The sequence below is a fragment of the Burkholderia sp. WAC0059 genome, from assembly GCF_002870125.1.
Taxonomy (GTDB): domain Bacteria; phylum Pseudomonadota; class Gammaproteobacteria; order Burkholderiales; family Burkholderiaceae; genus Paraburkholderia.
Genome location: NZ_PNEO01000012.1, coordinates 1 through 115,343, shown reverse-complemented (window position 1 = coordinate 115,343; position 115,343 = coordinate 1). Strand labels below are relative to the sequence as shown.

At 62.2% G+C, this 115,343-nt stretch carries 99 protein-coding genes, 1 tRNA gene and 3 pseudogenes (1 of these 103 running past the window's edge); 82 read left to right on the top strand and 21 right to left on the bottom strand.

The window, feature by feature from the left end; translation table 11 throughout:
• On the top strand, positions 1 to 566 hold the 3' portion of the coding sequence (locus CY652_RS14050; RefSeq protein WP_102131306.1) for a LysR family transcriptional regulator. 325 nt of this gene lie to the left of the window's left edge; 566 of the gene's 891 nt are visible here — the last part of the coding sequence; the start codon falls outside the window, past its left edge; the stop codon is at positions 564 to 566.
• 202 nt (positions 567 to 768) lie between these two features.
• Here the strand turns inward: CY652_RS14050 and CY652_RS24490 are convergent.
• Together CY652_RS24490 and CY652_RS14040 are read right to left on the bottom strand one after the other, a co-directional pair.
• A tRNA-Asn gene (locus CY652_RS24490) sits at positions 769 to 872 on the bottom strand.
• Positions 873 to 1,423: 551 nt separating this feature from the next.
• The gene (locus tag CY652_RS14040) at positions 1,424 to 2,818 is read right to left on the bottom strand and encodes an aminotransferase-like domain-containing protein (RefSeq protein WP_102131305.1); all 1,395 of its coding nucleotides are present in this window, start codon (positions 2,816 to 2,818) and stop codon (positions 1,424 to 1,426) included.
• Positions 2,819 to 3,245: 427 nt separating this feature from the next.
• Here CY652_RS14040 and CY652_RS14035 point away from each other — a divergent pair, with 427 nt between their 5' ends.
• The 8 genes and pseudogenes from CY652_RS14035 (at position 3,246) to CY652_RS14005 (ending at position 7,898) form a co-directional block, all read left to right on the top strand.
• On the top strand, positions 3,246 to 3,929 hold the full coding sequence (locus CY652_RS14035) for a LysE family translocator (RefSeq protein WP_102131398.1): 684 nt from the start codon (positions 3,246 to 3,248) through the stop codon (positions 3,927 to 3,929).
• A 52-nt stretch (positions 3,930 to 3,981) separates the two neighbouring features.
• Positions 3,982 to 4,452 (top strand): annotated as a pseudogene (locus CY652_RS24855) (carbamoyltransferase N-terminal domain-containing protein); the annotation flags it as partial.
• Positions 4,453 to 4,459: 7 nt separating this feature from the next.
• Positions 4,460 to 4,837: a hypothetical protein gene (locus tag CY652_RS24485; protein ID WP_180970610.1), complete on the top strand. Its 378-nt coding sequence runs from the start codon at positions 4,460 to 4,462 to the stop codon at positions 4,835 to 4,837.
• A 247-nt stretch (positions 4,838 to 5,084) separates the two neighbouring features.
• On the top strand, positions 5,085 to 5,294 hold the full coding sequence (locus CY652_RS14025) for a hypothetical protein (RefSeq protein ID WP_102131304.1): 210 nt from the start codon (positions 5,085 to 5,087) through the stop codon (positions 5,292 to 5,294).
• A 41-nt stretch (positions 5,295 to 5,335) separates the two neighbouring features.
• Positions 5,336 to 5,950, top strand: coding sequence for a formyltransferase family protein (locus CY652_RS14020; RefSeq protein WP_102131303.1), 615 nt, complete (start codon positions 5,336 to 5,338; stop codon positions 5,948 to 5,950).
• A gap of 50 nt (positions 5,951 to 6,000) precedes the next feature.
• Positions 6,001 to 6,636 (top strand): LysE family translocator, encoded by a 636-nt coding sequence (locus CY652_RS14015; RefSeq protein ID WP_102131302.1) that lies wholly within the window; start codon positions 6,001 to 6,003, stop codon positions 6,634 to 6,636.
• A 30-nt stretch (positions 6,637 to 6,666) separates the two neighbouring features.
• A pseudogene (locus CY652_RS25120) lies at positions 6,667 to 7,230 on the top strand (hypothetical protein); the annotation flags it as partial.
• Positions 7,212 to 7,898, top strand: coding sequence for a hypothetical protein (locus CY652_RS14005; protein ID WP_102131397.1), 687 nt, complete (start codon positions 7,212 to 7,214; stop codon positions 7,896 to 7,898). The pseudogene CY652_RS25120 and the gene CY652_RS14005, both read left to right, overlap by 19 nt.
• Positions 7,899 to 8,207: 309 nt before the next feature.
• On the opposite strand, the gene CY652_RS14000 is transcribed toward CY652_RS14005, so the two are convergent.
• From CY652_RS14000 to CY652_RS13985, 4 genes are all read right to left on the bottom strand, one after another.
• Positions 8,208 to 8,879 (bottom strand): thioesterase II family protein, encoded by a 672-nt coding sequence (locus CY652_RS14000; RefSeq protein WP_102131300.1) that lies wholly within the window; start codon positions 8,877 to 8,879, stop codon positions 8,208 to 8,210.
• Between the two features lies 1 nt (position 8,880).
• Complete coding sequence (locus tag CY652_RS13995) at positions 8,881 to 9,834, bottom strand: SDR family NAD(P)-dependent oxidoreductase (RefSeq protein WP_102131299.1); 954 nt, start codon at positions 9,832 to 9,834, stop codon at positions 8,881 to 8,883.
• 187 nt (positions 9,835 to 10,021) lie between these two features.
• Positions 10,022 to 11,002: an aldo/keto reductase gene (locus CY652_RS13990; RefSeq protein ID WP_102131298.1), complete on the bottom strand. Its 981-nt coding sequence runs from the start codon at positions 11,000 to 11,002 to the stop codon at positions 10,022 to 10,024.
• A gap of 1 nt (position 11,003) precedes the next feature.
• On the bottom strand, positions 11,004 to 11,753 hold the full coding sequence (locus tag CY652_RS13985) for an AvrD family protein (protein ID WP_102131297.1): 750 nt from the start codon (positions 11,751 to 11,753) through the stop codon (positions 11,004 to 11,006).
• 205 nt (positions 11,754 to 11,958) lie between these two features.
• Between CY652_RS13985 and CY652_RS13980 the strand changes: the two genes are divergently transcribed.
• From CY652_RS13980 to CY652_RS13865, 26 genes are all read left to right on the top strand, one after another.
• A complete protein-coding gene (locus CY652_RS13980; RefSeq protein ID WP_102131296.1) occupies positions 11,959 to 12,963 on the top strand; it encodes an AraC family transcriptional regulator in 1,005 nt (334 codons plus the stop codon).
• Positions 12,964 to 13,177: 214 nt separating this feature from the next.
• The gene (locus CY652_RS24470) at positions 13,178 to 13,342 is read left to right on the top strand and encodes a hypothetical protein (protein ID WP_180970594.1); all 165 of its coding nucleotides are present in this window, start codon (positions 13,178 to 13,180) and stop codon (positions 13,340 to 13,342) included.
• A gap of 665 nt (positions 13,343 to 14,007) precedes the next feature.
• Positions 14,008 to 14,574 carry a hypothetical protein gene (locus tag CY652_RS13975; RefSeq protein WP_146010108.1) on the top strand — a complete coding sequence of 189 codons (567 nt, stop codon included), beginning with the start codon at positions 14,008 to 14,010 and terminating at the stop codon, positions 14,572 to 14,574.
• Positions 14,575 to 14,664: 90 nt separating this feature from the next.
• Positions 14,665 to 14,919, top strand: a complete 255-nt coding sequence (locus CY652_RS13970; protein ID WP_102131294.1) for a helix-turn-helix transcriptional regulator — start codon at positions 14,665 to 14,667, stop codon at positions 14,917 to 14,919.
• Positions 14,906 to 15,229 carry a hypothetical protein gene (locus CY652_RS13965; RefSeq protein WP_102131293.1) on the top strand — a complete coding sequence of 108 codons (324 nt, stop codon included), beginning with the start codon at positions 14,906 to 14,908 and terminating at the stop codon, positions 15,227 to 15,229. Before CY652_RS13970 ends, CY652_RS13965 begins: the two co-directional genes overlap by 14 nt.
• Before the next feature lie 578 nt (positions 15,230 to 15,807).
• A complete protein-coding gene (locus tag CY652_RS13960; RefSeq protein WP_102131292.1) occupies positions 15,808 to 16,662 on the top strand; it encodes a ParA family protein in 855 nt (284 codons plus the stop codon).
• On the top strand, positions 16,655 to 17,233 hold the full coding sequence (locus tag CY652_RS13955) for a hypothetical protein (protein ID WP_102131291.1): 579 nt from the start codon (positions 16,655 to 16,657) through the stop codon (positions 17,231 to 17,233). The genes CY652_RS13960 and CY652_RS13955 overlap by 8 nt, the downstream gene beginning before the upstream one ends.
• Entirely contained in the window at positions 17,230 to 17,880 is a 651-nt protein-coding gene (locus CY652_RS13950; protein WP_102131290.1) for a lytic transglycosylase domain-containing protein, read from the top strand. The genes CY652_RS13955 and CY652_RS13950 overlap by 4 nt, the downstream gene beginning before the upstream one ends.
• A gap of 36 nt (positions 17,881 to 17,916) precedes the next feature.
• Complete coding sequence (locus CY652_RS13945; RefSeq protein WP_102131289.1) at positions 17,917 to 18,237, top strand: TrbC/VirB2 family protein; 321 nt, start codon at positions 17,917 to 17,919, stop codon at positions 18,235 to 18,237.
• An 18-nt stretch (positions 18,238 to 18,255) separates the two neighbouring features.
• Entirely contained in the window at positions 18,256 to 18,576 is a 321-nt protein-coding gene (locus CY652_RS13940) for a type IV secretion system protein VirB3 (protein ID WP_102131396.1), read from the top strand.
• A 1-nt stretch (position 18,577) separates the two neighbouring features.
• Positions 18,578 to 21,079 carry a VirB4 family type IV secretion/conjugal transfer ATPase gene (locus CY652_RS13935; RefSeq protein WP_102131288.1) on the top strand — a complete coding sequence of 834 codons (2,502 nt, stop codon included), beginning with the start codon at positions 18,578 to 18,580 and terminating at the stop codon, positions 21,077 to 21,079.
• Entirely contained in the window at positions 21,076 to 22,233 is a 1,158-nt protein-coding gene (locus tag CY652_RS13930; RefSeq protein WP_102131287.1) for a type IV secretion system protein, read from the top strand. The genes CY652_RS13935 and CY652_RS13930 overlap by 4 nt, the downstream gene beginning before the upstream one ends.
• Before the next feature lie 11 nt (positions 22,234 to 22,244).
• Positions 22,245 to 22,937, top strand: a complete 693-nt coding sequence (locus CY652_RS13925; protein WP_374703663.1) for a type IV secretion system protein — start codon at positions 22,245 to 22,247, stop codon at positions 22,935 to 22,937.
• Between the two features lie 10 nt (positions 22,938 to 22,947).
• A complete protein-coding gene (locus tag CY652_RS24465; RefSeq protein WP_180970592.1) occupies positions 22,948 to 23,112 on the top strand; it encodes a hypothetical protein in 165 nt (54 codons plus the stop codon).
• Positions 23,102 to 23,818 (top strand): virB8 family protein, encoded by a 717-nt coding sequence (locus CY652_RS13920; protein WP_102131395.1) that lies wholly within the window; start codon positions 23,102 to 23,104, stop codon positions 23,816 to 23,818. Before CY652_RS24465 ends, CY652_RS13920 begins: the two co-directional genes overlap by 11 nt.
• Positions 23,815 to 24,651, top strand: coding sequence for a P-type conjugative transfer protein VirB9 (gene virB9 / locus CY652_RS13915; RefSeq protein WP_102131285.1), 837 nt, complete (start codon positions 23,815 to 23,817; stop codon positions 24,649 to 24,651). Before CY652_RS13920 ends, virB9 begins: the two co-directional genes overlap by 4 nt.
• Positions 24,644 to 25,858, top strand: coding sequence for a type IV secretion system protein VirB10 (gene virB10 / locus CY652_RS13910; protein ID WP_102131284.1), 1,215 nt, complete (start codon positions 24,644 to 24,646; stop codon positions 25,856 to 25,858). Before virB9 ends, virB10 begins: the two co-directional genes overlap by 8 nt.
• Entirely contained in the window at positions 25,855 to 27,003 is a 1,149-nt protein-coding gene (virB11, locus tag CY652_RS13905; protein WP_102131283.1) for a P-type DNA transfer ATPase VirB11, read from the top strand. Before virB10 ends, virB11 begins: the two co-directional genes overlap by 4 nt.
• On the top strand, positions 27,000 to 27,860 hold the full coding sequence (locus CY652_RS13900) for a DNA adenine methylase (protein WP_258002318.1): 861 nt from the start codon (positions 27,000 to 27,002) through the stop codon (positions 27,858 to 27,860). Before virB11 ends, CY652_RS13900 begins: the two co-directional genes overlap by 4 nt.
• Positions 27,853 to 28,239 carry a hypothetical protein gene (locus CY652_RS13895; RefSeq protein ID WP_102131393.1) on the top strand — a complete coding sequence of 129 codons (387 nt, stop codon included), beginning with the start codon at positions 27,853 to 27,855 and terminating at the stop codon, positions 28,237 to 28,239. Before CY652_RS13900 ends, CY652_RS13895 begins: the two co-directional genes overlap by 8 nt.
• Positions 28,236 to 30,032 carry a type IV secretory system conjugative DNA transfer family protein gene (locus tag CY652_RS13890; protein ID WP_102131282.1) on the top strand — a complete coding sequence of 599 codons (1,797 nt, stop codon included), beginning with the start codon at positions 28,236 to 28,238 and terminating at the stop codon, positions 30,030 to 30,032. Before CY652_RS13895 ends, CY652_RS13890 begins: the two co-directional genes overlap by 4 nt.
• Complete coding sequence (locus tag CY652_RS13885) at positions 30,029 to 31,936, top strand: PriCT-2 domain-containing protein (RefSeq protein WP_102131281.1); 1,908 nt, start codon at positions 30,029 to 30,031, stop codon at positions 31,934 to 31,936. Before CY652_RS13890 ends, CY652_RS13885 begins: the two co-directional genes overlap by 4 nt.
• 45 nt (positions 31,937 to 31,981) lie before the next feature.
• Positions 31,982 to 33,592 carry an LPD7 domain-containing protein gene (locus tag CY652_RS13880; RefSeq protein ID WP_102131392.1) on the top strand — a complete coding sequence of 537 codons (1,611 nt, stop codon included), beginning with the start codon at positions 31,982 to 31,984 and terminating at the stop codon, positions 33,590 to 33,592.
• A gap of 11 nt (positions 33,593 to 33,603) precedes the next feature.
• Positions 33,604 to 34,128 carry a plasmid stabilization protein gene (locus CY652_RS13875; RefSeq protein ID WP_102131280.1) on the top strand — a complete coding sequence of 175 codons (525 nt, stop codon included), beginning with the start codon at positions 33,604 to 33,606 and terminating at the stop codon, positions 34,126 to 34,128.
• A gap of 1 nt (position 34,129) precedes the next feature.
• Complete coding sequence (locus CY652_RS13870) at positions 34,130 to 35,182, top strand: relaxase/mobilization nuclease domain-containing protein (protein ID WP_102131279.1); 1,053 nt, start codon at positions 34,130 to 34,132, stop codon at positions 35,180 to 35,182.
• A gap of 15 nt (positions 35,183 to 35,197) precedes the next feature.
• Complete coding sequence (locus CY652_RS13865; protein WP_102131391.1) at positions 35,198 to 35,989, top strand: DNA adenine methylase; 792 nt, start codon at positions 35,198 to 35,200, stop codon at positions 35,987 to 35,989.
• A 318-nt stretch (positions 35,990 to 36,307) separates the two neighbouring features.
• Here CY652_RS13865 and CY652_RS13860 read toward each other — a convergent pair whose 3' ends face one another.
• On the bottom strand, positions 36,308 to 37,219 hold the full coding sequence (locus tag CY652_RS13860; protein ID WP_102131278.1) for a LysR family transcriptional regulator: 912 nt from the start codon (positions 37,217 to 37,219) through the stop codon (positions 36,308 to 36,310).
• 148 nt (positions 37,220 to 37,367) lie between these two features.
• On the opposite strand from CY652_RS13860, the gene CY652_RS13855 reads away from it, so the two are divergent.
• Complete coding sequence (locus CY652_RS13855; protein WP_102131277.1) at positions 37,368 to 38,822, top strand: amidase; 1,455 nt, start codon at positions 37,368 to 37,370, stop codon at positions 38,820 to 38,822.
• Between the two features lie 162 nt (positions 38,823 to 38,984).
• Here CY652_RS13855 and CY652_RS13850 read toward each other — a convergent pair whose 3' ends face one another.
• Positions 38,985 to 39,836 (bottom strand): ketopantoate reductase family protein, encoded by an 852-nt coding sequence (locus CY652_RS13850; RefSeq protein WP_180970590.1) that lies wholly within the window; start codon positions 39,834 to 39,836, stop codon positions 38,985 to 38,987.
• A 65-nt stretch (positions 39,837 to 39,901) separates the two neighbouring features.
• On the opposite strand from CY652_RS13850, the gene CY652_RS13845 reads away from it, so the two are divergent.
• Entirely contained in the window at positions 39,902 to 40,768 is an 867-nt protein-coding gene (locus tag CY652_RS13845; RefSeq protein ID WP_102131276.1) for a LysR family transcriptional regulator, read from the top strand.
• A gap of 68 nt (positions 40,769 to 40,836) precedes the next feature.
• Here the strand turns inward: CY652_RS13845 and CY652_RS25050 are convergent, their stop codons facing one another.
• The 4 genes from CY652_RS25050 to CY652_RS13830 form a co-directional block, all read right to left on the bottom strand.
• Positions 40,837 to 41,064 (bottom strand): hypothetical protein, encoded by a 228-nt coding sequence (locus CY652_RS25050; protein ID WP_308410387.1) that lies wholly within the window; start codon positions 41,062 to 41,064, stop codon positions 40,837 to 40,839.
• A gap of 42 nt (positions 41,065 to 41,106) precedes the next feature.
• Positions 41,107 to 41,265, bottom strand: coding sequence for a hypothetical protein (locus CY652_RS25045; RefSeq protein ID WP_308410386.1), 159 nt, complete (start codon positions 41,263 to 41,265; stop codon positions 41,107 to 41,109).
• Between the two features lie 163 nt (positions 41,266 to 41,428).
• Positions 41,429 to 41,929 carry a hypothetical protein gene (locus tag CY652_RS13835; RefSeq protein WP_102131275.1) on the bottom strand — a complete coding sequence of 167 codons (501 nt, stop codon included), beginning with the start codon at positions 41,927 to 41,929 and terminating at the stop codon, positions 41,429 to 41,431.
• Positions 41,930 to 42,004: 75 nt separating this feature from the next.
• Positions 42,005 to 42,403 carry a helix-turn-helix domain-containing protein gene (locus CY652_RS13830; protein WP_102131274.1) on the bottom strand — a complete coding sequence of 133 codons (399 nt, stop codon included), beginning with the start codon at positions 42,401 to 42,403 and terminating at the stop codon, positions 42,005 to 42,007.
• A 1,593-nt stretch (positions 42,404 to 43,996) separates the two neighbouring features.
• Between CY652_RS13830 and CY652_RS13825 the strand changes: the two genes are divergently transcribed.
• The gene (locus CY652_RS13825) at positions 43,997 to 44,227 is read left to right on the top strand and encodes a hypothetical protein (RefSeq protein WP_102131273.1); all 231 of its coding nucleotides are present in this window, start codon (positions 43,997 to 43,999) and stop codon (positions 44,225 to 44,227) included.
• Positions 44,228 to 44,686: 459 nt separating this feature from the next.
• Here the strand turns inward: CY652_RS13825 and CY652_RS13820 are convergent, their stop codons facing one another.
• Complete coding sequence (locus CY652_RS13820; RefSeq protein ID WP_102131272.1) at positions 44,687 to 44,965, bottom strand: hypothetical protein; 279 nt, start codon at positions 44,963 to 44,965, stop codon at positions 44,687 to 44,689.
• 216 nt (positions 44,966 to 45,181) lie between these two features.
• Here CY652_RS13820 and CY652_RS13815 point away from each other — a divergent pair, with 216 nt between their 5' ends.
• The 9 genes from CY652_RS13815 (at position 45,182) to CY652_RS13775 (ending at position 69,061) form a co-directional block, all read left to right on the top strand.
• Positions 45,182 to 45,769, top strand: coding sequence for a hypothetical protein (locus CY652_RS13815; protein ID WP_102131271.1), 588 nt, complete (start codon positions 45,182 to 45,184; stop codon positions 45,767 to 45,769).
• Between the two features lie 445 nt (positions 45,770 to 46,214).
• A complete protein-coding gene (locus CY652_RS13810; protein WP_102131270.1) occupies positions 46,215 to 47,363 on the top strand; it encodes a TIGR03032 family protein in 1,149 nt (382 codons plus the stop codon).
• A complete protein-coding gene (gene cysC / locus CY652_RS13805; protein ID WP_219723742.1) occupies positions 47,341 to 47,943 on the top strand; it encodes an adenylyl-sulfate kinase in 603 nt (200 codons plus the stop codon). The genes CY652_RS13810 and cysC overlap by 23 nt, the downstream gene beginning before the upstream one ends.
• Before the next feature lie 194 nt (positions 47,944 to 48,137).
• A complete protein-coding gene (gene gspI, locus CY652_RS13800) occupies positions 48,138 to 48,539 on the top strand; it encodes a type II secretion system minor pseudopilin GspI (RefSeq protein ID WP_102131268.1) in 402 nt (133 codons plus the stop codon).
• Positions 48,523 to 49,185, top strand: a complete 663-nt coding sequence (locus CY652_RS13795) for a PulJ/GspJ family protein (RefSeq protein WP_102131267.1) — start codon at positions 48,523 to 48,525, stop codon at positions 49,183 to 49,185. The genes gspI and CY652_RS13795 overlap by 17 nt, the downstream gene beginning before the upstream one ends.
• Before the next feature lie 170 nt (positions 49,186 to 49,355).
• Positions 49,356 to 51,569 carry a tetratricopeptide repeat protein gene (locus CY652_RS13790; RefSeq protein WP_102131266.1) on the top strand — a complete coding sequence of 738 codons (2,214 nt, stop codon included), beginning with the start codon at positions 49,356 to 49,358 and terminating at the stop codon, positions 51,567 to 51,569.
• A 67-nt stretch (positions 51,570 to 51,636) separates the two neighbouring features.
• Complete coding sequence (locus tag CY652_RS13785) at positions 51,637 to 53,901, top strand: tetratricopeptide repeat protein (RefSeq protein ID WP_102131265.1); 2,265 nt, start codon at positions 51,637 to 51,639, stop codon at positions 53,899 to 53,901.
• Positions 53,902 to 53,933: 32 nt separating this feature from the next.
• The gene (locus tag CY652_RS13780) at positions 53,934 to 56,192 is read left to right on the top strand and encodes a tetratricopeptide repeat protein (RefSeq protein ID WP_258002317.1); all 2,259 of its coding nucleotides are present in this window, start codon (positions 53,934 to 53,936) and stop codon (positions 56,190 to 56,192) included.
• A gap of 452 nt (positions 56,193 to 56,644) precedes the next feature.
• The gene (locus CY652_RS13775; protein WP_258002316.1) at positions 56,645 to 69,061 is read left to right on the top strand and encodes a filamentous haemagglutinin family protein; all 12,417 of its coding nucleotides are present in this window, start codon (positions 56,645 to 56,647) and stop codon (positions 69,059 to 69,061) included.
• Between the two features lie 396 nt (positions 69,062 to 69,457).
• Here the strand turns inward: CY652_RS13775 and CY652_RS13770 are convergent, their stop codons facing one another.
• Together CY652_RS13770 and CY652_RS13765 are read right to left on the bottom strand one after the other, a co-directional pair.
• A complete protein-coding gene (locus CY652_RS13770; protein ID WP_102131264.1) occupies positions 69,458 to 70,765 on the bottom strand; it encodes a substrate-binding domain-containing protein in 1,308 nt (435 codons plus the stop codon).
• 591 nt (positions 70,766 to 71,356) lie between these two features.
• Positions 71,357 to 72,160 carry a hypothetical protein gene (locus tag CY652_RS13765; RefSeq protein WP_102131263.1) on the bottom strand — a complete coding sequence of 268 codons (804 nt, stop codon included), beginning with the start codon at positions 72,158 to 72,160 and terminating at the stop codon, positions 71,357 to 71,359.
• Positions 72,161 to 72,821: 661 nt separating this feature from the next.
• Here CY652_RS13765 and gspD point away from each other — a divergent pair.
• The 3 genes from gspD to gspF all read left to right on the top strand — a co-directional run bounded on the left by gspD (position 72,822) and on the right by gspF (position 78,020).
• The gene (gene gspD, locus CY652_RS13760) at positions 72,822 to 75,281 is read left to right on the top strand and encodes a type II secretion system secretin GspD (RefSeq protein ID WP_258002315.1); all 2,460 of its coding nucleotides are present in this window, start codon (positions 72,822 to 72,824) and stop codon (positions 75,279 to 75,281) included.
• A 65-nt stretch (positions 75,282 to 75,346) separates the two neighbouring features.
• Positions 75,347 to 76,801 carry a type II secretion system ATPase GspE gene (gene gspE / locus CY652_RS13755; RefSeq protein WP_102131387.1) on the top strand — a complete coding sequence of 485 codons (1,455 nt, stop codon included), beginning with the start codon at positions 75,347 to 75,349 and terminating at the stop codon, positions 76,799 to 76,801.
• A gap of 1 nt (position 76,802) precedes the next feature.
• Positions 76,803 to 78,020, top strand: a complete 1,218-nt coding sequence (gene gspF / locus CY652_RS13750) for a type II secretion system inner membrane protein GspF (RefSeq protein WP_102131261.1) — start codon at positions 76,803 to 76,805, stop codon at positions 78,018 to 78,020.
• A gap of 63 nt (positions 78,021 to 78,083) precedes the next feature.
• Here the strand turns inward: gspF and CY652_RS13745 are convergent, their stop codons facing one another.
• Positions 78,084 to 78,467 (bottom strand): general secretion pathway protein GspC, encoded by a 384-nt coding sequence (locus tag CY652_RS13745; protein WP_258002314.1) that lies wholly within the window; start codon positions 78,465 to 78,467, stop codon positions 78,084 to 78,086.
• Between the two features lie 182 nt (positions 78,468 to 78,649).
• Here CY652_RS13745 and gspG point away from each other — a divergent pair, with 182 nt between their 5' ends.
• The 10 genes from gspG (at position 78,650) to maiA (ending at position 89,050) form a co-directional block, all read left to right on the top strand.
• Positions 78,650 to 79,120, top strand: coding sequence for a type II secretion system major pseudopilin GspG (gene gspG, locus CY652_RS13740; RefSeq protein ID WP_102131385.1), 471 nt, complete (start codon positions 78,650 to 78,652; stop codon positions 79,118 to 79,120).
• Positions 79,121 to 79,172: 52 nt separating this feature from the next.
• Complete coding sequence (locus CY652_RS13735; protein WP_258002313.1) at positions 79,173 to 79,604, top strand: GspH/FimT family pseudopilin; 432 nt, start codon at positions 79,173 to 79,175, stop codon at positions 79,602 to 79,604.
• An 88-nt stretch (positions 79,605 to 79,692) separates the two neighbouring features.
• Entirely contained in the window at positions 79,693 to 81,165 is a 1,473-nt protein-coding gene (gene gspL / locus CY652_RS13730; RefSeq protein WP_102131259.1) for a type II secretion system protein GspL, read from the top strand.
• A complete protein-coding gene (gene gspM, locus CY652_RS13725) occupies positions 81,129 to 81,644 on the top strand; it encodes a type II secretion system protein GspM (RefSeq protein ID WP_102131258.1) in 516 nt (171 codons plus the stop codon). Before gspL ends, gspM begins: the two co-directional genes overlap by 37 nt.
• A 582-nt stretch (positions 81,645 to 82,226) precedes the next feature.
• Entirely contained in the window at positions 82,227 to 83,612 is a 1,386-nt protein-coding gene (locus CY652_RS13720; RefSeq protein ID WP_102131257.1) for a KamA family radical SAM protein, read from the top strand.
• Positions 83,609 to 84,517: an N-acyl homoserine lactonase family protein gene (locus CY652_RS13715; protein ID WP_102131256.1), complete on the top strand. Its 909-nt coding sequence runs from the start codon at positions 83,609 to 83,611 to the stop codon at positions 84,515 to 84,517. The genes CY652_RS13720 and CY652_RS13715 overlap by 4 nt, the downstream gene beginning before the upstream one ends.
• Positions 84,514 to 86,385, top strand: coding sequence for an FAD/NAD(P)-binding protein (locus tag CY652_RS13710; RefSeq protein WP_219723741.1), 1,872 nt, complete (start codon positions 84,514 to 84,516; stop codon positions 86,383 to 86,385). The genes CY652_RS13715 and CY652_RS13710 overlap by 4 nt, the downstream gene beginning before the upstream one ends.
• Positions 86,382 to 87,023: a cupin domain-containing protein gene (locus tag CY652_RS13705; RefSeq protein WP_102131255.1), complete on the top strand. Its 642-nt coding sequence runs from the start codon at positions 86,382 to 86,384 to the stop codon at positions 87,021 to 87,023. Before CY652_RS13710 ends, CY652_RS13705 begins: the two co-directional genes overlap by 4 nt.
• Before the next feature lie 61 nt (positions 87,024 to 87,084).
• Positions 87,085 to 88,368 (top strand): MFS transporter, encoded by a 1,284-nt coding sequence (locus tag CY652_RS13700; protein WP_219723740.1) that lies wholly within the window; start codon positions 87,085 to 87,087, stop codon positions 88,366 to 88,368.
• Positions 88,369 to 88,396: 28 nt separating this feature from the next.
• A complete protein-coding gene (maiA, locus tag CY652_RS13695) occupies positions 88,397 to 89,050 on the top strand; it encodes a maleylacetoacetate isomerase (RefSeq protein WP_102131254.1) in 654 nt (217 codons plus the stop codon).
• Between the two features lie 52 nt (positions 89,051 to 89,102).
• Here the strand turns inward: maiA and CY652_RS13690 are convergent, their stop codons facing one another.
• Complete coding sequence (locus tag CY652_RS13690) at positions 89,103 to 89,999, bottom strand: LysR family transcriptional regulator (RefSeq protein WP_102131253.1); 897 nt, start codon at positions 89,997 to 89,999, stop codon at positions 89,103 to 89,105.
• A 1,260-nt stretch (positions 90,000 to 91,259) separates the two neighbouring features.
• Between CY652_RS13690 and CY652_RS13685 the strand changes: the two genes are divergently transcribed.
• The gene (locus CY652_RS13685) at positions 91,260 to 91,529 is read left to right on the top strand and encodes a type II toxin-antitoxin system Phd/YefM family antitoxin (RefSeq protein WP_146010107.1); all 270 of its coding nucleotides are present in this window, start codon (positions 91,260 to 91,262) and stop codon (positions 91,527 to 91,529) included.
• Positions 91,530 to 91,538: 9 nt separating this feature from the next.
• On the opposite strand, the gene gspK is transcribed toward CY652_RS13685, so the two are convergent.
• Complete coding sequence (gspK, locus tag CY652_RS13680) at positions 91,539 to 92,582, bottom strand: type II secretion system minor pseudopilin GspK (RefSeq protein ID WP_258002312.1); 1,044 nt, start codon at positions 92,580 to 92,582, stop codon at positions 91,539 to 91,541.
• Between the two features lie 445 nt (positions 92,583 to 93,027).
• Here gspK and CY652_RS13675 point away from each other — a divergent pair, with 445 nt between their 5' ends.
• The 18 genes from CY652_RS13675 (at position 93,028) to CY652_RS24045 (ending at position 111,098) form a co-directional block, all read left to right on the top strand.
• Positions 93,028 to 94,677, top strand: a complete 1,650-nt coding sequence (locus CY652_RS13675; RefSeq protein WP_102131250.1) for a ShlB/FhaC/HecB family hemolysin secretion/activation protein — start codon at positions 93,028 to 93,030, stop codon at positions 94,675 to 94,677.
• A gap of 61 nt (positions 94,678 to 94,738) precedes the next feature.
• On the top strand, positions 94,739 to 96,529 hold the full coding sequence (locus CY652_RS13670; RefSeq protein WP_102131249.1) for a DUF2341 domain-containing protein: 1,791 nt from the start codon (positions 94,739 to 94,741) through the stop codon (positions 96,527 to 96,529).
• Between the two features lie 10 nt (positions 96,530 to 96,539).
• Positions 96,540 to 96,959 carry an ExbD/TolR family protein gene (locus CY652_RS13665; protein ID WP_102131248.1) on the top strand — a complete coding sequence of 140 codons (420 nt, stop codon included), beginning with the start codon at positions 96,540 to 96,542 and terminating at the stop codon, positions 96,957 to 96,959.
• Positions 96,960 to 96,963: 4 nt separating this feature from the next.
• Positions 96,964 to 97,680, top strand: coding sequence for an energy transducer TonB family protein (locus CY652_RS13660; protein ID WP_102131247.1), 717 nt, complete (start codon positions 96,964 to 96,966; stop codon positions 97,678 to 97,680).
• Between the two features lie 48 nt (positions 97,681 to 97,728).
• The gene (locus CY652_RS13655) at positions 97,729 to 99,564 is read left to right on the top strand and encodes a putative porin (RefSeq protein ID WP_102131246.1); all 1,836 of its coding nucleotides are present in this window, start codon (positions 97,729 to 97,731) and stop codon (positions 99,562 to 99,564) included.
• Between the two features lie 11 nt (positions 99,565 to 99,575).
• The gene (locus CY652_RS13650; RefSeq protein WP_180970588.1) at positions 99,576 to 100,241 is read left to right on the top strand and encodes a hypothetical protein; all 666 of its coding nucleotides are present in this window, start codon (positions 99,576 to 99,578) and stop codon (positions 100,239 to 100,241) included.
• Between the two features lie 60 nt (positions 100,242 to 100,301).
• Positions 100,302 to 100,874 (top strand): YbjN domain-containing protein, encoded by a 573-nt coding sequence (locus tag CY652_RS13645; RefSeq protein ID WP_102131245.1) that lies wholly within the window; start codon positions 100,302 to 100,304, stop codon positions 100,872 to 100,874.
• Positions 100,871 to 101,341, top strand: coding sequence for a hypothetical protein (locus CY652_RS24055; protein ID WP_146010106.1), 471 nt, complete (start codon positions 100,871 to 100,873; stop codon positions 101,339 to 101,341). Before CY652_RS13645 ends, CY652_RS24055 begins: the two co-directional genes overlap by 4 nt.
• A gap of 19 nt (positions 101,342 to 101,360) precedes the next feature.
• A complete protein-coding gene (locus CY652_RS13640) occupies positions 101,361 to 102,251 on the top strand; it encodes a peptidylprolyl isomerase (RefSeq protein ID WP_102131244.1) in 891 nt (296 codons plus the stop codon).
• A 92-nt stretch (positions 102,252 to 102,343) separates the two neighbouring features.
• Positions 102,344 to 103,672, top strand: coding sequence for a glycosyltransferase (locus tag CY652_RS13635; protein WP_102131243.1), 1,329 nt, complete (start codon positions 102,344 to 102,346; stop codon positions 103,670 to 103,672).
• Between the two features lie 183 nt (positions 103,673 to 103,855).
• Complete coding sequence (locus tag CY652_RS13630; protein ID WP_146010105.1) at positions 103,856 to 104,626, top strand: hypothetical protein; 771 nt, start codon at positions 103,856 to 103,858, stop codon at positions 104,624 to 104,626.
• Positions 104,623 to 105,036 (top strand): hypothetical protein, encoded by a 414-nt coding sequence (locus CY652_RS13625; protein WP_258002310.1) that lies wholly within the window; start codon positions 104,623 to 104,625, stop codon positions 105,034 to 105,036. The genes CY652_RS13630 and CY652_RS13625 overlap by 4 nt, the downstream gene beginning before the upstream one ends.
• Positions 105,037 to 105,436: 400 nt before the next feature.
• Positions 105,437 to 105,946: a hypothetical protein gene (locus CY652_RS13620; protein ID WP_146010104.1), complete on the top strand. Its 510-nt coding sequence runs from the start codon at positions 105,437 to 105,439 to the stop codon at positions 105,944 to 105,946.
• Positions 105,947 to 106,064: 118 nt separating this feature from the next.
• Positions 106,065 to 106,307 carry a hypothetical protein gene (locus tag CY652_RS24050; protein ID WP_146010103.1) on the top strand — a complete coding sequence of 81 codons (243 nt, stop codon included), beginning with the start codon at positions 106,065 to 106,067 and terminating at the stop codon, positions 106,305 to 106,307.
• Positions 106,308 to 106,381: 74 nt separating this feature from the next.
• The gene (locus CY652_RS13615) at positions 106,382 to 107,767 is read left to right on the top strand and encodes a Do family serine endopeptidase (protein WP_102131240.1); all 1,386 of its coding nucleotides are present in this window, start codon (positions 106,382 to 106,384) and stop codon (positions 107,765 to 107,767) included.
• A 69-nt stretch (positions 107,768 to 107,836) separates the two neighbouring features.
• Positions 107,837 to 108,358, top strand: coding sequence for a YbaB/EbfC family DNA-binding protein (locus tag CY652_RS13610; protein WP_180970586.1), 522 nt, complete (start codon positions 107,837 to 107,839; stop codon positions 108,356 to 108,358).
• 600 nt (positions 108,359 to 108,958) lie between these two features.
• Positions 108,959 to 110,119 carry a class I SAM-dependent methyltransferase gene (locus tag CY652_RS13605; RefSeq protein ID WP_219723739.1) on the top strand — a complete coding sequence of 387 codons (1,161 nt, stop codon included), beginning with the start codon at positions 108,959 to 108,961 and terminating at the stop codon, positions 110,117 to 110,119.
• 73 nt (positions 110,120 to 110,192) lie between these two features.
• Entirely contained in the window at positions 110,193 to 111,098 is a 906-nt protein-coding gene (locus CY652_RS24045; protein WP_146010102.1) for a hypothetical protein, read from the top strand.
• 174 nt (positions 111,099 to 111,272) lie between these two features.
• Here the strand turns inward: CY652_RS24045 and CY652_RS13595 are convergent, their stop codons facing one another.
• Complete coding sequence (locus tag CY652_RS13595) at positions 111,273 to 111,659, bottom strand: helix-turn-helix domain-containing protein (RefSeq protein ID WP_258002309.1); 387 nt, start codon at positions 111,657 to 111,659, stop codon at positions 111,273 to 111,275.
• A 1,145-nt stretch (positions 111,660 to 112,804) separates the two neighbouring features.
• Here CY652_RS13595 and CY652_RS13590 point away from each other — a divergent pair.
• Positions 112,805 to 113,113: an H-NS histone family protein gene (locus CY652_RS13590; protein ID WP_374703661.1), complete on the top strand. Its 309-nt coding sequence runs from the start codon at positions 112,805 to 112,807 to the stop codon at positions 113,111 to 113,113.
• Positions 113,114 to 113,187: 74 nt separating this feature from the next.
• Complete coding sequence (locus tag CY652_RS24040) at positions 113,188 to 113,370, top strand: hypothetical protein (protein ID WP_146010101.1); 183 nt, start codon at positions 113,188 to 113,190, stop codon at positions 113,368 to 113,370.
• A 503-nt stretch (positions 113,371 to 113,873) separates the two neighbouring features.
• Here CY652_RS24040 and CY652_RS13585 read toward each other — a convergent pair.
• Both CY652_RS13585 and CY652_RS13580 read right to left on the bottom strand, forming a co-directional pair.
• The gene (locus tag CY652_RS13585; RefSeq protein WP_102131378.1) at positions 113,874 to 114,611 is read right to left on the bottom strand and encodes an SDR family NAD(P)-dependent oxidoreductase; all 738 of its coding nucleotides are present in this window, start codon (positions 114,609 to 114,611) and stop codon (positions 113,874 to 113,876) included.
• A gap of 75 nt (positions 114,612 to 114,686) precedes the next feature.
• Entirely contained in the window at positions 114,687 to 115,109 is a 423-nt protein-coding gene (locus CY652_RS13580) for a tautomerase family protein (protein ID WP_258002308.1), read from the bottom strand.
• On the opposite strand from CY652_RS13580, the pseudogene CY652_RS24850 reads away from it, so the two are divergent.
• Positions 115,107 to 115,223, top strand: a pseudogene (locus CY652_RS24850) (acetoacetate decarboxylase family protein); the annotation flags it as partial. The gene CY652_RS13580 and the pseudogene CY652_RS24850 sit on opposite strands and share 3 nt — an antisense overlap.
• Between the last annotated feature and the right edge of the window lie 120 nt (positions 115,224 to 115,343).

The following is a 115,343-nucleotide window of genomic DNA, read 5'->3' as shown; positions in this document are numbered from 1 at the left end:
CGCTGATCCCCGATCTGTTGTCGCAGAATCCCGGCCTTCAGGTGGATCTGGTTCTTTCGGATTCCGTACGGGACATGGTGGAAGACCGGATCGATCTGGCGATTCGGGTGGGTCCCGTCGACGAACCCGACGCGGTCGTCAGGCGCGTGGCGGGCACGCCCCTCGTCTGCGTCGGCTCCCGCCGCTACTTCGGGCAGCACGGGATACCGAAGACCCCCGTCGAACTGGTCGACCATAATTGCCTTCTATATGGTGGCCTGACGGAGTCGGAAAATTGGCCCTTCGTCGGGCCGGACGGCCGATTCAGCGTGACCGTTCGCGGAAATCTGTCGTCCAACAGCGTCGAGACGATCCGGGCCGGTGTTTTGGCCGGAGTCGGAATTGGCTTGTTCGCGAGGGTTTCTTTGGCCGACGAGCTCCAGCATCCGGACGTAATCACGATTCTCGACGAATTCATCGGCGAGGTCAGGGACGTCAGCCTCATCTGGCCGAAACGGCGTTTCGTCCCGGCGCGCGTGCGCCGCGCGACGGACTTTTTCGCCGCGGCCCTCCCGTTGCGGATTTAGCGAAAGGATGCTGAATTGATACTCGTTACCCACAACGTACGGGAATTTGTCCGGGTTCCTGGATTGCAGGTTGAGGATTGGCGCACGCCCCGGGGCATGAGGATCGGCAAGATACCGGTGCCGTCAAACTTGCGCCTGCGATACGTGAACGCGCGGTCCGCGGACGTAAAAAAAGCCCGTCGAAGACGGGCTTTTCAACTCTTGGCTCCCCGACCTGGGCTCGAACCAGGGACCTACGGATTAACAGTCCCTTTCGTTGGGTAACTACAAATAACTATGCGTTACAAAACAACGAGTTACCGGAGGTCGGATCACTACAAAACGCCGTTATCTAACAACGCCGTTGAACTTTCGTTGAACCTTTGCGAGCCGTCGTTCAATCTTTGCGAGTCTTCGCTGAGACCGTTAAGCTCAGCGAAGGCGCGACTATACGCTTCAACGGAGGTGGCGTCAAATATTTTTGGGAGTGGGATGCTTTGGGGGGCAGAGCAAATTCAGTCCCATTTGTGTCCAAAAGTTCAACGCCGTTGAACTTTTGGGCCGCCGTCTCGCGCGCTTGGCGTCCTTCTGGTGCCGTGGATGGGACGGGGAAAAGTGAGAGTACCTTGGGGGTTCTTGATCTGCGGCGTTGCGACAGGGTCGATGGTCATCGGCGTTCCCTGGAACGCCTCTGCCGCCGACGGTTCTTCTGCCTTGGGTGCGTTACCTCAGATATGCGATGCCGGGGTAGTCGATTGAGGGGGCAACCTTCTGCAGGAAGGTCAGGAACTGGCGGATTTGTGAATCCTTTCTGAATCTTTCCGGCCAGACCATGTAGTAGCCGTCGCCGGTATGCACGGCAGTTTTGAAGGGGAGGGTCACCCGAGCCGACCTGCCGCGTCGAAGAACGCGGCAGCAGCGAGTTCCCCGGCTGCCGCAACGTTTAATCGGACCCATGACGTTGCTTCACCGTTTGGCCGATAGTCGCGTCCAGGGGCGAGATCGATCCCGAACCTGTGTGCGGTTTCGACGAGTCGCGACGCATCCTCCACGCCCGGCACACGCGCCCAGACGAACATGCCGCCGCTTGGTTTTTCATATACATCCCAGCCGGCCTGTCTCAATCGCGCGATCGCGTCTGCTGACGCCTGTGCGAGCCGCCGGCGCAGCCTTTCCAGATGCTTGCGGTGCGTGCCGCGCTCGAGCATCGCGGCCACCACGCTCTCTACGATCCGCGCACCGCCCATGCTGGTCAGCGTTTTCACATTGACGAGGTGTTTGATGACCTCGTCCTGTGCGGCGAGATAACCGAGCCGCAGCGATGACGACAGCGTCTTCGAGAATCCTCCTACGTAGATGACGCGGTTGAGCTGGTCCAGCGTCGCCAGTCGCTGCGATGGCACCAGCTCGAAATCTGCATATACGTCGTCCTCGACGATCGAGAAATCGTGCTGCTGGGCAAGCTGCAGCAGCCGGAATGCGACCTGTGGCGCGACGTTGGTCGCGGTCGGATTGTGAAATACGGTGTTGATGAAGAACAGCTTCGGGTGATGCTCGCGCAATAGCGCTTCAGCGATTTCGAGGTCCGGTCCGCTTGCGATTCGCGGTACGCCTATGAGCTGTACGCCGTGCAGCTTCAGCAGGCCAAACAGGTTGAAATATCCTGGATCCTCAACGAACACCGTGTCGCCAGGCTTTAGCATCAGCCGCACGATCAGGTCGAGCGCTTGACTCGCGCTGTGTGTGACGAGGATCTGTTGTGGCGATGCTTCGATGCCAAGCGGCGCGAGATGGCGGCAAAGTTGCTGCCGCAGCAGCAGATCGCCTTGCGGCTGCGCGTAGTCGACGAGGCCTGCTGTGTCGCCGCGCGCGATGTGGCGCACCGCCTGTGCGATTCCCTCGACATCGCGCCACGCGGCCGGCACGAAACCGCTCGACAGCCTCAAGCGGTCGTCTGTCTGCAGAAACTGCCCAAGGATGTGGCTCGACTCTTCTTCCGTGATGCGCGGATCCGTGCTGCCGCAGGGAGGGCCCCCACCGCCGGTCACGTAGAAACCGGACCCGTGACGAGGCTGGATCAGCCCTCGCGCGGCCAGCATGTCGTACGCCTCGATCACCGGGAATCGGCTGATCTGCTGGTCGGCCGCCATCTTGCGGATCGACGGTAGTTTGACGCCGCTGCGCAGATGCCGCGTGCGGATCAATTGTTCGATCTGGCTGGCCAGTTGCTCCGTGAGCGGGATGCCGGCCGTTGTGTCGAGCGCGAGCTTCATGGTCTGAACCGTCCAAAGTGTTCAGTAAGAAGAGCAAACAGTTTCTGAGTGATTGTTCAGCACTGTTCATTCCATCACGCGCATTCTAGTCGAATAATTAGTTCCAGTAGGTTCCGCGCGGCGGGTGATGCAGAGCGGACAGGTACGCGCTTGCTGGAAGACGGGGTATGTGCCGCGCTGAACCGGAACTGGATTGGGCGTACATCTATCGTCTGCCAGTTTAATTATTTAAGTAATTAAATGATCGATTGATGTGACTGGTTGCGGGTGAATTGCTTGTTGTGCCTCTGGAAAACATGAAGTATCCGAACTTGAAAGAGAGAGTGCGCCATGTACGCAGTCTGAGCGGCGGGTTTCACTGCGTGTCGGTCGACATTCGCAGACGCGGCAGCTTGGAGGATTACCGATGAACGGGAGCAGCGTGGCAATGGACTATCTGTCGGTCGTCCTATTCGCGATATCGACCTGTGTCACGCCTGGACCGAATAACGTGATGCTGATGTCGTCCGGTGTGAATTTCGGTATCACGCGCACGATGCGCCACGTGATCGGCATCAACATCGGATTTCCCCTGATGTTGATTGCGGTCGGGCTCGGTGCGGGCAGTGTGTTTCGTCGCTACCCGTCGCTGCACGATGTACTGCAGGTTATCGGTGCCGTGTACATGTTGTATCTCGCATATCGGATTGCGACTTCGCCACCGCCAGATTTCGACGCGAAGACTGGCGCGCCGCTCGGTGTGATGTCTGCCGCGCTATTCCAGTGGGTCAATCCGAAGGCGTGGATGATGGCTATCGGTGCGGTGCTCACGTACGCGTCGGTAACCCGCACCTACGTGGCCGATGTGTCCACGATTGCATTGTTGTTCTGCGTCTTTGGCTCGCCGTGCTCGATGGTCTGGGTACTGTTCGGTACGCTGCTGCGCCGCTACATGACGAAGCCTCGGACACTGCGTGTGTTCAACGTTGTCATGAGCACGACTCTCGCCATTTCCTTGGTGCCGGCGCTGCAAGGATTCGTCTCGAAAGAGCGCGGCGACCCGGCCGCGCATTCGCCGGACCAATCATCCACCGCGTGCCCTGGTGGGGCGGCGCACGATGACTTGTCGTAGTGCCGCCTTGCTTCGTGCATTTCCAAGCCAACCCATCGATGGTTCTTCCAATATGGCCAACTACATTCTCAGTATCTCAGCGTTCTATCACGATAGCGCGGCCGCGCTGGTTTGCGACGGTGTACCGATCGCTGCCGCGCAGGAAGAACGCTTCACGCGAGTACGGCACGACCCGGCATTCCCGGGAAACGCGATCCGTTATTGCCTCGACGAAGCGGGGATCCGGCTCGATGACCTCACAGCAATTGTCTATTACGAGGATCCGAAGGAAAAATTCTCGCGCGTCGTTTCATCGTTCGCGAGCGCGGGTGCGAGTGGAGCGCGCGTGTTTGCACGCACGATTCCCGAGTGGGTGCGATGGAAGCGCCGCGTACTTGAGCATGTGGACCAGGAGATCACGTAGCTCGGGCTTGGCAAAGCACCGAAGGTGGTCGCATCGCAGCATCAGCGCTCGCATGCCGCCGCCGCATTCTTCCCATCGCCGTTCGAACGAGCGGCTGTGCTGTGCATCGACGGGATCGGCGCACGGCGTGACGACCGCCGCATGCTTCACGGCCGATGCACTCGGCGACATGCGACGAGCGGCGCACGTCGGCTCGCGCATCGTACTGTTTGCGACGCTTGCTGAGCGCTGGGTCGGTCCAGGTAGTGGGCCGACTCTGCGTAGCACCGGCAGGTGCCTGCTCGAATACGAGCACGTTGCGCAGGCGGCCCTTGTACTGGGTCCACATGTGTCGGTTGTACCCGCGATCGGTTCGCAATTTGCGGCGTTGCCCCGGCTCGTGGTCGCACTGCATGAACTCGTGTGCCGACGCGGAGGCCGGCTTGCCTTGTGTCTCGACAGCAACGGCGAACATGCGATGCAGTTCCACGATGCATACGGCTGCTCGGGCGTCGCGCTGCTATGAAGCATCGACGCGCTTGATCCTTACGTGCTCGCGTTTCCAGTTGCGCCGCTTTCGAGTCACGAGCGCCGTGTGCTGCGCGGGAGCGGTGCCCATATCGTCGGTGTGTCGCCCGAGCAGGGTCACAAATTCGCCGCGCTCGCGTGGACGGCGGCTGGCGCGATGCTCGACAGGTGGCTCGACACGAGTTGTCGCGACTACCACGCGATCCGTGACGCGGCGGCTGATCTTGTCAATGCATTGACCTGGGGTGGTGCGCGCGCTTGGCTTCGACGATGCAGGTTGCATCGCGACCGGCCAGCGCGCGGATTTGCTGCTGTACGACTGCCCGGATGCTGTACGCGAACGTCCCGCCGCGTTTGGCGCGACTGAGTTTCTCGTCCTGATTGCGTGCAAACGCCCCTCTGGCGTGCTGACGGAAGGCCAATGGATGACCGGCGCGATTCGCTTTGCCTGCTAGAGAGTTCTAACGTTGTCCCACCGTGTGAAGGAGGTTGTCAAATGAAGAATGTCGAGCCATGCCAGGACAAGGTCCTGTTGTCGGTGTGCAAGATGGACTGGTGTGACATAGGGGTCGAATTTGCGAAGACCGTGTTCTCGAACCTCGAGGTGTTCAAGTGGGACGACCACGATACGAGCGAGAACGATGATCCGGCACGGCTGCGTGACTGGGAGGGGGACTGGATCATTTCCTACCGCGGCGACTACATCTTCCCGAAGGAGATCTATTCGCGCGCACGCAAGGGGGCGATCAATTTCCACCCGGCACCGCCAAAATACCGCGGGCTTGGCAGCCAGTTCTATGCGATCTATTACGGCGACGAAACTTACGGTTCGACGTGTCATCACCTCGCGCCGTCGGTCGACAGCGGGCAGATCATCAACGTCGCGCGTTTCAATGTCGCCCCTGCAGAAACCGCGTCATCACTGCGGCTGCACGTCGGTGCCTATTGCCTGCAGCAGTATATCGAGCTCGTCACCGACTATATCGTCCGCGGACGCCCGTTGCCGCAATCGACCGAGCACTGGGGCGAGCGACTCTACAAGCAGGCCGAGTTGAAGCCATGGATGGAAAAGGTCCGACGCGAAGAACCGGACCATCGCTGTTTCAAGTAGTCCGGCGCGGCGCGTGGTGCCCACGCGCCATTTGATACAGGATCAACCGTATGAATTTTTCACACCTCTCGAATTTCGGCGTCGCATTCGCTGTCTATCTGATTGGCACGGCGACGCCGGGTCCCGGCAATCTGTCGATTGCGAATGCGTCGCTCCACTATGGGCGTGCTCCCGGCCTCGCGATGGCAGCTGGCGTGATCTCTGGTTCGCTGTGCTGGGGCGTGACGGCGGCAGCAGGGGTATCGGCGATGTTGCTCTCGTCCCGGTCGCTGCTTCTCTGGCTCAAGATTCTCGGCGCGTGCTATCTGCTGTGGCTCGCCTACAAGGCGGTGCGTGGTGCCTACTCGTCGCGCGATCCGCTCAAGGCCGGCGCCCAGGCCCGGCGCGGCAGCCTTGCGCTGTTCTACCTGCAGGGGCTCGGCATTCACCTGACAAATCCGAAAGCGATCCTCACATGGTTGACTGTCACGACACTCGGTCTGTCGGCAAACTCGCCGGCGTGGACGAGCTTTATGCTCGTGGCCGGCTGCGCGGTGCTCGGTTTCTTCGTGTTCGTCACATACGCGCTCGCGTTTTCGTCGCACTCGGCAGGGCCATTCTTTCAGCGCACGCGTAAGCCGTTCGGTCTGTTCTGTGGGGTGTTCTACTGCGTACTCGCGGCGGGCTTCATCAGCTCGCTCGCCTAGTGTCCCCGAAGCGTCAACGCGGAGCCACACATGAGGTCTCTCCAGGATTGCGATCCGACGATCGCATTCCAGTTATGGCTCGAGCAGGCGCGTCAGGATAACTGCCTGCATCTGACGATCGCGCTGAATTACTTGAGTCAGGCCGCGTTCGATGCGCGCTTCACTGCTGCGATCGGCAGCCTCGGGTGGCGTGCTACGCCTGTCGATGGTCACAAACTCAACCATCCACGTTCGGTCGTTGACACTGTTCGGCATGTCGCGAGCCAACGAGCATGCCGGCTGTTCAACGCTGAATACGCGTGCGTGACGCCTGTGTCGGGGTTGGAGGCACGTGCAATCGTGCAGTACGCGACATTGCGCTACGGCGATGCAATCTTCGACCTGTCCGCGTCGTGTGGCCGGTCAACGCTGCGCGTCATGCGGGTGAACGCAATCGGTCAACTCGATTGTGTCACGGGCTGCTGGATCGACGATGGCCGCGGTCAGATTGACCGGGACGCACTTGCGTGCCGTATGCGCACGTATACGCCTGCTATGTTGCGGGTGACGGCGACCCCTGACTGGACGCCCGTTGAGTGGGATGGGCTTGCGGCCGTCGCGAACAATGCCGGCGCGTATTTCGCCGTCGACCTCACGCATTTCGCGGCGCGGGTCCGGTTGCGGCGGGCTTGCGTGCGTCGCCAGTGTCAAGCGCACATTTCGTGTCGCTGGCGACCAACGGCACGCTGCGCGGCCCGCACGGCGGTATCGTACTGGCGAGGGCTGGCTTTGCTTCCGTCATCGATCGTGCGGCGGGTGGCGCGAACCGTGATCTTGTTGGACTGGCGACGAAGGCGGTTGTGCTCAATGAGGCGCTTGCAGATTCGTTCCGCGCATATCAGTGGCTGATGCTTGACAACGCGGGTGCGATGGCCGATGTATTGCGCGAGCGCGGCTTTGAGGCTGTGTCAGGCGATTCGGGGCAACTTGTTGTCAGCGATGGGCCGCCGGTTCATGTGTCGCGCTCGCTTGAGCAGCTCGCGTCTGCACATATGTTTGCCGATTTGTGTCGCACGTACTGTCCGGACGCGGACCGGAGCGTTGCCACTGGCATCGGCGTTGCCGCGGCGGCGCTGACTGCACGTGGACTGACGACCGAGGAATCCGCGTATGTCGCGCACGTGATCGCCGACGTACTCCACGCGCCACTGCAGGACGACATCGTCAGGCGCGCGCGCGACGAAGGGCAGGAGCTGTGCCGGCAGTTTCCGGTCGCGCGATGAGTCGCAGATTCGGGCGATGATTGCCAGGTATCCGGCACCTGCCTCATTGCTCACGCGATTCGGCTGATCCAACTGTCTGACGATGGCGGCGCGCCCGGCATCTGGTGTCTGGCGCTGCTGGTTTGGTTCCAGATTTGTCGCGTGGCTGTTGCCGAGCATGTTGATTTTGGCTTTCTGTACTACATGGTACATATCTTTGCGTGGGACATACCTTTTCGATTGGTTGCACAGACACGGATACTGGGCAGAGAGGCGGAGTGTGCTGCTTCACGGTGTTGGTCACGGGAGGCCGCGCAGATGCGTTGGCCCTCATGACAGGGACTGGCTGATGGCGTCGCTGATCAGTCGGTTCTGGCCCGAGAAGAAAAAGTGGCCGCCTGGAAAGTTGAAAATACGGAACGTTCGCGAAGCGACGTTTTGCCCTAAAAGCATCGACTCGTGCGAAGCAATCACGTCGTCACTTCCTGCGAGACACGTCAGAGGACAGGAAGGCGAGGCCTGATCAAATCGATAGGCAAGAATCGCGCGAAGATGCTGCGCGAGTCTCGTGTCGTGTGCATACGCTGGCGTACCGTCTGGAATGCCGCCGCGGGCAATGAGCATCCTGGCCAGATCGGAACAGTTTCTGGACCGCGTGAGCTCCTGAAATGTCGGGCTGGCGGGAAACGCACAACCGGAAATGAACAGATGCTCGATGCGTGCGTCCTGTTGCAGTCGGCGCGCCAGTTCATACGCAACGAGGCCCCCCATGCTGTGTCCGAACAACACTACGCCGGAGGTTATCGGCTGTAGCAGCGAATACACGTGGTCTGAAAGGTGCGCGATGGCACGATCGGCTGCGACGCCGTGCTCAGTGAGTGGTGGATAGTCAATGCGAAAGACGTCACCTTCAGTAGACAAGCGCTTTCCGAGCGCGCGGAAAGAATTGGCAGTGCCACCGGCGTACGGCAGGATGACAAAACTCCGGCGACAATCTGGCATGTCACGCGAATGCGTTTATTCCGGTCAATTCCGCCGAAACATGCCAGAGCCGGTATGCTTCAGCGGGATCCACCGCATAGTGACAAACCCCTACGAAAGTCCCCGCTTCGGACGCAATCGCGGCAACCTCGCAGTCTTCGCAGTAGACTCCGCCCCGATCGGCGAGCAGTGGCGATGTGGCGGCCCATAACTGCGTCGCGGCACCCTGCTCGGGCGACTTGAAGGTCGGATCTGCAGGTTTGCCGCTTTCGTCGAGCCAGCCTGCTGCGACCATCTCTTCCTGGGCCAGGTGACGCTGAAGCGGGGTAAAGATCTTGCCGGGGTGCAGCGAGAACGCACGCACGTCTTTGCTTCTGCCAAAAAAATCGAGCTGCAACGCGAATAGTGCGTTGGCCGTCTTGCTCTGGCCGTATGCCTGCCACTTGTCGTAGCCGTTATGGAAATGCAGGTCATGCCACCGGATGCGAGAGGCATGATGTCCAGCCGAGGATACGACTACCACTCTTGCCCCGGGGCTGAGAGCCGACCAGAGGCGGTTGACCAGCGCATAGTGGCCGAGGTGATTCGTTGTAAATTGCGATTCCCAGCCGGGGCCGACTCGATGCAACGGAGTGGCCATGATTCCTGCGGAAGCCACCACGATGTCGATGGATGTGCCGGTCGACAGAAAGCCATCCGCAAAGCGGTGCACGCTCGCAAGATCGGAAAGGTCGAGTTCCCCGATCTCGACGCGGTCGAGCCCGGCGAGCTGGTGTCGGGCCTCCTCAATGCGCCGCGCAGTCACGACAACCCGGGCTCCGGCCTCTACCAGTGCCCGGGTTGTGGCGAGTCCGAGACCCGAGTAGCCGCCGGTCACGAGTGCAATCTTGCCCGAAAGATCTTGGCCGCGAAGGATGTCCTCTGCCGTTGACGATGCGCCGAACGGCGATCCGACTGCCCGTTGGACATTGCTCAATTAACGCTCCTTGAAGTGGAAAACATGCGTATAGCGTACTTCCGATGTGGCCGCTGCGACATGTTCACGACGCTCGAAAACATGCGGGATAATCCTGTTCGGGACTGGCTGGCGGTATTGCGAACCGGCTGTGTCCCGCTCATCCCACCGCCCCACGCCTGTATGGGAGTCGGGATCGGGCCTTGAGTCAGCGATATTCGGGCGCTTCGTGTGGTACGTAGTGCATTTCGAGCCGCTTGATTTCCTCCGGATCCAGCCTGATCTCCGTCGCAGCGGCCGCCTCTTCAAGATGGGAGATGCTGGTTGCGCCGACAATCGGAGCCGTAATGCCCGGTCTGTTCAATAGCCAGGCAAGCGCGACTTGCGCCGCAGGGAGGCTCCGGTCCTGAGCGACAGACTTCAGCGCCGAAATGATTTTCTGGTCGCTTTGCGGCGCAGAATTGTAAAGCCAGCCTTGCACCATGTCGTCATTGGCGCGCTGCGTTTTCGGCCCGTCGATATTCGCGAGCTTGCCGCGCGCCAGGGGGCTCCAAGGCGTCACGCCGATCCCTTCGGCGAGGCAAAACGGCAACATCTCACGTTCCTGCTCGCGATTGATCAGGTTGTAGTGCGACTGCATGCTGACGAAGCGGGTGAGGCCGAAATGGTCAGCGATGTACTGCGCTTTCACGAACTGCCAGGTATGCATCGAAGAGGCTCCAATGTAACGGACCTTGCCCATACGGATCAGATCATGCAGAGCGCTCAGTGTTTCCTCAATTGGCGTCTGATAGTCCCATCGATGAATGACGTACAGGTCGATATGGTCCGTTTCCAGTCGGGCCAGGCTCTGGTCGATCTCGTGAAAGATGGCTCGCCTTGACAGACCGCCCGACAGGGGAGTGTCGTCCATTTTCTCGAAAACCTTGGTCGACAGCACGAAGTCGTGGCGCCGACCGGTGCGTTTCAGTGCCTTGCCCACAATCTGTTCGCTGGTGCCCAGCGAGTAGATGTTGGCTGTATCGAGGAACGTGATGCCGTGATCGATGGCACAGGCGATCAAGTTGTCCGATTCCGTCGCCGAGAGTGTCCACGGATGGGTGCCGAGGCGGGGGTCGCCAAAGCTCATGCATCCGAGGCCGATCCTCGACACCCGCAGTCCGGACGATCCGACGCGAGCGTGATCCATGTCAGCGACCCTCGCCGTTCTTTTTGGCCAGATTGTCCCAGGAGGTTTCCTGTTCATCAACAGGGATGTCGAGGCTTGCCACGTACATGGCAGTCATCCAGGCGTGGCCGGCGAGATGGGTGCCATACGCGCTCTCGATGCCGCCCGCGCGCGCTGAACGAAGCGGATGGACGGACAGGATCGAATCAGCAATTCCGGGGGCGGGCAGCTGGATGTCGGTGATAACCTGATTTCTGATTTTGGTGCATTCCAAATAATAGCTATTTGTTTGGTCGACTGCTTCGTGAAATTTCGTTCTATTTTTCAAATGGAAATTATTTTCAAGAGCGAATGAGATTCGCATGGAGCCGATGTCGGCACCAAATCTGTGCGTCGAATCGCAGGTATTCTCAAAATGCATCACTGCGATAACAGAATCAAGGTTTTCTATCGGTTTCTGACCCGCCTTTATCGACACTCCGGAAATCCAGAAGTGCTCAATAGATAAATTCGACAAGGACAGGATTCGTTCGGCCATGCTGACTGCTATCAGCAGAGCGTCAATTGTGCTGAGGTGTGGTGGAAGCTTTGTCTGCGTCTCTTTTCGCGACCAGTCGTCGGGGTAGCGAAGGCGGACAAGGCGGCCCGTCCCCTGCGGGCTGGCGCTTGTTTCCTCCCACTCGTAATCGACCCGCTTAAACCCGGAGCCAAAAAAACGATTTGCAGATGGTCCGAGGAAATCTTCGATCGACGCGTTAACGAGCTCGCTCATGAGTACCTCGCCTGGTTAATGACCGACGTGCGTCCGGGTACAATGCCGGATTACGAAATTGGATGCGTTTTAGATCGGAGACTGCAGTTAATTCGTGAAAGAGGAGCGAAAGAAATTTCAAAAATCAAAATCACAATACCTGTTTACCAGTACGGAAAACATGTTTTAAAATCCTGTTTACTTTCTCGATCGTCCGGGGGCAGTCGTGGATGTACTATCAGAAACGCTTTCGATGCTTCACCCTCGGAGCACGCTGTCGGCCGGTTTGCAGGGAGGTGGAGAGTGGGGGCTGCGGTTCCCTGCGCATGAGGGCGTTAAGTTCAACGCTGTCATCAGGGGCGCGTGCTGGCTGCTCGTCGATGGTGTGGCCAGTCCTGTGCGTCTTGAGGCAGGCGACTGTTTTCTGCTGACCAAGGGAAGGTCCTTTGTATTGACGACGAACCTGAATCTGGAGCCGGTGGATTCGCAGCCGGCGTACGATCGGGCGGTTGATGGAATTGCGCGATGCAACGCAGGCGATGATTTCTTCCTGATCGGAGGGCGCTTTACGTTCGAGGACAGCGGCATATTGCCGTTCACCGATACGTTGCCACCCGTGGTGCATGTTCAGTGCAATACGGAGCAGGCATCCGTTCTGCGGTGGGCCCTGCTGCAACTTGCATCGGAGCTGAAGCTCGGCTATCCGGGCGGTGCGCTCATGGCGAAGAACCTGGCGCACATGATGTTTGTGCAGATCCTTCGGCTCTTTCTGAATGGCCTTGAGCAAAGGGGGGTCGGCTGGCTGTACGCCGTGACGGACAGCAAGTTGCGCGCAGTCATTTCGGCGATCCAGCGTCTGCCTGCTCATCGCTGGACGGTGCCCGAGCTTTCATCGGTTGCGGGGATGTCTCGATCGGTCTTCGCGCAACGCTTCAAGGAAGTGGTGGGCGTTTCTCCTATCGAGTACGTGACGCGCTGGCGGATGCTGATTGCAGTGGAACGACTGCGCAATTCGCGGCAAACAATCGCGACGATTGCTTTTTCTCTCGGTTACGAATCTGAAAGTGCATTCAGCTCTGCGTTCAAGCGAGTGATGGACTGTTCTCCCAAGCATTTCCAGAAGCGGACCTCGACGTCTTTGGGCCGTAGCTCGCCCCCGCGATCGGGCGTACCAGAGACGAACTCCAGTGCAGAATCGAGGCATTGGGATGAGCGATCGGAAATTCCGTAACGTCCCGGCGAATGTCTTCGTGGACGAGCCTGCAGCGTCCTCAGTCAGGCAGGGGTCACTGACGGGCGGGAGCGATCGGGGCGATTGAGCGGACTGCAGAAACTGAACCTGACGCGGGGACAGTTGATCGACAGTCTGCCCGCGTATTACGGCCGGACCCGCAAGTGGGTGCAGGCAGTGTTCGATCGGCGGCCTCATGCACAGGGCATTGCCTATGGGTCCCGACGGCATGATGCCGCACGCATGCATCATGCTGTTCCACCAGCGCTTGCCGGCTGCTGTGCCGTTTGTGATCATCGACGATCAGCCGCTTGCGACTTCGCCCTATCGCCGGGCAGTGCTGTCGCTGGTTGAGCGTCTCGGCATCGCGATAAGTTGACGGGGTGCACGCGGATCCTACAGGCTGACTTGGCCGGCACCCTCCTCAATAGTGGTGTCGCCTGCCTGATTGTGCAGATCCGTGGCGATCCCTGCGGCTTCATTTTCGCGCACGCGAAAATCTCTCATTTTTCTTATTCCGCTTTGCTACTCGCTGTCGGGGTTGGACTGCACATACGGAAGCGCGCAGACCAGGTGCTGCTCCGACTACTGTCACGCTTTTCTTCGAGGCTGGCGAAATCATTGATGTCCACGACATGGTCGTGGTACAGACCTTCTCGATCGGCGATTGCAGACATCGGATAGTGGAGAGATACGCAGTGTCCTGATTCATGTGGTGTGCACGCGAATAAAGCATCTATCGCGCGCGACAGATTCCGGGCAGCGGGATCGGCTTCTTTCAGGATGCTTGAACGGTCGCGTATGGTGGTTGACACGGAAAGGTCGCCGGCCTATATGTGTATATTTAATTCATACCAATTGTCATGCGGGGATGGATAGTGATTTTGCATCACAGCCATTTCATATCAACATGACACGTCGAGTATTACCACGGGGTACATGCGGATCTTTCCCTGGTCGTTGTCCTGCATCGGGCTACAAGCCGGGAGCGGGCCGACCGGGAAGTCCGTGCAACGCTGCACGGCAGATCATGAGAGATGTATCGTGGAAGACGTCAACAACCAGAATGAGTCCTGGGCCATCCTGAACGCTACACCGGAGCCCACATCTGATAGCGGATTGCAGCTTCGCGCACGACAGGCGGAGAGTGAGGTACGCAGACTCTCTGAGCAACTGAAGGTACGCGAGCAGCAGATCGTTCACCTTCGTAACACCCTGATCGATACTGCATCGCTTTATCAGGCGGTCAAGGAAAAGCTCGAGCGGGAACTGGAGTCGAGAAACGTCGGCCTGGACGCGATGACATCACATGCCGTCCCGGCTTCCTCAGTATCCCAGACTGAGGTAGTCGTTACGTTGCCGTATCTGACGCGTGAACTCCGGGTGCTCATCGAGGCAATGAATACTTACTACGCCGATTTTGACGAGCGGCATCCGCCGAAGTCGACTGAAGTGGCGCGCGCGATCGACCGCAGGCTCAACTACCGCGAGCAGCCCGGGCATGAGCCCTCGCGTACCGGGCAGACCTATGCTGCCGCCATCCGGCCGGAGAAACTCCGCGAGACGGACCGGCGGCACCACCATGACCGGAATCCTGACGGTACTTCCTGACGGTACGTCTGACGGAGTGGCGGGTTTGCCTGCCGGGATTCCCTTTGCTTGAATTCCTGCTGTATCGGGTGAGGTACGGCAGGAGGGGACATGGAAGAGTGGCAGAGAAGCGGGGAGGCAATCCTGCGGCGGGGTGAGGTGGAACGGGAAACCGGCCTGTCCCGATCCAGCATCTACAAGCGCATGCGCGTGGGGCGGTTTCCGCGGCCTGTGTCGCTGGGTGGACGCATCGTTGGATGGCGACTCAAGGATATCAGGGCCTTTCTGGCCGATCCCGCCAGGTACCGCGCGGAGAAGGTGGTGGGTGACCCCGGCCAGGAAGAAGACGGCCATGCCGACAAGTGATCGCACGCAGGCACTCGAGGCACGACTGTGGAACTGGGGGAATGCTGGCCGTGGCCCCTACGACCCTGCCGATGCCCTGATCGTCACGCAGGCATGGGAGCGATTGTTTACGCGGCAGCGGGAGATGCTCAGGATGGTCTACCTGTGGCGCGTACATCGTGAGGTCGTGTGCCGCCGGCTACACATCCCCCGACGCCCGGCGAGTCTGTACGAACTGGAACTGTCCGCTGCGTGTCGTGCGTTGGCCAGGGCGCTGGATATCAAGGGGTCGACGGGCTGCGGCGAGGAAAGCCAGGACGAACGGAAGTAAGGCAATTGCAGAACCGCATGGCGTGTGGAGTCGATTCATGTTTAACCCGTTCAAGATCGAGGGACCAACCTGTTTGGTACAGACGGCGAGGATATTGGATGCCTGTGCGGAGATTGATACATCCCGGTCGACGTCGACCTGAGCCGGCCGGCGGGAGTTTGATCGTGAATTCTGCGTCGCGGTACATGGTCAATCCGGGGACACGCAGCGTGAGGTTAAAAAAAATTTAGGAACACGGTGGACCACGGTGGAACTCGGTGGACGTCAGGTTCTCCGGCAACCGGCCGGACCCTCTTGCATGAGGCTCCGTGGCCGCCTACAGTGAAGTCAACAATCTGATCCGGTCAACGTGCGAAGCACGACCGAGTACGCGTTAGCGGCCCCGCAGTATCGATGTCTGTGCGACGACGTGGTGTGCCGTGACGCAATCGCAAAAGCCTGCATTCGCAGGCTTTTGTGCTTTCTGGTGCTGGTGCAATGATCCCCCGTTGAGCCCGCGGTCAGCCTCCCCGGCGCCGCGGGTTCTTTTTTATCGCAGGTCCATCGATAGCAGCGGGTGTTGCTGAGGACGATGGACCATGAAATCACTGCTGATCGTTTCTGCGAAGGGTGGCACAGGCAGGACCATGCTGACCTGCCAGTTTGCCCATTACCTGCGGCGGGTGTCCCGCAAGCGGGTGCTGGTGCTCGACCTTGCCGAGCCGGCCTGCAGTGCGCATCTGCTTGGCCGGGGCGGTCAGGCTGAGGTCGCGGGCGATGGCCACGCAATGGGCCGGCGACGCCCGGACGCGACGGAACGCACCGGCCGCATTCATGTGCTGTGTGCCGGCGAAGTCCCGGGCCTGGCTTCGTGCGACGACCCGGTCCGGGCGCGCTATTACGCGAATCTGCGTCACCTCTTGGCGATCGCATCGCCGTGGTTCGATGTGTGTCTGATCGATTGTCCGGCACTGCCCGACCTGCGTGCCGTATGCGCAGCGGCACTGGTCGACGCGATGCTCAGTCCGGTGGTGCTGTCGCCCGAGTGCATCGACAGCGTGGCGGAACTGATCAACGGCACATATGGCATCCGCAATATCCGCGCACGGCTCAATCCGCAACTGCGCTTTATCGGACTGCTGCCCGTCATGGTTCAGCCCACGCCCTTGCAGCAGGCACAGGGCAGGCGACTGCAGGCGAGGTTGAGCGGCTGGCTGATCCCGGATCCGCGCGACCGGCACGGCTACCTGCACCTTCCGCAACGTGAGGCGATCGCGCGGGCGCAGGGGCTGGGTGTCTCGGTCAGGCAACTGGTGCGTGGCAATCCGGGCGCGAGCGAGGGCTGGCGCGTATTGCGCGCCTGCTTCGACGTACTGGCCCGGCAGCTCGACTGGACCGAAGGGGATGCTGTGCTGCGGATGGCGACGCCCGGTGCGGAGGTGTGCGATGTGTAGCACGGCCGCCATCGGAATCGCCATGCCGCGCCGGCGGGCATGGCGTGCAGCACGCCGGTGGGCGGTCGTCCTGGCCACCTGGGTCGGTATGTCCGTCATCGCGCCGGGTGTCGCCCACGCGGACGACTGGGGTTGTCAGGTCATCCTGTGCCTGTCGAATCCGGGTGGACCCGAGCAATACGCCGAGTGCGTGCCGCCGATTGAAAAACTGTGGACGGCATTGCGGCACGGCGATCCGTTTCCGACCTGCGATTTCGGTACGGGCGGGTCGCAGGGGACGTCGGCTGTGAACACGTTCGCGAGTGGCGGGTATTGCAGGGAGGATCTGCTGTACTGGGGTGGCCCCGAGCAGAGTGAACTGCTGTGCAATGCGCGCGGCGCTATCGATGTCGAGATCAACGGCACGCTCTATACCCGGGTGTGGTGGGACGCGCAGGGCGTAGACCGGACGATCACGGAGTTTTATGGCGCGGGCAGCACCCAGGTGCCGTATGACCCGACCCAGTCAGCACGCCGCTTCCTCGAGCGTCAGTCCGAAGATGAGGGTGGCGGGCAGGGAGGTGGCGAATGATGTCCCTTGCCGCTTTCCTGCTGCTCGCCCAGCAGTGCGCGCCGGCCGTGGCGCCGGCGACGATGGCCGCCGTGGTGCGGGTCGAGTCCGACTTCAATCCGTACGCAATCGGTGTCGTACACGGTCATCTTGACCGGCAGCCGGTGAGCCTCGACGAAGCCCGCGCCACGGTCCGCGCGCTGGACGCGGCCGGGTGGAACTACAGCGTGGGCCTCGCGCAGGTGAACCGGGCGAACTGGCTGCGTGCCGGCCTGACGCCAGCGACCGCCTTCGATCCGTGCCGGAACCTGGCAGCGGGGGCGGCGATTCTCCAGGGGTGTTTCGAGCAGGCGCCGCGTACGCGGACACAGGTCCAGGACGCACTGCGTGCGGGTCTGTCCTGCTATGCCAGTGGTGATTTCTCGACGGGCTATCGCACAGGCTATGTCCAGCGGGTGGTCGACGAGGCGGAGCCGGTTCAGCCGGTCGTACCCGTGATCGAGCCGGCGGTCCCTCCCATCTCTGTTGTACCGGACAGGTCAGCCAGCACGGCGACGGGCACTGCCCGTTCATCAGGCGCACCCCCACCTCATCCGGATCACGGGACGGACTGGCATCCCGACGGTCCGGACGACGCGACGGCGACCGGAAGCGCGGTCGTTTTCTGAAGCAGTGTTCAGCGAAAAGTGTACCAGGAGCGATTCATGAAATCAGGACTACTAAAAATAAGGCAGAGGATTTTGCGGAGCCTGAGCCTGCGTGCAGGTCTGGCGTTGCTGCCGGCGCTGGCGCTGACCGCAACACCGGCCTATGCGCAGCTCTCGCAGGTCAACACGCTGCTCACGACGATCCAGACCACGCTGCTTGGCGTGGGCGCCATCGTGTGTTCGATCTCGATCATCTGGGCCGGTTTCCGGATGATGTTCCAGCACGCGCGCTTCGGCGATATCGCGAACGTGTTCATCGGCGGCCTGTTTGTTGGCTGCGCCACGGTGATCGCGGCGATGCTGATCCCGACGAGCTGATTCGCAGTGGAGTCCATCATGAATCCGCTCAGGGATCCCGTCTTCAAGGGTTGCACGCGCCCGGCCATGATCTGGGGCGTGCCGCTCGTGCCATTCCTGATGGCCGGCGGCAGCATCCTGATTCCCGCCATCTGGGCACTGCTCGCGAGTCCGCCCGTGGGGGTGGGGATCGTGCTGCTGCTCATCCCTGTCTTCGTCACGATGCGCTCGGTGACGCGTCATGATGACCAGCGCCTGGCGCAGCGTGCGCTGCGGGTGCGTATGGCGCTTCGTCAGCGTAACCGCCGGTTCTGGGGCGCGCATGCGTATATGCCGGTCCGCCTGAAGAGGAGGGGCTGACATGAGCGCGCAGCCGCAACTGATTGCAGCCGCCGAGCGCGAGGTTGTGCTCGCCGACTTCGTGCCGTTCTCTTCCCACGTGACGGATCGCGTGATCCGCACCCGCGACGGGGATTATCTGAGCGTCTGGAAGATCGCGGGCATTGCGTTCGAGGCCGCAGATCCGGGCGATATCCTGGTGCGTCACGAAGGGTTCAACCAGCTCGTGCGCAGCCTGCCGGGCGGTCACGTCGGGCTGTGGTCGCATCGTATCCGCCGGCGCGTGACGGACCATTTCGACACGCCCTACGCGAACCCGTTCTGCCAGGAACTTGCGACGCGCTACTACGCGAGCTTTGCCGGCTACCGGATGATGGCCAACGAGCTCTATCTGAGCGTCGTGTACCGGCCCAGCCGGACGCGGCTCGGGCGTCTGTTCAGCCACGCGGCCCGTCGCACGCCGGACGATATCCGGCGCGACCAGCATGAGGCATTGAAGGCGATGGCGGAAATCGCCGCACAGGTCGAGTCAGGCCTGAAGGCCTGGGATCCGCTGCCGCTCGGCGTGTACACGAAGCCGGTCCGCTATACCCGCCGGCTGGTGCGTTTCTCGGCAGCGCTCGAGTTCCTCGGCTATCTGGTCAATGCGGTGTGGGAGCCTGTGCCGTTGCTGGCCGGCCGGATTGCCGAAGCGTTGCCGACTTCGCGACTCTTCTTCCGTGCGGAGAAAGTCGAGATCCGCATGCCGTCGGCGACTCGATATGCCGCGTTGCTGGATCTGAAAGATTTTCCCGAGGAAACCGAACCGGGCATGCTCAACGGCCTGCTGTACGGTGATTTCGAATATATCGAGACGCAGAGTTTCACGATCCTCGACCGCCCGTCGGCGAAAGAGGCACTCGAGCGTCAGCGCAATCAGCTGATCGCGGGCGAGGACGTGGCGGTGTCGCAGGTCGAGGCGATGAACCGGGCGCTGAACGACCTGATCAACGGCGATTTCGTGCTCGGTGAATATCACTATTCGCTCGCCGTGCTCGGGGACCGGCCCGATGAGGTTGCGCGGCATGTCGCGAAGGCGCGCACGCAGCTCGCCGATGTTGGCTTTCAGACCGCGCTGGTGGATCTCGTGGCGGACGCGGCGTGGTTTGCGCAGTGGCCGGGAAACTGGCGTTACCGGCCGCGCGAGGCGAAGCTGACGTCGCGCAACTTCTGTGGGCTCGCGAGCCTGCATAACTTCTCGACCGGCAAGCGCGACGGCAATCCGTGGGGTGAGGCGATCACGATCGTCAAGACCCCGAGTGGTCAGCCACTGTTCCTGAATTTCCACGCGACACCGGAGAAGAAGGACTCCGGCGACGAGAAGGCGCTCGCCAACACGCAGATCATCGGGCAGGCGGGTGCCGGCAAGACGGTGCTGGAGCTGTTCCTGCTCGCGATGGCGATGAAGTATGGCCTGACCGGCGTCGTCTACGACAAGGATCGTGGCACGGAGATCGCGATTCGTGCGATGGGCGGTCGCTACACGGTCTTTCGCCGCGGTGTGCCGACGGGACTGAATCCCCTGCAGCTTGATCCGGACGCCGCTACCCTGGATTTCTGGGAGCGTCTGGTGCGTCGTCTGGTCGAAGCGGGGATTCCGTTGTCGGCGAAGGACGAGCAGGACGTCTCGCGTGCGGTGCGCGAGGTCGCCCGGATGGAGCGGCCGCTGCGACGCCTGTCGATGGTCCGGCAACTGCTGCCGAACGTGGGGGAGAACAGCCTGCACGCGCGGCTGGCGAAGTGGTGCGCTGGTGGCCGGCTCGGCTGGGTGCTGGACAACCCGTCGGACCTGCTGGATTTCAGCCGGAATCACCTGTTCGGTTTCGATGACACGGAACTGCTCGACGACCCCGAAGTGTCGACGCCGGTCACGATGTACCTGCTGCACCTGACCGAAAGCCTGATTGACGGACGACGCTTCATGTACGTCATGACGGAATTCTGGAAGCGCCTGGGCGATCCGGTCTTTACGGACTTTGCCAGTAACAAGCAGAAGACGATCCGCAAGCAGAACGGCCTGGGCATCTTCGATACGCAGTCGCCGGCCGACGTGCTGCGCAGCGACATCGCGCGTTCACTGGTGGAGCAGACGGCGACATTCTTCTTCCTGCCGAACCCGCGCGCCGATTATGACGATTACGTGCATGGCTTCAAGCTGACCGAGGCCGAATTCAATATCGTCCGTACCCTGGGTGAGAACAGCCGCCTGTTCCTCGTCAAGCAGGGCCATCACTCGGCGATTGGCAGACTGGACCTCGCGGGACTGGGCGACGTGCTCGACGTGCTGTCGGGGACGACGGACAACGTCGAGCTGCTCGACGGGATCCGTGCCGAGGTTGGCGATGATCCGGGAGCGTGGCTACCGGTGTTTCATGAGCGGCTGGCAAAGCGTCGCGCAGGCGGTGGCACGAGCGGCGGCGCGTTGAATGCGCTGCCCCCGCGTACTCCGCGCATTCCTCCTACCTCGGGAAGGGGAGCACGATGAGCGGCCTTTTTTCAGCGGTCGGCGGCACGCTCGAGAACGGCATGTCGACCTATGTGACCAGCGTGTCGTCGGCGCTGTCCAGTGCGCTGGTGCCTGTAGTGACGACGGCGGTGACGATCTGGGTCATCACGTTCGGCTTTGCGGTGGTGCGAGGCGAGGCTCACGAGTCGGTTCCGGCGTTTGCATGGCGCGGCCTGAAGGTCGCCATCATCCTCGCCTTTGCGCTGGGCGCCGGTATCTATCAGTCGCAGGTGGTGACCGCGATCGAGGGCGCAACAACCGGACTCGCCCAGACCATCCAGACGGCGGCCGCGAATGCGGGTGCGGGTAACGCGGGATGCGGCTCGGTGAGTGGCAGCAGCGTGACCGGCTCGAGCGCGGCCGGCATCTATCAGACGCTCGACTGCTATGACAGCCAGATCGATCTCGTGATGGATGCCTACTTCGACAAGGCTACCCACGAGGGCTTCAGCGTAAGCGGCATTGTCGCAGGCATGGGAGACCTGGCCGGTGGACTCGTGGTGGGCTTCGGCGGGGCCATCTTCCTGATCGTCCTCGCCTTTGAGGTGGCCATGGCCAGGATGCTGCTGGAGCTGGTCCTGGGGCTCGGTCCGGCCTTCATTGCCTGCGCCGCATTCAGTCCGACCGCGCGCTTCTTCGAGGCGTGGACCGCGAAGGTTGCCAACTATGCGCTGCTGCAGGTGCTGATCGCCGCGTTTCTCGGCATGGCGCTGACGGCGTTTTCTGCTGACCTTGTCCCGTTCCAGGTCACGACATCGGCGCCTGGCGCGAACGCTTCGACGCTGGCGCAGGCCGGCCAGGCTGCCCTGAGCGCGATTGCGCCATGGGGCGCGGCATTCGGGATGTTCATCACGGCGATCCTGCTGGCCACGATCGGCTGGCAGTTGCCGGCGGTGGCATCCGGCCTGTCAGGTGGGGCGACGATTTCCGGTTTCGGGGCATTTGTGGCTGGCTATGCGGCGCGCCAGGTCATGAAGACTGCCGGTGCACTCGTGCAGCTGGGGCATGGGCCGCGTGGACCGGGCGGAAAGATTACTGGTGGGGCGGCGGGAGGTGACTCGACGCCGGCCTACCAGCGCGCTGCCCGGGAGCACCTGGGCGATCAGGGTAACGGAGGAGGGTCAGCACCATGATCAGGTCACGTATGCAGTGCGGCCTCGCAGTCATTGCGACCGCCGCAATCGCGTGTCTCGGGCCGTGTGCGCATGCGCAGGGCATCCCGGTTTTTGACGCGCAGGATGTCGTGCAGGCGATTGCGACGGTCACGCAACTGGAGAAGGAAGTGCAGCAGGAGCTTCAGTTGTACCAGTCGCTGAGCGGTACGCGCGGGTTCGGTTCGCTGCTCAGCAACCCGGTGGTCTCGAATTCGCTGCCGTCGAACTGGCAGAGCGTCTATACCGCGATCCAGAACGGCGGGTATGCGGGACTGACGGGCAGCGCGCAGACCCTGCGCTCCTCGGTCGAGATGTACAACTGCGAAGACCAGAGCGGGATCGACCAGCAGGTCTGCCAGCGCGCGCTGAACAAGCCGTTCCAGGACAAGGCGTTCGGCACCCAGGCCTATCAGACCGAGCTTCAGGAGCTGAACCAGATCCAGAGCCTGATGCAGCAGATCGATGTGACGCAGGACCAGAAGGGCATCTCGGAGCTGCAGGCCCGCATCCAGACGGAGAGCACGGTGGTCGGTAACGAGATGACGAAGCTGCAGCTCTTCCGGATGCTGTCGGACATCGAGAACCGGCTGGTGGCCGAGCAGCAGCAGGAGCTGGTGCTCAAGCGCGCAGGCAATACCTCACGGCTGCAGGACCAGATGGTTCCCGCAACCTTCGGTAACTGAGGAGCCGATCATGATCCGGTTGATGTCGATGGTGATTGTCATTCAATCAGTATTACTAATTATTGGGTGCTCGGGTAATCCACCGAAGCCGGTGTTGCCGGATGGTCTGCACCGCGTGCCGGTGAATCACGTGCCGCCTGTTCCTCCGTCCGATGGAGCCGGTTATGGGCACTGATCGGGATTACCGCCGGGCGCTCGATTTCGAGGTTTCAGTCACGCACCTGCAGGAGCGGTCCGAGCGTCGGGCATGGCATGTCGCTGCTGCGGCCATTGTCGTTGCCATCCTGTGTGCCATCGCACTGGCCGTGATGGTGCCGTTCTACCGCGTGGTGCCGCTGCCGATCGAGGTGGACCGGCTGACAGGTGCCGCGCAGGTGATCGATGTGCTGGACGCGAAGCACGTGCGCATGCGTGACATCGAGGACAAGCACTGGGTCGAGGTGTACGTGCGCTCGCGCGAGCGCTACGACTGGGGCCTGCTGCAGATGGACTACGACCGCGTGCTCGATATGAGCGACGACCGGGTGGCGCGGGATTACCGCGCGATCTTCAGTGGGCCGGATGCGCTCGACCGGAAGCTCGGGGCGAATACACAGCGGCGCATCCGGATTCTCTCGACAACGCTCGTGCCGGATGAGCCGGGTCACGCCGTCGTGCATATCGAGCAGACGACCTGGAAGAACGGCAACGACGACGCCGAGCCGCCCCAGCGCTTCGTGATCACGCTGGCCTTCACCTACCAGCCGGTCGTGTTCACACGCGAGCGTACGGCTATCGAAAACCCGTTCGGTTTCCGGGTGACGGCATACAGCCGGGATCCCGAATACACGCCCCCGGCTTCGGCCCCCGCATCTGCCCAGGCAGCAGGAGGTGCGCAATGAACGCGAATGTCCTTTTCAGATCGGGCGCGCTTGCCCTGACGCTGGCGGCAGTCTGCGGCGGTGCCCGGGCTTACGACGTGCCCGGATGGTCGGGCGACTCCCGTGTGCGGCAGGTCGTGTACCGGCCGGACGAGGTGGTGCATGTCGTCGCGCAGCGCGGTTTTGCCACGCACATCGCGCTCGATCCGGCCGAGCACATCCTCGTCGTGGCGCCGGGCGATCGCGATGGCTGGCAGGTGGTGGCGAACCGCGATGAGCACGATGTCTACCTGAAACCCCAGCTTGCCGCGCACGACACGAACCTGGAGATCCGCACGGATCGCCACAGCTACAGCTTCGATCTGGTGGTCCTGCCGCTGAAGGCCCGGTTCGGTAACAACGACGAGATGTATCGCATCACGTTCGTCTACCCCGACGAGACTGCGGCGAAGACGAAGGCGGCCGACGATGCGGCCGTCGTGCGCGAGCGTCTCGACCAGCCGCCGGTGGTACGCAATGCCGACTACTCGATGCAGGTGATGCCGCACTCGGAGGATATCGCGCCGACGGCGGCGTGGGATGACGGGCGCTTTACGTACATCCGTATTCCCAACAACCGGCGCATTCCGGCGATTTTCCGCGTGGCCGACGACAACAGCGAGAGCGTCGTCGACCGGCATATGGAAGCCGACGTCATCGTGGTCCACGAGGTCGCGCGGCGGTTCGTGCTGCGTCTGGGCGATGAGGTGGTCGGGGTATGGAACGACGCCTTCGATGTCGACGGCGTGCCGCCCAGCGATGGCACGACGGTGGGCGGAGTGAAGCGTGTCCTGCGGAGTGACGGCCATGAATGAGGAGACGCCGAGCAATACGATCGCACCCGGCACTGATGCTGCACCGGGTCCGCATCCCATAAATGGTGACCCTGGAGCGCCTCCGCCGCCAGATCGCGGCATGCCGGACCTGGGCCAGCAGGGCAGGCGTCCGCGAGCCTGGTGGCTGGCACCGTTGCTGATTGTGATGATCGTGATCGCGGGTGCGGTCTGGACGGTCCACGGGTTCCTGGCCCGGCACGATGCTGCGGAGAAGGCGCGCCGGGATGCCGTGCAGGACCAGCCGCTCCAGGGACGCGTGTTCGGCGAAGGAGCTGTGCCGGCCTCAGCCGCATCGCCTGCCGTCGCGAGTGCGCCAGGCACGGCGAGCGCTGTGGCAGCGTCGGCGCCGGCCGCAGTGGTATCGCGACCGGCTTCGCCACATCCCGTCGCGGCACGCAGCTATTACGACGCGCCACTGGTGGAGACGGGCAACAGCGGTCCGTCTGGCAGCGAGGCAGATGCCGCACTGGCCCCGGCGGGTGCTTCTTCCACGGCGCAGTCGGGCACGACCCTCGTGTCCGGCGGACGGTCGCAGGGCGACAGCCCGCTGGCCCAGGCATTGACGCCGACCGCGACGCCGCGGGTTCGGGCGGGCTTCCTCGGCAACCGGAGCCTTGTTCTCGCTGAGGGCGCGAAGATTGACTGCGCGGGTGACACGGCATTCGACTCGACGCAGGCGGGAATCTCCACCTGCACGGTGACGAAGAACGTCTATTCGGACGATGGCCGGGTGGTGCTGATCGAACGTGGTGCGCAGATCAACAGTGAATACCGCTCGAACCTGGCGCCGGGGCAGACGCGTGTCTTCGTTCTCGCAGCGCGGATCAAGACCCCGGAAGGGGTGACGATCGAGATCGATTCGCCGGCCGCGGATGCGCTGGGCCGCATGGGCATGAGCGGCTATGTCAATAACCATTGGGGCCAGCGTATCGGCGCGGCCATGCTGCTCGGGATCACCCAGGATGCGATCGGTTATCTCGCGACCCGCGGCGGCAACAGCAACGGTTCCGTTGTGTTCGAGAACACGCAGGAGCAGGGCAACGACATGGCCTCGCGCGTGCTCGACAGCACGATCAACATTCCGCCGACGCTGACGCAGAACCAGGGGGCCGAATTCACGATTGTCCTGGCCCGGGACCTGGATTTCAGTTCGGTCTATACGCTCGAGCCGGCGGGTGCGCGATGAACGCGCATGCCCGGAGGGCGGCGATGGTGACGCACGGGGACGTACTGCTTCCCCGGCTCCCCGACGATGCATCGGTGCGCGAACTGATGCGGCCGCTTGCCGGTCTGCTCGACGATGCCGGCGTGACCGAACTCGTGATCAACCGGCCGCAGCGCGTGCTGACCGAAACGCATCTGGGCTGGCACGCGCACGACTGCCTGGAACTCGATTTCGAGCGGCTGATGTCGTTTGCGGTGGCGATCGCAACGCTCACCAGCCAGGAGGTCTCGGCGCTGCATCCGATCCTGTCGGCGCTACTGCCGGGCGATGAGCGCATCCAGATCGTCATTCCGCCGGTAGTGTCGCCCCGTACCGTGTCGATAACGATCCGTCGCCCGTCCTCGCGTGAAAAGACCCTGGAGGTCTACGACAGCGAGGGCCTGTTCCGGCAGACCCTGTGGCAGCGGCCGGTGGGACTCGATGCGGCCATGCCGGCACTGCGCCCGCTGGATCAGGCGCTGGTCAGGGATCTGGAGACACGTCATTTTCCGGCATTCTTCGAGCGCGCAGTACGGGGCCGGCTGAACCTTGCCATCGTCGGCAACACGGGCTCGGGCAAGACGAGCTTCATGAAGACGCTGTGCCGGTACATCCCGGCCACCGACCGGATCGTGACGATCGAGGACGTGCGTGAGCTGTTCATCCATCACATCGAGAACTGCGTTCACCTTCTCTACAGCAAGGGGGGCCACGGTCAGGCCCGGGTGACACCGGCGGATCTCATCGCCAGCACGATGCGCATGCGTCCCGATCGCGTGCTGCTTGCCGAGCTGCGCGGCAGCGAAGCGTATGACTTCCTGAAGCTGCTGACCACGGGTCACTCGGGTTCGATCACGAGCTATCACGCGTCGAATGCGTCGATCGCCATCGAGCGTTTCGCCCTGATGGCGAAGGAGCATCCGGAGGCGGCCACCTGGGATGACGTGGTGCTGCGGCGGCTGCTTTCCATGACGATCGACGTGGTCGCGCACATGGAGGCCACCGCAACGTTCGATGACGCGGGCGAGCAGACCGGTCGCCACTGGGCGATGACGGAAGTCTGGTTTGATCCGGTCCGAAGTGTCATGCGCGGTCCGGGTGATCTTGCACCAGCAGGAGGCCGATGATGAGCAAACCTGTACGGCGCCCGATTATTCGATACCACGGTGGCAAGTGGAAACTGGCGGACTGGGTGGTCAGTCATCTGCCAGCGCACCGGGTCTATGTTGAACCTTTTGGTGGGGCCGGGAGCGTCCTGCTGCGAAAGCCTCGCAGCTATGCGGAGATTTACAACGATCTCGATGCAGAACTGGTGAACCTGTTTCGCGTGGCGCGTGACCAGGGCGAAAGACTGCAACGCGTACTGGAGCTCACCCCGTTCGCGAGAGATGAATTCCGGCTCAGCTACGAGCGCCATGACGATCCGGTGGAGCAGGCCCGGCGCACCGTGACGCGTGCATTCATGGGGTTTGGCACCAATGCCCATAACCGGCAGACCGGGTTCCGCGCGGTGTCAAACAACAGCGGCACCACGCCAGCCCATGACTGGAGCAACTATCCGGCTGCATTCTCGGCGATTGTGCAGCGACTGCAGGGCGTGGTGATCGAGAACCGCGATGCGCTGGAGGTGATGCAGGCCCAGGATGGCCCGGATACGGTGTTTTACGTCGATCCTCCCTACGTGCCGGAGACACGGGATCGTGGATCGGACTATCAGTTTGAAATGACCTCGGCCGACCACGAGACGCTGGCTGTTTTTCTCCATGGGGTAAAGGGAGCAGTGGTTCTCAGCGGTTACGCCTGTGCGCTGTATGACCGGCTCTATGCCGACTGGCGTCAGGTGAGGGCACGGGCCTATGCCGACGGCGGAGCCGTCAGGACGGAAGTGCTCTGGCTGTCTCCAGGTTGCCCGCCGACAGGACTGTTTGACGGGTGGTGGCCGCAGGCGGCTATGGCAGGCAATGGAGCGCACGATGATGAGTGATCGTGCCGCTGCCGGCCATACTCCAGCCTGGCGCTACCTGTACTACGTGGGTGTGACGCTGGCCATCCTCACGGTCCTTGCCGGTACGGGAATGGCTGCGTTATGGCTGGCCTCGTTTTTCCTCTATGCCAGTGCGCGGATCAACCCGTTTCATGCCGGTCTTCATGCATGGCTGGACGCGGCGTTGGCCTGGTACGACGGGCGTCTGCCGAAGGAAGGCCGGCGACTCGCCGGCTCGGCGCTGTTCGGGTTGCTGCTCGCATTCGGTGCGCCGGCGCTCGGTGTTTACACACTCTGGGCGAGTGCCGGGCAGCGACGCCTGTATGGCAGCGCGCGGTTCGCCGACGATGCGGAAATCCGGCGGGCGGGACTGCTATGAGCACGGCGACGACTTCTCGTGCCGATACCGGCGCCCGTAGCGGACCGGCGCTCGTCGTGGGTGTCTGGCGCGGCCGCTATCTGCAGTTTGCCGGCCAGCAGTTCGTGCTGCTCGCAGCGCCGGCGCGCTCCGGCAAGGGCGTGGGTATCGTCGTGCCCAACTTGTTGAGCTACCCCGATTCGGTGGTCGTGCTCGATATCAAGCAGGAGAATTTCAATCTCACGGCGGGCTTCCGGCAGGCGCATGGGCAGGACGTTTATCTGTTCAATCCGTTTGCGGAGGATGGCCGCACACACCGGTACAACCCGTTGTCGGCCATATCGGCGGGGGTGTTCCGCGTCGGCGATATCCTCGCGATCGGCTACGCGCTGTACCCGGTCGGCGGCCACGATGATTTCTGGAAGGACCAGGCGCGCAACCTCTTTCTCGGTATCGTGCTGCTGCTGTGCGAATGGCATGATGCCCGCCGGTCGGGAAACCGGGAGGTGCCCGACTGCCCGGTCACGATGGGCGAGGTGCTGCGCCAGTCGTCGGGCAATGGCATGCCGGTGAAGACCTATCTCCAGCAGGCCGTGCTGCAGCATCGCCGGCTGCTCAGTGGTGCATGCATCGATGCGCTGAACCGCTTTCTCGCCAACGACGACAAGGTGCTGGCGAGCATTCTCGCCACCTTCAATGCCCCGCTCACGATCTGGGCGAACCCGATCGTCGACGCGGCGACGAGCGCCAATGACTTCGACCTGCGCGATGTCCGCAAACGCCGCATGTCTGTCTACGTCGGCATCACGCCGGATCACCTGACGGAAGCCGCGCTCCTCGTGAACCTCGTGTTCTCCCAGCTGGTGAATTTGAACACGAAGGAACTGCCCCAGGACAACCCGGCGCTGAAGGTCCAGTGCCTGTTGCTGATGGACGAACTCACGTCGGTCGGGAAGATCCATATCATCGCGCGCGCAGTGGCTTACATGGCGGGCTATGACTTGCGGCTGCTGTCGATCGTGCAGTCGGCCTCGCAGCTCGAGTCGGTCTATGGCCGTGCCGATGCGAGGACGTTTGTCACGAATCACGCGATGCAGATCATCTATGCGCCGCGCGAGCAGCGCGATGCGAACGAGTATTCGGAGATGCTCGGCACGTTCACGGACCGCTCGCGCAGCGTGAGCCGGTCGAACGCAATTTTCGGCGGGCGTGGCGGATCGAGCGAGAGCTTCTCCGAACAGCGCCGGCCGCTGCTGCTGCCGCAGGAACTGAAGGAACTTGGGCGGGACAAGGAAATCATCCTGCTCGAAAACACGAAGCCGATCCTGGCGGACCGGATCTGCTATTGGCGCGATCCGGTATTCACGTCGCGCCTGACTGCCGCGCCGGCGATTCCGGCAATCGACCTCGTGCGTTTTACTGCCCAGATCGATCGGCGGCTGAGGGATGTGCAGCCCGATGAGGTGGACGAAGCCGGTGTCATGCAGCTTCCGCCGGAGTATCTCGAAGTGCTGCAGGCCTGGGATCCGCGCGACCTGCCGGCACATCTTATGGATATCAGCGATGAAGACGCCGCGGCCTATGTGGAGCGGCACCTGATGCTGGTCGGCGTGCCGGTCGAGCACATCGCCAGGGCGTCGCGCAGGCTGTCGACGTCGGATCTCGACGTGGCGGAACTCCGTCCCGCGGATGCAACACCTCGTCGCAAAAGGCCGCGTGGCGCCGGCGGCACGCGCGCAAAAAGCGGCGGACGTGCATCGTCGCGCGCAACTGGCGGGTCGAACGTCGTGCCGCTTCACGGAGATCGCCGATGAATACCCGGTACCTGAGCGAGGAGGAACGCGCACGCGCGGCGCTGGCCATGATTCCGGCCGAAGACTACGCAACGTGGGTCGATATGGCGTTTGCGCTCAAGCAGGGATTTGGCGAGGCCGGCTTCGACCTCTGGGACGAGTGGAGCCGCACGGCCCACAACTACAGCGAGCGCGCGGCACGTGTGACCTGGCGCTCGGCGGGCGAGTCGGGTGGCAAGACGCTGGCGTCCCTGTTCTGGCTTGCGCAGCAGCACGGTTTTGATGTCCGGGGCTCGCGCCGCGCGATGGACAGCGCGGACCGGCAGCGTATGCCTGTCGCGCGTCCGGCATTTGATCCGGCCCGGCAGGAAGTCCGGGTACAGGCGCGGCACGCGGCCGTGGCGCGTGAGGCGCTGGCCCTCTGGAAGTGGGCCCGGCCGGTCGGCCCCGGGCATCCCTATCTCGAGCGCAAGCAGGTGATGGCCGTGCCCACCCTGCGCGAGCTGGAAGCCGACGAACTGCACACGCTGCTCGGCTATGCGCCGCGCAGCGCCGGTGAGCCGCTCGTGGGACGGGTGCTGGTGGTGCCGGTGCATATCGGCGACACCTTGTCGACCCTGGAGCTGATTGATGCCGAGGGGCGCAAGTCGGCCCTGGCGGGTGGCGCGAAGTCGGGCGGTTGCTGGGTCGTTGCGCCGGGCGAGTCTCTTGATGGCGCGGCGACACCCATCGTGATTGCCGAGGGGGTGGCCACCGCACTGTCGGCGCGGCAGGCCACGGGCTGGTTCGCAGTGGCCGCACTGTCGAGCGGCAACCTGCGGCCGGTGGCTGCGATGTTCCGTAGTCGCCATCCGGAAGCGGAGATGCTCGTGCTCGCGGATATCGGCGCAGGTTACGAGCATGCGGCACAGGCCGCGCTCGATACGTCAGCGCTGCTGGCCGCGCCTCGTTTTGCACACGATGCGCAGCGGGCCGGCGCGACCATCCCGCAGCCGACCGATTTCAACGATATGGCCGTGCTGTCCGGTCTCGATTCTGTAGGTGAGCTTTTACGGGAGTCTGTGTATGGCGTGCCGGTTCCGGTTATCACGACCGGAGAAGCGAGTGCGTCGGCACAGCCTGAAACGTGGTCGGGTGAGGGGCTGAAGGAGGGTGAGGCAATGGGCAACGTGAAAGAGAAGCTGGTGGGTGACGGAGAAAAAGCAGGACGTCGGCGGACGTCCCGTCGCCGGGCAGACAGCCCGGATGCGCCGGCACCCCAGGATAGCCCGGCGGCGACGCCTGCCACCGGGCAGACGGCGCCACCGAAACAGGATGCGCCACCGCCGGATGGGCCAAAACCGGATGCGTCGAGTCCTGAGCCGGCATCGGAGCCAGCATCCGAACGGACATCGGGCGCGCTGGCGCGTCGTCAGGCAGGCGCGCAGCTGTATGGACTCGACGAGGTGCCGGGCGAGATCAAGGCGCTGGCGCAGCACCGGTTCGGCGCGCAGATCCGTATGGCCACGCCTCGCGAGGACGGTGGCCCGTACCGCGGCGAGGTCTTCAATACGGAGCACTACCTGATCCAGGAGGTCTCGACGCGCAGTGTGGTGTTCCATGCAAAGGCGAACATGGAATTCGTTTCGGACCGCCTGCGCTGGCTGGATGAGAACCAGAGACTCAATGGCGCCGAGGTGCAGGTGGGCTATGACGGCGACCGGGCGAAGGTGTACCCGTGGGACCGCGCGCGCGATCTACTCGAGCGTTCGGTGGCGTCGCTCAAGAAGTCCGCACGTGATGTGGGCTTCGGTACGGAACTCGACGCGACGCTCGACCAGTTGAAGTCAGCGTCGTGGACACGGGTGAAAGAGGCACGCGCTGCGGCGCTGGCGCAGACGAAAGAGCGGGCGGGCCGTGAGCAGGGTGACGAGCGGCAGCGTTGACCGGGTGGGGTGCTGTACCCGCCCATGACCAGAGTGAGGTCCAGGATGGATGAAACCGCAACTTCTTCCGGCGCGCCGGTGAACGATCCCGTCATCAATGTGATCGAGCCGGATCCACCGCCGGCTGCCGATCCGGCGGCAGGCGCATCGGGTCCCGACCGTCTGGATCAGGCGGCGGGTGACGCACTGGCCGCACGCCGGCGTCGCGAGTTTGATGCGGCGCGAGCCCGGCTGCGCGACCAGGCTATCCGTGCCGATCACGCACGTTCACAGACGGGTTCGCAATCGCCCGGGGCACAGGGTGGGCCGCCGGGGGGTGCCGGCGACGAACCCGCGATGCGCTGGGCACCGCTGGGTGAGGCGCCGGAGAAGGTGCGCAAGCGCTACCTGCGCGCCGGCAACCAGTATTTCCTGAAGGATTCGCCACATCAGCTTGCATTCGAGGATATCGGTCCGTACCTGGTCACTGAGCACAACCGTGCCGATGTCGTCGAGTCGATGGTGGACATGGTGCGGGCGAAAGCGTGGGGGCGCATCCGGGTCTCCGGTCATGAGCAGTTCCGGCGGGAGGTCTGGGTACAGGCCACACTGCTGGGTATCGAGGTGAGCGGATACGAGCCGAAGGCGGTGGATCTTGCACGCCTGGCCGAAGGGCGCCGCGAGCGGATGACGAACCGGATTGACGTGGCCGGGCCGCCTTCGGCCGCTCCGGCGCCTGTTGCACCGGCGCCCACGGTACCGCCCACTGCGCCGGATCCCGGAGCGGCACCGGCAGGCGCCCGACCTTCGCCGCCTGTGAGCAGTCAGGTGCCCCCGACACCAGCAGCGTCTGGTCGAACGGCACCCGGCAGCGCGTCGCCTGGCCGTGCTTCACCTGTCCCGGGAGGTGCCGCGCCGGCGGCCGGGACACCTGTCGTGCCGGCACGTGGGGCTGAAGGCGAGGAACCGGACCGGCAGCGCCACGCCGGGACACTGATCGAGCATGGCGATGCACCGTACCAGCACAACCCGGCGCGTAGCGATTCGTACTATGTCGTGTATCGCGATACCGCCGGGGCAGATCATGTCGTGTGGGGTGTCGACCTGGAGCGGGCTATTGCAGAGGCGGGTGCTGTTCCCGGAGAGCCGGTCACACTGGAGAATCTTGGCCGACGCTGGGTGACCGTCAACGTGCCGGTGTTTGATGCCACCGGCGCGGTAATCGGCCAGGAGGAGAAGGACGTCTATCGCAATACCTGGCAGGTCGATGTCGTGGGCCGGGATCGTGCGCAGTTGTCGCCGGCTGCGTCAGCACCGGCTTCACCGGGACCCGACAGTGCGGCTGGCCAGGGCGCGCCAGTCCGGCAGCCCGAGCGCGCGGCAGGTCAGCGAGATCAGTCTCCTGCCGCATCCGGGGAGCGTGCGTTGCAGCTTGCCGTACTCGTCGCTGCAATGCGTGAGCAGGGTCTGGGCGAACAGTCGATTACGCGCGTGCGGCAGCGTGCCGAGCTCATGCTCGATGCCTTGCAGGCGGATGGCGTCGCAGTGCCACGTCCACGCGTATTCGATCCGAAAGCGCCCTCGACGCGCAGCCGCCGCTCGCGGCCGGCCGCGGAGCGCAGCCCGGCGCGGGAAGTTGAACGCGAGCCGGCAGACCCCTCACCGCCTGCCCTGTAGGGAGTGCGGGCATGAACACGCGCGCACGCCTGTGTGTGGAACTCGGTCCGGTGAAGGCGCGCTGGGAAGCGTGGTGCGCCCTGCACGGTGTCACGATGGGCGAAGGCATCCGGCAACTGGTTCTCGATGTGCTCGATACCAACGGGGGCATGCCGGATGCACGGGGCGCACCGGGTCCGGGAGAGGTATCGGCTGACGGGCATCGCGAACGGATCGAGATCCGCCTCACGGCTGAGGAGTTCGAAGGGGTGCGGCGGCACGCGACGGCGGGTGGCCTGACGGCCAACCGGTGGATCGTTGCGCTGGTCCGCGCGCAGCTTATGCGAGAACCGCAGCTCGGCGCGCACGAGATGCGGATGCTGGCCGACTCGAACCAGCACCTGGCCATGATCGTCACGCTACTCGGCCGGCTCCAGGGGCGCACGGACGTGCGTGAAGTGGAGCGCGTGCTGGCTGGCGTGCGAGTTGTGATCGATGCGCACCTGCGTACGGTCGCGCAGGTCCTGCGTGCGAACCTCGATCGCTGGAGCCGGTAGCATGCCGTTCTCGAAAACCTGGGTCGACCAGATGCTCCTGAACTGGGGCGACCGCCTTTTCCCGGATCCATTCCGGCACGTTGGTGCGCCGCGTATGTCGCGGGGACGGCTTCAGCGGGATACGCGGCGCATGCGCGAGCAGCTTGCCCGCACGCTCAGGCGTACCCCGGAAGTGATGGTCAAGATCACGAACAAGGCGTCCAGCGCGCAGGGCATGGGTTCGGTGCGCCGGCATCTGCGCTACATCTCGCGTAACGGCCGGGTCGAGCTGGAGGATCAGGACGGCCAGCCGGTGCTCGGCACGGCGGCGTTGCGCGATCTGGCGGATGCCTGGCATCTGGGTGGCTGGGGAATCCCGCAGGAAAGCCGCCGGCGCGAGGTGTTCAATGTGCTGCTGTCGATGCCGCCAGGCACGGATCGCCAGGCGGTACGCAGCGCTGCGCGCGCGTTTGCGGCTGAAGAGTTTGGCGATGGGCGGCGGTATGTGTTCGCAGCGCACGACGACGAGGCGCACCCGCACGTCCATCTCAGCGTACAGGTGCGCGGACCGGACGGGCGGCGGCTGAATCCGCGCAAGCAGGACCTGCAGCGCTGGCGCGAGCGATTTGCCGCGCAACTGCGTGAACATGGGGTGGAGGCGAATGCGACGCCGCGCCTTGCGCGCGGCCAGACGCGCCGCTATCCGAAGCAGGCCGTGGTGCATATGGCCGGGCGGGGCGATGTGCCGCGCTACTGGCGGCCCGAGCCTGACGAATCCGGCCGGCGTGCAGCGTGGACAGCACATGCCGGTGCGTTCGAGGCATGGGGCGGCCTCGCGCACGCGATGGCGGGTTCGCAGGGGGCGGACGATCGCAGTCTTGCCGCGGTGATCACGGATTTTGTGGAGACGATGCCGGTCCAGCGCGACAGGCCGGACGCGGCACGGTCACGCGCATCGGGTGATGTGTCGCGACGTCGCCGGTCGCCACGGCAGACGGAGCCGCCACAACCGGCGCCTGGCGAGACTCAGCCGGACCTGTTCCGGGATGATCCGAACCCCGGTGTCGAGCGCTGAGTGGAGGGCAATCTCATGGCCATGCCAATCATTCCGTGGATCGGGGGCAAGCGTCGACTTGCCGATGTCCTCATTCCGAGGTTTCCGCCGCACACCTGTTACGTCGAGGTGTTTGCAGGAGCGGCGGCATTGTTCTTCATGCGGCCACCCGCCGAGGTGGAGGTCGTGAACGATGTGAGCGATGACCTAGTGAACTTGTACCGGGTAGTGCAACACCACCCGGAGGAGTTCGTGAGGCAATTCAAGTGGGCACTGAGCAGCCGGCAGGTGTTCAAGTGGCTGAGCGATACGCCACCGGAGATCCTCACGGATATCCAGCGGGCCGCCCGATTTTATTACCTGCAACAGAACTGTTTCGGTGGACGCGTTGAAGGGCGCACCTTCGGTACGGCGACGACATCGCCGCCGGGGCTCAACCTGATGCGTATCGAGGAAACGCTGTCTGCTGCCCATCTGCGCCTGTCGGGAACCTATATCGAGAAACTCGACTGGCAGGCGTGCGTGAAGCGTTACGATCGGCCGCATACCTTCTTCTATCTGGACCCGCCTTACCTTGAGACGGAAGGCTACGGGGTGCCGTTTGAATTTGAGCAGTATGAAAAGATGGCGCAGGTGCTGCGGACCCTGCAGGGCCGTGCGATCCTGACGCTCAATGATCATCCAGAGATCCAGGCCCTGTTCGCGGGATTCCAGATGGAGCGGGTGGAAATTCCGTATATGGTGGGCGGGGCAGCGAATACGGTCTTGCGTGGCGAGCTGATCATCTATAGCTGGGACCGGGCGAAGGATCCGGTGGGACTATTCTGAGATGGTCAATTCGAAGCGGGGCAGTGACATGGCACGGGCCGCGGCGCGACATGGCGGGCGGGCGGGTTCCTGCTCCTGTCAGAAAATTCGGCAAGATGGTGGCCGAGGTTGTCCAACCTTGAAGAGGGAATTACGGGTTCATCGGACGCGAGCAGGGTATAGGGACCGGCCTGTCATACCTTGAGGGAGGGGCGGGTTCGAGTCCAATCTGGGGGAGAGATTTCCGTTGTTCAATTGCGAGTCCAATGAGATCGATCAACTTGAGTCGCATGGCCGGCCGCCACTGTGCGTTGAGATAACGTCGGAAAATGGCCTGGGTCATTTGTTGTGGCCGACGAAGTCCAGACGTTCTCGCAGGTACTGAACAAACGCGTGTACCTTCGGCGAAGGCACCCGTTCACGCGGAAAAATCGCGTTCAGGTCCTGCGGAGGACCCTCCCACTCCGGCAGGACACGACACAGCCGCCCGGTTCGGACTTCCTCTTCCATGCTCATGTCCATCGCCAGGATCACACCCTGGTCGGCGCGTGCCGCGTCGAGAATCAAGGCGGGATCGCTGGCGACGATCACCGGGTTAAGCGCGTAGTGTCGCGGTTTGCGCCCGGCTTTGTGCAAGGGCCAGGTGTAACCGCCGTCGCCGCGTGCCTGATGAAGTGTCAAGGCCGGATGATGGCGCAGATCGTCGGGGCCGGCCGGTGCGCCATTTTTCTCGAGATACCCGGGGCTTGCATAGACCGAGGTGGCGAAGCTGCCGAGTCGCCTTGCAACCAGGCTTGAATCCGGGAGCACACCGAGCCGTAGTGCGATATCCACTTCCTCGGCAAACAGGTCGAGCGTCACATGCGTCGCGACGATCTCGAGTCGGACCTCCGGGTAGCGCGAACAGAAACCGGAAATCAGCGGTGCGATCCATGCGACCCCGAAGGAATAGGGCAAGGTCACACGCAGCCAGCCGCGCGGACCCGCGCGAAGCTGGTGGACGGCGTGCTCGGCAGCATCGAGCTGCCCTGCAATGGCGTGGCATTGTTCAAAGTACGCCTCGCCCGCTTCGGTAAGCCGAAGCTTGCGTGTTGTCCTGTGCAGCAACTGGGCGCCAAGATGCCGCTCCAGTTCCTGTACGCGTCGGCTGACGGTCGTTTTCGGCACCTGCAATGCCGATGCCGCGCCGGAGAAACTGCCTTCCCGGACGACTCGAAGGAAGATCAGCGTATCGTTCAGATCCCTTGTCATTGGCGAACTTGTCACGAACCGTGCTTGTGTGTCGAAGTTAAAGTTAGCAGGTTGATTGTCCCACTGATGGGGTAATACTTGCCATCGCGACGGGCTAATCAAGCGGCCAGGGATCGCCTATCTTCTCCGTACCGAACCGGAGAAGAACATGAAACTTGATGAATACGCTTCCTACGACGCAATGGGTTTAGCAAAGCTGGTTGCAAAGCGCGAAGTGACTGCAGTTGAACTCAGCGAACTGGCACGCACGGCCTCGAACGCTGTCAACCCGCGCCTCAACGCGGTGATCGAACATTGGGCGATCGACGAGAGCGGACCTAGCGCGCACGACGACGGCGGGCCGTTGGCGGGTGTCCCTTTCCTGATCAAGGATCTCGCCATCTCGATGGCGGGCAAGCGGCTGGAGCTGGGCAGCCGCCTCGCGCAAGGGCTGGTTGCACCAGGCGACTCCTGGCTGATGAGCCGTTTCCGCGACGCTGGACTCGTCACGATTGGCCGGACGACGACCCCGGAGATGGCCTTCAGCACCACCACCGAATCTGCTATGCAGGGGGCGACCCGCAACCCATGGCAGCCCGATTTGAGCGCGGGCGGCTCGAGCGGTGGCTCGGCCGCAGCGGTTGCGGCCGGCATTGTCCCGCTTGCGCATGCAACCGATGCGGCCGGATCGATTCGTGTTCCCGCGGCCTATAACGGCCTGTTCGGGCTCAAACCGACCCGGGGGCGCAGTTCGAACGGACCGGCGCTGGACGAGGTATTCGCGGGCTTCGGCGTGCAACTCGGCGTCAGTCGCACCGTCCGAGACAGTGCGGCGCTGCTCGATGCCATACAAGGCCACGCCACGGGCGAGCCCTATGTCACCGCCGCGCCCGCACAAAGCTTTCTGTCCGAGGTCGGCCGTGATCCCGGCCGGCTCAGGATCGGCTTGATGGTCGATCCGTGGAACGGTGATCGCACCGACCCGGCGATTGCGGCGGCGACCAAGGCGACCGCGCGTCATCTCGAAGGACTGGGCCATCATGTTTTCGAGGTCATGCCCAGTCTGGGTGTTGCGTGGGAAGCGCTGGTCCGGGCCAATGCGATCATCTGGACCGGCACGCTGGTCGGCTGGATCGAGGGCCTGGCGGCGGCAACGGGACGCGCCATCGACGAAACGACACTCGAACCCACCACGCTGGCCTGCGTCCGATATGGGCAGCGCGCGAGTGCTGCAGAGTTTGCGGCGGCGCTCGATTTGCGTAACGTCGTCACCCGCGCGATAGGCGGCTGGTTCGAACAGTTCGATGTGTTGCTGACGCCGACCTTGCCGCATGGCGCACCGGCCATTGGCACGTACAGTCAGGGTGCGGATTCGATGGATGGACTCGAGTGGACGGATCGCGTGTTCCGTCATGCTCCGTTCACCCCGCCGTTCAATGTCGCCGGCGTGCCGGCCATGTCGGTGCCGCTCGAGAGCGATCCCACGACAGGTTTGCCGATCGGGATGCAATTTGCGGCCGGCTTCGCCAGGGAAGATATTTTGCTGCGTCTCGCTGGACAACTTGAACAGTCTCGACCATGGAACGCACGACGGCCATTGGTGTGGGCGGGCGATCATTCGTAGGCAGCTTCCCGCCACCGTCGGGACGATCTGGGATCGTTACAATCGTTCGGGGGGGAAGTCCTTGCAAACAGAATCGACCGGTTGAATCCGCAACCCGGAAGCGACATTCGCCATCTCCGTTTATCGATGGTGCTTTGAGAATGGAAAGCGGCTCTCCGCGAGCTAAGGTCGAAGCGCCAGCAAGTGCGGAGTCTTGCCGGGCGCGGCTGCCGCCATCTCATCGATCAGCGCGCGTGTCTCCATTGGGCCGAAATCACCGAGATCCTTGACGAGCCGCGAGCGACTCAGAAGCCACAACACACCCGTGCGCGCGAATGACGGCATATGTAAAAGCGTCGCGAGCAGACGAGGTTTCGGCGCGTGGCCCAGGCTACGGACCACGTCGAAGCCTTCCGTCCAGGCAACATCAAGCCGTTTTGCCTCGGACCATGTAAGTTGAGTGGCGCGCTGCCACGTGAGCAATGCAGCGAGAAAGAGTGGCACCACGAGCGCGACGTGACTTCGGAGGAATGCGTCCATGTCGTCCTCCACTTCGCTCGGTATCCCGGCTTCCTTGAAAAGTTTCGCCACAACGGGGTTTGACAGCGTCGTCACCATGCCAGGGCCATCCACCCGAAAGCGTAACCGCTGATCAATCAGATAAGCCGACATATTCGGAAACCCGAAGACGAAGCGTTCCGCGCCCACGACGCTCCGATACGGTTCGGTGCCTTGAAACGTATTGAACATCAGCAAAATGGTACGAGCGCAACTCACCGACAACACCGGCAAAAGCGGTGCGACCAGGTGTTCGGGAACGGTGACGATCGCCAGATCGTAGGGCGTGGCTGGATCGAGCGCCGACTCGACCTTGACCGGCATGCGTTGTCCGTCGACGGTGACGATTGCGCCATCGCGGCTGAGCGCGTCGAAGCGTGCACCTCGCGCCACGACGGTGAGGTCATGGCCGGCGTTCGCAAGGCAGAAGGCCACGGCGCTGCCAATCCGCCCCGCGCCAATCAGGATGATTTTCATGGGTCCAGTTTGCGAATTCCGGGTGTTCCTGTATACAGAATATTGCGGTAATCTGATATCCATATATGGAAACACTTTCCTGGGACGATCTGCGCATTCTTCTGGCGGTGCATCGAGCCGGGAGTCTGCTCGCCGCGGGCAAGGCACTAGGTCTTTCGACATCCACGACCGCACGCCGACTGGATGCGCTGGAAGCTGCGATGGGCTGCCAGCTGGTGTACCGTAGCCAGTCGGGCACTGAGTTGAAGCCCGAGGCATTGCGGATGGTACGGCTGGCCGAAGGGCTGGCGCACGGTCTCGATGCGCTGCGCCGGGATCAAACCATGGTGGCCGGGACGCTGCGGGTCAGCGTGCCGGATGGCATGGCCCAAACGCTCACCCGCTCGCTACTCGCGTTCCGCGAAGCGTATCCCTTTGTCGATCTCGAGCTGGTGGGAGAGAGTCGGATGGCGGATGTGGCCGCACGTGAGGCGGACATAGCCGTTCGCCTCACGCGCTCCACTTCGAATGTGCTGGTGGAAAAGCATCTCGCCAGCTTCCGGTTCGCGTTGTTCGCATCCGCGGACTATGTGCGGCGCCATCTGCCTACGCGTCGGCTCGCCCGGGGAGAGGCGTCGGCGCAGATGTTTGTCGGACTCGACGAGCGTTGGAAAGGATTGCCGCACGAGCAATGGATGCGCATGCTCGGCGCGACGCGGTTCGCGTTCCGCTCGAGTTCGATGGAAGCAATCGTGGAAGCGGTTCGTCAGGGCGTCGGCCTTGCGGCATTCCTCGAGAAAGACCCGCGGAACACGGACCTCGTTCGTGTCGAAACGGAGAGCATGGGACCTACTCAGTCGTTCTATCTGGTCTATCACCGCGATCTTCGCAAGCAGCCGCACGTTCGCGCGGCCGTGACGGCAATCGAAGCCTACATGGGCGCGTACCGCTAATATTGAATCGGGGACCCCTGCCGTGAGCCGGCACGGTAACGCGCGCCGGCCCGTATGCGAGTGGGTATTCAGCGATCGACGAACAAGGCCGGGCCGGCCTTGAACGATGCGACGACCATGAAAACCATCACGATGATCAGCAGCGGAAAGCTGCACAGGGCCAGCGGGAAAAACAGGGCGAGCTGGAGCGAGGTGCCTCCGACGCCGTGGACGAGATCCGTGTCCCGGACGTTTTCGTAGATCAGCCATGCGGTTGTAGCCACGCCCAGTCCCATGAGGATCAGCCCGTCGGACATCGGCGTGTGGTGGAGCGTGGCATTGGCCCAGAAATAAATGCCCTACCAGACGAGGTTGATACCGATGGCGGCGATCCAGAAGCTGCGCATTGTGAAAAAGGTGTGGCCGAAGCGGCGCCGGCAGTGGCGGTTGAACAGCTGGATTCCCTTCGCCGCACCGATCACGATGGCGATGATGATCGCGAGTTTAAGGATACCCATGGGACGTTCTCCTTCAGGCGGACCCTGCCGTGTGTCAGACGCTTTTGCTGGCGTCGAGGTCGATGGTGGCCGGGGCTTTTCAGTAAACGATTTTTTCAATATAGACCGTTGCCGGGTGAATGCAATGATGCGTCGCGCCGATTCTTTTGACCGTGCCGATCCGTCACCATGCGAGCCATTGCTGCTGCACCAGCGCAACTTCGATCCTGAGCGCGTCAATGCTCAGCAGCTTCGCCAGGTTGCCTGCGAGGGCGCGATGATAGAGCTCCAGAAAGAGGTGGCACCAGCCGTCTGCGTCTCGCGGAGCAACCGGTATCGCGTGCCGGCGGACGGCCTCCGGGTTTTCGTCCGGTATTCCACCGGGAAGTAGCGGGACCTCGAAGCGGGCAATGACGCTGTCGTTGCCAGGGCGGGTGTCTGACGTGTCTTCGCGCGAGAGGAACAGCACGGTTGCGTTCAGCGTCACACCCTCGGCCAGTCCGCCCGCTACCTGCCGGGCCTGCGTCGCGAGGCCATAGCCCAGTGCCATGTCGCGGCTGCAGCGGTCGATCCACCGCTCGGTCTGCCGGAGTTGATCGTTGAGCACCTGAATGCGGTTGCGTTCCTGCCTGGTGACCGTGGGCCACGCTTCGGACGGGGCGTCGTTGCCAGGCATGCTCTCCATCTCGCACTCCCTGTGTGACCCCGACCGGTTGCCCGTTGATGCACCGCTGGAGATCGGAGCAGCGCCAGTAGGGGGCTATGGCGTGCTGCTGCGGCCGCGCTTCCTGGGTGACGGGCGAGGATCCGAGATCATCGCGATTGCATCGTCAATAAGGCGTTCCAGCGATTCCTGCTGGGCAGCAGTGAGGGACGCCAGTTTTTCGTGAATCCGCATGGCTCGGTCCGTCGGGCCGGTGGCCACTTCCGAGAGCAGTTCTCCGAGGCTGCAGTCCAGCAACTCGGCGAGTTGTGCGAGCCGTTCGAGGCTCGGGGCAACAATGCCGCGCTCGATATGGGACAGCGACGCCTGCGTCAGACCGGCTGCCTCGGAGAGTTGTTCCTGTGTCAGCCCGCGTGCTTTCCGGCGTACCGACAGCGCGCGTCCCACCGTGCGCACAAGCTGCTGTCGTTTGTTGCCCTGATCTGCTGCCGGCACCGTTTGCTCCCCATAAATTGGAGAGTGTGCTTGGGCTCGGCAGGCTGAAGAAGAAGGCTATACGGCATAATATGGCTAATATTATATATTCGGACTGCCCGATCGGCAACCTGATTTCAGCGGTGTTGGGGGGCGTGGCTTGAGGATCGTATTCACCCGGGTGCCTTGTCCAGCCGCAGTCTGTCCTGGTTGTGATCATACTTTCCCATTCATAAATACGTCATCCTGAATATAAGGGAGACGTCGGTCAATCCGATATGGCCTCCCACTCATCCCGTACCGATGCGTCCAGTGCGTGCCTGCCTCGCGGTATATTGTTTGAATGCCTGGGCTCCGGCCGGAGCAGTTGTACGTCGTTTGTGAAACAAAAAAATCACGGTGCCCTGGGCGCGATGTCTATACCATTTTTTGGAGAATATGGGCGCCTGGCCTGAGTCAGACCAGAGCGGACCGGAAGGCGTGCGATGTGGCACGGCCCATGATGGTGCGGGGGCTATGGTCCGCCCGGTCCGGGCGCCGGGGAAAGACAGCTTGCTTTGCCTGAACATCTGTTCCGGGCATGAGCTTTCGTTTGACCACATACGTCTATTCGTTGCGGGCGAGAATCGTCGCTGATGAACCTGCTTACGGTGGAACACACATCGTGACGCGCATGGGCCGTGGCGACGCGAGGTTCCGGGCAGAGCGGCTGGTTGCGGAGAGGGCCAGGGCGATCGCGCTCTCCTGGCCATGGCGAAACCCGACGGGCGGTATGGGTATGCGTATGGCCCGGTGGTTGCGCGCAGCATGGAACGCGAAGCGCTGCACATCGTAGATCGCCAGCCCGGATCGATGCATCGAGATCCGATGCATGTTCCGGATCAGCGTGACGGGTTCTACCGATGGTTGCTCCGGGCGTGATACCGGTGGTATCCACGCTCGAGGCTGGTTTGCGGGTGGTCTGATGCCGCGCGTCTTCATTACAGCAAGGCTGCGCGGTCGTGCGGAAAGGGCCCTGTCGCCAGGTGTTTGCCGCTTCAGTGTGAAGTGGTTAATAAATGTGGGCGCTTACGGATATTTACGGCGCCTCGATGGTCTCATCAACAGTTTCCGTAGAATAGCAGCGTGGGACTACGTGTGGAGGCCGGGGTTGAGCCCGGCGGACGGGTTCGGTACACCTGTTGTGGAGCGATGCGGATGCTGGAACCGGCTGCGCGACAGCCGGAATCCATTCCGAAATATTTCCTCATGAAACGCGGGTTAACAAAATTTAATAAAGTGTACTGATAAATATTCAAGCCGGCTTCACGAATGACGTTTATCCTGATGTCAGGTCGGTTGCTTTCCGTGATCGTGTTGCCAGCAATGGTGCATCGTGTGGTCCAGAGTGGCCCGCCACGAGAGAAATTTGCCGGCCGGGTAGAGGGATGACTGATCCCGATCTGTAAACGATATCCGCTGGAAAGATGGTTGGCTGGCGTCTCCAGGTTGCAGGACAGGCCTGGTCAGGTGGCTCGCGGGAGGTACCGGGTAGAGGTACCCGGTGCGGAAGCGCGAGAGCAGGACGGGCGCGGCATTGCAGGGGTATGCGGTTCAATTCATGGGTGAACGCAAATGGCAACTACGTCGATACCTGCATTGGCTGTCACGAAGGAAGAACTCGATCGTGATCCGGAAAAAATCCTGCGTCTGGCCGAGCGGGCCTGTGTGACCATCTACAGCGAGGGGATTGCGGTCGCCTGCCTGGTACCCATCGAGGAGTGGCATGAGCTTGTGCATTCGCTCGGTGCGCAGGACCGCCACGTCGACGCATTGCCCCCTGACGTGCCCGGTATACACTCCTGAGCGTCCCGGCGGGTGTCTGTTCCGGTCGCTCCGTGAGCGGGCGGCGGTGGTCGCAGACATCTCACGTACCCAGATCAGCAGTGCTGGTTCACGGCGGACCAGCTCGCTGCCTGAATGTACGTACCTTCCGAAATCGTATTGCCACGGGATAGGGCTACGATTGCACCCTCCAGTGATGCACTCCCTGCTGTGCTGTTGGCATCGCGTTCCCCGGCGTTTTTACCGGTTGGTACAGCGATCACCCTCTCAGGCGGATTGCATGCGTCGTGTGTGAACGACGCGTCGAGGAGTCACGCTGGCAGGTCTGCCTGACAGGGAGAGGATGTTCCCTGTCTGCGCAGCCAGGAGTTCATGTACATGATCGTCGATCGATACCAATGAGATCTGTGAGGACGCGTGCCCAGGAGGGATCGTATCTGCTGCTGTGCAGTGAGCGAAGGAAGGCCTGCCGGGTACGGCTCAGTCAAATGTCAGGGCATCGGTGTTAATGACAACCCGATGGTGGCGTAGCACCTCTGCACGGAAAACCGCCCATTCCTCCACGCCAGCCTTGCTGTGAGTGCAGTACAGGCATTCGCTGTCGGCCGGAGGCATCGCCTCGCTACGATGTACGTCGATGCCCCAGCGCTTGCTGAAGCGTGCCCAGCACAGTCCGTCATCTCCATTGACCCACACCGTGTCTCCGGTGGTAGAAACGACGATTTCGTAGCGGGTTTCCTGCTTCTCTCCCGAATCCATGACTTTGCTCCGACGCGTGATGCGCCATTGTATCCGCGGAGACAATGAGGTTGCGCGGGCACCGGCCGGGATATAGGTTGAGTGCACTTCGCCGGGCGTCTGGACTTCTGGAGTGGCACGACTACTAGCGCCAACGAAAAGGCGCGCTGGAACATGGGGTTCGTTGGTCCGCTGAGGTGGGCGGAGCGACCCGGCTGGACGATACGGGGAATCGGAATGGAAATCAGGGAAGTGATCTCGCTTGCCGTACCGACGGTGATGGCGCTGGTTGGTCTGCTCAATTACCGGCAGAGTGTCCGGGCGCGCATCGAGGATGCCCGGCCGCGGCGTGCCAAACCCGTTCTGGACCTGACTCACACGGTGACGTATTCCAGTATCACCGACGATGTTCATTCGCTCAGGCTGGACGTCTCGCACCGGGAAGACAAGCCGATCGCCATCAAGGAACTTTGCTGGCACGCCAGATCGTTCAAGACCCGGTGGCCCCTGTCCTATCGTTGTGAGGAGTTGTGCGATTCCACACGATTGCAGGACAGGAAGGTCGAGGCTGCCGACCTGCTGCGGCTCGACATCGACATTGAGCACATCTTCAGGCCGATACTTGGTTCCAGGTCGTTAAATTTTCCTGAGATGATCGTGGCCGTCGTTACGCTAGACATCGGCGTGATCCTGACGACTGGCGAGGTCGAGGTGCCCCGCACACCGTGGACATTCCGCGATTATCTCGCCACTCAGATCGTTCGCCCGCGGTGGCTCGCGTTCCTTGTGAGGATGTATATCCGCAAGCGCTTCCGACCAGGATGAAGGGCAGGTAGCGGAATCATTTTGCTCGAAGATGTCGTCATGGAGCGGGTAGAGCGGGTGTTCGTCGATGGGGTCGACTGCTGAATATCAAGCGTCTTTCCCGGACAGAAATGGAGCTAACTCCACTAGCTCCTCGTGACCGGTTCTATCTCCGGGCATAAGATGCCTGGACTCGGATCAACATCCCGATGGTACGTACCTTTCGCAATCGCACTGCCACAGGCGCTACCTATACTGGGCATCTTCGGGGCGTGGACAGAGATGGCCGGCATTCCGACCGCAGGCCTGTGCAGGACATGATGTGCGATCCCTTCAGGATGATGACCCCTGTTTTCCCTGCGCTCTGCGTCCCGTTTTCTCTTGCCGTCACAGGTTGCTGCGCAAGCGGTGGACGGGGACGCGCATTGCACGAGCGATTCACAGAGCTATATTGACAGGGCGTCGCATGGAGACTGAGGCAGGCAAGGTGGCAGAGCGGGGTGAAGCGACGCGGGACGAAACGGGGGCTTGGGCGCCGCTGATCAATCTGCAGGACACAGGCAGGTTCCTGCCCGTGCTTGAGCAGCTCGGTTGCACGCTTGCCATCAGCCGTCGTCCCTCGGGCGTCGCATTGCTGGGCGTCGATCAGGGCGTGCCAACGTTGTCGGCGTGTCTGCTCCCGCGCTCAATGGGTATGGCCGTGTCGCGGGACCGTATCGCGGTCGCGACGGCACGCGAACTGATGATCTTCTCGAACGTGCGGGGGATCGCAGGACTTTATCCCGATCGCCCCGATTACTACGATTCCATATTCGTTCCGCGGCAGTGCTTCTACACGGCGTATTGTGATTTGCACGACATGGCTTTTGACGGGCAGATCGTGCTGGCAGTCAACACGCGCTATTCATGCATCAGTGTGATTGACGGACACTTCAATTTTACGCCGCTCTGGAAGCCGCCGTTCGTGAAGGAATTCACGCCGGACGATCGTTGCCATCTGAACGGGATGGCGTTCCACGAGCGCAAGCTCCGGTTTGCCACGGCGCTGGGTACGACCGACACCCCCTATGGATGGCGCGATGACATGGCATCCGGCGGCGTGCTCATGGAGGTTCCCTCGGGCAGGGTTGTCGCGGCGGGGCTGTCGATGCCGCATTCGCCGCGTATCATCGACGGTCATCTGTATGTGCTTGAGGGTGGGCGTGGGCAGGTGCTGCGCGTGGATCCGGAGACGGGCCGATGCACGGTTGTGGCGAAGCTGCCTGGATTCACGCATGGGCTGGCTGCTTACCGTGGCGTGATGTTTGTGGGCCTGTCCAAGCTGCGCGACAAACGGGGGCCGCAGGGCCTGCCGATTGAAGAAGACGGTGACCTCGTTGCCGGGGTGGCGGCACTCGACATTGCATCGGGCAAGATCCTTGGAATTCTTCGCTTCCACAACGGTGTGGACGAGGTTTTCGATGTCCATGTCCTGCCGGATATACGGCGTGCGGAGATCCTCTCCCCGGAGCAGTGGTACCAGAGGCCTTCCGTTGTCACGATGCAGGGGGGGATGTGGGAGAGTCGCCTGCGCGAAGGTGATGACGAGAGCGATGAACCGGATCCCTCCGAATAATCCTGCGTTGGGAGAGCACGACGACGGGCACCGCAGTGCCGTGTTCTGGCTGACCGGGCTTTCTGGCGCAGGGAAGTCGACGCTGGCATATGGTGCGCAAAACATACTGCTTGAAGCCGGTCTGCGGGTCAGTGTGCTGGACGGGGATGTCCTGCGTGCTGGCCTTAATCGCGATCTCGGTTTCAGCGAGGGGGATCGCGTTGAAAACATGCGCCGCACGGCCGAGGTTGCGAAGATACTTGCCGATGCCGGCATGGTCGTGATCACGTCGCTGATCTCGCCGTTGCACAGCGGCCGCGTGCTGGCGCGGGAAATCATTGGCGCCCGCTTCCATGAAATCCGTCTCTCCGCCGGTCTCGCTATCTGCGAGGCTCGCGATCCGAAGGGTCTTTATCGTCGCGCGCGCCGCGGCGAGATCGCGGGATTCACAGGCATCTCGTCACCGTATGAAGTGCCAGTGGCTGCCGACCATGTGATCGATACGGGAAACCTGCCGGAGTCCGACGCTATCGAACAATTCGTCTCCTACATCCGGTCACAGGTCATACCTGAACGAGCGGGTCGAAACGGCTCGATCTGATACGCATCGCGCGCCTGATTTTTCTCTGGTTGTACGAACAATCAGACACGGCTTCGCCATGCCTGGCGACTACGATTATTCACAGATACCCATCCAGGATTGATGTCAGCCGCCGGTCGTGTGGCTGCCGGTCGGCGACAGACTGTGCCAATCCTGGTCAGGACGCAGGTCACGCATCGCGATAGCGAGGGGCCATGACGGGCATGAAGTGGCAGGGCAGCCGAGGACAGTCGCGCGGATTCACGCTGATCGAGGTGCTCATTGCGCTGGCTATCGTGGCCATTGCAATGGGGGCCGTGCTGATGGCGCTGGGTGCACTCAGTACGAACGTGGAGATGGCGCGCTCGCGTCTGCTCGCTGCATGGAGTGCCGATAACGTGCTGGCCTCGATCGTTGCCGCGGGTCAATGGCCATTGCTTGGCCGCAGTACCTTCCCGTGTCCCCAGGGACATTATCTGTTTGTCTGCCGTGAAACCGTCACCCAGCTCGACAGCGCGTTGCTACGCGAGGTCGAGGTGCGTGTGTACGGCGGTGGCGCGACAGCCGACATCCTGGCAGACGCCGTGACGGTGATCGAAAATGAATCATTCCAGTAGATCACCGGCCCCGCGGCGCACAGCTGGTTTTACGCTGATCGAGCTGCTGATTGCGATCGCATTGCTGTCGGTCGTCGCCGTGATGGCCTGGCGCGGACTCGATGCTGCGATCCGCAGCCGCAATAGCCTGGTGGACAATCTCAGCGAGATTCGCTCGCTGGGCCGTTACTTTTCGCAGATGCAGTACGACGTACTGAACCTCGTGGATCCCGGGGAGGTATTTGGTCCCCCGCTCCTCGTGCTACCAGATGAACTCGTCATCGTCCGGCATGTTGGGGCGGGGAGCCCCCGGTCACGGTTGCAGGTTGTGCGTTACCAGTTGAAGGGGCATGTCCTGTTGCGTAGTGCGTCGCCGCCGCTCAACTCGCTGTCGGATCTGCTGACAAGCCTGCATCACATGGATTCTTATGCCGGCGTCACGATCAGTGACGACGTCCGCTCAATGGGCATTGAAGTCTGGCTGGTTCCTGTCGGATGGACGGATCAGCAGTGGCGGGTCGATGACGTATATGCGAGTTTTCTGAAGGCGCACGGGATTTCAAATTCAACGACGCAGGGTATTCCGCTGCCGCGTGGACTGCGGATCACGATCAGGACGGAAAGTCCGGGTGAGCAGTATGTACGAACCTTTCCACTGGCGCAGTAGCCATGTGATTCAAGTGTGCGGTGTTTTACTGCCCTGGTTTTGTTTGTACGTACAACTGTTCATCGCGATGTTACGGCATAGCCGTTAATCTGATTTGGACCTCAACCCGATGGCATGCGACAACCACGGTTTGATCGGGCAGAGGCTGACGACTTCGAGGAGCGATATCTATGAAGGAAGAAATGCCTTTGAATGGACAGCCCGATGTGGTTGCACCCGGGTCTGTCCAGCCGTCCCCTGCCAGGATCGCTGCTGCACGAGAGCTGCATGCGAATGGGCGGTTCGATGCAGCTGCGCAGCAATACGAAGCCATACTCGAGGATGCGCCTGATCATGCCGGCGTGCTGCACCTCTACGGCGTGGTCCAGTTCCAACGGGGACATGCGGAGCAGTCGGAGTTGTTGCTGCGGCGGGCGGTTGCGCTCGAACCCGAACCCATGCTACTGGCGGATCTGGGGGCAGTGGTGGCGGCGGACGGAAGGGTGGAGGAGGCGCTCCGGCATTTCGACGCCGCCCTCAGTATTAATCCCGATCACGTCAACACCCTCGTGCGGCTCGGCAATACACTCGTAGGCCTGAACCGGCACGAACAGGCGCTGTCGGCCTATGACCGGGCACTGGCGGTGTCGCCCCTGGTGCTCGACGCACTGTGTAATCGGGGCAGCGCATTGCGCGCACTCGGCCGACTCGACGAGGCCCTGCACACGTATGCGCGGGCGCTTACTGTCGATCCTCGATCGTTCGAGTCGTTCTACAACCGCGGGCACGTGCTGCGAGACTTGGGCCGGCACGCAGAGGCATTGCATAGTTACGACAGGGCGATCGCAATCCAGCCGGGCAATGCGGCGATGCTTTCGGCACGGGGCCGTACGCTTGTCGACCTCGGACGCGCAGGCGAGGCGCTGGCGAGTTTCAATGAAGCCATTGCGATCCAGCCAGATTTTATCGAAGCGCTTTATAACAGTGCGGTCGCGTTGGAGCATCTGGGTCGCGCGACGGAGGCGATGCAGCGCAGTGATCGTGTGCTTGCGCTCGAGCCTGGACACTGGCGTGCCATGGTCTGTCGTGGCAATGCGCTGCTGCACATGAAAGAGTATGAGAACGCGGCGGAGACGTATGACGAGGCGCTTGCGATCGCTCCGCAAGCCGTCGATGCGCTCTGTAATCGTGGTACCGCACTCCGGTTTCTTCAGCGGTATGCGGCTGCGCTGCAGAGCTACGACGCAGCACTGAAGATGGATCCCCGGTTGGCCGAGGCGTGGGGAAACCGTAGCAACGTACTGCAAGACATGCATCGCTACGACGAAGCCATGAATGCGCTTGATCGGGCCATTGCGCTGCGCCCTGATCACGCAACGAACTGGATGAACCGGGGCAATGTGCTGTACGAAATGGGGCGACTCGACGCAGCGGTGCAGGCGTATGACAGGGCGATCCAGCTTGATCCGGATCATCGGGATGCGCACTTCGCGCGCGGATCGCTGTATCTGGCGCAGGGAGAGTTGGCTCGGGGTTGGCTAGATTATGAATGGCGGGCGCGCGATCCGGACGGTGAGTTGAACCGGCGAGCGTTCCGTCAGCCGCTATGGCGTGGTGAGGAATCGCTTGATGGGCGCAGCATCCTCGTGCATGCGGAGCAGGGCTTTGGCGACACGCTGCAGTTCTGCCGGTATGTCGCGCTGTTGAAGGAAGCGGGTGCAGATATCGTGCTGGAGGTCCAGCCGGCACTACGTTCGCTGGTGTCGACCCTGCGTACGCCCGTGCGTGTAATTGCGGCCGGGGAGGTGTTACCGGAGACGGATTTTCATGTCCCGCTGCTCAGTTTGCCGCTGGCTTTCGGGACCGAGCTGCAGACGATTCCGGCTGGGGTGCCCTACCTGTACCCGGATTTGCCACGGGTACAGAAATGGCAGGGGCTGCTCGGCGAGAAGCGCAGGCCGCGGGTGGGTCTCGCGTGGGCGGGCAATCCCGCGCACCGCAACGATCACAACCGCTCGCTGTCGCTGGATACCTTGCTGCCGCTGCTGGATACGCAGATCGAATGGGTGAGCCTGCAGAAAGTGGTCCCCGCGCGTGATCTCGACCGGCTGGCGGATACGGCTGTGCGCCGTTTCGAGAGCGAGCTGACGGACTTCGCCGACACGGCAGCGCTGATCCAGTCGCTGGATCTCGTGATCAGTGTGGATTCTGCCGTCGCGCATCTTGCTGGCGCGCTGGCCCGGCCGGTGTGGATTCTGCTGCCGTCTCCGGCCGAGTGGCGCTGGTTACGGGATCAGGACGACAGTCCGTGGTATCCAACGGCGCGCCTGTTCCGGCAGGCGATTCCAGGCGAGTGGACGGATGTGGTTGGGGCGCTGGAGGTGACCCTGCGCGTACTGCAGTAGCCCGTCGGACTGACGACGGCCAGATACGGAGCCGCGCGTGCATGCCCGTCGCCATCAGGGGTGAAGTATGGGAACAGACAATGAGCAGAAAGAGCCTTCAGCGACCCTATCCCGGCGGCCGGCAGCGGAAGCTTCCCGGCCACTCGATTCCGGGTGGGAGAAACGTCTGCTGGAACACGGGCGTGCGGCGCTCGAAAGCGGCGCACTCATTACCGCGGAGCGCAGCTACCGCGAGCTGCTTGCGGCCGATCCGCATCACCCGGATGCGCTGCACATGCTCGGCTTTATCCTTTTCAGGGAAGGACGGCTTGAGGATGCGCTCGAGCACATCGGACGGTCTGTGGCCATCAGGGCTACGCCGCTGGTGCTTGCGAACCATGCGGGGGTGTTAGCAGCGTTGGGGCGGCGCGAAGACGCTCTGGTGGAACTCGACCGCGCGCTGGAAATGAATGCGGCCCATCCGCGCGCGCTGGTGCAGCGTGCCGGACTGCTGCTCGATCTCGGACGTCATGAGGAAGCGGCTGCAGCATACGACCGGCTGCTGGGCGTGGCGCCGGATTTCATTGATGGGTATTGTCAGCGCAGCTCGGTGCTACGCACGCTGGGGCGGTTTGCCGATGCTCTGGCGTCATGTGATCGGGCGTTGATGCGTGATCCACGATCGTTTGTGGCGCTGGCCGAGCGGGGGCAGGTTTTGCAGGCGCTGGAGCGCCGGGAAGAGGCGATCGACAGTTACGGCCGTGCGCTTGCCGCCAAACCAGGCAACGCTGAAGTGCTGTATCTACGGGCGATGCTGTACATCGACCCGGGATGGCTGGATTTGGCCCTGGCTGACCTGAACGCCGCGCTTGCGGCTGCGCCAAAATTTGTACCGGCGATCTATAACAGCGCTGTGATCCTTGAACGCCTGGGACGTTTCCAGGAGGCGGTTAGCCGGTGCGATCGCGTGCTGGAAATCGACTCGAAGCATGCCAGGGCCTGGGCTAACCGGGGCAATGCACTACTGGGGCTGGGACGCGGCGTTGATGCGGCCGAGAGCTACGCGCGGGCAGTCGATCTTGAACCGGACGCGGTACCCGTACTGTGCAACCAGGCTACTGCGTTACGCCGCCTGGGTCACCGGGAGGAAGCGCTGCGGGTGTGTGACCGGGCGCTGGAGATCGATGCCCGCGATTCGGGTGTCTGGTTTATCCGTGGCCGTGTCCTGCAGGGACTTCACCGGTATGAGGAAGCATTGGCGTGTTTCGACCGGGTGATTGCCGCTCACGATACCGACAAGGTGGCGCATTTTCATCGGGCCAATGTGCTGACAACCCTGCGTCGCCATGACGAGGCCAAGGCCGCGTACGACCGGGCGATCGAGCTGGATCCGGAATTCATCCATGCGCACACGAACCGGGCCTTCCTGTGTCTGTCCATCGGAGATTTCCGCACTGGATGGGAGGGATATGAGTGGCGGTGGCGGGATGTCCAGATGTTTGGCGACCTGCCAAAGTTTGTGCAGGCGCGATGGACGGGGGCTGAACCGCTTGCAGGCAGGACGATTCTCATTGTCGCTGAACAGGGGCTGGGTGACGCACTGCAATTTTGTCGCTATATCCCGATGGTCAAGGCGCTGGGGCCGCGGGTAGTGCTGGAGGCTCCGCCCGAACTCAAACCTGTTCTTGCCGGACTTGCCGGTGTTGATGAATTCGTGGCGCGTGAACGGGGTACAGCGTTACCGCCGTTCGATGTCTACTGTCCGCTGCTCAGCCTGCCGCGAGCGTTTGGCACCGAGCTCTCGACCATTCCGGCCGAGGTGCCGTATCTGAGGGCCGACCCCCAACGTATCGATACGTGGCGGGACCGGCTGGGACCAGCCACCCAGCCGCGTGTCGGACTTGTGTGGTCCGGCAACCCGAAGCACCTGAACGATCACAACCGTTCGATCCGTTTTGCGGATCTGGAGACCCTGCTGACCGACCGTGTTGAGTGGATCAGCCTGCAGAAAATCGTTCGGGAGGAAGACGAAGCTGCGTTGGCGGCGTCGCGTGTGCGCCACTTCGGAAAGGAGTTGAAGGACTTTGGCGATACGGCGGCACTGCTGGAAAACATTGACTGCGTCGTCAGTGTCGACACATCGGTGGCGCATCTCGCGGGAGCGCTTGGCCGGCCGCTATGGGTCATGCTGCCGCACACGCCGGATTTCCGCTGGCTGCTGGATCGGGAGGATAACCCGTGGTATCCGCAGGCACGGCTTTTCCGGCAGTCGGTGGCGGGAGACTGGAGCGACGTGTTTGCTCGAATCCGTACGGCGCTCGACACAGCGGGTGAGCATGCCTCAGCGGGCTGACTTGAGTTGCTGGCGCGATGGAGGGCGAAGTCATGGTGGGAAAACCCAATGTTGTCATGAGGACTGCCGCGGGTACGCCATCGGCGGTGGTTCAGGCGGCGATGGTAGATGGGCTCCGGCGTGCCCGGGATCTGCTCGGGCGCAGACAGTATCGCGAGGCACAGGCGCTGTATGAGGGCGTGCTGCTGATGGATGCCTCGAATGCCGAGGCGATGCATTTGCTGGGATTTGCCTTATTGAAGGCTGGTGATCCCGTTCGGGCTGAGCCGCTGATTGCGCGGTCACTCGAGCTCGGATGGACGCACGCCTGGAACATAGCCAATCATGGTGCGGTACTGATTGCGCTTGAGCGCTACCAGGAAGCCCTTGATGTTCTTGCGCGCGCGCTCCTGCTAGAGCCTGCATCGTTGTCGACGCAGACGTTGCGGGCCGATGCCCTGGTGGGGATTGGACGCCGTGAAGAGGCATTAGAGATATACGACCAGATACTGGCCCGAATGCCGACGATTGCGGATGCATGGATGGGGCGGGGCAGGTTACTGGTGGCGTCGGGTCGGCCGGCCGATGCTGTGCTGTGCTTTGACCGGGTGCTGCAGCTGGATGCCGGGAGTGTCGACGCCTACGTCCGACGGGGACACGCCCTGCGTGATCTGGGATACCGCGAAGACGCGCTCAGAAATTACCGTCTGGCTTTGGTTATTCGACCGAAGTCACCGGATCTGCTTTCGATGTGCGCCGGCGTGTTACTCGATATGCAACAGCCAGCGGAAGCGCTCGCCTGCGTGGAGCAGGCATTGGCGGTCAGTCCCGATTCGGTTGCTCTTCTGTATCAGAGCTGTGTCGCGCTGGATCTGCTTCACTTCCATGAAGAGCTGCTCCAGCGCTCTTCGCGTCTGCTGAAGCTCGCTCCGCAGTATGTCGCGGTATGGCTCGCGCGCGGCAACGCGTTGCAGGGACTGAGCCGGTATGCAGAGGCGGCGGACGCGTACCGTGAGGCAATGGTGCGGGATCCGCATTCAGTGGATGCACTGCGTAACCGGGCGGGGGCGCTGCGGATGATGGGATTGCACGCCCAGGCGCTGGAGCATTATGACAGCGCGCTTACTGTCGCCGGTGCGGATGCAGAGCTGCTTTATAACCGGGCCGTGGCGCTTCAGCAACTGGGGCGTTACGACGAGGCGCTGGATAGCTATGGAACAGCCGTCGAGGCGCCGAAGGAAACGGCGCAGGCCTGCTATACCGCCGCCGTGTCATTGCAGCAGCTTGGCCGGCATGAGGAGGCCATATCCTGGTTTGAGCAGGCCTACACTCTCGAACCGGGGCATGGGGCCGCACGCCGTTCGGCAGCGCTCTGCCGCCTGTTGACTGGAGATTTCAGGCGCGGCTGGAAACAGCATGAAGACCGATGGCTTACCGGCGAGGCGCGGGTGCGTCGGCGTCATACCGACCGGCCTATCTGGAATGGGATTGAATCCGTAGCGGGCAAGACGATATTGCTGCATGCGGAGCAGGGGTATGGCGACACGATCCAGTTTTGCCGTTATGCGAGCCTGGTCGCTGACCGCGGGGCGACGGTAGTTCTGGAAATTCCCGCAGTGCTGAAGCCGGTGCTGCGTTCGCTTCGCGGGGTGCAGCAGATCGTGTCGGAGGGCGAACCTGTCCCGCCGTTTGACCTGCAGTGCCCGCTCATGAGCCTGCCACTAGCCTTCGACACTGCGCTGGATAGCATCCCGTCCCCGGTGCCGTACCTGTACGCGGATCAATCGAGGGTGCGGGGGTGGGCAGGTCGACTGCAAGCCCTGTCGGCAGGCCGGTTAAAAATTGGCCTCGCGTGGTCAGGCAATCCTCGCCATAACAATGATGAAAACCGTTCGATTCCGCTCGCCGAACTCGCGCCTGTCTACGGACTGAATGCGACGTTCGTGAGCCTGCAGCCGCTGGTCCGGGAGCGCGATGCCGCGATGCTGGCCGCCAGCGGAATTCTTGACTGGGGGCGGGAACTTGGAGATTTTGCTGATACGGCAGGACTGATTTCGGCACTGGATCTCGTCATCACGGTGGATACGTCCGTCGCACATCTGGCTGGTGCGCTGGGGCAACCGGTCTGGCTTCTGCTGCCCTGCGTGCCGGACTGGCGCTGGCTGCTCGATCGCGAAGACAGTCCGTGGTATCCGACCATGAAACTTTATCGACAGGGCAGACCGGGGGACTGGCCGTCACTGGTCCAGCGTGTCGCGCAGTCCCTCATTTCGCGAATGCTGGACGATCCTTCTCAAACCCCCGCCGGATAAGGTTGTCGAGCGATAAGGAAAAGATTTATCTTATGTGACAAAAGGTTTGTACAAAATTCGGATTGCGAAATGTACGTACCTTAGGAAATACGCATGCCATTGCCGGCCAGTAGCATCGCGCGGATTAGTGATTCCCGTGGTTCTCAAGAAGCCGTATCCGTCCGGAAGCGACCCCCGCTCGTCGTGGGTACGGTTTTTTTCTATTTTTCCCAGGATGGCCGGCGATGAAAGCGCGCGTAGATGGACACGTCAAGAAACGGAAGAACCGTTCCCAGGAGACCCTGCAGTCGAATGTCAGGCCGCTGTGCTGGATGATTCCACTGCTGGTTGCGACGGGGGCAGCGCCTCACGCCGCGCATGCAGCAGGGCTCGTCAATCTGGGAAGTGCCGGGGCAGGTAGTGCCCGCAGTGCCTCCGTTACTACCTCCCGCATCGCCAATCTGGGAGTTGGTGTGTCACCGACTCAGGCGTTGCAGGCCAGCCAGCCATCGATCCGCAACCTGGCGACGGCGGCACAGGGCATTGCTCAGCAGATCGCGGCGCAGCAGGCAGCCGCTGCCGCCGCTGCTGCAACGCCATCGAATGTCCCCAACGGCCTGACTCCGGGTGGTCTGCAGGTGGCGTCCGGCATCACCTTCGCGAGGGACGGCAACGGCAATCTCGTCAGCCAGAACACAGACACGGGCACCCAGGGCAGCACCACGGACCCGGGCAACCCGCTTTTGTGGATCAACGCGTACGGGCCGCAGCAGAGCGTGGACGGCAGCGGTCATGTCACGGTCGACGTCAAGCAGACCGCGCAGAACGCGGTGCTGACGTGGCAGACGATGAACGTGGGCCGTCAGACGACACTCAATTTCGACCAGTCGGGCGGCACGCAGACGAACGGGGCGAACAGCTGGATCGTGCTGAACCGCATCGTCGATCCGTCGGGCGCGCCGAGCCAGATCCTCGGCAATGTCCAGGCACAGGGCACGGTGCTGGTGATCAACCGCAACGGCATCCTGTTCGGCGCGGGCTCGCAGGTCAACGTGCATTCGCTGCTGGCGTCGTCATTGGATCTGCTGAACATGGATGATGACGATCCGTCCGGTCAGACGACAGGACAGGGTATTGACTCGACTCCGTTCGTGACCGGTAACCTCGCGCAGAGCGCCGAGGAAATCGCCGAGAGCAACCGGCAGTTCCTGAGCCTGCCCGCCGGTACGGCCGATGGCGGGCTGGCCGCGCTGGAGGCGGGGACCTCGACGACCACCGGATCAAGTACCGGTCTGCCCAACGAAGTGCTGGGTCTCGGTAACAAGGTCGCCGTCAGCTCGACGAGTCAGCTCCAGACGCCGGGGAACATCACGATCGAGGCCGGCGCATCGATTACGACAACGGCGGATACGTCCGCAAGCAATGGCGGCTTCGTCCTGATCGCTGCGCCGAACGTGACGAACGCGGGCAACATCACCGTCGCCCCGACCGGGCAGGTGGTGCTGGCGGCCGGCGTCGGCGTGGGTCTGCTCGCGTCATCGGGCAATCCCCAGACGCTGTATCCCGAACTGACGGGCGCGATCGGGCTGGTGACGGGCTCGACGACGACGGACATTACACCGGCCGGTACCCTGATCAATACCGGGCTGGTTCAGGCAGATCGCGGCGAAATCAGTCTGCTGGGCAGTACCGTGCAGCAGAACGGGGTCATCGGGGTCACGACGAGCGTCAACACGCCGGGCACGATCACGATCTCGACGGTCGACGAGTACATCTCCAACACGCCGACGGGTGCGGCCTATCCGGGTGCGGCGGTGGTGACGTTGGGTAACGGGAGCCCCAATCCCGGCAACGTCACGAACCGGGCCGGCGCGCTTTCGTTCGGACCGGGCTCGGTCACCGCCGTGCTGCCGGACGATGACGGAGAGACGGCGACGTCTTCCACCGGGCAGACGACCTTCACGCCCGGCAGCGTGACGGTGACGGCCGGCTCGGTCTGGTTCCAGTCGGGCGCGCTCGTCGAGGCGCCCGGCGCGACCGTGCAGGTCGCTGCCCTGACGCCGTCCGTCGCGGGTGACGCCACACCGCCGGGTGATACCGCGGTGCAGGGCCGCATCTATGTCGACAGTGGTGCAACGATCGACGTGTCAGGCCTGGCCGATGTCGAACTGCCGATCTCCGACATCCTGCTGACGATCCCGACGATCACGGAGAACGAACTAGCGGATTCGCCGCTGCTGCGCGACACGTTCCTGAACGGCCTGAAAGGTGTCACCGTCGACAGTACGCTCTCTGGAACGGATAGCGACGGTGTCGAGTGGGTGGGGAGCCCCATCCTGAATCTGGCGGGCGACATCAGCCTGATGCCGCGCACCGTCGACCAGCTTATGACCAACGGCGGCACGATCACACTGTCGGGTAACGAGGTCATGACCGCGAGCGGGTCCCTGCTGAACCTCAACGGTGGTTACATCCACTATCTCGGTGGTACGGTCGATACCACGCGGCTGGTCGATGCGGATGGCGCTATCGTACCGATCGGAGAAGCCAGTCCCTACGACACCTATGTGGGGGTGGCGGGCGAGTTCACCGAGACGTCGTCGCGCTGGGGCATCACGAATACCTGGCTCAATCCGCTTCTGACGGGCGGGGTGTATGAAAGCGATTACATTGTCGGCGGCAATGCCGGCACGCTGAACGTCTTTGCCTCGTCCGCGATGGTGCTCGACGGCACGATTACGGCGCAGGCGTTTGACGGCGAGAAACAGGTACAGGGCAACGATCTGCCGACGGGGGGTACGTTCAATCTGGGCGGCTCGGCACTTGTGGACCTGACCCAGGGGCCCAACACCATTACGACGGGTGAAACAGGGACGGTGATTCTCCAGGACGAGGCACCGCAGCTGAGCAGTCTCGGAGAGAATTTCGGCGCGACCACGTCCATCGATACGGCGGCGTTGTCGGATCTTTCCAGCACCGATCCTGGCAATGTGCTTGCGACCACGGTCGTACCTGTGGATACGCTGAACAGCGGCGGCTTCGCGAATGTCAGCGTCACGACTAACGCGGGGAACAGCGGCGGCGGTATCGTCGTGGCGCAGGGGACCCGCCTGGAGGCGCAGCCCGGCGGATCGATTGCCCTGACGAGCCCGGATGGAGATGTCACGATTCTTGGCAGCCTGATTGCGCCTTCGGGGACGATTTCGGTTTCAAGTGGGGGTAACCGGGGGACGGTCGGTGGCGGGATCGTTGTCGGTCCCGAGGGTGAGCTGAGTGTGGCGGGTCAGTGGGTCAATAACGATGCCCAGCTTTCGCCAGCTACCACGCAGGGTGACAGCGAATATATCAACGGCGGCACGATTACCCTGTCGACTGCGTTGGCCTCGTCTAAGGGATCGGACAGCTCGGGGTCGATCGATCTCGAGGCCGGCAGCGTGATTGATGTGTCGAGCGGGGGCGAGGTCCAGTCCGACGGTCAACTGCTGGAGAACGACGGGATACCCGAAGGTACCGCAGGAAACCTGTCGCTGACTACGTACAGCACGAATTCCACGGCGCCTTACGGCGACAGTTCGGAAGGTGTGGCAGGTGCGCCCACGGTTCAGCCTGTTTCCGGTCAGATCGTGATGGATGGCACCATCCGCAGCGAGGGTTTCGCCGGTGGCGGAAAGCTGACGTTACAGGCGACGGGTTTTCGGATCGGTGGCGATCCGGCCCAGACGCCGGCCGGCGATCTTTACCTGCCGGCGGATTTTTTCGCGCAGCAGGGCTTCGGCAGCTATCAGCTGAACGCGCTGTACGACGCGACCGTGGCACCGGGTGCGATCGTTACCTTGACCCAGAAGAATCTGATACCGGATGCTGCGCTTCTGCTGGCGCCCACGGGTACCGACATCAGCACCAGCGGCCTGGTCACATCGGGAACGCTGGATGCCTACCATCGGCAGGCTACTGACCTGGTGATCACCGCAGGCGCATACCTCGGGTGGGAGACCGCTTCCGGCGCGCGGCCGGCGTATGCCGGGGTGACCGGGGGGGTAACGCTTGGGGTGGGCGCCCAGATCATCGGTGATGCGGGCGCCAGTATCGGATTGGGATCACCGGCCCAGGTGACGGTGCTGGGTTCGATCATCGCGCCAGGCGGATCCATTACGTTGAGTGCAGACTCGCTGGTGGATGGGTATGCCCTGCCGGGTCAGGAAACCAGCGCGGATATTGATTTTACTGACGGGTTTACCTCTTCGAGCAAGTCGGTCTGGATAGGTTCTGGCGTAGTACTCGATGTCGCGGGTGTGGCCCTGACCGACCCGCAGGCCGCACCGGTCAGGAATGGCCTGAATACCTTTATTCCCGATACTGGCAAGGTGCTGCCGGGTGGCTCGGTCACCATCTCGGACGATTCGGGTTACATCGTGGCACAGTCGGGTTCGCAGATCGACGTGTCGGGAACATCCGCCGTTTTCGATGAGTTACAGTCGTCGGGACTCTATACGCCGCAGCAGGTCTGGAGCAATGCAGGCTCCATCACACTGGGCGCATCGAGCGGTCTGCTCTTTGACGGCACGCTTCAGGCGCAGCCGGGGGCGACGCAGGCGCAGGGAGGAACGCTGACGATCGTGCCGGAAGAGACGGCGGTGGTGAACGCTGCCCAACCCGGGGGCGGGGTTGCGCCGTCGACGAGTCCTGGCGCGCAAATCCTGGTGTTCCAGCAGAGTGGAAGCACGGTACCGGCTGGGCTAACTCCGGGGGCCGATATCACGGCGGCGCTCACCGGCACGGTGGGCGGGGACCCGACCGGCATACTCGATTTTTCGGCGGACCGCCTAACGGGGTCGGGCATCGCAATCCTTGACGTGGCGGAAGAACTTAGCGGCAAAAGCATTCCGGTCGCGTTTACGGGAAACGTGAACCTGACGTTATCTGGAGAGGTTGTCCTGAACACGGCGCAGATTCTGGCCTTGAATGGTAGTCAGACCAGCGCCTTGAGTAACCAGCTCAGCGCTGCCATCAAGGCGGCTACCTCGTCCGGTACACAGAGCGACTTCCTCTCACTGGATACTGCTGGCATCGTTGCCTCCGTGCTGGAAGACGACTCGTCGGGAGCAGAGACGACCGCATCGATCAGCGCGCCGTACGTGGCTGTGATCGGTAATGGTCCGAGGTACCCGATGTCACTTGACCAGGTCGCTTCCGCGAGTATGCTGAACATCAATGCCTCGTTTATCGATCTAGAAAATCAGTTTCAGATTGACAACTTCGGACAATCCACGTTCAGCAGCAGCGGGGATATTCGCCTGACGTCGACCGAGCAGGTCATTTCCGGGTCGGATGCGTTGGCGCCTGGTGAACTATTCAGTTCGGGCAATCTCACGTTTCAGGCCAGCGACCTGTATCCCTCGACAGGCAGCACGTTCATTCTCGATGCGATCGGGCCTGCTGGCTCTGGCGGTACGTCGGCGCCGACGACGATCAGCTTCCTCAGCAATGGTGCGTCCAGCGTACCGTTGTCGGCGGGCGGTTCGCTACTGGTCGATGCGACCGATATTGTGCAGCAGGGTACCGTCCGGGCGCCGTCAGGCAGTCTGATATTCGGTGTGGGTGACCCGACGGACAGCACGGTGGCGGCGGAATTCAGTAACATGCCGCTCGTTGCCACGCAGTCAGTGACGCTGGCTGACGGCAGCGTGACGTCGGTATCGAACGACGGCGCGGTTATCCCGTATGGCACGACGGTGGACGGTGTTGAGTGGCAGTTCAATCCAGTGGCCGGTACCAATGCGGCACCTGACCTGTCGGGGGCGCCGGCGAAATACATCGGCATCAGCGGCAACAATGTCTCGTTGAATTCGGGCGCCACGATCGACCTGTCCGGTGGTGGAGATCTTCAGGCCGAGGAATGGGTGTCCGGCACAGGTGGCACGCGTGATGTGCTGGCGCAGTACAACGTCAGCTACACGAACAGCGCAACCGGGACTGCCGTGCCGACCAACGTCGGAGTTGCCAACGTCTATGCCATTCTTCCGGGCGCGCAGTCTTCCGTCGCGGCCTATGATCCGGTGTTTGCACAGACACTCCAGCCGACGAGCAGCGGTTCGACGATCACCGAAAGTATGGGCGTGGGGCAGGCCGGTCTCGGGAATGCGGTGGGAGAATCTGTCTATCTGTCCGGGGTTGCAGGTCTGCCGGCCGGCTATTACACGCTGCTGCCCGCCAAGTATGCGACGCTGCCGGGGGCCTACCGGGTGACGGTTGCCAGTGCGAGCGGGCTGGTCACGCCAGGTTCGAGCGAAGTGCTCCCTGACGGAACCGTTCTCGCGGCCGGGTACATGGCCAACAGCCTGACCGGGGCACGCAGTGCGACGCCGGTGGAGCTGAATCTCGAGTCCGGTGCGGTCTGGCAGCAGTATTCGCAATACACACTCACCAGCGCGAACAGCTTTTTCCCGTCGCTTGCTGCAAGCGCGGGCGACGTGACGCCGCCGCTGCCGATCGATGGTGGTCAGCTGGTGCTTGCCGCAAACCAGACCCTCGGGCTCGGCGCCACGCTGAGCGCCAGCGCCGCGGACGGCGGCGCGCCTGCCGAGGTCGACATTGCGTCCCAGGCGATCCAGATTGTTGGCAATGGCGAGGCCGCCATGCCGGGATATGTGACTATCAATGCTGAGCAGCTCGACACGCTGGGGGCGGGCAGTCTGCTGATCGGTGGAACCAGGACTGCGACGACCAGTGGTGTCACGATTACGCCGATTGCGAGCAGTGTGGTGCTGTCGAATGATGCGGCGTCGCCGCTGACCGGCCCGGAAATCATGCTGGTTGCGTCGAACGATGTCGACGTGAAGTCCGGCAGCGTGATTGCAGCCGAGGGTGTCTATCCATCCGCCAAGGACGAGCCGATTACCATTGCGGCGAACGCATCGACCGGTGGTACGAGCGACGGCGCATTGCTGCGAGTGTCCGACGGCCAGTATGTGGGCGTGACGAACGCGGGGCAGGTGAATGACACGGGGGTGCTTTCCATCGGTGCTGGAGCTTCGTTGTCGGGCGGGCAGGCGCTGACACTCGATTCGTCCGGAACGATCACAGTCGCGCCTTCGGCCAGCCTGTCGGGGAACGTGATTGCGGCACAGGGCAGTGCGATTACGTTCACGAGCACGGCGGGTGCGGATGCGGCTCAACTGCCAGGTCTGGTGATTGACCCGGCCCTGATGGCCGAGCTCGGGAAGGCGCAGGATGTCATCCTGCGCAGCGCAGGAACGATGTATTTCGACGGTTCACCGGATATTGCGTTCGACCACGACGTGGAGTTGAGTGCCGGGACGTTTGACAGCGACGGTGGTGCGGTCACGATCAGCGCGCCTTATGTGACGTTCGACAATACCCTTGGCGCGTCTGACCCGGCAAGTATCGCCGGCACGGGAACGCTGGTGGTGAATGCCGGCCGGATCGATTTCGGCAACGGTGATGCGACGCTGTCGGGCTTCAGCAATGTGGCGATGAACGCCACGGCGGGCATCGTTTCGGAAGGCACCGGCACCTTTGATTTCGGGACGGCCCCGGTAACGCTGAGTGCCCCGGTCTTCCTGGCGGATACGGCATCGGGAGCGACGGTCAAGACGACCGGCGCGCTGGCTCTGAACGGTGCACAAAGCACGGCCCTGTCGCTGTCTGCGCTGGGTGGAGCATTTTCCTTCGTTGGCGGGACGGTCGATGTCAACGGGGCGTCGATCAGCGCACCGGCGGGCAATGTGAGTTTCGAAGCGACCAGCGGGAATCTGACGGTCAACAGTGGCTCGATCATCAGTACGGCGGGCGTTGCGAAGCAGTTCTACGACATCATCGAGTACGCGCCGGGCGGCGCCATTACGCTGACAGCCGACACCGGGGCGATCACGCTTGCTTCCGGCGCCACGCTTGATTTTGCGGGGGCTGCTGCGGGCGGTGATGCGGGTAGTCTGACAGCTTCGGCTCCCGATCAGACCGTGAGCCTGGCGGGTACGCTCGAGGGTGCCGCTGCCACGGGGTACGCCGGCGGGTCGTTTGCACTCAATACGGGCAGCGCAGTCGATCTGGACAGTCTTGCGCAGACGCTGTCCGCAAGCGGTGTGAACGACGAGATCGTGGTGCAGACTGACAGTGGAAACCTGACGCTGTCCGCGGGCAATACGCTGACGGCCCATGTGGTGTCGCTGACGGCGAACGGCGGTGCGGGAGACGCACTCGATACGGCGAACGGCAACGTCAACATCGACGGGACGATCGACGCATCGGGCATTGCAGGGGGCGAGATTGACCTGTATGGCAAGAGCGGCGTTAATCTCCAGGGCTCGCTGATCGCGACGGGTTCGAGCGCGACGGAGCAGGGTGGCGCGGTCAATATCGGAACGTCGGGCAATGGCAGTACGACGAGCCTGAACTCCACGTATGGCTACGAAAACGTGACGCCGTCCGGTTCAGGTGCGATCACGGTGGGTAACAGCGCCGTGATCGACGTGTCAGGCGGCACGGCCGGTGGCCTGTCGGGCGGAACGGTGTCGTTCCGTGCGCCGATTCTGACGGACGGAACGGTGGACGTTTCCATTGCGCCGGGGGCGCAGATCAAGGGCTCGCGTGCGACGACGCTCGATGCGTATGCCGTGTGGAGTACGGATGATCAGAGCACGAATGCTGCGCAGCACTTTGACGGAATCGTCGATCCGGCCGGGTGGTACGACAACAGCGGCAATTTGCTCTCCGGCACGTTCACCTCGCAGAGTGGAGCGACGATCTATTACACGGCAGCGGACGGCAGCACGCCTGCGAGTCTGTCGAACGATCCGGGCGCTACGCCGGACCAGATCACTGCAGATCTGGCTGCCGATCTCGAGAACGACTACTTCACGCCCACCACGGCGAATACGGACCACGAGACGTTCTACGGCTACGCGGGAGGGAGTTCAGCCAGTGGCGCCGGCACGTTGATGGGGTATGTGGAACACGGTGTGCAGAGTGTCGCGAACCAGTTTGCGGGTACGGCCATCCAGAATTTCGCCGTGGTGCCGGCGATTGATCTCGATAACCCGGATCCGAAGATCAACGACGGCAATATCTCGATCCTGACGAACTGGAATCTCGGCGCAGGCACATCGGAGAGTGATCTCGCCTACCGCTTCGATGGTCAGGCTCCGGTCATTACCTTCCGTGCAGAAAACAATGTACTGGTGAAGGCGAGTCTGACGGATGGATTTTTTCAGATCGCTAATCCAATAAGTTCATTGAAAACAATTACGATTACTGCTCCACCGGCAGCAACTTATCAAGAGGCGTACAAAGCGTTTTATTATAATACCGATTGGCCTCTTAAGGGATATTTTGCATCCTACGGTATTGATATCGGGCCGGAGTATAAATCAACTTTTGCAGGATTTTGGGATACAGATAAAAAATCTTTTGATGATTTTGTGCAGGCGCCGGCACAGGAAAGTCAGTTTGCCGGTGCGAGCTCAACGGATATTTCTGATTATTATTCTCTATATCAAGAGTATTTTACTTATCTTGATAAAACGGAAGTGGCTTATCTTTTGGGAAGCAATGCTGAAAAAGCATATGGCAGAGCACCGGCGGCTGGGCAGCCACTTTTTACGGTATCAGCACCGACTGCGGCTGAAGAAAATAGCGCAGATTCCGCCAATGCATATCAGGCGTATTTCCAGCAGTATGAAGCATATATAACCGCGCTGCTCGGTTGGCTGAAAACAGTGAGCTCGTCGACCGCCTATCAAATTGTTCCCTTGCAGGCCCCCCCTGAAGTCGCACTGCCGGTTACCGCAGGTGCGACAGTGTCAGTAGGGACATTACCAGTCGATAACAGCCCGTCGCCCGTTGCGACAGCGTCTAATCCATTCCCGTTGCAGTTTGCAACGCTGATGTCGGGCACCAGCTCCACGTTCAACTTGGTATCGGGTGCAAGTCTGGCGTCGGCGGATCCGCTGGCCGTTGAGTCACAGGCCGTATTGGTAGCCGATTCAATCGGGCAATCGGGAGAGCAGGGTAGCGTCATCGTGAGCGGAAACTTTGCGTACGATAATGCAAACAATCCTACTAATGATGCGAATGACATGACGATCCTCGCCCCTACTACGATACGGACGGGAGCAGGAGCGGTTAATATAGCAGCAGCCAATAATATATGGCTATATGATCCGGACGAATCGTCGCTGGTCGAACAGGCGGCTCCGCTATTGCAAAGTACAGTGGGCGTGATCTATACCGCCGGTGTGCCTGCGGCAGGGACATCAGTCGGCAGTACCGCTGCTTTGATTGATGGAAATCCCCAAGGTGGCAAGCCAGACATCCTGACCTCTCCCGTAGTGAGCCCCGACGGCGCTGGAAATATTTCCATCGCCGCGCAGAACGACATTAATGGGTTGGAGAACGTCATTGATGAAACCGGTACAGTGTCGGGCGATCCTGGTGGCGATATCGGGCAGTTATGGACGGCTTGGCTGACGGCAAATAACGTATCCAATTCGGTAGGGCAGGTTATCCAGACCACGATCGATTTTGCCGAATTTGATCAGGGTGTGATGAGTGTCGGTGGGAATGTCTCGGTTGCTGCGGGTCACAATGTGACCGATTTGGAGGTGTCGTTACCGACAACCTCGTATCAGCCCAGTAGCGGAACCGGCATAACTGTCGTTGGGGGGGGGAATCTGACGGTATCTGCGGGGAATGATATCGAGAGCGGTGAATATCTGGTTGCCGAGGGGACCGCAATCCTGAAGGCGGGCGGTCAGATCACGTCGGATGGCGTTGATTACACAAGCATCGACGGTAACCTTCTTGCTCAAGGGAAACCAGCAAATGTTTCGATAGGAGTGGTTCCTACGCTAATTGCCACGATCGACGGATCATTCGACCTTGTCGCGCGCCAAGGGATTGCCATTGGCAGCATATTTGGTCCCGGGTACTTTCCACTCAGTGCCGGAAGCGATGCATCGGCGTCGGCAGTCAATGCGCAGACGACGACCGGGGATGTCGATGTCGGTACCCTGACCGCTTTGCCAGGCGAAGAACAGTTTTCTACTTCTCTTCCGGCCAGTATCAATTTGTTGGCACTGGACGGTGGAATTACGGTCGCATCAGGCGGAGCGCTCGCAGCGTCCCCGGCAAGTGAGCTTAGCGTTGTCGCAGACCGATCGATTAATTTCTCGGGGAATTCTGTTCTCCAGATGGGGGACGAAGATCCGAATTTGATTGATGAGACGGATCCGGTCCGGATATATAGCCTCACCGGGTCGATCATCGACGGGGTTATCCAGCCGTCAGGTGGCTCAGCCGGATTTTACGGCGATCTGCTGGGCATTGATGTCGATAAACCTGCTTTTATCGAAGCCGGGCAGGATATCGTGAACCTGGTCTTTGAAGGGCAAAATCTTCGAGAAGACGATGTCACCCGTATTGTTGCGGGGCGTGATATTGACGATACGCCACTGTCACCCGGGGCAAACAGCCTCATTTTGCCTGAGCTGGTGCTTGGCGGGTCGGGTTATTTCGATGTTGAGGCGGGCCGGAATATTGGTCCGCTGACAAGTGCCGCACAGGCCTATGCATCACTTGGAAACACATATAAAGGTGGCACGTTTGGGATAGAAGCCATAGGTAACACGGATAATTCTTTGCTTCCCCATGAGAGTGCGAATGTGGAGGTCTTATTTGGGGTATCGCCGGGCATAGACGATACGGCGTTCATTTCGAATTACATCGATCCGTCGAGCATTCCCGCTGGTATTTCGAGTGTTACACCGGCACTGGTGGCGTTCATGCAGCAATATGATGCGGGACAGACCTACGATACGGGGCTTGTCGCGAGCCAACCTGCGGTTCAGCCTCTGACTGCAGGGCAGGCGTGGCAGCAATTCCAGGCACTACCAAAATACATTCAGCAATTATTTGTCGAGCGGGTGTTTTTCAGCATCCTGACCGATGTGGGCGATGACTACAACGATGCCTCAAGTCCCTACTATCAGCAGTACGCGCGGGGATACCAGGCGATCAATACGCTGTTCCCTTCATCTCTCGGCTATACGGGCAATGATCTCGGTGGCGGGACGAACGGGGCAAACTCGCTGGTTCAGACAGGTAACCTGGATGTCCGGAACACGACGATCCAGACGCAACAAGGCGGTGACGTATCGATCCTCGGGCCAGGTGGCGATGCACTCGTTGGGAGTTCATCGGCTCCGCCCGAAATTGTCGAGGGCAATGCCGTCATCGTCGGGCCGGGGCAGCAGGGCATTCTGACGATGGAGACGGGCAATATCAACATCTTCACGGATCAAAGTCTGCTGTTAGCGCAAAGCAGGGTATTTACCGAACAGGGTGGCAATATCACCATCTGGAGTTCCAACGGCGATATCAATGCAGGGCAAGGTGCGACATCTTCGGCTGACATTCCTCCTCCCCTCTATGTCTGTGACGCCAACCATTTCTGCACACTAGATGCGAAAGGACAAATCACGGGAGCAGGTATCGGTACCCTCCAGACGATACCGGGCGCGCCGACGGGTGATGCCAACCTGCTTGCGCCGCGCGGAACGGTCGATGCTGGCGCAGCCGGTATTCGTGTGTCTGGTGACCTGAACGTTGCAGCGCTTCAGGTGCTGAACACGGCCAATATACAAGTGCAAGGCAAGGCAACGGGTATTCCGGTTGTAGCGGTAGTTGATACGGGGGCGTTGACCGCGGCTAGTGCCGCGAATTCCGCTGTCACCGAGGTCGCACAGAATCTTGCGAGAAATGTTGCGGCGGGGGCCGGCCGACAATGGCAGATTACAGTCGAGGTGGAAGGATTTGGTGATTCAGATGGAGTGAATGGCGATTCAATGAGCCGTAAGAGAGGGCGGCCAGATTAATCGGGATTAAGTCTACCAGTTTGTAATTGCTATATCTACCGGTGTGATTCAACTCAACTTCACAAATTAATGGTTGGGTCTGTCTGTGAGAGGGCGTGTTTGCCAACGTACCGATAGTCACGTTGTACGATGGTACTTTAAATTGGAGTGGTATGGCGTGGCGCCTGAGCGACGCCGTCTTATCGATTCGTTTATTGATAAGACGGTACGAATTGGAGGGAAAATCAAAAGGAGCGTTTGGTGGGATTGAGTGCCGAGGTTCCACGGGTTCTCCGAATAGATCAGACCGCGCCTGGCTGATAGCAAAAATCTGTAATCGAACACGCTAGCGAGGAGGACTCGGTTATCTGCAACGGCTAGCGTTGCCGCTAGCCGTTGCAGAGAGCGCAGATGAAGTTAGCGACCTGCGTGAGCCAGGCAGCCCGGTACCACCGTGCCTTGGCCAATGGCCAGGTTATTTCCCGAATTATTCGTCAGGAAATTGTCGGAGATCAGGGTTTCGAAGCCACTCGGCACAACATCGAATCCATTGCCGTGGAGAATCGACGTGTATGCAGCGGTCGTGTAGTGATCCGTCAGGAAGTTCACGACCGTTTCTGCCACGTTTTCGTTGGCGTAGCATTGGCTCAGGAGAATGTTGCTGGTACCGGATACCGGATATCCGGTATCCGGGTTGGCGACGTCGGGAACCCAGTCCGCCGGATTCGTGACGTCGCTCGGCGTTGCCCCCGTATTCACTGCGTTCGTGGCTTCCGCATACGTCGGCGCGACATCTGCGACCGGCGACAACTGGCTGTTTTGCAGGCTGGCCACCGTCAGGTTTTCGTTAGCCGCAGACGTGCTCGAGGGCGCGAGGTACGTGTTCGTGTAGTCGGGGCTCAAGTAGCCGATGGCGGAGACGGTGGTGGCCGAAGACGTTCCTGCGATGGCAGTAGCGACACCGCCGCTACCCGACGCGGGGACGAACGAGGCGCCCGACGGGAATCCGTTCGGGAACGAATCCGTGAACAACTGCGAATCGACGAACGTCACCGTCACGCCGGACGGGGTCGTGGTCGAACCTGCGATGGCCGGGCACACGGTAGCCAGATGACGCGTCAGCAGTTCAGTGGTACCGCTGCTGTCCGAACGGTAGACGACCTCGATCGGTTCGTTCACGTTGAACGTCGTGTTCGTATCCGGGTTGGTGACCTTGTTCCAGTTCGTGATCGCACCCGAGAAGATGCCGCACAGGTCGGTATCATTCAGCGCAAGACTGACACTCTGGTTGGGAGTCGTCTGCGGTCCCTTGAGCGTGTCGGTCGACGACGTCGGACCGTTGGTGTACGGGATCGTGATCGGCGTCACGATGTACGGGATTTGGATCAGCGCACCATCCGTTGCTCTGTCGTTGGTGTTGTACGAGGTGATCCACGCCGACGCGACGGCAGCGTCACTGTTCGCGAAGTATACCGGGCCGGCGGAAGCGCCGCTGAACACGGTCGCGTCGTCGTTCAGGAATGCGGTTTGGCCCGTGCCCGAGCTCGTGACGTAGTAGGTCAGCGAATCCGGGTTGGCACCGAAGGTGCTGATTTCCGACTGGATCGACGGGCCGACGAGCGACGAGCCGCCGCCAACGACTTGAGCCATGGCCGGAACGGCCGCGCCGAGGGCCGAGATCGCGAGGGCGACGGCCAGGCAGGTCTTGCGCTTGCTGAGTTTCATGACAAATCCTTGCAAGAAGAAAATGGACAGAAAAAGCAACCGGTGCAGTTCGCTTGAACTTTCTTCACAAACTGCCAGACCAATATAAGGTTCCGTTCACTCGCTCTTGATTAACCTTTTCCGAATTATTCGAGTCGGTTTGGCTTCAGATGTTACGTACAATTTCGCTGAAACCGGATTAATAAAAAATCGGACAAATATTTTTATTGATACATATATCCATTCGGCATGAAGTGCTTGCCGAGACCTATATGGAGAGGCCATCAGATAAGGGTTTGATGGCTCTGCGTCGTTCTCGTGGTGGAGGGGGGCGGTGATCGGTGTTGTTTTATTTGAAGAGTGGATGGTAAAAGTCAATTGTGTTTCGGATGGTACGAGCAATTTTATGTTTATCTGATACGGGTGATTGGTTGCTGAGTGCGGGTATTCGATTTGAATGAATTGTTCGTACCTTCTGTCATCTATTTTTCTTCGAATTGAGTCGAATGCCGGGCGGATGGTCAGCGATTGCTTCGTGACTAAAAAATGTGCTGCGCACAGGCCAGATCGGCGACGCCGCTGACGCGGTGGCGAGTCCGAAGAACATTCCTGCTATTTTTTCGGATCAGGAATAGGGATCGTGGGGCCGTCGTCTTCGAGCGCAGAGGGTCGGAGAGCCGTGAGTTCGGCAAACGCTTTCAGGTCCGGCCCGGAGACGGTTGTGGCCGGGCGGCGCAGAAACGTGTCGGTCATGGGAATCTCGCACCAGTCGAGGAGCTGGTGGGCATTCGGAAACATGACCTGATACGGCGACCGGTAACGCAGCCGGAAAAAGCGTGGCGGCCGCCTGTCGGCCGGTTGGAGATCAGCGGCACCTGAAACCGAGGCATCGAACAGGAAGCGCAGCCAGATCGGATGGTGGGCGCCGGGTGGTTCCGCGACGAACGCGGAGAAGGCGAGGAACAGATACAGGATGTCCACTTCGGTCAGGGTCGGGCATGACCAGATATGCAGGACGTCGGCGTGGGCGATCGTCATGGCGAAGCGCTCGACGCTGTATGTCGATACATGGCGACGGATCCCGGTCAGATACAGGGTCCAGCGTTCCATGAATCGTTCGCGCCGTTCCTGCTCGAGCCGGGGTTCATAGGTGTGGGCTACCGCGAATGCCGTGCTCGCAAAATGGACATTGACCAGCGGGCAGTCCGCCTGGTCTCCGTCCACGTGCAGGAACGTTGGCGTGCGGTTCCGGTCATGCATGCGTGAAAGATGTATTTCGCCGCGGCAGACCGGGCAGACGAGTTCCGGCAGGCCAATTGATGGCTGCGGGGAAAACGTGGCGATATAGCGTTCGAGAGTGATTTCTTCGTCGCTGGACAGCAGGATTGCGTGATCGAGATGCTGCTTTCCTTTCATGGCCAGTTGTCTTGTCGCAGGCGAGGCAGGGATATCCGGGCGGGATAGCCTGTCTCCCCGCGCGTACGCGCCTCTTGTTGTCTTGTGTATTCGAGTGCTGTGAGGGCAACCGCAGATAGCGGGCATGTCTGATTGCGGCGACTGCACCCCTCATGAAAGCCTACGACCTCATTTGGTCGTTATCGTGAAAAATTGTACGTACAACGGATCAATTATTGAATCCATAATTCAGTCCGTATTTCTGTGCCCTACATCCATCAATGAATGCTCGCGCACATGGAGGAGGGTTCCAGAATGGCCATGGTGATCAACCATACCGGTGAAGTTTGCCGGGACCAACATCCCTGTCGGTATGCCCCCGGTCATCTCCCTACGATTCATTCAGGCCGCATCGTATTTGCCAGACCGGGCTGTCACGATTACGCATCGTGATGTCTCACAGAATGCACGCGCAATAAGGCGATGTACGTAACATCTGTCACACGTTATATGGATTGAAGCGCTTACTCTTCGTGGCATCGACTGTGTTTGCAGTCGATGATGAACTGGGTGGCATCGACGGGGGCCATCGCACGGAGACATGACGTTTCATGATGCCGTGCGGGCGGGCCTGTTCTGGTGAATCGGCTCGCAGCAGTTTCGGATAACGCCTATGACATGCATGATTCGTTCCGGCATCCGGCAGATCGGTCTGGTGATATGCATGACCGGTCTGGCATGGGCGCACGTCGTGCAGGCCCAGGTGAACCTGAATTTCAGCAACACGGATATCAGCCAGGTTGCGCGCGCGATTGGTACGGCAACCAACACAACCATCATTGTCGATCCGAGGGTGAAGGGGCAACTGAACCTGGTCACTGACAATCCCGTCAGCCGGGAGCTTGCGCTCAAGACCCTCGAGGCCGCGCTGCGCATGCAGGGTTTTGCGCTGGTGCGGGACAACGGCATTCTCAAGGTCGTGCCGGAGGCGGATGCCAAGCTGCAGGGTGTGCCGACCTATGTCGGGAATGCGCCTCACGCGACGGGCGACATGGTCGTCACGCAGGTGTTCCGCCTGCAGAGCGGGTCCGCCAATGCGCTGCTGCCCGCGCTCAAGCCGATGGTGAGTCCGAATAACTCCATCTCCGTGGATCCGAGCGATAACGCGCTGATCGTGACGGACTACGCGGACAACGTGCGCCGCATCGCCGATGTCATTGCGGGGATCGACGGTGACTCGGCGCGGAGCATGGCGGTTATCCGGCTCGAGCATCGCAATGCACTTGACGTGGCACCTGTCGCGCAGAAGATGCTCGACCCGAGCGGGGTTGGTAACACCGATGCGGCACTCAAGGTTTCGGTGACTGCTGACCCTGGTATCAATGCGATCCTGCTGCGTGCAAGCGATGCGTCGCGGATTGCCGTTGCGCGGGGATTGATCCGGGAGCTTGATGCGCCCACCGGTGTGCCGGGCAACATGCATGTGGTCAAACTCGACAACGCCCGTGCATCAGATCTGGCGAAAGTGCTGCGGGGCATGCTGGGCCTGCCCGACCAGGGCGGAAGCGACACGAGTAGTTCGAGCGCACAGGGATTCAACCAGGGTAACGGCACGGGCAGTAGTTACGGTTCAGGCAGTACGGGCACCGGGACCAGCACCAGTTCGTCGACGGGCACGTCGGGGGTGCCGCCGTTGCCGGGTGGGTCGCTGGGCTCGACGTCAGGCAGTGGCTCCGGCTCCGGGTCGTTCTCGGGCACGTCGGGCGGCGCAGGCGGGTTGATCGGCAGCGCGCGGGGGGGCGGTGACGAAGATAACCCGGGTGGGATAACCGTGGTGGCCGATCCCGCGACAAACTCGCTGGTGGTGACCGCGCCGGATGCCATCTACGAGAGCATCCGTAACGTCATCGGGCAGCTCGATGTCCGCCGGGCGCAGGTCTATTTCGAAGCAATGATTGTCGAGATGACGGCGACGCAGGCGGCCAACCTGGGCGTGCAATGGGCAGGCGCGCTCCAGTCGAGCAACGGCAACAACGCGTTGATCGGCACGACCAATTTCAACACGTCGACCAGCCAGGGCATCGTCAACCTGACGGCGGAAGGCCAGTCGCTTGGCAGCAACCTTTCCTCGGCAGCCACGACGACGCTGCTGAACAACGGCATCAACATCGGCCTGCTGCATAACTTCGGGAAGTTCTTCGGGCTGGGTGCACTGGTCCAGGCACTGTCGACCGTGACCAACGCATCGATCCTGTCGTCGCCCAACCTGATTACCCTCGACAACGAGGAGGCCAGCCTGGTCATCGGCTCGAACGTGCCGATCCAGACCGGGTCGGTGTCAACGGCCACCGCGTCCACGACGGGTCTTGCGGCTTACACCACGTACGATCGTGAGGATGTCGGGATCGTCCTGCATGTGCGGCCGCAGGTCACGAAGGACGGCGTCATCAAGATGCAGATCTATACCGAAGATTCGTCGGTCGATGCCACGTCGGTCAACAATCCGGGCGGCGTCACCATTATCAAGCGCTCAGTGAATTCCACTGTCCTTGCGGACGATGGGGAGATCGTCGTGCTGGGTGGCCTGATCCAGGACAACTACTCCGACGGCAATAACAAGGTGCCGTGGCTTGGCAACCTGCCGGTGATCGGGTCGCTGTTCCGGGCCGAGAACAAGAGTCGCACGAAGACCAACGTGATGGTGTTTCTGCGGCCGGTTGTGATCCGCGATGCCGAAAGTCAGGCGGCCGTGTCAGACGACCGGTACAACTACATCCGTGGGCAGATGAACGGGACCGTATCGGACAACCGGGTCGAGCGTGACCAGGATACGCCGACGTTGCCGCCCGTGCCGCCCGGTCCGCAGGAGGGGGTGCCGGCTGCTGAAGGGCTCTTCGACATGAACCAGATGACGCGCCGTGCCGTGCCTGGCGCGGGTGCTGCGCCAGCCGGCGCGGCGCCTGATGACCACGGGGCCATGGGCACTGCGCGCGGTGCAGGGCAGGATGCGGTTTCCGGCAGCGGACCGGCCGCGCCCGCGAGCAGCCAGCCTGTCCCGGTCCAGGCACCCGATGCCCAGCCGCTTACCCCGCAGGCTGCGCCCGCCCCCATTCCGGGACTGTCGATGGGAGACCATCCGTGAACCAGCTTGCCGCACCCGGGTTGCCCGATGTGTCGCCGCCGCCGGTGCTCCTGCCGTCGGAGCGCATGGCATCGCCATCACAGGACGTGGTGCGGCTGCTGCCTTATGGTTTTGCCCGTTCAGGGCAGATACTGGTGGCGGGCCGGCGGGAGCACGAATACGAGGTATGGGTCAGCGATCGCACGCGTCCCTCGGCGCTCGCCGAAGTCGCGCGCCGCTTCAGGCCGCTGTGGCTGGTGCAGGTCGACGATGCTGAGCTGGAGCAGGCGATCCATGCCGCGTACTCGAGCCAGGACGGCAGTGCCGCGCAGATCGTGGGTGAGGTCGAAGGGGAGGTCGACCTGTCACGGCTGATGCAGGACATTCCCGAGGTCGAGGACCTGCTCGAGTCGGAAGACGATGCGCCGATCATCCGGATGATCAATGCGCTGTTCACGCAGGCCGCACGCGAGCATGCGTCGGACATCCACATCGAGCCATTCGAGAACGCGTCGGTCGTGCGTTTTCGCGTCGACGGTACGCTGCGCGATGTCGTGCGGCCCAACAAGGCCCTGCACGGCGCGCTGATCTCGCGCATCAAGATCATGGCGCAGCTCGACATTGCAGAAAAACGCCTGCCCCAGGATGGCCGCATCACGCTGCGCGTCGGCGGCCGGCCTGTCGATGTGCGGGTCTCGACGCTGCCGACCGGACACGGCGAGCGTGCGGTGCTTCGCCTGCTGGAAAAAGATGCGCAGCGCCTGAACCTCACGGCACTCGGCATGGCGTCCGATACCCTTGCGCGGTTCGACCAGTTGATTGCGAAGCCACATGGCATCGTGCTTGTGACAGGTCCGACCGGCTCGGGCAAGACGACGACGCTGTACGCGTCGATGTCGCGGCTCGAGACCGCGACCACCAACATCATGACCGTTGAGGACCCGATCGAGTACGACCTGTCGGGGATCGGCCAGACGCAGGTGAACGAGAGGATCGGCATGACGTTCGCGCGCGCGCTGCGCTCGATCCTGCGCCAGGACCCGGACGTGATCATGATCGGCGAAATCCGTGACCTCGAGACTGCTCAGATCGCGGTGCAGGCGTCACTGACCGGCCACCTGGTGCTTGCCACACTGCACACGAACGATGCGGCTTCAGCCGTTACGCGTCTGACCGACATGGGCGTCGAGCCGTATCTGCTGGCATCGAGCCTGCTCGGTGTGCTTGCGCAGCGGCTCGTGAGGCAGCTCTGCCCGCACTGCAAGGCAGAGCGCATCGAGGATGATGGCCAGCGGCGCTGGCATCCGCTCGGCTGCGAGCACTGCAGGGGCTCGGGCTATGCGGGGCGGCGTGGCGTGTACGAGTTGCTGATGGTCGACGATCCGATCCGGGCACTGATCCATCGTAACGCGGCCGATGCGGAAGTCCTCGCGGCGGCGCGTGCGCAGGGCATGCGCACGCTGCGCGAGGATGGGGACCGCTGGCTCGCATCGGGCATGACGTCACTCGAAGAACTGCTTCGGGTGACAGGCGGGGAATGACATGCCGGCGTTCCGTTACGAGGCGATCGATACGGCGGGCCGCACGCTGCGGGGCGTGCTGGAGGCCGACAGCGCGCGAGCGGGCCGGGCGCAGCTGCGCACCCAGGGACTTGCGCCACTGGCCGTGGAGCCTGCGGCCAGCCGCGCCCAGGGCGCCCGCAGCCAGCGGCTCGCGCTGGGTCGGCGCCTGTCGCAGCGTGAGCAGGGGGTGATCACACGCCAGCTCGCGAGCCTGCTGATTGCGGGCCTGCCACTCGACGAAGCGCTGTCGGTGCTGAGCGAGCAGGCGGAGCGGGACTACGTGCGCGAACTGATGGCCGCAATCCGCTCGGAGGTGGTGGGCGGGCATTCATTTGCCAACGCGCTGACCGAGCATCCGCGGGATTTCCCGGGAATCTACCGGGCGCTGGTTGCGGCGGGTGAGCATACCGGCAAGCTCGGGATCGTGCTGGGGCGCTTGGCGGACTACATCGAGCAGAGCAACGGGCTGCGCCAGAAGATCCTGCTCGCCTTTACCTATCCCGCTGTGGTGACCGTGATTGCCTTCGGCATCGTGACGTTCCTGCTCAGCTATGTGGTGCCCCAGGTCGCCAATGTGTTTGCCAGCACGAAGCAGCAGTTGCCGCTGCTCACGGTCCTGATGTTGGGGCTGTCCGCTTACGTGAGGCACTGGTGGTGGGCGACGCTCGTGGGGGTTGCCGTCGTCATCTGGGTGGTCCGCCGGATCCTGGCCCGGGAGGGGCCGCGGCTGGCCTTCGACAAGTGGCTGCTCGGCGCGCCGCTGGCGGGCCGCATCGTGAGGGGCTACAACACCGTGCGCTTTGCCAGCACGCTCGGCATTCTCACGGCCGCCGGCGTGCCGATCCTGCGCGCCCTTCAGGCCGCGGGCGAGACGCTGAGCAACCGGGCCATGCGGACCAATATCGATCACGCGATTGTGCGTGTGCGCGAAGGGACATCGTTGTCCCGGGCACTGGGCAATTCGAAGACATTTCCGCCGGTACTGGTCCACCTGATCCGTTCGGGCGAGGCGACGGGTGACGTGACAACGATGCTTGACCGGGCGGCGGAAGGCGAGTCGCGCGAGCTGGAACGTCGCACGATGTTTCTCACCAGCCTGCTCGAACCACTGCTGATCCTGGCGATGGGGGGCGTGGTGCTCGTGATTGTCCTCGCTGTGATGATGCCGATCATCGACCTGAACAATCTCGTGCAGTAGGTAGCGCGCAAGGGTGTTCCGGATCGCCGCCGGATCACCTGGACAGCCCTGCAGGGCACGGTTCTAGCGGACGAAGGCGAGTGGATTCTGGGGCGCCGTGAGCGGTATCTCCCGTTGCACGCCGTTGTGTTCCACGACGATCGAATGAGGACGGACGTCGGTGAGGGTGGTGGCATCAGTGATCTTGGCCTGCAGGCCGACGACGCGGGCAGCGTCGCCGCCGGTGCTGATGACGGCGGCGGCGTGACGCGCATCGAACGAGAGGATGCCGAGCAGCTGGATCGCATCGTGTTTGCCGCCGTCCGGTTGGGCGCCGAACAGGGTCTGGCCGCTCTTCGCATCGAGCGTTGCGACAGGCGCTGGCGCGGCTGGCGGTACGGGCAGAGGCTGGCGCAGCTGCTGGACGGACCAGATGAGTGAGCCGGCAAGGAGCAGTGCGGAGGCCATGGCGGCGAGTGCCGGCAGGTGCGGTCCGGTAGACGGAAGGGTCAGTCGCAATGGGAGAGTCAGCTGGAGTGACATGGCAGGCCCGGGACGTAGGTGATGCACGGGGTGTGTGGCACAGGTTGGGCCATACACCATGAAGGTTGTGGCTGAAAGGCATTCTTGGACAGCGAGGTGAACGAATGATGACCGATCTGGGCAGGCTCGCACAATACCGCCCTGGCAGGCTGGCGCGCTACAGGCGCGGGCGAGGATTCACGCTGATCGAAGTGATGGTGGTGATTGCGATCATCGGGATCCTGGCGGCGCTGATCGTGCCAAAGATCATGAGCCGTCCCGACCAGGCACGTGTTGTCGCGGCCAGGCAGGACATCGGCACGCTCATGCAGGCGCTGAGCCTCTACCGTCTCGATAACGGGCGCTATCCGACGCAGGACCAGGGGCTGCCGGCGCTGGTGCAGAAGCCGACTGTCGATCCGGTCCCGGGCAACTGGAAGTCGGGCGGCTACCTCGACCGGGTGCCGATGGATCCGTGGGGCAATCCGTACCAGTACCTCAATCCCGGGGCGCATGGTGACATTGACGTGTTCAGCTTCGGGGCGGATGGCAAGGCTGGAGGCGACGGCAATGATGCGGACATCGGGTCGTGGCAGTAGCAGCGCACGGGTGGGGGTTGCCCGCAACACGCGGGGATTCACGCTGCTCGAGATGCTGGTCGTGCTGGTGATCGTCGGGATTGTGATAGCGGTTGCTGCGCTGGCGCCTGGACGTAACCAGAGGACGGAGCTGACGGAAGAGGCGCAGCGTCTTGCCGCGCTGCTCGAGTCGGCCGCGGACGAGGCGCAGGTGCGTTCGATATCGATCGCGTGGCAACCCGTCGACGGGGGGTACATGTTTTCGCAGTCGACGCAGAGCGGCGGATGGCAGGTTCTTGATGACGATCTGCTCAAGCCGTACCGCTGGCGCGCGGACGTCACCGGGGTGGCGATTCACTATACCGGCAGCGCCCAGACAGTGCGGCGTCTTGTCTTCGGTGATGAAAGCATTGATGCGCCGGTGACGATCGTGCTGAGTGCGGGCGACAGCCGGCTGGACGTGGTCAGTAACGGGATTGGTAACTTCGAGGTGAGGCAGCCATGACGGGGCGAATGACGGGGACCGCGCGCACTGCAGACGCGAAGCCTCACGGAACGGGCCGTGCCGGGCGCCCGGCGAACAGGGTGCGCCCATGATCAGCCTCGTTGTCCTGCTGCCGCCTTCTGCCACGGCGGCGCAACAGACGTGGGCATCCGCGCCCCTTGCCTATGTGCGGGTAGCTGCCGCGGGCCGGATCGTGGATCAGGGCGTCGCGGTCGCGGCGGAGCTGCCGCACAGCGACATGACTGTCGTTGTCGTGTCCGCATGCGACACGCTGCTGCTCAAGGCTACGCTGCCACCGGTGACGGGGCCGCGGCTGCAGCGGGTATTGCCCAACATGGTGGAGGACCAGCTGGTCCAGGATGCGCAGCGCTGCCATATCTGCGTGGATCCTGTTCCGGCACCGGAGGGTGGACACTATATCGCCGTGGTCGACCGCGAATGGTTTGCATCGGTGATCGCCGCGTTCACCCTTGAAGGTCGCGGGCGCCTGAAGGTCGTGCCGTTGACGCGCTGTGTTCCTCTGCCGCACGGGGAAGGGACACCGGCCGGTGGAACGGATGCGTCAGCAACACAGGCGGTCACGGAGAAGGAACCCGCCCTGGCGCTGGTCGAAACAGCCGGGCCGGTGCAGACAGAGACAGCCGATGGGGGGGAGCCGGTCATGCCGTCGGCGGCCGGGGAGGCGGCAGGGGTTGTGACGATGGATGAGGTGGGTGGCCAACCGGCGTCGGCGCTGGTCGTGCGGTATCCCGCAGCGATGGCCGGGTCGGAGACATCCGTGATCGTCGAGGTCGTGCTCAGGCAGGGCGGCCTGGGGCTGGGTCTCGAGGTTGACGAGCGACGGTTGCCTGCGACGCTGGACAGGATGGTGCAGCGGGCACCGACCGACCTGTACGAGCTTTCCGCGGCCGCCCCGGATGTCGTGGGTGCCGCGCGCGACGAAGGGCATGCGATCGATCCCGAGCCGGTCCTGCGCCCGGTGCCGGAACGGGCGGGACTGGCAGTTCTCCCGCTGGGCGCGCTGGCGGAGGCTGCGATGGCGTGTCGCCTTGATCTGTGCCAGTTCGAGTTTGCCCGCTCCGGGCGTGGATCGAAAGGTGCGAAAAGATGGTGGCAATGGGCGGCGGGACTGTCAGGTGCAGCGGTCGTGCTCGCGCTGACGGCGGTGAATGTGCACTGGTTTCAGCTCATGCATCGACGTGATGCCCTGAATGCGCAGATGGTTGCTGTCCTGAAGACGACCTTCCCGGACATATCGGTGGTTGTGGATCCCCAGGCCCAGATGGTGTCGCGCCTGAAAGGGCTCGCCAATGCGAGCGGTGCGCTGCGGGCAGACGACTTTGTTGTGGAGGCTGCAGCGCTGTCCCGCGCATTGCCGCCGGTTCCTTCAACATCGATCAGTATGCTGGACTACAGCAACGGGTCGCTGTCGGTCACATTCCGCCCGGATGCGACTGTTGACGCTGATGGTCTCAGAAAGCGGCTTGCATCCAACGGGCTGTCAGCAAGGCAGGAGGATGGGAAATGGATACTCGCATCCGCAATATCGCGACCGCGATAAGCGGCTGGCTGGAAAGCCGTGCGCCCCGTGAGAGAAAGCTGCTGGTTGCCGGCGTGAGCGTGGGGCTCATTGCGCTCGTCTACAACGTTCTGTGGACACCTGCTTGGGACGGATCCCGGCGTATCTACGGAGATCTGCCCGCCTTGCAGGGTGGTCTGGCGCAGTTGCGTGCCCAGGCCGTGACTGCCCGCAGCTTCCGGGGCGCGTCCGCGATCCGGCCACTCTCGGGTATTGCGCTTCGCGACGCGTTATCTGCATTACTGAAGGATGCGGGTATCCCGGACCCGAAGCTGGTGGTCGTCGGCCAGGGCGTCCAGATGGATGCGAAAGGGGTGCCTTTCAATGTCTGGATGACGTGGCTTGAGGTAGCCCGCACGAAGCTGCATGTGCGTGTCGCGTACGCGCATGCCGAGGCGGAGGCGCATCCGGGGATGGCCACGGTTTCCGCCACCCTCCAGCCGCCAGAGGAACTTCAATGACGAAATGCCGGCATTATCAAGGCACCATGCATAAACTGCGCGTTTCCTTCCGCAGAGGCAAGGTTAGTACCATCTGTCACCGCTACGGCACATCCTGCGCCTATGCTTCTTTTCAAGTGACGCGCGAATAGTCCTGTCATTACGTACCCGACGTTTCTGTCGGCGACGAGGCGGGCGATAACGAGACCAGGCCGGTAGGTACCAGGGCCCGCTCCAGGCGGGCGGGCCCTGGTGAGTGCCTATTCTGTGCATGCCGGCGGATAACCCCTCGTGAGATATACCGACTGATGCGCTGTACGCATCGGGATGCCGTGCGGCGTCAGGGTGTAAAAAGATCGAATTTATCAGGCAATTCAAGTGATAAATAAAGATTTCGATATAAATATATAGCACTACGAAATATAGGGGAATACGTTAAACCGCATGAATCGAGGGTCGTGATGAAAGTGAGACGGTACGGGACGATATCTGGACATTGAACCGCTGTGTCGGTTCATACGCATCGGACTGCGGCTTGGGGAGTCGTGTCCGGTTTCATGTTAACGGGAAAGTAGACGGTGAAGACGAATTGGGGTAATTATTATGGATGACGAAATAAAAGGAAGATTCAGGGCATATACGAGGCAGACCATACATGAGGCATCAGTCTGGGGGCGTCTTTCGCCCGAGCATCGGGAGGCGATCGATATCGTCGGGCGGGTGCTGCCGTTCCGGGTCAACCAGTATGTACTCGAAGAACTGATTGACTGGGACGCGGTCCCGGACGACCCGCTGTTCCGGCTGACGTTTCCGGTGCGCGAGATGCTGCGCGAGAGCGAGTATGTTGCGCTCCGGGAGCTTGTGCACGGCGACGCGCCGCGCGAGATCATCGACCGTGAGGTTGGCCAGATCCGGATGCGGATGAACCCGCATCCGGCCGGACAGCAGACCCATAACGTGCCGTGGCTGGACGGTGTGCCGCTGTCCGGCATGCAGCACAAGTATCGGGAGACGGTACTGTTCTTTCCTTCGGCGGGACAGACGTGCCACGCTTACTGCACGTTCTGTTTTCGCTGGCCGCAGTTCGTCGGGATGGCCGGCCTGAAATTCGATGCGCGCGAGTCGTCTCATCTGGTCGACTATCTGAAGCGGCATCCGGAGGTGACCGACGTGCTGATTACCGGCGGTGATCCGCTGGTCATGAATGCGCGCTTGCTCGGCCAGATCCTCACGCCGCTGCTCGTTCCCGAGCTTGCGCACGTCCAGAATATCCGGATCGGGACGAAGTCGGTTGCCTACTGGCCCCAGCGGTTCGTGACGGACCGCGATGCGGATGATGTCATGCGCCTGTTCGAGTCGGTGGTGGCTGCCGGGCGCAATCTTGCGATCATGGGGCACTACAGTCATCCGAACGAGCTGGAGTCCGTCATCGCGCAGCAGGCGGTGCGGCGGATCATCGGGACCGGGGCGACGCTTCGTATGCAGGCGCCGCTGATCAACCATGTGAACACCGACCCGGGCGCGTGGGCGAGGCTGTGGACGCTGGGTACGCGCCTTGGCGCCATTCCGTACTACATGTTCGTCGAGCGCGATACCGGGCCGGCCGATTACTTTCGCCTGCCGCTTGCCGAAGCGTACCGGATTTTCTGCGAGGCCTACCGGACGGTGTCGGGTCTTGCCCGGACGGTCCGGGGTCCGTCGATGAGTGCCTTCCCGGGCAAGGTCATGATCGATGGCATCGTGACGGTGGCGGGCGAGAAGGTCTTCGCGCTGCAGTTCCTGCAGGCCCGCAACGCAGCCTGGGTGCGGCGCCCGTTTTACGCACGCTTCGATCCGCAGGCCACGTGGTTCGACGAGCTCACGCCGGCGTTCGGCGAGAAGGCATTTTTCTTCCAGCAGGAGCACCAGGGCGACAGGCTCGTGATTCCGGTTCATGCCGGCGACGTTGTCCGGGCACAGGGTGAAAGCCTCGCGGAGGTGTCGCTATGAGCAACGTATTGCCACACTACGAGGTCTATGCAATCCGGTACGCCACGCATGAAGGGCGGCGTACCGGCGAGAACTACCTCGGCCACGATCCGCACGGCAACGCGCCTGTGCCGTTCGATTTCTATTTCTGGGTAATCCGTGACGCCAGCCATACGGTGGTGGTCGACACGGGCTGCAAGCGGCGCACGGCGCAGGCGCGCCACCGGAACTGGTTTGCCGGTCCCAAGGTGCTGCTGTCGCGGCTGGGCATCGATGCTGACGATGTCACGGACGTGGTCATTACGCACATGCACTACGATCATGCCGGCAACCTCGACATGTTTCCTCGCGCGCGCATTCACCTGCAGGAAGTCGAGATGGCGTTCTGTACGGGGCGCTGCATGTGTCATGGCGCGCTACGCGCACCGTTCGAGGCCGATGATGTCGTCCAGGCCGTGCGCGGACTGTTCGACGGCAGGATGTGTCTTCTTGACGGGGACAGTGAGCTGCTGCCGGGCATTACGTTGCACCGGATGGGCGGCCATACGCCCGGGCTCCAGGTGGTACGGGTGTCCACCGCAAGAGGGCACGTGGTACTGGCCAGCGATGCCGCCCATTACTGGGACAACCTGCGGGCGCGGCGTCCGTTTCCCATCGTGGCGAGTGTGCCGGACATGCTCGATGCGCACGGGAAGATCGAGTCGCTGGCTGATGGCCCGATGCACGTGATTCCCGGGCACGATCCCCTGGTTCGCACCGTGTTCCCGTCATTGCCGTCGGAACCCGACATCCTCGCGCTGCACGAGGCGCCCCGTTCGCTACCCCGTCCGGTGGCCGGGACGGAGGGTGCGGTGCGCCAGATCCGCGCGCCGCGGCCGCGGCTCTCGCTCGCGGGTTCGCTGGACCTGAGAGGAGAACAGCCATGACGAAACGCTTTCTCACGCTGGTCGGGATGGGTCCCCGCGGACTGAGCATCCTCGAGCGGGTGCTGGAACATGCGCACCGTCTGCCCGACGGCGTGCGCCTGCACGTCGACGTCGTCGACCCCGGTGAGTGCGGTCAGGGGGCACATCCCTCCATGCAGCCGGACCATCTGCTGATCAACACAGTGGCGTCGCAGGTCACGATGTTTGCTCCGGCGAGCGTAGCCGCGCGAGCGACGGGTGGACCTTCGCTGGTGGAGTGGGCGCGCCAGAGTGGGTATCGTCGCTTTGGCCGCCGCTTCTTCCGGGTGGGCGATGAGTCGGGTCACGAGATCACGGAGTTTGACCATCTGCCGCGCAGCCTGCTTGGCGAATATCTGGCGTGGGTATACGCACAGATCGTAGCCCTGCTGCCTGAGCGGGTGACGCTATGCCACCATCGTACCCGGGCAACGGATGTGGCACCGCGGGCCGGCGGCGACGGCTATACCGTGGTGCTGGAGAACGGCCAGCACTGCCATGCCGATTTCGTGGTGCTGGCGATGGGACATGGACGGCGAGCGCCAACCAGTGACGATCGTGCAGCCGCGGCGTTCGTGGACGGGCACGGCCGGCGCAATCCGGCGCTGCGCTTCGTTGCCTGCCCGTATCCGGTTGAGCAACTGGCCGGGCTCGACGCGCAGGCGACGGTGGCGATCCAGGGCTTCGGGCTGACTGCGCACGATGTGATCTCGCAGCTGACGGTCGGGCGTGGCGGGCAGTTTGTCGCGACCTCCGACGGGCTGCGGTACGCGCCGTCGGGCCGGGAGCCGCGCATGCTGCTGTTCTCACGCCAGTGCCTGCCGTTTGCTGCCCGCGGGCTGAACCAGAAGGGGCTGACGGGACGGCATCCTGCGCGCTTCTTCACGCCGCAGGCGGTTGAAAACGTACGGGCTGCCACGGGGGAGGCAAGGCTGGACTTCCAGGCGCATGTCATGCCCCTCATCGTGCGGGAGATGGCCTTCGCGTACCGGATGGCAGTCGACGGACGCGGGACGGACCCGGACGCATTCGTGCCGACTGAAGCGGAGCAGCGTGCGGTCCATGGGATCCTCTGGCCGCTGGAGGGCCGCCAGTTCGCTTCCCAGGCGGCCTTCGAGGCGTATTTCGACGGGCTGGTCGCGGATGATCTGGCGCAGGCGCGGCGTGGCAACCTGCGCAGTCCGGTGAAAGCGGCAACCGACGTGCTGCGCGACACGCGCGAGGCGCTGCGCGCGGCTGTCGAGTTCGGTGGCCTGACGCCCGGATCGCACAGGCATTTCGCAGAGGTGTTCAACGCCGTGACCAACCGGATTTCGTTCGGTCCACCCATGCAGCGCGTGGTGGAGTTGCTGGCGCTCAGAAAGGCGGGCGTGCTGGGTCTGGGGGGCGGGCCGGGGGCACACGTTGGCTTCGACGAGGACACCGCGCGCTTTCGCATCGACACGCCCTGGCATGACGGAATCGGACGGCAATGGGCCGATGTGCTGGTGACGGCCAGGCTCGATGCATGGTCGCCGCTGACCGACGACGCAACCTTGACGGCGAGGCTGCTTGAGCGCGGGCTGATCCGGCCGTACCGGAACGGCGACTACCATCCCGGGGGGATCGACATCGACCGGCATCTGCGGCCGTTCGGTGCGGATGGCCAGGTGCGCAACGGATTGTGGGCGGTGGGCTTCGTGGTCGAGGGCGTGCATTTCTATACGCATGCGTTACCGCGTCCGCAGATTCCGTCGCGGCAGACCGCCGATGCCGACCAGTGCGTGCTGCAGTTGATGCGCGAGTTGCAGGAAGGCACGGCTGTCGAGGCTTCGCTCCGGCAGGCAAGCGATGCGACGGAGGCCGTATGAGCGGGCAGGCACGAAACATTGCGGCCAGCATGACAGCGTATGCGGACCCGGTGCCGTCCGGCGACGCGGACGCGACGCTGGTGCCGTTTGCGGGCTATCTGGCGATGTCGGCCCGCGATCCCGCACAACCGGCCCACTGGCGCCATTCGGTGCTGGAGGCTGGGTGCGAGAAGGTCGCGCATGGCGAGCGGGGCACGGTTGCGCTGGTACCGGGCGGTGCGGCGGGTCGAACGGGAGAGGTGGCGCCCGGCCTTTCGATGACGGTCCAGGTGGTGCGTCCGGGCGAGGTCACGAGCGCGCATCGCCACGCCTTCTGGCATCTGTATGTGGTGGCGCAGGGGCAGGGGCGGGCGCATGTCGCATGCGATTTGTCCCGCAGTTCCCGGGCCGGGAGCAGCACTCTGCGACAGTCGGACTACGTGGTGGCGCGAGGGGACGTGTTCTACGTCCCGCCGTGGGCGTCGCACTGGCTGGATAACCCTCACGCAGATGACGCACTCGTGCTGTATGTCGTTCAGAACCTGCCGCAACTGGCGGGGCTCGGCACGCTGCTGAGAGAGGCCCCGGATGGCAGCCTTGACCATGTGTTCCGCCGGACGTCTGCATCTGTCGAGGGGACTGGTTCTGCTGGAGAGTAATCCGCCGGGTGGCGCCGGCGGCAGGATGCGCTGGCGCGCCCTTTCACTACCGGGAGTTCGAATGATGCAGTCGACAGGCATACGGCCCCTGGGCCGGGTCGCCCTCTATACCAGTGTGTTCCTGCCGTTTGCGCTGGGACACTACATGTCCTTTATTTTCCGCACCATCAATGCGGTGCTGTCACCGTATCTGGTGGCGTCCCTGCAGCTGGGCGCCACGCAGCTTGGTCTGCTGTCGAGCGCCTATTTTGCTGCGTTCGGCATTGCGCAGCTGCCAGTCGGTGTCGCGCTCGACCGTTACGGGCCGCGGCGGGTGCAGCTTGTGCTGCTGGTGGCTGCTTCGCTGGGATCGCTTCTTTTCGCGACGAGCGGCGGGTTCGGCATGCTGTTCATTGCACGGGTGCTGACCGGCATCGGGTTGTCGGCCTGCTTCATGGGGTCGATCAAGGTCCTGTCGTACTGGGTCGAGCCGGCAAGGCTGCCATCGATCCATGGGTATCTGCTGGCCGTGGGCGGCCTGGGCGCGATGTCTTCCACGCTGCCCGTGGCGCTGGCGCTGCAGCACATGGACTGGCGCACACTGTTCATGGTGCTCGCGGGTCTCACGCTGCTGCCTGCCGTTGCCATCGGGTTGCTGACGCCGGCCGATCCGGTTGCTCACCGGATCAGTCGTCTGCCATCGCCCCGTGCATTGCTCGAGGTTTACCGCGACCCGGCATTCCGGCGCACGATCAGCCTGCTGCTGCCGTCTCACGCGGTGGCCTTCGGTCTGCAGGGGCTCTGGATGGGGCAATGGCTGCAGGATATCGGCCGGTTCGGCGTGCAGGACTCGGCCGCCTTCCTGCTGGTCGGGATGGGGGCGATCGTGGCGGGTTCGCTGTCGCTGGGCAACGTGACCGAATGGGCGGCCAGGCGTTTCGGCATGAAGCCGCGGGACGTCGCAGGCTGCGGCATCGGACTCTTTCTCCTCGTCCAGATCCTGATGATGTTCAATGTCCCGGCACTGGTGCCGTTCCTGTCGGTGTGTTTCACGCTGTTTGGCACGGTCGCGGGGCTGGAATATACGATCGTGGCGCAGAGCGTGCCGCCGGTCATGACGGGGCGTGCTGCGACGTGCCTGAACCTGCTGATTTTTGCAGGCGCTTTTATTGTGCAGGGGGGCTTTGGCCTGATTCTTGGAATCTGGCATCCCGACGCTGGATTCCATTATCCGGTTGTGGCGTGGCGGGTGGCGCTGGGGATCGCGCTTGCGCTCCAGTTGCCGGGTTTCATCCGGTGGCTGGTGGCATGGCTGAAGCCGGCAGTTGAAGCGCCGTCCGACGGGGATCGCCCGGATGCTGTGTGATGGTCGAAATGCTGAAAGGAGACAGAGGATGAAGCTGCATGGCTACTACCGTTCGTCCGCGTCATTCCGGGTACGGATTGCGCTGAACCTGAAGGGCGCTACCTATACCCAGGTGACGCATGACCTGTCGCGTGCGCAGCAGCGCAACGCTGACTACGTGGCACTGAACCCCGCTGCGGCTGTACCCGTGCTCGAGGTGGACGGGCTTGTCCTGACGCAGAGCCTCGCAATCATCGACTATCTCGAACACCGCTATCGGACGCCGCAACTGATCCCGACCGCGCCTGCGGAACGTGCGCGTGTAATCGGACTCGCTGCATTGCTGGGTGCCGATACACATCCGCTTGGCACCCTGCGGGTGGTGGACTATCTGCGCGGGAACCTGGGTGTCGACACGGCGGCGGTGACAGCGTGGCAGCGACACTGGGCAGCGGAAGGACTGCGCGCCTTTGAGGCACAGCTCCAGTACGGCGGGACGGGACATTTCAGTCACGGAGACGAGCCGGGGCTCGCCGATGTGTTCCTGGTGCCCCAGGTGCTGGCGGCGAGGCGCCATGGTGTCGATCCGGCCGCTTATCCGGTGGTCGACAGGATTGTGCAGGCCTGTCTTGATCTGCCCGCTTTCCAGCAGGCCCTGCCTGACAACCAGCCGGACGTGCCCAGGAGCAGTCCGGCGTCGTAAGGTGCCCGGCATCGGGGAGGGCCGGGCAGTCGCTGATCAGGACTTTGGAATATCAGGCCGCGGCTGCTACAGCGTGTGACGGTGTTGCGGCAGGCATCCTGATGGTAGCGTCCTGGAAGGCCTCACCGAGCTTGCGCAGGGCTACACGGATTTCCGGTTCGGACGAGGCCGAATACAGGATGATTTCGCGCGTTGGAAGCACGGGCAGGCCGATGCGGGGACCGATATCCATCGTGCCTGCCGGTGCGGCGCTCAGCGCGAGCGGTGCAATGGCGAGACCTGCCAGCGCCGCGCCGGCCAGGGTCGCGGCACCGCCGCCAACAAATACCTCTTCCCAGGGAATGCGGACCAGTGCGAGCGCGTCGACGGCCATCGCACGCACACGGCACGGATGTGCCTGCAGCGCAAGCGGAATCGCCGCATCAGGTGGTTGCGTCCAGTCCGGAATGGCCATCCATCCGAACTGCTCCTGCACGAGTGTTTCTCCGTCATGCCGGATATCGTCGTGTGACAGCACGATGGCGGCATCCACCTGGCCCTGGTCAAACTGCGCCTGCATGTCGCGCGAGCTGGACACCCGAAGCTCGATCTGCAGATGCGGGTTGGCCTCCCGCAGGTGCCGGAGCAGTACCGGCAGATTGTTGCCTACCAGGTGATGACTGATTCCGATTTTCAGGGGAATACGGTTAGCCACCAGCGAGGTAATGGCATCGTCATGTGCGGCGAGCAGTGCACGAGCCGAGCGAAGGAATAACTCTCCTTTCGGGGAGAGCCGTACCTTGCGTGGCGTACGTTCGATCAGTTGCTGTCCCACGCGCTGTTCGAGCCGCTTGAGCTTGATACTGATGGCTGACTGGGTTGTATTCAGCAAGTCCGCTGCGCGGGTAAAGCTGTGCGTGTCTGCGACGAGCACAAAGGCCTGAACGGCTTCGATATCGAGGGGTTTCATCGTGATCCATTCAACTTTTCCATCACTGAAATAGCGAACGTCCGGTTTAAACGGAGCTCGAACTGTGACACCCTTTCCGTCGTGAATACAGTGCACGGAATTTAAGGCGTTTTCGTGCCGAACTGGTTGCTGCTGTCACGGTGCGGTCATTGCATGACCGTGGGCCACGAGGGCGTCGCATCACTGCAATCTGTCGGGTGTCGTCCGGAATGCAGATGCGGCAGCGCTACACATTGGCTGATGACGGAGCCGCCAGCAGGCAGCCATCAAGGTGAGATGTGGCGATATCGGAAAACGTCGCCATGGAATATTGGGTGGTCACGATGCTTCGACTTTCGAGGTTGGAGCAAACGTTTCCACAGGATGGCCAGCCTGCCTGTCCAGTATAAGTGGCTCGCGGCAAATGATGTTGGCGGGCGAGCATGTCAGGTGCTCAGTCGAGGTGGCAGGCGGTCTCCAGATGCGGCAGGCGGGTGTGGTGGTGGAGCGGAAATCCAGCCCGGCGGCTGCGCCAGATGGCAGATGGAGTGAAGGAGACTGGTTGCGCATACAAGCCAGACGCGGGCTCGCCGGGTGGAGCAGGTGGGCGGTGCGAAGTGCTTCGCGGTGAGGAGAATGTGCGGGTTCGCACGTGAAGACCAGCGTCATGCGTATTCGGGCTGCACAAAGTCTGTGAGACCGGATGGTATCCGGACATTATCCTTTTCGCAGTGACCTGCAGAAAGATGATTCAGGACGCGATTTTCTGATTGACGGAGATATTTGCTGAATTAATGATGAATCAGGGAGAAGTTCTTTTGGAAAGCCTGTTGGGTGGCCTTTTCGCGGCAATGGGTGATTGGTGGCTGACGTGAATGTGCTGGATATTCAGACGAAACATAAAGTTAAAGAAAATTGCGGCGACTGGATTTTATGTGGTGTTGATTAATTACGCTGGAAGATGAATTTTTTGTGTCAAAAGGTGTGTACGTCCTTGTGGGGGCTGGATTTAGTATGACGCTACCATGATGAAAGCGTTTTGAATGGTTTGCGTTGTACGTACATTCTGCCTCGAAGATGTCGTAAAGGCGGTTTTGATGATGGATTAAGATCGCCGATTTGGAACGCGCGGGTTGGGCTGCTTTCATGGTGCCGATAATCCGCATCCTCGACGAGGAATTAATGGCCGGGTTTAAGTCACACTGAACCGAATAACGCGGCGAGGTGCCCCGGACTGCATGTTGGGCTACGCGGTCAAACGCGGGGCAAAGGGGACCAACGGTGGATCTTCATTTCTGGCAGCACGTGAAGTCGATGGTGACACGGGAATTCAGCCGGAATCCGTCCAGCGCCCTGCGGGACGCACAGGATGGTCCGGTCGTGATCACGAAGTATGGCCAGCCGGTCGCGTGCATCGTATCGATTGAATATTGGGACTGCCTGCTCAAGCAGGCACAGGAAGTCGTATTCCAGGAGATGGAGGTACCGACGGTGCCTGTCGACCAGCTCGCCGGGCAGTCGGGCTCGAAAGGTTCGTGCGCGCGTGACTGAGTGCGCGGCTCACGTCTGTCCGGCAGTGAGGCGGTGAACCCACAGGACGCGCGTGGTTGTGAAGTCGCCGATGCCGAAGCGACCGATCAGCGTGTCCATCCGGATGTCGATCCGCGTCGAGTGGATCCGGCAATGCACGATGAAGTAGCCGCTGTTGACGGAGATCAGTGAGCCGGTGGGAAGTGTTGTGCTGCCTGCGTTCGGTGCGAGTATCAGCGGAATGTCCCCGGTGCTGACGAAGTAGGCGGTCTGTCTGCGTGCGGTCAGGGTGTGGGCCTGTTCCACCGAAAGCCCGGGAAGTGCTGCAGCCAGGACGACGTCAGGTGCGGTGTTCGCATTGACGTAGGTGTAATCGGGGAGCAGGGTGACGTAGGGTGCCAGAGTCCTGATGGTCTGCGTATCGTAACCCGGCACCCTGTCAAGATCTGCGATGGACACGAGCTGCATCGGCCAGCCCAGCAGGCTCGGATGATCGTCCTCTGAATACTCGCCTTGCGGAATCCGGTCGTTCACAGAATTCAGCATGTAGGCGGCCGTCTGCTGCGCAAGCCCGGGGTTCAGGGAAAGTTCCGTCAACAACTGGCGGTACGTATACAGGCCGCTCGCATCGACAGCCCACGGTTGTCCCGGGCCGGACCGCGAGATCAGGTCGGTCAGGTTGAATTTCGCCTGGGCGTCTTCCACTTCACCTGACAGGGTGGCCTGACTGAGTTCCCCATTCAGGCGCTGGGTGTCTTCGGGAAGCAGGTCGGCCAGTCTCAGGTTACGCACGGGCACAGACCAGGCCTGTCCCACATAGGACACGTTTGACTGCGTGCTCTGCACGCGCAGCGTGGCGCGCGCCCATTGCACCGCGGCTCTTTCGAGCCATAGGGTCTGGAGCGCGAGACGCTGGTTCTCGATATCGCGCAGGGCCACGAGCTCCCGCCAGACGATGCTCACCGCGAGCGAGGCGGCCAGTGCGACGACCAGCAGTGCCGTGATGACAGCGATGCCCTTCTGACGCCTGCCGCCGGCCACAGGTCGTTGTCCTCGGAGCGACGGATGCTTCACGTGTACCTCTCGCCAGCAGAATGCTTCCGGAAGGAAGGGGCGCTATAACGGAGCGATCCTACGGGCAATGTATTTCGTCATCTTGACGGATGTTACGTACATTTTCCGGGCAGGCTTTCCGGTCCGATAAAACTTCAATGGTACGTAACATCCGTCTTAAAAATGACGGCAACGGTCCCTATACTCCACAACCATTCAATACGAGCAGATCCCGTGACGGACGAGGGAATCTGCGACCTCCTCTGCCTTCCGGATTGATCCGGCGACGGTATGTCGCCGGGGTCGTATTCAGGATCGTTGGTCAGTCACACGGGCATTCACGGAGTGTATGTGTTTGTTCGTACTACGTATGAAGTAATTGTAAATATCCAGAGAACAGGGTCCGCCCGGTATTGGGTGGCGGGGAAGGTTTGTGTCGTCGACGTGTATCAAGGGGAGCGGCGTAATGGCGCCACGGTTCTACGGGGAGAAGTCAGGCGGGTGGCATGGGTACGGCTGGGCCGGCGTACTGCTGGCTGGCGGTATGGCGCTGGCGTCATCCGCGCATGCGCAGCAGGCGGCAGGTGCGGCTGCTGCGGGCGGTACCGCGCAGGCGCCTTCGTCATCGGCGCCCGGGACGTTTGACGTCAACGAATTCATCGTCCGGGGCAATTCCACGCTGCCCGGTCTCGATATCGAGAAGGCCGTGTATCCGTTTGAAGGGCCGGGGCGCACGCTGAAGGATGTTCAGGCTGCGCGCGATGCGCTGCAGAAGGTCTATCAGGACAGGGGTTATCAGTCGGTGGTGGTGGAGCTGCCTCAGCAGCATGTGAGCAATGGTGTGATCGTGCTGCAGGTGGTCGAGGCGAAGGTGGGGCGTGTCCGGGTCGAGGGCGAGAAATATACGTCGCCCGAGGTGATCCGGGACGCGGTACCGGCCCTGACGGAAGGCACGGTGCCAGACTTTACGGCGGCTCAGCAGCAGCTGACGGCGCTGAACAGCGCAGACCGGCAGGTGGCGCCGGTGCTCAAGCCCGGTACGTTGCCGCAGACGCTCGATGTGGACCTGAAGGTGAATGACCAGAGTCCGTGGCACGGCAGTCTGGAGGTCAACAACGACCGCAGTCCGGACACGTCCGAACTGCGCACCGTTGCCTCGCTGAGCTACTCCAACCTCTGGCAGCTCGGACATGTCTTTTCGGGCAGTTTCCTGATCGCACCGCAGCACCCCGAGGACGCCAAGGTCTATTCATTCTCCTATCTTGCGCCGATTCAGGGGACGCACTGGAGTCTGCAGGCCACGGTTTTCCATTCCGACAGCGATGTGGCGTCGGGTGCCGCCACCACGGTGCTGGGCAAGGGGACGTCGTTCGGTCTGAGCGCGATCTATACGCTGCCCGCCACCGATACGTATTCGCAGTCGGTGAGTATCGAGATCGATCACAAGCACTTTGACGAAGACGACCGGGTGGCTGGTCAGCTATCGGAAGCGCCGCTGACCTATCTGCCGGTGACGTTCTCCTACAACGGCCAGCTCAACCGAAAGAATTCGCAGACGTCGTTCACGGCGTCGCTGACGACGAACATCAGGGGTGTCGGCAGCAGCGCCGATGAGTTCGACAACAAGCGCTACAACGCGACCTCGGATTTTGTGTACGGCCGTTTCGATGTCAACCATACCCAGGACCTGCCGCGCGACGTGCAGCTTAACGGACATGTGTCGGCACAGTTTGCCAACGAGCCCCTGGTGTCGAGCGAGCAGTTTGCGGCGGGCGGCATCAATACGGTGCGCGGCTATCTGGAGGCGGAAGACACATCGGACAGCGGCGTGATCGGTTCGGTCGAAGTGCGCTCGCCCTCGATCGCGAAGTACGTGGGCAGCTGGGCGAACGAGTGGCGGTTCCACGGGTTTGTTGACGCTGCACACCTGTGGCTGCTCAGCCCGCTGCCGGAGCAGACATCCTCTTTCAACCTGGTGAGTGCGGGGTTGGGTACGCGCATCCAGGTACTGCGGTTTGCGAGTGCCGACCTTGAAATGGCGTTCCCGTTGCACGCAGGGACGTTCACGAAGGCGTATCACCCGCAGTTCGATTTCTACGTACGGGCGAGTTTCTAGCACGGTTTGTTGACTATGGGCCGGTGGACGGACCGGTGCCGGTATCTCAGGAGAGTGGATTGTGAAGCGCGCATTATTCCTTTTACTCATTGCGTTCGCATGGCTGCCAGGTGCAGCCAATGCGTGGTGGCAGAACGACTGGTCATACCGGAAGTCGATCACGGTCGATACCAGCCCGAAAGGCGCCAATATCACGCAGGCGGCCGGACGTGTCCCGCTGCTCATTCGCCTGCATTCCGGGAACTTCCAGTTCGACGGGCTGCAGGACAGTGGGGCGGACATCCGGTTCGTGGCGGCTGACGACAAGACGCCGCTGAACTACCACGTCGAACAGTACGATCCGGTGCTGGGTGTGGCGCTGGTCTGGGTGGATATTCCGCAATTCCCGGCCGGTGCGAGCCAGAACATCTGGATGTACTACGGCAACAAGAAGACGCCGGATGGCAGCAAGCCTGCAGCGACGTTCGATCCGGATTACACGGCCGTCTTCCACTTTGACGATGCGGGCGGTACGCCGCCGAAGGATGCCACGGCATACGCCAACAACGCGCAGGATGCGTCGGTCCGTGTGGTCGAGGACGGCATCATTGGCCGGGCGGCACAGTTCAGTGGCACGCCGCTCCTGCTTGCCGCGAGCCCGTCCCTCGCGATCCCCGCCGGTGGCCAGTTCACGTTCAGTGACTGGGTGAAGCCTGCTGCGCTTGCTGCCCAGACGCTGCTCTACAGCCGTCGCGACGGAGCCAGTGCACTGCTGGTCGGGCTCGACAACGGCGTGCCGTTTGTGGAGATCGACGGGGGCCCGGCGCCCGTGCGCACGGCGGCTGGCCAGCCGGTCGCAGCCGGACAGTGGAGCGATATCGCGGTGACCGCGGACGGCCACAACGTCGTGCTCTATGTGGGTGGCAAACCGTATGCGCAGGTGGCTGCGGTTCTGCCCGCGCTCAATACGCCCACGGCCATCGGCGGCGATGTCGCGAACGCACCGGCCGGATTTGCTGCCTTCTCCGGCGAGATGGATGAATTGCGGCTCTCGAAGGTGGCGCGCTCGCCCACGCTGATTGGCCTCGACTTCCTGAACGAGGGCGCCGAGTCGAAGCTCGTGAGCTACGGCGCGGACGAGAAACAGTCGGGCTTCGGCTTCGGCTACTTCGGCGTGATCGTCCATTCGGTGACGGTCGATGCATGGTTCGTGATTGCGATCCTGCTCGCCATGGCCGTGATCTCGTGGGTCGTGATGTACATGAAGGCGAACTACGTGGGGCGGCTCGACAAGGCCAACGGTTTTTTCCTGAAGCGCTTTCGCGAGGTGGCGGGCCGCAAGCTCGTGGGCCTCGCGCAGGTGGATGCGAAATCCGACGAAGGGCAGCGTCTCGGCCAGTCGTCCCTGTATCGCCTGTACCGGGCAGGGGTCGATGAAATCCACAGCCGCATCGACGAGCAGGGGCGCAGCGTGATCAGCGCGGAGTCCATCGAGGCGATCCGGGCGACGATGGACGCGACGCTCGTGCGCGAGAACCAGCGCCTGTCGAAGTCGATGGTGCTGCTCACGATTGCGATTTCCGGCGGCCCGTTCCTCGGTCTGCTCGGCACGGTGGTCGGCGTGATGATCACGTTCGCGGCGATTGCCGCAGCGGGCGACGTCAACGTGAATGCGATCGCACCGGGTATCGCTGCTGCACTGCTTGCGACAGTCGCGGGCCTGTTCGTCGCGATCCCTGCACTCTTTGGCTACAACTACCTGCTGACGCGCAACAAGAACGTGAGCGCCAACATGCAGGTGTTCGTGGACGAATTCGTCACGCGCCTCGCCGAAGCGCATGCGAATCCCGATCACGCGCTGACGGCGGCCTGAGGAGACCATCATGCGGGTCCAGGACGACGAGAAGCCCTACGACGACATCAATATTACGCCGATGCTGGATCTGGCGTATGTACTGCTGATCATCTTCATCATCATGACGACCGCTTCGGTGCAGGGTATCAAGGTGGACCTGCCCCGCGCGAGTTCGTCGACGAGCCTCGCGAAGCCGCAGACGAAGGCGATCACGGTTTCCGACTCCGGCCAGATCTATCTCGACGCGTATCCGGTGTCCATGGACGAACTGGAGAGCCGTCTTCGCACGGCCAAGGCAACCAGTGCGGATTTCCCGATCGTGCTCAAGGGCGACTCGACTGTGCAGTACCAGAAGGTCATGGACGTACTTGATCTGCTGCGCCGTCTTGATCTCTCGCAGGTCGGTCTGGTGACCGGCAAGCCCGCGCAGGGCGCGGCAGGCGGATGACGTCATGGAAATGACCTACCAGAACGGCCACGGCGACGGTCCACCGAACGGGTGGCGCCGCTGGATCAAGCCGGCGGTCATCGTACTCCTGGTGGCGGGCGCGGCGTGGCTCGTGTGGCAGCTGGCGAGTGACCGCGCAGGCGTGAAGCGCACGGAGGCGCCGCAGGTGACCACCGTGATTCCGGTGCCGCCCCCGCCCCCGCCACCACCGCCCCAGGTCAAGCCGCCGCCGCCGAAGATCGAGCAGACGGTGCAGACGCCGGTGTCGAAGCCGACGCCAGTGTCGAAGCCGGCCGAGACGCCAAAACCTTCGGATAACCAGCCGAAGCAGATGACGATGAACGCGCCGGCCCAGGCCGGCAGCGACAACTTCAACCTGGGTGCCGGTGATGGCACGGGGATGGTGGGCAGCGGAGGCGGTGGGCGCTTCGGCAACGCGACCTACCGGCAGTACATGGCGTATCTGCTGCAGCAGACCGTTGAGCGGGACAGGCAGGTGCAGGAAGCGGGGGGCAGCGCCCGGTTTGCGGTGGAGCTGAATCTCTGGATGGACCCGGACGGACATATCACGCGGGTCACGGTCAGCCAGTCGACTGGGGACCCGAAGCTGGACGCGGCTGTGGTCAATGCCATCCAGTCGCTGGGCAAGGTTGATGAAGCGCCGCCGCCGGGGGCGACGTACCCGGTACTGGTCAGGTTGAACGGACGCCGGCCTGGATAGGGCCGTGGTCGTCGGGGCAGAAGAACGCAAGTTATGTGGAGAGTCGGGATGATTCAGAGAATGGAAGAGCGGAACGCAGCGGGGAGCCGTGCGTGCGGGCGTATCCGCCTCTCGCGTACCAGTCTGGCGATACTGGCGTTGAGCATGGCTGCGGCGCCGCATGTGCATGCGCAGTCGCTCGAGACGCAGGCCGCAGAGGCTTCGGCGAACGCCGCGGCGACGCCGACGGGGAGCACGGTGATCAATCTGATCAAGCTGCTGGTCAAGCGTGGCGTGCTCACGCAGCAGAACGCGACCGAACTGATTGCTGAAGCACAGAACGAAGCAAGCCAGACGAAGGCCGCGCCGTCCGGGGCAGCGGGGGGCGCAGGTGCGCAGGTTGTCAATGCGCCGACGCAGCCTGGCGACGTCGCCGTGCCCTATGTGCCGCAGGTCGTGCGCGACCAGATCCGGGACGAGGTCAAGCAGGAAGTCGTCTCGCAGGCGAAGGCAGAGAACTGGGCGCAGCCCAACACTTTTCCGGACTGGGTTTCGCGCATCACGATCAACGGCGACGTGCGGGTACGGGACCAGTTCGACTTCTATTCTCCGCGTAACGTGACAGGTCTGACCAATTTTGCAGCGATCAACAAGGGCAGCCCGGTCGATATCAATCCGAACACCAACACCAGCCCGTTTCCGACGCAGAACACGACCCATGACCGGGATGACCAGTTGAGCATCCGCGCGCGCCTCGGGGTGACGGCCGTGGTCTCCGATCAGCTCACGGCGGGTCTGCAACTGGCGAGTGGCAACGATGACGGCCCGGTGTCGACGACGAGCCTGCTCGGTGGCGGGTTTGCCAAGAACGACATCTGGCTGAACCAGGCTTACCTGAAATACAAGCCTGTCCCCTGGATCGACATCACGGCGGGCCGGTTCGACAATCCGTTCTTCTCCTCGGACCTGCTGTACTCGAACGATCTGCAGTTCGACGGCATCGCGGCCAGCTTCCGGCATCTGCTGCCGGGACACGATAACGTGACGCTGTTCGGCACGCTCGGCGTGTTCCCGATCCAGTACAGCTCCGACAGCTTCCTCGCGCAGAATCCGGATACATCGGGCGGCACGACGCAGTGGATGGCGGGTGGCCAGTTTGGCGCCGAATGGCAGATCAACGACCAGAACCGGCTCAAGGGTGCGGTTGCCTATTACGACTTCATGAACATGAAGGGGCAGCTGTCGGCACCCTGCGCGCTGTATCTCGGTGCGACAAGCTGCAGCACGGATAACGAAGCGCCTGCGTTCATGCAGAAGGGCAATACGCTCGTTGCGCTGCGCAACATTATCCAGAATCCGAACCTCGCGCCGGGCGATACGCCGGATCCGCAGTATTTCGGTCTGGCCTACAACTATCGCATCCTCGACACCAAGCTTGAGTGGGACACGAAGCTGGCCGATCGCTACAAGATCAGGCTCGACGGCGAGTATGTCCGGAACCTGGCCTACAACTCCAACAAGGCATTTGCAGCCGGCGCGGCGCCGGTCGTGAACAACTTCAACAACGCGAGCAGCTCGTCGACCACTGTTACCCAGGCCGACTACAGGAGCGGCGCCAACGGCTTCATGTTCAAGGCGACGCTGGGCGAGCCGGACACGCTGGAGAAGGGCCAGTGGAACTTCTCGGTGACCTACAAGTATCTCCAGCCCGATGCAGTGCTCGACGCCTTCGTCGACCCGGACTTCGATCTCGGGGGAACCAATACGAAGGGTTACATCATCGGTGCGCAGTACGCGGTCGCGCGCGATGCGTGGCTGCAGGCCCGGTGGATGAGCGCGCACGAGGTGTACGGTCCGCCGCTCACGATCGACGTGCTGCAGCTTGAGATGAATGCACGGTTCTGATGGAGACGGCCATGAGAGTACGTCATCTTTTTCTCTGTGCCTGCGCGCTGGCCGGCAGTCTGGCTGTCCTGCCGGTGCCTGCGTCCGCACAGAGTCTCGAGGACCGGCTGCGCAGCCAGCTGCGTGAGACGACTGAGCAGTTGCGCCAGCTCCAGGACAGCCAGTCCCAGTTGCAGGCGCAGCTTTCGTCAGCGCAGCAGGATCGGGACAAGGCCCAGGCCGATCTGAAGCAGGCACAGACTGCGCTTGTCGCAGCGAAGGGCCGGCCGGATGCGACGGATGCGGCGGAGCGTGCGCTGGCGGCCGAGCGCGCCAGTCATGCGCAGGACAGCGCGCAGCTTGCGAAGTATCGGTCCGATTACGAGAGCCTCGCCGCGCAGTCGCGTACCCGCGAAGCTGAAGCAAAAGAGAGCGATGCCCAGCTGAAGGCGCGTGACGCAACGCTGCAGCAGTGCGAGGCAAAGAACGCGCAGCTCTATAGCGTCGGGCATCAGATCCTGGATGCGTATGAGCATGCGGGGCTTGGCTCATTCCTCGCATCGCGTGAGCCGTTTGCCCAGGCCACGCGCGTGAAGTACGACCAGATCGCCCAGGACTACGGTGACCAGCTCTATACGGGCAAGTTCGATCCCGATGCGAAACCGGCTGCGGCCTCCGCGCCGGCAGCGCCGCATTAGTACGGCACGGGGTCAATCCGCGGGACATTCCCGCACCGAATTTTCACAGGACAGACAGAGATGGCAAGCAAACAGGAACGGGCAGCACAGGCAGCGGCTGAGGCAGCGGTGGAGGTACCGGGGGCCGTGCCGCTTTACGAATCAGTCTCGGTAGACGAGCTGGCGGATCTGCTTCGGGAGTCGGGCTATCGCGTGACGCCGGCCGAGCAGAACGGCCATGTGCAGCTCATGAGCGCAAGCCAGGGGATCGGCTTTGCCGTGCGCTTTGGCAATCGTGCGGCCGAAGAGGGGCGTTTCTTCGATTTCACCCTGGGATGTGTCATGCAGGTCCAGGGCGATATTCCCGTCGAGCTGGTTCCGTCGTGGGCGCGTACCAAGCGGTTTGCCCGCCTGTCCGCCCAGGGGCAGTTTCTCGTGCTGGAAATGGATGTGGTCGTGTCCGGCGGGGTGAGCGTCCGTCACCTGACCTCCATGACGCAATTGTGGGACCGGCTGATGCAGGAGTTCGTGCTGCATCTGCGCAACCGCCCTGCCATGGCGGCAGCCGAGCGTCCTGCGGGCAGCGCGCCCGGCAGCGTGGAGTCGACTGCGGCATTGGTCCAGAGTGACAGCACCACGGGCACGATGCAATGAGACTCGCCGTCCCTGGCATCCCGTTTCCTCCTGATCCCGGTGGCGCGTGGTCGCACTGGGGCGGGCGCTGGGATTGTCACCCGCGCCTGTTCGTGATGCGGCAACTGCGTGAGCAGTTCGAAGCTGCGCTCGAGTGGTACGACGGCGTGAGTGCCGGGGACTGGCCGAGACCGGCTCGACAGGGTGCCGATGCCATTCGGCTGGACATCCTGTCATGGATGGATGCGGCGGGGTGGGTGGTACGCGTCGAGTTTGCCGGATACCGCCCCGGGGATGACGACGCGTTGCGGGCGGCGCTGCTGGCGCATCCGGTTTATGTGGGCCCTTTGCCGAACCTGTGCCGTCAGCCGTTTCGTGTTGCGATGATTCTGCAGCGACCGGTCGGTCGGCCCGGGTTCCCGGGGCCAGGCTTGAAAGGATGGCCAGGTCATCTGATGCCATGGATGGCTGCGTACGGAAGTGCCTGAAACGAAAGGAGTGGAAGCAATGAAACGAAGTGCGATGGCTCTGTGCGGGCTGCTTGCCTGCGTAGGTTCGGTGGCCTGGGCGCAGGATGATGTGGTGGCGAGTGCCGGACATGCCACCGTGACCCAGGAAGAAATCACGACGATGCTGGGTAATCTTGCGCCCGACGTGCGTACACGGCTGGCCGCCGACCCGTCGCGTCTCGATCAGCTCGTGCGCGCGCGGCTCGCGCAGAAAGTCGTCTTCGATGAAGCGAAGGCGAAGGGCTGGGACCAGCAGCCCCAGGTCAAGCGGGCGGTCGAGTGGGCACAGCGCCAGGCGGTGGCCGATTCCTATCTGGCGTCGATTGCCCGGCCGCCCGCGGACTATCCGGGCGAGCAGGACATCCAGAGCGCCTATGACGAGAACAAGGCGATGTTCACGGTTCCGTATTCGCTGCATTTCGCGCAGATCTTCGTTGCAGTTCCCCGGAGCGCCACGGCTTCAGAGATTGACACTGCGCGCAAGAAGGCGGTCGACATTGCAAAGCAGGCCCATGCGTCGGGCGCGGATTTCGCGACCCTTGCGAAGGCCGATTCGGAGGACAAGTCCAGTGCGGCCAATGGTGGCGACATGGGGCTGGTCCCGCAGGGCATGCTGCTGCCGGAAATCCGCAAGGTCACAGACGGCATGAAGCCGGGTGAGGTGTCGGAACCAGTCCAGACCGCGATGGGTTTTCACGTGATCAAGCTGATCGGGACGCAGCCTGCGACGGTGCGACCGCTCGCTGACGTGCATGACCAGATCAAGGCGATGCTGCGCCAGCAGCGCACACAGCAGAACGCCCAGGCCTATCTCGCCAAGGCAGTGGGGCCGACGGCTGTGTCGATCAACGAGGACGCTGTACGCAAGGCGCTCAGCGCATCGCAGTAACGGGCGAGATGGGTACAGCACGTCATGCGGGCGCGGTTGCAGCAGCCAGCCGTGATCTTGCGGGCGTGCGGAGAAAGATGGGCCGATGCAGCATGAAAATCCTGTTCAACACGTATCCGATGGCATTTCACACCCCGGGTGGTGGGGAAGTGCAGCTCATGCAGTATTACCGGTATCTGCATAAGCAGCAGGTGGGTGTCACGCTGTTCGACGTGTGGTCGCCGCCGTTCCGGGATCACGATCTTCTGCATTTTTTTTCATGCATAAGTGGCTCCCTGCATTTCTGCGGGTTTGTCAGGAGGCTCGGCCTGCCGGTCCTGGTCTCACCAAACCTGTGGATCACGGAGGACAGGAAAGACCAGTATCCAGTTGACGAGATCCGCGGAATGTTTGTGGTGGCCAATCGCGTCGTGTGCAATTCGAATGCCGAGTGCGATCTTCTCGCCGCGGTGTTCAACATTGAGCGCGAGAAATTCGTCACGGTCTACAACGGCATCGATCGCCGGTTTCTGCGGCCAGCGAATCCTGAACTCTTTCGCTCCACGTTCGGCATTGACGGTCCCTTTGTACTGAATGTGGCGAATATCGAGCCGCGCAAGAACCAGTTGAACCTGATCCACGCGCTGAAGGCGTATCCGGAATTGCCGCTGGTGGTCATCGGACATGTGCGCGACAGGACGTACGCGGAACAGTGCTTTGCCGAGGGAGGCGATCAGTTGCGCTATCTGGGGCCGCTTTCGCACGATTCCGACGAGTTGCATTCGGCTTATGCGGCCTGTCCGGTCTTTGCACTGCCCAGTACGCTCGAGACGCCAGGACTCGCGGCACTGGAGGCTTTCGCCTGCGGCGCGCCGGTCGTGGTGACCGGGGAAGGGTGCGCGCGGGAGTATTTCGGCGAAGGCGCCCTGTACGTTGATCACGACGACATCGAAGGCATCCGGATGGCGATCATGCAGGGCATCTCCCGCAGGCGGAGTTTGCTGGCCACTCTTGTCGCGGACGCCAACTTTACGTGGGACCGGTGTGTGGAGCAGTTGGTCGAGGTTTACCGCGGGCTGCTCGGCGAGGCTCGCGTTGCCCCGGCAGACAGCGGCTTCCATGCGATCGAGTCTGACGGGGCGTCGATCTTCGCGTGGAGCCACGCGTCGGTGCAGTTCGAATGTGCGCCGGGCGTCCTCAAGGGACGCTGGCGTTCGGAGTTCGGCGCGACGATGGAGATCCGTATTGATGAGGAGGTTGCATACGATGAGATCTGGATACCTGAAGTATGGGAGTCGTTCCGGATCGTGATTCCGAAGTCTGCGGATGGCGGGTTCCGATGTGTGGCGCTGGCCAATATCCGCCTGTCTGACGGTAGCCTGGTTCGGGAGCGCGGCGTGGCGCTGCGCGACGTGGAGTTTGTCGATGGGGCCTGCTTTTGAACCTCGATACCGGAACCTGGGGACGAACAGGGAAAACATGGACGGGGATGCAGGATGGATGGCGATCGGCACGCACGCCACATGCGCGGTCCCGGCGATGGCAGACGACTGGACTGCATGGGCCGGGGTTCATGACGTCCCTGACGGGGAGTCAGGTTTTCAAGGGTTGCGGTGGATAAGGGTTTGCATCCACTGGATGAGCGTTACCTCGATGCCTATGGTGTCCCTGACCAGCAGACGGCAGAGGGGGGGCCACAGTCATCGTGGCCGCGGTGTCCGCTGTGTTTCAGGGCGCTGGTGCCGACGGGACACAACCGGGGTGGATTCCGTTACTTCAGGCACGAGCAGCCGGCGGATGATGAGCGGTGTGCGCTGACCACCTCGAGTTACCAGTTGCCGGGGATGTCGGTGGGATATGTGCGCGATCCGATGGTCGAACTGAGATACCGGCGTCGCTTCCTGCAGCAGTGGCAGTGGCATTACCGGCGGGTGAGGGAGGTGACGCCGTGGTTCTCGCTACCGCTGTTCACGCGGATGATTGAATACGCCGACGTGATGAACCTGTGGTCCTATCCGGCGCTCCGCCTGGACGATGCGCCCTATGTGCTGCTGGTGATGGCAGGTTTCATCAGCACGCGGACGGCGAGCGGGGAATTGACACGTGAGCGGTTCTGGTTCGATGGCAGCGTCGCGGACGTAGGCGACCTGTGGAGTGCGGGACGGACAGTGCCAGCCACGCTGTTCCGTGTGGTCTACCGGGCTCCGCTGCAGACGCCGCTGCCGACGGCGGCATCGATTATGTACTGGGAGCCGGTGCGGCAGGTGACGCGCCTTGCGGACATTTCGGTGCCCCGGGTGTCACGTAGCGAGCTGAAATCGTTCGCACGCTTTCTGGAGCGCTACGAGGCGCAGCGTCGTACCCGCTTGTCGGGTGTATCGGAGGATTGGCTATGAACGGCGGCGACGGCATGACAGGACTGGGCGGGCTCGGGTGGCAACCGGTTGTGCGTGCGGTGGTCATGCTGGCGGTGCTTGCGTGGGTCATGCCCGGGCACGCCGTATGGGCTGCACCGGCTGCATCGGCCGTGTCCGGCGACCAGCGGGAGGGTGTCTGTGTGGATGCGGAAGTGAATGGTGAGCGTGCACTGTCGTACGACTGCCTGAACCGGCGTCTGGTGCCGGCGTCGTCTGCGCAGGACGCGGCTGCATCGAATACCGCTGAGGGTCTGGCAACGTCCCCGTCGAACAAGGCGGGTACGTTCAACTGGTCAGCGGAGAGCATCCGTTTTGGTTCCAGCTGGCAGAAGTCAGCGATCCCGCAGCGGCCGGCGCCCGTACCTGCGGTACCGCCGGCGTTGCATTGAGGGCAGCATGAAATCGAACCGACATGAATCGTTTCAGTCCGGCGCCACCCGTGCGTCGAGAAGGACGCCATCTGATGGCGGAAGGGGGGCGATGCCGTGCAGGCGGAGCGTAACGGAGCTGTCCGGTTCTGTCGCGGCGTCCTCCCACGATCTGCCGGCACAGTCGTGGTCTCGTGAAAGCCGTGTGGGCAGAAGTGCCGTGCCACTACGCGGCGGCCCTGTCACCGCACCGGTGCGCATCCCGCAGGGATGGGATGGATGCCGGTGCCCGGTATGTCGTGGCGAGCTTTTACGGGCGGCGCAGCGCGGTCCGGCAGGGCGGTACCTTGCGCACTGCGCCGCCGCGGATGACAGCCGGTGTCCGATTACGACGACATCGTGGCAGCCAGAAGGGTTGAACGTGCGCCAGCAGCGCGATCCGCAGACGAGCCAGATCCAGTATGAGGCCTTCCTCGGGAACTGGATCCGTCACTACGGCATGGTGAAGCAACTGGTCCCGGCACTGGGTATCCAGCGCTTTGTCTGCCTGGTCGAGTACGCGAACGTCCTGAACCTGTGGTCGCACACGGGGTTACGCCAGGTCGACGTTCCCTATGTCCTGCTCGCACTCGCGGGGTTTATCCGGCAGCCGGGCACGGAGGGGGGATCGACCTGGGTGCATTTCTTCTTCGATCGCCGCATCCGCGATGTGAGTGATCTCTGGCTGCCGGAGCGCGCGGAGGATGTGCAGTTTTTCAGGATGATCTATCTCGAACCCGTCCTCACGCCGTTTCCGACGGGCGCGCAGATGATCTGCTGGGAGGTGCTGGACCGCGACGGGCAGTTCATGACGGGGGACCTGCCGGGTGTGAGCAGTCGCGACGTGCGGGCATTCGAGCGGTTCATCGCCACGCCTGCCGTGCGCGAGTGACGCGGGAAGGTCTGTTGGACGGCAACACGCGTAAAGCGATCGGGGCGGCGGTATGCACAAGCCTGTCAGGCCGTTCCCGGATAATAGGCGCCCTTTATAGGGTAGCCAGGATGAAGGGATGGTAACGGTTGTATTTGAGCATGGTCCGTACTGCCTGAGTTGTGAGCCGGTACGAAAGCCTGATGGGCAGTTCTGCGCGATGGTGATCATTACGCGTCGTGTCAGCGGTGTGATGGTGGTGAGCCGGACGTTTCCGCCACGGGAATGTTTCGGACGTGCAGAAGAGGCTGTCCAGCATGCAAGGCGGTGGGTGATCGACTGGATTGATCTGCACGACACGGGCGGGATGGTCGGTGACTGAGGTGCTGTCGGATCAGGAACGGTAGGGGAACGGGAATGGTACGTGGTGGCGGTGAACGAAAGGAACGGGGACGCATGGCCGTGTGGCGCTGTGGTTGTGCCGCGATGCTGCTCGTGCTGGCCGGGTCTGTTGCTGCGCCAGTCATGGCGCAGCAGGGGCCGGGCAACGCAGTGCCTCAGGTGAGCGTGCCGAATTTCGCGACGCTGGTGAAACGGTACGGTCCTACCGTCGTCAATATCAGTGTGGTGCATGAGGTGGCGCAGGTCGGACTGGCGTTGCCACCGGGCATGGAGCCTGGCAATCCTCTTGCGCCGTTCTTTGCAAGGCGGGTGATCGGCAACCGGGAGGAGATCAGCCTGGGTTCGGGATTCATCGTGACGTCTGACGGGTACATCCTGACCAACCGGCATGTCGTGGCGGATGCGCAGTCGGTGGAGGTCAAGCTGACGGACAAGCGGGAGTTCAAGGGGACGGTGATCGGCAGCGATGCGCTGTCGGATGTTGCCCTGGTGAAGATTGATGCGGACAACCTGCCGGTGGTGACAACAGGGGATCCGCAGCGGACCGAAGTGGGCGACTGGGTGATGGCGATCGGCTCGCCCTACGGATTTGCCAATACGGTTACGGCCGGGATCGTGAGCGCGAAGTCGAGATCACTGCCTGGCGAATCCTATATCCCCTTCATCCAGACTGACGTGCCCATCAATCCCGGCAATTCGGGTGGTCCGCTGTTCGACCTGCAGGGTCGGGTGGTCGGTATCAATTCGACCATCTATTCGCGTACAGGTGGATATCAGGGGCTGTCGTTCGCGATTCCGATCGACATAGCACTCGATGTGAAGGATCAACTGCTGAAGTCGGGCCATGTAGTGCGTGGCCGGCTCGGTGTTTCCGTCCAGGAGGTCAGTCAGTCGCTTGCCCGCTCGTTTGGCCTGACCCGGCCTGACGGGGCGCTTGTCAGCTCCGTGGAGGCGGGTGGGCCAGCTGCGCAGGCGGGGCTTCGTCCGGGCGATGTGGTGCTCGCAGTCAACGGGGCAGCCCTGGAAGACTCGGCAGACCTGCTGGTCACTGTTGCGAAACTGAAGCCCGGTTCGACCGCGGATCTCACGGTGTGGCGTGACGGTGGTGCAGCGCATGTGGGCGTGACCGTTGGCACACTGACAGCGGTCGCCAGCGACGGGAGTGCTGCGGGCAAGGGCGTACTGGGAATTACCGCGCGCGCGCTGACACCTGCCGAGCAACGTAATGCCCAGGTGGACCATGGGCTGCTGATCGAGCAGGTGAGCGGGCCGGCCTCGGGGGCAGGCCTCAAGCCGGGTGACATTGTGCTCGCCGTGGACCAGGCGCCGGTGTCGACGTTCACGCAGTTTGTGGACCAGCTACGGCAGGCGGGCGGGAACGCCGCGCTGCTGATACAGCGCGGAAACGCGCGGTTGTATGTGCCGATGCGCGGTGAGTGATGGCGCGAAAGGCGGGTCCGCGGGTCCGTTTCGCATTGGGCTGCGCGGTGTCAGGCCGGATTGGACGTGATGAGGATAATCGTGACAAAGCTTGGATACTGGCGCCGTCTCGGCGCGGCGGTCGTGGCAATGCTGACCGGGGTGCCCGGCATGCCGTCGCGTGCCGCAACGACGGATGTTCCCCAGTCATGGGTGATCTACGCACAACAGGTGGGGCAGCAGTTTCAGGCGTGGATCGAGGCAGACGATCCAGATGCTGACCGATTTCATCAGTACCTGGATGCGCGTATGGGCGAGGCCAGTCCGGATCATCCTCCTGCGTCGACGATTCTGGTCCGGGCATGGATCGGACCGGATGGCCGTGTGACGCAGGTGCTGTTCGACTCGCTCGGAGACACCGGAGCCGATGCCACGTTGCGTACGCTGCTCACGGTTCATCCTGTTCCGAGTTCCCCGCCACCCGACATGCGGCAACCGTTGCGGATTCGTCTGCACATCCAGCCCAATCCCGATGCAGCACCCGCAAAGGCGCTGTCTGGCAGCCTGGGCATTGGCGGTGGGCAGGAGGGCAGGCGATCGGCGACAGGGTGAAGTGTAGACGCTGGCTGCGCGGCGCCGGTCGCTGATTTTTCTGTGAAGGCATGTGGCACGCGAGCGCTCCGACGTCTCAGGTGGCTGCGGGCGATGTAAAAACTAGGGATTGCTGACGAAATATGGGGAGATTGCTACGGATGGGCTGCCTGGTGACACCGGTGCCAGCCTGATCTGATTTGTAGCCAGTTGATGCGGGGGGTGTCATGGTGCTCATGCTCATAGTCATTGCGTTTATGCCGTATTGCTGTTGTGGCTTGCTGCTCTTTGCAGCGCATGTCGAACCCGTGACTGGACGATGGGTATCCCGCTGTGGCAGCGAGCTGGTCGACGTGATCGTGTGGAGCCTGGCGGAAGACATGCCGATTCTCTTTTCCGGGCACTTGTTGTGGACGAAAGTAGTTCAACACGCTGGTCTTGCGCAAACGGGAAGGTTGACGGTAGACCGATGGCCGGCGGTCTGCACTTCCAGGCGGAGTGGAGCCTGTGAATTTGCGTTGATCCCGGTTGCTTCACAGGAAAAAACGTTCGAGCCGACCGCTCATGCGCACCTGTTGCTATCGCCTTGGATAGATGGGCCTTCACTTTGGGGGAAATGCAATGTTCGAACAGATTGACGTGCCCGCGAGACAAGTTTCCGAGGGCCTGGGGATGTTGTTGCCGTGCGTGAGCCCTGTGTCGTTCTGGGCACCACAGCATGTCGTGATGTCAGCGTGGCTGGAGCACGCTCCGTTTGGATTCTGGCTGATGGATGTTTTACGGCCTCGCGTATTTGTTGAGCTCGGCACACATACCGGCTTTTCGTTTCTTGCCTTGTGTCAGGCTGTCGAGCGGCTCAGGTTACCGACTGCCTGTTATGCCATTGACACATGGAAAGGCGACGAACATGCAGGGTTTTATGGTGAGGACGTGTTTCGTGATCTGTCCGGTATCCAGGACCGGCACTACTCCGGATTCTCGCAGTTGATCCGTGCCCGTTTTGATGAGGCGTGCGCGTATTTTTCCGACGGCGAGATCGACCTGCTGCATATCGATGGCCGGCACCATTACGAAGATGTGGTGGACGATTACACCACCTGGTTGCCGAAGCTGTCGGAGCAGGCCGTCGTATTGTTTCACGATACCAATGTTCGGGAGCGTGGCTTCGGTGTCTGGCGCTTGTGGGAGGAGTTGAAGGAGAGGCACCCCTCGTTTGAGTTCATCCACGGCCATGGCCTCGGCGTGTTGTGTCCGGGGGCGAGCATACCGCCGGGCGTGCGCCCTTTGTTTGCGGCCAGTGAGGATGTGCGCGTGCGGACACGGCAGGTGTATGCCCGGCTGGGCGCAGCCGTTTCGCCGCAGCTTATGCTCGACCAGACGCGTGTTGAACTGGGCGAGCGGGTCAAGACCCTGCAGCAACAACTGGACGCGCACGGGCAGAGCGAAAAGAACCTGCGTACGCTCCTGTCGGACGAAATGGTAAAAACGACGCGTCTGCGGGAAGATGTGGCAGCCGGCCAGCAAGTCATCGGCCAGCTACAGGCCGACCTGTCTGCCGCCAGCATCAGATTTTCATCGGCGCAGGATGAACTCGGTGTGATTCGGGCGAGTACCACGTGGCGCGTGCTCGGTATTGCCCGCTCTGTCGGTGCACATATTCCGTTGCCGGTGCGCCGTCGGTTGCGGCGCGCCTTAAAGGCGCTATGGTGGGCCGCAACGCCGTATCGCATGCCGGCTAGGATTCGTTTCTTGCGCGCGCGTGGTGCGCAGGGCTCACACTGATCCCCGGCATCTGATCGTCCGCGTGCCATTCTCTCGCCGTGCCGTTCAGCTCCGCGCGCCTGTTCGAGTCGCCATGACCCGCATAGCGGCTCGCCTCGTCTCCTGCATCGTTGGTGCGAGATGGGTGGGCGTTGTGGCGGCGGCCTGGTGGGCGCTCTGGACGAATTGTGCCTGGGCGGATGATGCGCAGGCTGTCGCGGTCCCACCGTCAGTGATTGATTCGGTCGACAACGAACTCGGGCTGTCAGCCGGAGCCCGCTGGCTGTCCTATCACGAGGTTGCCCGCAACCAGCCCGCCGGCGCACGTTATCTCGATTCCGAGGTGGGTACGCAGCCGGCGGTTGCAGCATCATGGCGTCGCGAATTCCATGTTCCGGTTCTGGGTGGCGTGTATGCGCAGGCAACCGTGTCATATGCACGGGGCGGCACAGATTACACAGGATTCGCCTTCGATACCCTGTCGCCGACAGGCTACGGGGCATCTCGGGCGTATCGTGACTGGGGCACACAGGTTGATGCATCCGGCAGGCTCGGCTACCCGGTTGCCATGCTCGCAGGGGGACGCCTGCGGCTGATTCCGTGGCTCGCCTATGATTTTCATGACTGGATGCGCAACGCGATTGAGCGCTATCAGCATCAGGCGGCCGGTGTTGGTGCGCTCGTGCAGTATGCGTTGACATCGACGGTGGTTGTCGAGGGGGATCTGACCGCCGAGCGTACTTTTGATGCCCGCATGAAAACCGTGGACCTTGCGCCCGATGTGCTCGGGACCCGGTTCGAAGGCAATGCTGGCCTGGGCCTCGATGTGGCCGTCGGGCGCCGGACGCACCTTCGGCTGGACTATCGGGCGACGCGTTTTGCCTATGGCGCATCTCCACCGCAGGCGGGCGTTCTCGGCGGGCTGGCCGGGGAGTGGTATGAGCCCGCATCGCGCACCTGGGCGCAGACGGTGAGCCTGGGATTTGCGTGGAGCCTGTGATGGTGCGGGCAGTCGACCAGGCCGGAAGCGTCCCTGGCCTGCTTTCTTCCGGCAGCGGGTCCAGTTCGGGGCGATCGCGCTGATCTTGCAACGTCCCTGCGTGATGCTGTCGCGGGTATGTTCCAGGCGAAGGCGCTCGGAGTATCGACATGTCACCTGCTGGCAGGTGATGCGCTACAGCGTCCCTTTGCGTGAGCGACGGCGAGCGGCCGAAGGGGCAGCCAGCGCCATAGCCGTATCCACCAGCGTCTCGACGGCGGCCTGCTGTTCCGGCTCAAGGGCGGAAAGTTTTGCGTGGATGCGTGCGGCGCGATCCGCCGCCCCATTTCCCGATTCGGCAAGAAGGTCGACAAGCCGGCAGCCAAGCTGTTCAGCAATGCCGGCAAGTCGCTCCAGGCTGGGCGTGACAAGGCCGCGCTCGATGTGCGAGAGCGAGGATTGCGCAATCCCGACCGCTTCTGAGAGCTGTTCCTGCGTTAAACCGGCCGCGCGGCGGTGGCGGGCGATGGCGCGCCCCACGGCTTTTGCCAGGGTGGGTGGTTCGTCTTCCTTCTTCCTCACTGGCATTCCGTATTGGGAAAGCCGGCAGTGTGCGATGTCGAAACGACTTGAAGAAGGATCGAATAACTAATAATATGGCTAAAACAATATATTATGGGCATGCATAGTTTGCGACCTGTCGTGGGTGTGACGGGCGACTCCGTTGATCTGGCTGACTGTTGGTGGTGGATGGACTGAGCGCGGCGCGCGTGTCGCGGCGCGAAAGAGCAGGTGTCGCAAAGGTTCCGGAATGACCTTAGAGGAGTAGCCGGAACCTTCTTTTGCGTCGGTTTCGTGCCGGCGCTTTTTTTTGCAGGACGGTTCGATGCAGTGGTGGGCATGCGGGCATCTGGATGGGTAGGGGCGTCCAACAATGCCAAGTTGTACGTACCAAAAGACCAAAAATGTTCATGGATGCGCGGATAGCGGGCGTTAAGCTCTTTTGCTTAACCATGTGCGTTGACTGTCATGCAGGTGTTATCTAGCGCGCGATGAAGCACTGGTCAGGTTGTCCCTTGGTTGTGAAGGCGAGTATTTGATGCGCTCCGGGCGGATGTCGCGGTGACGACGGTGTCGTTCGTCGTCGCAGGGGCGCTTCGCAGGGCATCGCGTGTCTTGCCGGATTCCCTTGGTGTGGGGATGTTCGTTGCTTCGTGCTGGCAGATCCACGATTCCGGTACTGAGCTGAGTGAGTCGAGTTCCCGCAGCCAGTTAGTCAGGCATATCCGGCAGTGGTAACGGATGACCACAATGGGTCGCCGGAACATGGGGCGCAACCGGTGCTGGCGGCTGACTGGAGTCAGCTCGGGGTGGGGCGCGCCAGCATGAGTTCCGTTGGACAGTCGCAGGCAGGCAGAACAGGGCATCAGGGCTATTTGTGACATTTTGGTGACAACTATAGCATCGGGCTCCGGAGCCTCCAAAGGGTAGCAGCGGATAGAACGGCGCATGGGCGGTGCGGCTGGCCGTAGCTGGGGATGGCGCGCGCTGTGAGAGGTAGTAATGAGGGAATGCTGGCGGAATGGCACCTGGTATATGGCTAAAACGCTAAATTATGGCAATTAATGAGGGCGGCTGGCAGGGACGTCTGACGGACGGGGGATAGCATCGTGAGGGTGCGCCTCGCGACCGGAGCGGGCTGACATTCCCTGACTGGAGACGGCTTCATGCCGGAGGGGTTGAAGGGGATGCAGACTTACAGGGAATTGCTCGCGGCGCGTGATAGGCTGGAGCGGGACATCGAGCGTGCGCGGGAAGAGGAAATCGGACTGGTTATTGCCTCCATCTGGCAGCAGATGGACGAATACGGGCTAACCGTCGAGGACTTGCAGCGTTATCGTAGCAAGCCATTACACCGCCGCCGCGCGGTGCCGAAGTACCGCGATCCCCGGTCGGGGGCGACTTGGTCGGGACGCGGCCGACCTCCCTCCTGGTTTGATCCCCGCGCGGAGCGGGATTTCCTCATCCTGAAATGACGGGCCGCGGGGCAGGGCCGGTACGAGGGGTGCCGGGACCACGTAGGGAGTCGCTCGATCAGGACCACGACGTCGTGATTTACCCGATCAACAAACTCCGGTCCAACCGTTACCGGTGCCAGGTGCATGTCCTGCGCTCCAATGGAGAATGGACGCAGTCGACCTTTCTGGGGGATGGAAAAAACGAATACCAGGCGCGCGAGGCGGCGCTGGCAAAAGCACGACAGGCCATCCGGGCTGGCAAGATCATGTATTGAACTGATTGCCCTCGCCATCCGAATGCCTGAATGGTGGACAGCGGCTCATTCATAAGTGGCGACGGCGGCACAGATCTGACCCGGCATGGGCAGTTCAACGATGTGGATGTATTGGCCGCCGTCGGCTTCAGCAATCAACGCGGCGCCATTCTGGGAAATGAGTGCTGGTTAGCGGTACACAAAAGAGCAATTGCCACTCATGACAAGGCAGTTATCAGATATCAGATGTGGCGATTTATCTTTTCCCAAAAGTGGTGCGATGCGACCCTTGCAATACTGTTACGCCGACTCCATATGCAAGTTTCGCATGCGAAAAAGAGGCGCTGACGGACAGCGCGCGTCGCCGCCGGGAATCGCAATGAGCGACGAAGCTTGCTATATCAGGTGGAAACGAAGTTTTTTGCTGAAAATATACCCCCAAATGTACCCCCGGAACTTTCGGCTGTGAGCGGAAATCGCACTTGCGTCCGGAGCGTATCATCAACCCGTCCGCGCGGAGGAAGTCAGAACGATTCCTTGAACGGCCGCAGGTCGATCTCATGTGTCCAGGCCGTCGGATGTTGTAGATGCAATTGCCAATACGTTTCGGCAATGGCATCGATGTTCAGCAACCCGTCCGTTCCCCGCTCATCGACTATCTCGGGTCGCAAGGCTTTCAATCTGGTGCCGTTGATTCCGCCGTCGATCACGACATGGGCAACGTGCAAACCTTGCGGTCCGAACTCTCTGGCCATGCTCTGACTGAGCATGCGAAGTCCGGCCTTCGCGGCCGAAAAGTGCGCAAAACCGGGACGGCCTCTCAGACTTGCCGAGGCTCCCGTAAAAATGATCGTTCCAGCCCCTTGAGGTAGCAGGAGATTCACGGCCTCCCGGCCGACGAGGAAGCCGGCGAAACACCCTATGCGCCAGAAATCCTCGAACTGCGCACCTGACAGTTCACGAAACGGAATGTGCTGGTTGTTGCCCGCGTTGAAAATTACAACGCTCGCCGGTGACCTTCCTGTTCCTGGCGTCGATGCAGCATGGAACAGGTGCAACACGTCTTCTTCCTTGGTGGCGTCGACTTGGACCGGCGTGCCATTGCTATCGCCGAGACTGCTTGCTACCTGCTCAATCTTCTTCGCGGTTCGTCCGCCGACGATTACGTGAAAGCCCCCTTTTGCGAAGCGACGGGCCACTGCGGCGCCGAGTCCCTCTTCAGAACCCACGCCCACGACAACTGCGGTTGGTTGCATTTTCATCTCCTTGACGTCGATATCAGCGGCGCTGCCCACGAAGGCCCCGAGTCGGTAATTCAGAAACCTGTGAGCCCAATATCAAAGCTGGAACTTGTGCTGATCGATGCCAAGGCTCTCCAACCGCATCCTGACTGATAGAGGGAGAGTCTCGAACCATTGCTGCTCCTTGCCAGGCCCTGGAAGGACGCGGCCATACTCCACCATGTCTGTCGGTTCGAGCATACACAGGTTAATCCACACGTTTTCAGCGGGAATTCCTGAAATGCGGCTCACGTCGCCGACGATGTGCAGCATGAGTGCTTCGCGCTGCTCTTCCGACCGTCCTGCACGCATATCGACTCGTATCCAGATGTACTCAGTCGTTGCCAGGCCACCAATAAAACGCTTCGACGATCCCTCTTCCTCAATAACGACCTGAACGAAAAAGGGCGGTGCGCCAGTGGCTTCACAGTGACGATTGGTAATAGAAGTTGCGATCTCCTGCTTCTGAGCATCGCTCACGCGCTTGCGCCGGTCGCCGATCTGCCGGTGCTCGAAATCGTCGGCGCGCGTCACGTGATTGCCGACCTGACGCTCGGCCTGGGCGAAGTAGTGCACGACTACCTCGCGAAATGAATGCTGACAGATGTGTGACCCTGAACCCGAACGTGGAGGACTGAACGATGAGTGACCTGCAAGGAAAAGTCGCCGTAGTGACCGGCGCGGCCAGTGGCATCGGCAAGGAGATCGCGCTGG

Excerpts from the sequence above, each read along its gene's own strand:
- CY652_RS13650 (WP_180970588.1), top strand. The coding sequence starts at position 99,576 with ATGAGAGTACGTCATCTTTTTCTCTGTGCCTGCGCGCTGGCCGGCAGT.
- CY652_RS13870 (WP_102131279.1), top strand. The coding sequence starts at position 34,130 with ATGCCGTTCTCGAAAACCTGGGTCGACCAGATGCTCCTGAACTGGGGC.
- CY652_RS13790 (WP_102131266.1), top strand. The coding sequence starts at position 49,356 with ATGAAGGAAGAAATGCCTTTGAATGGACAGCCCGATGTGGTTGCACCC.
- CY652_RS14035 (WP_102131398.1), top strand. The coding sequence starts at position 3,246 with ATGGACTATCTGTCGGTCGTCCTATTCGCGATATCGACCTGTGTCACG.
- CY652_RS13875 (WP_102131280.1), top strand. The coding sequence starts at position 33,604 with ATGAACACGCGCGCACGCCTGTGTGTGGAACTCGGTCCGGTGAAGGCG.
- CY652_RS14040 (WP_102131305.1), bottom strand. The coding sequence starts at position 2,818 with ATGAAGCTCGCGCTCGACACAACGGCCGGCATCCCGCTCACGGAGCAA.
- CY652_RS24465 (WP_180970592.1), top strand. The coding sequence starts at position 22,948 with ATGATCCGGTTGATGTCGATGGTGATTGTCATTCAATCAGTATTACTA.
- CY652_RS25045 (WP_308410386.1), bottom strand. The coding sequence starts at position 41,265 with ATGGGTATCCTTAAACTCGCGATCATCATCGCCATCGTGATCGGTGCG.
- CY652_RS13780 (WP_258002317.1), top strand. The coding sequence starts at position 53,934 with ATGGTGGGAAAACCCAATGTTGTCATGAGGACTGCCGCGGGTACGCCA.
- CY652_RS13855 (WP_102131277.1), top strand. The coding sequence starts at position 37,368 with ATGAAACTTGATGAATACGCTTCCTACGACGCAATGGGTTTAGCAAAG.
- CY652_RS13795 (WP_102131267.1), top strand. The coding sequence starts at position 48,523 with ATGAATCATTCCAGTAGATCACCGGCCCCGCGGCGCACAGCTGGTTTT.
- CY652_RS24055 (WP_146010106.1), top strand. The coding sequence starts at position 100,871 with ATGAGACTCGCCGTCCCTGGCATCCCGTTTCCTCCTGATCCCGGTGGC.
- virB10 (WP_102131284.1), top strand. The coding sequence starts at position 24,644 with ATGAATGAGGAGACGCCGAGCAATACGATCGCACCCGGCACTGATGCT.
- CY652_RS13970 (WP_102131294.1), top strand. The coding sequence starts at position 14,665 with ATGGAAGAGTGGCAGAGAAGCGGGGAGGCAATCCTGCGGCGGGGTGAG.
- CY652_RS13850 (WP_180970590.1), bottom strand. The coding sequence starts at position 39,836 with ATGAAAATCATCCTGATTGGCGCGGGGCGGATTGGCAGCGCCGTGGCC.
- gspI (WP_102131268.1), top strand. The coding sequence starts at position 48,138 with ATGACGGGCATGAAGTGGCAGGGCAGCCGAGGACAGTCGCGCGGATTC.
- CY652_RS13985 (WP_102131297.1), bottom strand. The coding sequence starts at position 11,753 with ATGAGCGAGCTCGTTAACGCGTCGATCGAAGATTTCCTCGGACCATCT.
- CY652_RS13940 (WP_102131396.1), top strand. The coding sequence starts at position 18,256 with ATGAATCCGCTCAGGGATCCCGTCTTCAAGGGTTGCACGCGCCCGGCC.
- CY652_RS13990 (WP_102131298.1), bottom strand. The coding sequence starts at position 11,002 with ATGGATCACGCTCGCGTCGGATCGTCCGGACTGCGGGTGTCGAGGATC.
- CY652_RS13625 (WP_258002310.1), top strand. The coding sequence starts at position 104,623 with ATGAACGGCGGCGACGGCATGACAGGACTGGGCGGGCTCGGGTGGCAA.
- CY652_RS14000 (WP_102131300.1), bottom strand. The coding sequence starts at position 8,879 with ATGCCAGATTGTCGCCGGAGTTTTGTCATCCTGCCGTACGCCGGTGGC.
- CY652_RS13590 (WP_374703661.1), top strand. The coding sequence starts at position 112,805 with ATGCCGGAGGGGTTGAAGGGGATGCAGACTTACAGGGAATTGCTCGCG.
- virB9 (WP_102131285.1), top strand. The coding sequence starts at position 23,815 with ATGAACGCGAATGTCCTTTTCAGATCGGGCGCGCTTGCCCTGACGCTG.
- CY652_RS13810 (WP_102131270.1), top strand. The coding sequence starts at position 46,215 with ATGGAGACTGAGGCAGGCAAGGTGGCAGAGCGGGGTGAAGCGACGCGG.
- CY652_RS13655 (WP_102131246.1), top strand. The coding sequence starts at position 97,729 with ATGATTCAGAGAATGGAAGAGCGGAACGCAGCGGGGAGCCGTGCGTGC.
- CY652_RS13660 (WP_102131247.1), top strand. The coding sequence starts at position 96,964 with ATGGAAATGACCTACCAGAACGGCCACGGCGACGGTCCACCGAACGGG.
- CY652_RS13605 (WP_219723739.1), top strand. The coding sequence starts at position 108,959 with ATGTTCGAACAGATTGACGTGCCCGCGAGACAAGTTTCCGAGGGCCTG.
- CY652_RS13720 (WP_102131257.1), top strand. The coding sequence starts at position 82,227 with ATGGATGACGAAATAAAAGGAAGATTCAGGGCATATACGAGGCAGACC.
- CY652_RS13735 (WP_258002313.1), top strand. The coding sequence starts at position 79,173 with ATGCTGGTCGTGCTGGTGATCGTCGGGATTGTGATAGCGGTTGCTGCG.
- CY652_RS24050 (WP_146010103.1), top strand. The coding sequence starts at position 106,065 with ATGGTAACGGTTGTATTTGAGCATGGTCCGTACTGCCTGAGTTGTGAG.
- CY652_RS13845 (WP_102131276.1), top strand. The coding sequence starts at position 39,902 with ATGGAAACACTTTCCTGGGACGATCTGCGCATTCTTCTGGCGGTGCAT.
- CY652_RS13880 (WP_102131392.1), top strand. The coding sequence starts at position 31,982 with ATGGATGAAACCGCAACTTCTTCCGGCGCGCCGGTGAACGATCCCGTC.
- CY652_RS13865 (WP_102131391.1), top strand. The coding sequence starts at position 35,198 with ATGGCCATGCCAATCATTCCGTGGATCGGGGGCAAGCGTCGACTTGCC.
- CY652_RS13745 (WP_258002314.1), bottom strand. The coding sequence starts at position 78,467 with ATGGCCTCCGCACTGCTCCTTGCCGGCTCACTCATCTGGTCCGTCCAG.
- CY652_RS13885 (WP_102131281.1), top strand. The coding sequence starts at position 30,029 with ATGAATACCCGGTACCTGAGCGAGGAGGAACGCGCACGCGCGGCGCTG.
- CY652_RS13935 (WP_102131288.1), top strand. The coding sequence starts at position 18,578 with ATGAGCGCGCAGCCGCAACTGATTGCAGCCGCCGAGCGCGAGGTTGTG.
- gspM (WP_102131258.1), top strand. The coding sequence starts at position 81,129 with ATGGATACTCGCATCCGCAATATCGCGACCGCGATAAGCGGCTGGCTG.
- CY652_RS13895 (WP_102131393.1), top strand. The coding sequence starts at position 27,853 with ATGAGTGATCGTGCCGCTGCCGGCCATACTCCAGCCTGGCGCTACCTG.
- CY652_RS13900 (WP_258002318.1), top strand. The coding sequence starts at position 27,000 with ATGATGAGCAAACCTGTACGGCGCCCGATTATTCGATACCACGGTGGC.
- CY652_RS13690 (WP_102131253.1), bottom strand. The coding sequence starts at position 89,999 with ATGAAACCCCTCGATATCGAAGCCGTTCAGGCCTTTGTGCTCGTCGCA.
- CY652_RS13785 (WP_102131265.1), top strand. The coding sequence starts at position 51,637 with ATGGGAACAGACAATGAGCAGAAAGAGCCTTCAGCGACCCTATCCCGG.
- CY652_RS13675 (WP_102131250.1), top strand. The coding sequence starts at position 93,028 with ATGGCGCCACGGTTCTACGGGGAGAAGTCAGGCGGGTGGCATGGGTAC.
- CY652_RS13710 (WP_219723741.1), top strand. The coding sequence starts at position 84,514 with ATGACGAAACGCTTTCTCACGCTGGTCGGGATGGGTCCCCGCGGACTG.
- CY652_RS13925 (WP_374703663.1), top strand. The coding sequence starts at position 22,245 with ATGCAGTGCGGCCTCGCAGTCATTGCGACCGCCGCAATCGCGTGTCTC.
- CY652_RS13825 (WP_102131273.1), top strand. The coding sequence starts at position 43,997 with ATGGCAACTACGTCGATACCTGCATTGGCTGTCACGAAGGAAGAACTC.
- CY652_RS24045 (WP_146010102.1), top strand. The coding sequence starts at position 110,193 with ATGACCCGCATAGCGGCTCGCCTCGTCTCCTGCATCGTTGGTGCGAGA.
- CY652_RS13640 (WP_102131244.1), top strand. The coding sequence starts at position 101,361 with ATGAAACGAAGTGCGATGGCTCTGTGCGGGCTGCTTGCCTGCGTAGGT.
- gspG (WP_102131385.1), top strand. The coding sequence starts at position 78,650 with ATGACCGATCTGGGCAGGCTCGCACAATACCGCCCTGGCAGGCTGGCG.
- CY652_RS14015 (WP_102131302.1), top strand. The coding sequence starts at position 6,001 with ATGAATTTTTCACACCTCTCGAATTTCGGCGTCGCATTCGCTGTCTAT.
- CY652_RS13765 (WP_102131263.1), bottom strand. The coding sequence starts at position 72,160 with ATGAAAGGAAAGCAGCATCTCGATCACGCAATCCTGCTGTCCAGCGAC.
- CY652_RS13585 (WP_102131378.1), bottom strand. The coding sequence starts at position 114,611 with ATGAAAATGCAACCAACCGCAGTTGTCGTGGGCGTGGGTTCTGAAGAG.
- CY652_RS13890 (WP_102131282.1), top strand. The coding sequence starts at position 28,236 with ATGAGCACGGCGACGACTTCTCGTGCCGATACCGGCGCCCGTAGCGGA.
- gspF (WP_102131261.1), top strand. The coding sequence starts at position 76,803 with ATGCCGGCGTTCCGTTACGAGGCGATCGATACGGCGGGCCGCACGCTG.
- CY652_RS13645 (WP_102131245.1), top strand. The coding sequence starts at position 100,302 with ATGGCAAGCAAACAGGAACGGGCAGCACAGGCAGCGGCTGAGGCAGCG.
- CY652_RS25050 (WP_308410387.1), bottom strand. The coding sequence starts at position 41,064 with ATGTCCGACGGGCTGATCCTCATGGGACTGGGCGTGGCTACAACCGCA.
- CY652_RS13705 (WP_102131255.1), top strand. The coding sequence starts at position 86,382 with ATGAGCGGGCAGGCACGAAACATTGCGGCCAGCATGACAGCGTATGCG.
- CY652_RS13770 (WP_102131264.1), bottom strand. The coding sequence starts at position 70,765 with ATGAAACTCAGCAAGCGCAAGACCTGCCTGGCCGTCGCCCTCGCGATC.
- CY652_RS13665 (WP_102131248.1), top strand. The coding sequence starts at position 96,540 with ATGCGGGTCCAGGACGACGAGAAGCCCTACGACGACATCAATATTACG.
- CY652_RS13835 (WP_102131275.1), bottom strand. The coding sequence starts at position 41,929 with ATGGAGAGCATGCCTGGCAACGACGCCCCGTCCGAAGCGTGGCCCACG.
- CY652_RS13820 (WP_102131272.1), bottom strand. The coding sequence starts at position 44,965 with ATGGATTCGGGAGAGAAGCAGGAAACCCGCTACGAAATCGTCGTTTCT.
- CY652_RS13930 (WP_102131287.1), top strand. The coding sequence starts at position 21,076 with ATGAGCGGCCTTTTTTCAGCGGTCGGCGGCACGCTCGAGAACGGCATG.
- gspL (WP_102131259.1), top strand. The coding sequence starts at position 79,693 with ATGATCAGCCTCGTTGTCCTGCTGCCGCCTTCTGCCACGGCGGCGCAA.
- CY652_RS13610 (WP_180970586.1), top strand. The coding sequence starts at position 107,837 with ATGAGGATAATCGTGACAAAGCTTGGATACTGGCGCCGTCTCGGCGCG.
- maiA (WP_102131254.1), top strand. The coding sequence starts at position 88,397 with ATGAAGCTGCATGGCTACTACCGTTCGTCCGCGTCATTCCGGGTACGG.
- CY652_RS13860 (WP_102131278.1), bottom strand. The coding sequence starts at position 37,219 with ATGACAAGGGATCTGAACGATACGCTGATCTTCCTTCGAGTCGTCCGG.
- CY652_RS13945 (WP_102131289.1), top strand. The coding sequence starts at position 17,917 with ATGAAATCAGGACTACTAAAAATAAGGCAGAGGATTTTGCGGAGCCTG.
- CY652_RS13960 (WP_102131292.1), top strand. The coding sequence starts at position 15,808 with ATGAAATCACTGCTGATCGTTTCTGCGAAGGGTGGCACAGGCAGGACC.
- cysC (WP_219723742.1), top strand. The coding sequence starts at position 47,341 with ATGAACCGGATCCCTCCGAATAATCCTGCGTTGGGAGAGCACGACGAC.
- gspD (WP_258002315.1), top strand. The coding sequence starts at position 72,822 with ATGATTCGTTCCGGCATCCGGCAGATCGGTCTGGTGATATGCATGACC.
- CY652_RS13715 (WP_102131256.1), top strand. The coding sequence starts at position 83,609 with ATGAGCAACGTATTGCCACACTACGAGGTCTATGCAATCCGGTACGCC.
- CY652_RS13815 (WP_102131271.1), top strand. The coding sequence starts at position 45,182 with ATGGAAATCAGGGAAGTGATCTCGCTTGCCGTACCGACGGTGATGGCG.
- CY652_RS13950 (WP_102131290.1), top strand. The coding sequence starts at position 17,230 with ATGATGTCCCTTGCCGCTTTCCTGCTGCTCGCCCAGCAGTGCGCGCCG.
- virB11 (WP_102131283.1), top strand. The coding sequence starts at position 25,855 with ATGAACGCGCATGCCCGGAGGGCGGCGATGGTGACGCACGGGGACGTA.
- CY652_RS14020 (WP_102131303.1), top strand. The coding sequence starts at position 5,336 with ATGAAGAATGTCGAGCCATGCCAGGACAAGGTCCTGTTGTCGGTGTGC.
- CY652_RS13920 (WP_102131395.1), top strand. The coding sequence starts at position 23,102 with ATGGGCACTGATCGGGATTACCGCCGGGCGCTCGATTTCGAGGTTTCA.
- CY652_RS13635 (WP_102131243.1), top strand. The coding sequence starts at position 102,344 with ATGAAAATCCTGTTCAACACGTATCCGATGGCATTTCACACCCCGGGT.
- CY652_RS13965 (WP_102131293.1), top strand. The coding sequence starts at position 14,906 with ATGCCGACAAGTGATCGCACGCAGGCACTCGAGGCACGACTGTGGAAC.
- CY652_RS13700 (WP_219723740.1), top strand. The coding sequence starts at position 87,085 with ATGATGCAGTCGACAGGCATACGGCCCCTGGGCCGGGTCGCCCTCTAT.
- CY652_RS13615 (WP_102131240.1), top strand. The coding sequence starts at position 106,382 with ATGGCCGTGTGGCGCTGTGGTTGTGCCGCGATGCTGCTCGTGCTGGCC.
- gspE (WP_102131387.1), top strand. The coding sequence starts at position 75,347 with ATGGCATCGCCATCACAGGACGTGGTGCGGCTGCTGCCTTATGGTTTT.
- CY652_RS13955 (WP_102131291.1), top strand. The coding sequence starts at position 16,655 with ATGTGTAGCACGGCCGCCATCGGAATCGCCATGCCGCGCCGGCGGGCA.
- CY652_RS24470 (WP_180970594.1), top strand. The coding sequence starts at position 13,178 with ATGGGTCCCGACGGCATGATGCCGCACGCATGCATCATGCTGTTCCAC.